At 61.3% G+C, this 87,437-nt stretch carries 79 protein-coding genes, 2 tRNA genes and 1 pseudogene; 39 read left to right on the plus strand and 43 right to left on the minus strand.

The genetic code is table 11. The annotated features are described in order from the left end of the window. Positions 1 to 102: 102 nt before the first annotated feature. From FEZ60_RS29810 to dnaA, 12 genes are all read right to left on the minus strand, one after another. Positions 103 to 175, minus strand: a tRNA-Ala gene (locus FEZ60_RS29810). A 175-nt stretch (positions 176 to 350) separates the two neighbouring features. Further along, positions 351 to 424: transfer RNA gene (locus tag FEZ60_RS29815), tRNA-Ile, on the minus strand. Positions 425 to 499: 75 nt separating this feature from the next. Continuing rightward, positions 500 to 1,774, minus strand: coding sequence for a DUF3566 domain-containing protein (locus FEZ60_RS29820; RefSeq protein ID WP_172937742.1), 1,275 nt, complete (start codon positions 1,772 to 1,774; stop codon positions 500 to 502). Continuing rightward, a complete protein-coding gene (gyrA, locus tag FEZ60_RS29825) occupies positions 1,774 to 4,305 on the minus strand; it encodes a DNA gyrase subunit A (RefSeq protein ID WP_033235313.1) in 2,532 nt (843 codons plus the stop codon). The genes FEZ60_RS29820 and gyrA overlap by 1 nt, the downstream gene beginning before the upstream one ends. A gap of 93 nt (positions 4,306 to 4,398) precedes the next feature. After that, positions 4,399 to 6,435, minus strand: coding sequence for a DNA topoisomerase (ATP-hydrolyzing) subunit B (gene gyrB, locus FEZ60_RS29830; RefSeq protein ID WP_033235312.1), 2,037 nt, complete (start codon positions 6,433 to 6,435; stop codon positions 4,399 to 4,401). A gap of 197 nt (positions 6,436 to 6,632) precedes the next feature. Next, a complete protein-coding gene (locus FEZ60_RS29835) occupies positions 6,633 to 7,556 on the minus strand; it encodes an alpha/beta fold hydrolase (RefSeq protein WP_172937743.1) in 924 nt (307 codons plus the stop codon). 27 nt (positions 7,557 to 7,583) lie between these two features. Then, entirely contained in the window at positions 7,584 to 8,708 is a 1,125-nt protein-coding gene (locus FEZ60_RS29840) for a 2Fe-2S iron-sulfur cluster-binding protein (RefSeq protein WP_172937766.1), read from the minus strand. Then, on the minus strand, positions 8,708 to 9,601 hold the full coding sequence (locus FEZ60_RS29845) for a metal-dependent hydrolase (RefSeq protein ID WP_033235310.1): 894 nt from the start codon (positions 9,599 to 9,601) through the stop codon (positions 8,708 to 8,710). Before FEZ60_RS29845 ends, FEZ60_RS29840 begins: the two co-directional genes overlap by 1 nt. 86 nt (positions 9,602 to 9,687) lie before the next feature. Further along, entirely contained in the window at positions 9,688 to 10,221 is a 534-nt protein-coding gene (locus FEZ60_RS29850; protein ID WP_033235309.1) for a DUF721 family protein, read from the minus strand. Beyond that, a complete protein-coding gene (gene recF / locus FEZ60_RS29855; protein WP_095887548.1) occupies positions 10,214 to 11,452 on the minus strand; it encodes a DNA replication/repair protein RecF in 1,239 nt (412 codons plus the stop codon). Before recF ends, FEZ60_RS29850 begins: the two co-directional genes overlap by 8 nt. Before the next feature lie 22 nt (positions 11,453 to 11,474). Then, positions 11,475 to 12,659, minus strand: coding sequence for a DNA polymerase III subunit beta (gene dnaN, locus FEZ60_RS29860; protein WP_033235307.1), 1,185 nt, complete (start codon positions 12,657 to 12,659; stop codon positions 11,475 to 11,477). Positions 12,660 to 13,239: 580 nt separating this feature from the next. Beyond that, entirely contained in the window at positions 13,240 to 14,793 is a 1,554-nt protein-coding gene (gene dnaA / locus FEZ60_RS29865) for a chromosomal replication initiator protein DnaA (protein WP_033235306.1), read from the minus strand. An 816-nt stretch (positions 14,794 to 15,609) separates the two neighbouring features. Between dnaA and rpmH the strand changes: the two genes are divergently transcribed. The 9 genes from rpmH to FEZ60_RS29910 all read left to right on the plus strand — a co-directional run bounded on the left by rpmH (position 15,610) and on the right by FEZ60_RS29910 (position 23,163). Beyond that, complete coding sequence (gene rpmH / locus FEZ60_RS29870; RefSeq protein WP_003942540.1) at positions 15,610 to 15,753, plus strand: 50S ribosomal protein L34; 144 nt, start codon at positions 15,610 to 15,612, stop codon at positions 15,751 to 15,753. A gap of 26 nt (positions 15,754 to 15,779) precedes the next feature. Next, positions 15,780 to 16,160, plus strand: a complete 381-nt coding sequence (rnpA, locus tag FEZ60_RS29875; RefSeq protein ID WP_045066064.1) for a ribonuclease P protein component — start codon at positions 15,780 to 15,782, stop codon at positions 16,158 to 16,160. After that, positions 16,157 to 16,510, plus strand: coding sequence for a membrane protein insertion efficiency factor YidD (gene yidD, locus FEZ60_RS29880; protein WP_045066062.1), 354 nt, complete (start codon positions 16,157 to 16,159; stop codon positions 16,508 to 16,510). The genes rnpA and yidD overlap by 4 nt, the downstream gene beginning before the upstream one ends. A 4-nt stretch (positions 16,511 to 16,514) precedes the next feature. Next, the gene (gene yidC / locus FEZ60_RS29885; protein ID WP_033235304.1) at positions 16,515 to 17,630 is read left to right on the plus strand and encodes a membrane protein insertase YidC; all 1,116 of its coding nucleotides are present in this window, start codon (positions 16,515 to 16,517) and stop codon (positions 17,628 to 17,630) included. Between the two features lie 20 nt (positions 17,631 to 17,650). Then, on the plus strand, positions 17,651 to 18,223 hold the full coding sequence (locus tag FEZ60_RS29890; RefSeq protein WP_033235303.1) for a protein jag: 573 nt from the start codon (positions 17,651 to 17,653) through the stop codon (positions 18,221 to 18,223). Positions 18,224 to 19,336: 1,113 nt separating this feature from the next. Further along, positions 19,337 to 20,017 carry a 16S rRNA (guanine(527)-N(7))-methyltransferase RsmG gene (gene rsmG, locus FEZ60_RS29895; protein ID WP_033235301.1) on the plus strand — a complete coding sequence of 227 codons (681 nt, stop codon included), beginning with the start codon at positions 19,337 to 19,339 and terminating at the stop codon, positions 20,015 to 20,017. 60 nt (positions 20,018 to 20,077) lie between these two features. Next, the gene (locus FEZ60_RS29900) at positions 20,078 to 21,133 is read left to right on the plus strand and encodes a ParA family protein (RefSeq protein WP_233363932.1); all 1,056 of its coding nucleotides are present in this window, start codon (positions 20,078 to 20,080) and stop codon (positions 21,131 to 21,133) included. Position 21,134: 1 nt separating this feature from the next. Beyond that, positions 21,135 to 22,223: a ParB/RepB/Spo0J family partition protein gene (locus tag FEZ60_RS29905; protein WP_172937744.1), complete on the plus strand. Its 1,089-nt coding sequence runs from the start codon at positions 21,135 to 21,137 to the stop codon at positions 22,221 to 22,223. Between the two features lie 256 nt (positions 22,224 to 22,479). Beyond that, on the plus strand, positions 22,480 to 23,163 hold the full coding sequence (locus FEZ60_RS29910; protein ID WP_033235299.1) for a hypothetical protein: 684 nt from the start codon (positions 22,480 to 22,482) through the stop codon (positions 23,161 to 23,163). A 12-nt stretch (positions 23,164 to 23,175) separates the two neighbouring features. Here FEZ60_RS29910 and FEZ60_RS29915 read toward each other — a convergent pair whose 3' ends face one another. From FEZ60_RS29915 to nox, 5 genes are all read right to left on the minus strand, one after another. Further along, on the minus strand, positions 23,176 to 24,363 hold the full coding sequence (locus tag FEZ60_RS29915) for an N-acetylmuramoyl-L-alanine amidase (RefSeq protein WP_033235298.1): 1,188 nt from the start codon (positions 24,361 to 24,363) through the stop codon (positions 23,176 to 23,178). Positions 24,364 to 24,491: 128 nt separating this feature from the next. Further along, positions 24,492 to 24,815 (minus strand): thioredoxin, encoded by a 324-nt coding sequence (gene trxA, locus FEZ60_RS29920; RefSeq protein WP_033235297.1) that lies wholly within the window; start codon positions 24,813 to 24,815, stop codon positions 24,492 to 24,494. A gap of 38 nt (positions 24,816 to 24,853) precedes the next feature. After that, positions 24,854 to 25,861, minus strand: coding sequence for a thioredoxin-disulfide reductase (gene trxB, locus FEZ60_RS29925; protein WP_033235296.1), 1,008 nt, complete (start codon positions 25,859 to 25,861; stop codon positions 24,854 to 24,856). A 110-nt stretch (positions 25,862 to 25,971) separates the two neighbouring features. Beyond that, positions 25,972 to 26,553 carry a TetR/AcrR family transcriptional regulator gene (locus FEZ60_RS29930; RefSeq protein ID WP_172937745.1) on the minus strand — a complete coding sequence of 194 codons (582 nt, stop codon included), beginning with the start codon at positions 26,551 to 26,553 and terminating at the stop codon, positions 25,972 to 25,974. A gap of 56 nt (positions 26,554 to 26,609) precedes the next feature. Beyond that, on the minus strand, positions 26,610 to 27,794 hold the full coding sequence (nox, locus tag FEZ60_RS29935) for a 4,4'-dithiodibutanoate disulfide reductase (protein ID WP_172937746.1): 1,185 nt from the start codon (positions 27,792 to 27,794) through the stop codon (positions 26,610 to 26,612). A gap of 98 nt (positions 27,795 to 27,892) precedes the next feature. On the opposite strand from nox, the gene FEZ60_RS29940 reads away from it, so the two are divergent. Continuing rightward, positions 27,893 to 28,456 carry a TetR/AcrR family transcriptional regulator gene (locus FEZ60_RS29940; RefSeq protein WP_033235293.1) on the plus strand — a complete coding sequence of 188 codons (564 nt, stop codon included), beginning with the start codon at positions 27,893 to 27,895 and terminating at the stop codon, positions 28,454 to 28,456. Position 28,457: 1 nt separating this feature from the next. Here FEZ60_RS29940 and FEZ60_RS29945 read toward each other — a convergent pair whose 3' ends face one another. The 5 genes from FEZ60_RS29945 to FEZ60_RS29965 form a co-directional block, all read right to left on the minus strand. Then, the gene (locus tag FEZ60_RS29945; RefSeq protein ID WP_172937747.1) at positions 28,458 to 29,168 is read right to left on the minus strand and encodes a hypothetical protein; all 711 of its coding nucleotides are present in this window, start codon (positions 29,166 to 29,168) and stop codon (positions 28,458 to 28,460) included. A gap of 63 nt (positions 29,169 to 29,231) precedes the next feature. Then, the gene (sigM, locus tag FEZ60_RS29950; protein WP_095887541.1) at positions 29,232 to 29,813 is read right to left on the minus strand and encodes an RNA polymerase sigma factor SigM; all 582 of its coding nucleotides are present in this window, start codon (positions 29,811 to 29,813) and stop codon (positions 29,232 to 29,234) included. 49 nt (positions 29,814 to 29,862) lie between these two features. Continuing rightward, complete coding sequence (locus FEZ60_RS29955; protein WP_033235290.1) at positions 29,863 to 33,771, minus strand: murein biosynthesis integral membrane protein MurJ; 3,909 nt, start codon at positions 33,769 to 33,771, stop codon at positions 29,863 to 29,865. Beyond that, on the minus strand, positions 33,768 to 36,113 hold the full coding sequence (locus FEZ60_RS29960; RefSeq protein WP_172937748.1) for a DUF6049 family protein: 2,346 nt from the start codon (positions 36,111 to 36,113) through the stop codon (positions 33,768 to 33,770). Before FEZ60_RS29960 ends, FEZ60_RS29955 begins: the two co-directional genes overlap by 4 nt. Further along, the gene (locus FEZ60_RS29965; protein ID WP_080711774.1) at positions 36,110 to 36,589 is read right to left on the minus strand and encodes an NUDIX hydrolase; all 480 of its coding nucleotides are present in this window, start codon (positions 36,587 to 36,589) and stop codon (positions 36,110 to 36,112) included. Before FEZ60_RS29965 ends, FEZ60_RS29960 begins: the two co-directional genes overlap by 4 nt. A gap of 192 nt (positions 36,590 to 36,781) precedes the next feature. On the opposite strand from FEZ60_RS29965, the gene FEZ60_RS29970 reads away from it, so the two are divergent. After that, entirely contained in the window at positions 36,782 to 38,233 is a 1,452-nt protein-coding gene (locus FEZ60_RS29970) for a CCA tRNA nucleotidyltransferase (RefSeq protein WP_138871170.1), read from the plus strand. On the opposite strand, the gene FEZ60_RS29975 is transcribed toward FEZ60_RS29970, so the two are convergent. The 3 genes from FEZ60_RS29975 to FEZ60_RS29985 all read right to left on the minus strand — a co-directional run bounded on the left by FEZ60_RS29975 (position 38,230) and on the right by FEZ60_RS29985 (position 41,028). After that, positions 38,230 to 39,525: an MFS transporter gene (locus FEZ60_RS29975; protein ID WP_172937749.1), complete on the minus strand. Its 1,296-nt coding sequence runs from the start codon at positions 39,523 to 39,525 to the stop codon at positions 38,230 to 38,232. The two genes, FEZ60_RS29970 and FEZ60_RS29975, sit on opposite strands and share 4 nt — an antisense overlap. Before the next feature lie 26 nt (positions 39,526 to 39,551). After that, positions 39,552 to 39,986, minus strand: coding sequence for an SRPBCC family protein (locus FEZ60_RS29980; RefSeq protein ID WP_033235285.1), 435 nt, complete (start codon positions 39,984 to 39,986; stop codon positions 39,552 to 39,554). A 100-nt stretch (positions 39,987 to 40,086) separates the two neighbouring features. After that, a complete protein-coding gene (locus FEZ60_RS29985) occupies positions 40,087 to 41,028 on the minus strand; it encodes an NAD-dependent epimerase/dehydratase family protein (protein ID WP_172937750.1) in 942 nt (313 codons plus the stop codon). A gap of 153 nt (positions 41,029 to 41,181) precedes the next feature. Here FEZ60_RS29985 and FEZ60_RS29990 point away from each other — a divergent pair, with 153 nt between their 5' ends. Together FEZ60_RS29990 and FEZ60_RS29995 are read left to right on the plus strand one after the other, a co-directional pair. Then, positions 41,182 to 41,877 carry a TetR/AcrR family transcriptional regulator gene (locus FEZ60_RS29990; protein ID WP_045066036.1) on the plus strand — a complete coding sequence of 232 codons (696 nt, stop codon included), beginning with the start codon at positions 41,182 to 41,184 and terminating at the stop codon, positions 41,875 to 41,877. A gap of 12 nt (positions 41,878 to 41,889) precedes the next feature. Then, entirely contained in the window at positions 41,890 to 42,495 is a 606-nt protein-coding gene (locus FEZ60_RS29995) for a YqgE/AlgH family protein (protein WP_172937751.1), read from the plus strand. Position 42,496: 1 nt separating this feature from the next. Here FEZ60_RS29995 and FEZ60_RS30000 read toward each other — a convergent pair whose 3' ends face one another. Then, entirely contained in the window at positions 42,497 to 43,477 is a 981-nt protein-coding gene (locus tag FEZ60_RS30000; RefSeq protein ID WP_141485301.1) for a bile acid:sodium symporter family protein, read from the minus strand. A gap of 4 nt (positions 43,478 to 43,481) precedes the next feature. Next, positions 43,482 to 44,615: an MFS transporter gene (locus FEZ60_RS30005; protein ID WP_308811199.1), complete on the minus strand. Its 1,134-nt coding sequence runs from the start codon at positions 44,613 to 44,615 to the stop codon at positions 43,482 to 43,484. A 175-nt stretch (positions 44,616 to 44,790) separates the two neighbouring features. On the opposite strand from FEZ60_RS30005, the gene FEZ60_RS30010 reads away from it, so the two are divergent. After that, a complete protein-coding gene (locus FEZ60_RS30010) occupies positions 44,791 to 45,459 on the plus strand; it encodes a FadR/GntR family transcriptional regulator (RefSeq protein ID WP_172937752.1) in 669 nt (222 codons plus the stop codon). Here the strand turns inward: FEZ60_RS30010 and FEZ60_RS30015 are convergent. Both FEZ60_RS30015 and FEZ60_RS30020 read right to left on the minus strand, forming a co-directional pair. Next, positions 45,456 to 46,412: a DUF1648 domain-containing protein gene (locus FEZ60_RS30015; RefSeq protein ID WP_172937753.1), complete on the minus strand. Its 957-nt coding sequence runs from the start codon at positions 46,410 to 46,412 to the stop codon at positions 45,456 to 45,458. The two genes, FEZ60_RS30010 and FEZ60_RS30015, sit on opposite strands and share 4 nt — an antisense overlap. A 5-nt stretch (positions 46,413 to 46,417) precedes the next feature. Further along, positions 46,418 to 46,897, minus strand: coding sequence for an SdpI family protein (locus tag FEZ60_RS30020; protein WP_045066030.1), 480 nt, complete (start codon positions 46,895 to 46,897; stop codon positions 46,418 to 46,420). Between the two features lie 102 nt (positions 46,898 to 46,999). Between FEZ60_RS30020 and leuS the strand changes: the two genes are divergently transcribed. The 9 genes from leuS (at position 47,000) to FEZ60_RS30065 (ending at position 56,824) form a co-directional block, all read left to right on the plus strand. Beyond that, entirely contained in the window at positions 47,000 to 49,846 is a 2,847-nt protein-coding gene (leuS, locus tag FEZ60_RS30025; RefSeq protein WP_172937754.1) for a leucine--tRNA ligase, read from the plus strand. Between the two features lie 62 nt (positions 49,847 to 49,908). Then, positions 49,909 to 50,094 (plus strand): hypothetical protein, encoded by a 186-nt coding sequence (locus tag FEZ60_RS30030; protein WP_033235276.1) that lies wholly within the window; start codon positions 49,909 to 49,911, stop codon positions 50,092 to 50,094. Positions 50,095 to 50,271: 177 nt separating this feature from the next. Beyond that, a complete protein-coding gene (locus tag FEZ60_RS30035) occupies positions 50,272 to 51,777 on the plus strand; it encodes an MFS transporter (RefSeq protein WP_242484910.1) in 1,506 nt (501 codons plus the stop codon). A 63-nt stretch (positions 51,778 to 51,840) separates the two neighbouring features. Continuing rightward, a complete protein-coding gene (locus tag FEZ60_RS30040) occupies positions 51,841 to 52,521 on the plus strand; it encodes a hypothetical protein (protein ID WP_172937755.1) in 681 nt (226 codons plus the stop codon). A 65-nt stretch (positions 52,522 to 52,586) separates the two neighbouring features. Further along, positions 52,587 to 52,961: a nuclear transport factor 2 family protein gene (locus tag FEZ60_RS30045; protein ID WP_033235274.1), complete on the plus strand. Its 375-nt coding sequence runs from the start codon at positions 52,587 to 52,589 to the stop codon at positions 52,959 to 52,961. A 1-nt stretch (position 52,962) separates the two neighbouring features. Further along, positions 52,963 to 53,919: an alpha/beta hydrolase gene (locus FEZ60_RS30050; RefSeq protein ID WP_141485294.1), complete on the plus strand. Its 957-nt coding sequence runs from the start codon at positions 52,963 to 52,965 to the stop codon at positions 53,917 to 53,919. A 33-nt stretch (positions 53,920 to 53,952) separates the two neighbouring features. After that, a complete protein-coding gene (locus FEZ60_RS30055; protein ID WP_172937756.1) occupies positions 53,953 to 54,909 on the plus strand; it encodes an SMP-30/gluconolactonase/LRE family protein in 957 nt (318 codons plus the stop codon). A 56-nt stretch (positions 54,910 to 54,965) separates the two neighbouring features. Next, positions 54,966 to 56,033, plus strand: a complete 1,068-nt coding sequence (locus tag FEZ60_RS30060) for a Dyp-type peroxidase (protein WP_095888072.1) — start codon at positions 54,966 to 54,968, stop codon at positions 56,031 to 56,033. Next, entirely contained in the window at positions 56,030 to 56,824 is a 795-nt protein-coding gene (locus tag FEZ60_RS30065) for a family 1 encapsulin nanocompartment shell protein (protein WP_033235271.1), read from the plus strand. The genes FEZ60_RS30060 and FEZ60_RS30065 overlap by 4 nt, the downstream gene beginning before the upstream one ends. Here FEZ60_RS30065 and FEZ60_RS30070 read toward each other — a convergent pair. The 6 genes from FEZ60_RS30070 to FEZ60_RS30095 form a co-directional block, all read right to left on the minus strand. Further along, positions 56,813 to 57,148: a hypothetical protein gene (locus tag FEZ60_RS30070; RefSeq protein ID WP_095887527.1), complete on the minus strand. Its 336-nt coding sequence runs from the start codon at positions 57,146 to 57,148 to the stop codon at positions 56,813 to 56,815. The two genes, FEZ60_RS30065 and FEZ60_RS30070, sit on opposite strands and share 12 nt — an antisense overlap. Beyond that, entirely contained in the window at positions 57,145 to 57,969 is an 825-nt protein-coding gene (locus tag FEZ60_RS30075) for a DUF692 domain-containing protein (RefSeq protein ID WP_172937757.1), read from the minus strand. The genes FEZ60_RS30070 and FEZ60_RS30075 overlap by 4 nt, the downstream gene beginning before the upstream one ends. After that, complete coding sequence (locus tag FEZ60_RS30080) at positions 57,966 to 58,844, minus strand: TIGR04222 domain-containing membrane protein (RefSeq protein WP_172937758.1); 879 nt, start codon at positions 58,842 to 58,844, stop codon at positions 57,966 to 57,968. The genes FEZ60_RS30075 and FEZ60_RS30080 overlap by 4 nt, the downstream gene beginning before the upstream one ends. After that, the gene (locus FEZ60_RS30085; RefSeq protein ID WP_033235268.1) at positions 58,841 to 59,740 is read right to left on the minus strand and encodes a TIGR04222 domain-containing membrane protein; all 900 of its coding nucleotides are present in this window, start codon (positions 59,738 to 59,740) and stop codon (positions 58,841 to 58,843) included. Before FEZ60_RS30085 ends, FEZ60_RS30080 begins: the two co-directional genes overlap by 4 nt. After that, positions 59,737 to 59,886, minus strand: coding sequence for a hypothetical protein (locus FEZ60_RS30090; RefSeq protein ID WP_155276689.1), 150 nt, complete (start codon positions 59,884 to 59,886; stop codon positions 59,737 to 59,739). The genes FEZ60_RS30085 and FEZ60_RS30090 overlap by 4 nt, the downstream gene beginning before the upstream one ends. Positions 59,887 to 60,002: 116 nt before the next feature. After that, positions 60,003 to 60,677, minus strand: a complete 675-nt coding sequence (locus FEZ60_RS30095; protein WP_045066016.1) for an SDR family oxidoreductase — start codon at positions 60,675 to 60,677, stop codon at positions 60,003 to 60,005. 77 nt (positions 60,678 to 60,754) lie between these two features. Here FEZ60_RS30095 and FEZ60_RS30100 point away from each other — a divergent pair, with 77 nt between their 5' ends. The 3 genes from FEZ60_RS30100 to FEZ60_RS30110 are packed head-to-tail and all read left to right on the plus strand — an operon-like array spanning position 60,755 to position 63,342. Then, positions 60,755 to 61,678 carry a metal ABC transporter substrate-binding protein gene (locus FEZ60_RS30100; RefSeq protein WP_092805261.1) on the plus strand — a complete coding sequence of 308 codons (924 nt, stop codon included), beginning with the start codon at positions 60,755 to 60,757 and terminating at the stop codon, positions 61,676 to 61,678. Next, a complete protein-coding gene (locus tag FEZ60_RS30105) occupies positions 61,675 to 62,406 on the plus strand; it encodes a metal ABC transporter ATP-binding protein (protein WP_172937759.1) in 732 nt (243 codons plus the stop codon). Before FEZ60_RS30100 ends, FEZ60_RS30105 begins: the two co-directional genes overlap by 4 nt. A gap of 3 nt (positions 62,407 to 62,409) precedes the next feature. Beyond that, a complete protein-coding gene (locus FEZ60_RS30110) occupies positions 62,410 to 63,342 on the plus strand; it encodes a metal ABC transporter permease (protein ID WP_202026668.1) in 933 nt (310 codons plus the stop codon). On the opposite strand, the gene FEZ60_RS30115 is transcribed toward FEZ60_RS30110, so the two are convergent. The 4 genes and pseudogenes from FEZ60_RS30115 to FEZ60_RS30130 form a co-directional block, all read right to left on the minus strand. Continuing rightward, positions 63,266 to 63,949, minus strand: a complete 684-nt coding sequence (locus FEZ60_RS30115) for an ABC transporter ATP-binding protein (protein ID WP_033235264.1) — start codon at positions 63,947 to 63,949, stop codon at positions 63,266 to 63,268. The two genes, FEZ60_RS30110 and FEZ60_RS30115, sit on opposite strands and share 77 nt — an antisense overlap. Beyond that, on the minus strand, positions 63,946 to 65,076 hold the full coding sequence (locus FEZ60_RS30120; RefSeq protein ID WP_172937760.1) for an ABC transporter permease: 1,131 nt from the start codon (positions 65,074 to 65,076) through the stop codon (positions 63,946 to 63,948). Before FEZ60_RS30120 ends, FEZ60_RS30115 begins: the two co-directional genes overlap by 4 nt. A 143-nt stretch (positions 65,077 to 65,219) precedes the next feature. After that, on the minus strand, positions 65,220 to 65,936 hold the full coding sequence (locus FEZ60_RS30125; RefSeq protein WP_202026692.1) for a cyclase family protein: 717 nt from the start codon (positions 65,934 to 65,936) through the stop codon (positions 65,220 to 65,222). A gap of 6 nt (positions 65,937 to 65,942) precedes the next feature. After that, positions 65,943 to 66,338: pseudogene (locus FEZ60_RS30130) on the minus strand (TIGR03668 family PPOX class F420-dependent oxidoreductase); the annotation flags it as partial. Between the two features lie 60 nt (positions 66,339 to 66,398). On the opposite strand from FEZ60_RS30130, the gene FEZ60_RS30135 reads away from it, so the two are divergent. Continuing rightward, positions 66,399 to 67,400 (plus strand): PHP domain-containing protein, encoded by a 1,002-nt coding sequence (locus tag FEZ60_RS30135; RefSeq protein ID WP_172937761.1) that lies wholly within the window; start codon positions 66,399 to 66,401, stop codon positions 67,398 to 67,400. A gap of 88 nt (positions 67,401 to 67,488) precedes the next feature. Here FEZ60_RS30135 and FEZ60_RS30140 read toward each other — a convergent pair whose 3' ends face one another. Continuing rightward, complete coding sequence (locus FEZ60_RS30140; RefSeq protein ID WP_080711773.1) at positions 67,489 to 68,202, minus strand: YoaK family protein; 714 nt, start codon at positions 68,200 to 68,202, stop codon at positions 67,489 to 67,491. 63 nt (positions 68,203 to 68,265) lie between these two features. Continuing rightward, the gene (locus FEZ60_RS30145; RefSeq protein WP_033235261.1) at positions 68,266 to 69,861 is read right to left on the minus strand and encodes a hypothetical protein; all 1,596 of its coding nucleotides are present in this window, start codon (positions 69,859 to 69,861) and stop codon (positions 68,266 to 68,268) included. Between the two features lie 290 nt (positions 69,862 to 70,151). Here FEZ60_RS30145 and FEZ60_RS30150 point away from each other — a divergent pair, with 290 nt between their 5' ends. After that, positions 70,152 to 71,531: an MFS transporter gene (locus FEZ60_RS30150; RefSeq protein ID WP_080711781.1), complete on the plus strand. Its 1,380-nt coding sequence runs from the start codon at positions 70,152 to 70,154 to the stop codon at positions 71,529 to 71,531. A 2-nt stretch (positions 71,532 to 71,533) separates the two neighbouring features. Here FEZ60_RS30150 and FEZ60_RS30155 read toward each other — a convergent pair whose 3' ends face one another. Further along, positions 71,534 to 73,231, minus strand: coding sequence for a helix-turn-helix domain-containing protein (locus tag FEZ60_RS30155; protein ID WP_242484911.1), 1,698 nt, complete (start codon positions 73,229 to 73,231; stop codon positions 71,534 to 71,536). Positions 73,232 to 73,404: 173 nt separating this feature from the next. Here FEZ60_RS30155 and FEZ60_RS30160 point away from each other — a divergent pair, with 173 nt between their 5' ends. The 8 genes from FEZ60_RS30160 (at position 73,405) to FEZ60_RS30195 (ending at position 80,278) form a co-directional block, all read left to right on the plus strand. Beyond that, positions 73,405 to 73,851 carry a heme-binding protein gene (locus FEZ60_RS30160; RefSeq protein WP_033235260.1) on the plus strand — a complete coding sequence of 149 codons (447 nt, stop codon included), beginning with the start codon at positions 73,405 to 73,407 and terminating at the stop codon, positions 73,849 to 73,851. 136 nt (positions 73,852 to 73,987) lie between these two features. Then, positions 73,988 to 74,707: an iron-containing redox enzyme family protein gene (locus FEZ60_RS30165; RefSeq protein ID WP_045066006.1), complete on the plus strand. Its 720-nt coding sequence runs from the start codon at positions 73,988 to 73,990 to the stop codon at positions 74,705 to 74,707. An 87-nt stretch (positions 74,708 to 74,794) separates the two neighbouring features. Continuing rightward, on the plus strand, positions 74,795 to 75,145 hold the full coding sequence (locus FEZ60_RS30170; RefSeq protein ID WP_033235258.1) for a Rieske 2Fe-2S domain-containing protein: 351 nt from the start codon (positions 74,795 to 74,797) through the stop codon (positions 75,143 to 75,145). Beyond that, complete coding sequence (locus FEZ60_RS30175; RefSeq protein ID WP_172937762.1) at positions 75,142 to 76,383, plus strand: FAD-dependent oxidoreductase; 1,242 nt, start codon at positions 75,142 to 75,144, stop codon at positions 76,381 to 76,383. Before FEZ60_RS30170 ends, FEZ60_RS30175 begins: the two co-directional genes overlap by 4 nt. After that, positions 76,383 to 77,822, plus strand: a complete 1,440-nt coding sequence (locus tag FEZ60_RS30180; RefSeq protein WP_172937763.1) for an aldehyde dehydrogenase family protein — start codon at positions 76,383 to 76,385, stop codon at positions 77,820 to 77,822. The genes FEZ60_RS30175 and FEZ60_RS30180 overlap by 1 nt, the downstream gene beginning before the upstream one ends. Before the next feature lie 38 nt (positions 77,823 to 77,860). After that, positions 77,861 to 78,250 (plus strand): Rieske 2Fe-2S domain-containing protein, encoded by a 390-nt coding sequence (locus FEZ60_RS30185; protein ID WP_033235411.1) that lies wholly within the window; start codon positions 77,861 to 77,863, stop codon positions 78,248 to 78,250. Further along, entirely contained in the window at positions 78,247 to 79,836 is a 1,590-nt protein-coding gene (locus FEZ60_RS30190; protein WP_045066002.1) for a gamma-glutamyltransferase, read from the plus strand. The genes FEZ60_RS30185 and FEZ60_RS30190 overlap by 4 nt, the downstream gene beginning before the upstream one ends. Continuing rightward, positions 79,829 to 80,278 (plus strand): RidA family protein, encoded by a 450-nt coding sequence (locus FEZ60_RS30195; protein WP_258190609.1) that lies wholly within the window; start codon positions 79,829 to 79,831, stop codon positions 80,276 to 80,278. Before FEZ60_RS30190 ends, FEZ60_RS30195 begins: the two co-directional genes overlap by 8 nt. A gap of 46 nt (positions 80,279 to 80,324) precedes the next feature. Here FEZ60_RS30195 and FEZ60_RS30200 read toward each other — a convergent pair whose 3' ends face one another. Then, complete coding sequence (locus tag FEZ60_RS30200; RefSeq protein ID WP_033235253.1) at positions 80,325 to 81,236, minus strand: cation transporter; 912 nt, start codon at positions 81,234 to 81,236, stop codon at positions 80,325 to 80,327. Positions 81,237 to 81,363: 127 nt separating this feature from the next. Here FEZ60_RS30200 and FEZ60_RS30205 point away from each other — a divergent pair, with 127 nt between their 5' ends. The 3 genes from FEZ60_RS30205 to FEZ60_RS30215 form a co-directional block, all read left to right on the plus strand. Next, positions 81,364 to 82,701 (plus strand): glycogen debranching protein, encoded by a 1,338-nt coding sequence (locus FEZ60_RS30205; protein ID WP_045065999.1) that lies wholly within the window; start codon positions 81,364 to 81,366, stop codon positions 82,699 to 82,701. 62 nt (positions 82,702 to 82,763) lie between these two features. Then, the gene (locus FEZ60_RS30210; protein ID WP_033235251.1) at positions 82,764 to 83,510 is read left to right on the plus strand and encodes a glycoside hydrolase family 25 protein; all 747 of its coding nucleotides are present in this window, start codon (positions 82,764 to 82,766) and stop codon (positions 83,508 to 83,510) included. Between the two features lie 965 nt (positions 83,511 to 84,475). After that, positions 84,476 to 87,437 (plus strand): isopeptide-forming domain-containing fimbrial protein (locus FEZ60_RS30215; RefSeq protein WP_242484912.1); only part of this gene is annotated, 2,962 nt, incomplete at its 3' end.

Here is an 87,437-nt window from a genome sequence, read left to right on the forward strand (position 1 = left end):
TTTCAGGCACCGTACCGCCCAGTCGGCATGCTAATTCTCACGATCTGGGTGCGCACATACAAAAACACCCTCCCAGTTTCCCGGGAGGGTGTTTTCTTACTGTGGAGCCTAGGAGATTCGAACTCCTGACATCTGCCTTGCAAAGGCAGCGCTCTACCAACTGAGCTAAGGCCCCGTTCGGTTTTCCGACCGGAGTCAGAGTACCTATGTTCTAGCTTGTTTCCAAATCGTGCCAAACCTTGTCTCCGCGCTGACTTTTGATCAACTTGGTGACTACGAGAGACACCAGAATGCTAGCCCCGACAAGCAGGAAAACCTTCATTCCAGCAACCCTTCTTCGGCACAAGGAGTGGGCCTAGGAGGACTTGAACCTCCGACCTCTTCATTATCAGTAAAGCGCTCTAACCACCTGAGCTATAGGCCCCTGAACCGGTTTCAAAGATTACCCCACCGGCCCGCTAACACCAAAACGGGTCCGGTGGGGCAACGTTTATGCAGGTCAGTCGCGGTCTGCGAGAGTTACCTCGACGCCGCCAACCAAGTCACTGCAGAGGTTGTAGATGAACGATCCGATCGTGACGAGCGCGGTGAACAACACCATGTTCGCCAAACCGATCACTGCGGAATAGCCGAAGACTTGCCCCGCTGTCACCAGTCCGTCGGATCCGCCATCGGACACGATGTCCGTAAAAGCGTTGTTCAGGCGGTCCCAGACGCCCATACCGTCCAAAACGACGTACAGAAGACCGACAGCCACCATCCACACGAAGAAAAGTGAAACCGAGATCACAGAAGTGATCTTGAGCGTGGACCACGGATCGATACGACGGATCTGCACCGTCGCCCGTAAAGGCCCCCCGCTGGACGCAGCCGCAACGGCAGCGACGTGATTTTTGTCACCGACGGCCGCCTGCGGCAGGGGATGCTTCGCCTCGGAGAGGTCCGGCATGTCCTTCGGCAGATCCTTACGGCTGATATGCCGAGTCGGACCGTCGATCGCCGCAGCCTTGGCCCGGGGACCGGCCGGAGCATTTCCGGCCGGTGCGTTGGGCCCCTTCGGCGGGGCAACCGTCTTATTCGCAACCGTCTTATTTGCCACAGTCTTGTCGGCGACGGTCTTGTTCGCGACGGTCTTGTTGTCGACCGCGTTGTTCATTGCCGCGTTGTTCGTGACCTTCGGAGCAGCCGTTCCCGTGACCACCGGCCGAGCCGGCGGCTGCGACGGAGATCCAGGACCTGTTGGCCGCTGGTTCGGCGGACCGACCGGCGGTTTCCCGGCAGCAGGTGCAGGCCCCTTCCGAACCTCGGGTCGCGGCGCAGCCGGACGGGTGATGTTGGTCTGGGGTTCGCGCTGCTGCACCCCAGGCTGCTGCGTAACAGGCTGCTGTGCCCCTGCGTGCTGCGTAACAGGCTGCTGTGCCCCTGCCTGCTGCGTAACAGGCTGCGGACCTGACTGCTGCTGACCACGCTGCCACGGCGGCGCCTGATTACCCCGTGCCTGATTAGCCGGTGCAGGCGCGTCAGGTGCCTTCGGGGCAGCGGAAGCAGCAGGTGAACTCTTCCCAGCCGCAGGCTGTGCCGACTTGTCGGCCACAGCCTTGGAATCGGCGGCAGAGCCGCTTGGCTTACCAGCGGCTGGAGGTTTCGAAGCCTCAACGGGAGACTGCGAGCCCCCTGCACCCGCCGGAGCAGCTGGCTGCTCCGGCTTTGGGGGCGTCGAACCGGAAGTGCTCGTGCTCTTCTGGTCACTGCCCGGCTGGTTGGGAGTGCTCACTAGGACTCCTTAGCTCCATCGGCATTGTCTGCACTGTCGGTGTTTGCGGCAGCGATCTCTTCGGGTTCGTCGGCGTTGCGCGCAATTGCGAGCAAGGTGTCGCCTTCGCCGAGGTTCATCAGACGCACGCCCTTGGTCTGGCGTCCGGCCTTACGAACCTGCTTGGCAGCTGTCCTGATGACGCCGCCGCCCGAGGTGATCGCGTACAGCTCGTCGTCGTCGTCGACGATGAGCGCTCCGACCAGAGTGCCACGTTTCTTGTCGTACTGAATGGTGAGTACGCCCTTGCCGCCGCGACCCTGGACCGGGTAGTCCTCCATGCCGGTTCGCTTGGAGTAACCACCGGAAGTGGCGACCAGCAGGAACTTGCCTTCACGGACGACGTTGAGCGAGAGCAGCTCGTCCTCGCCGTTGAAGCGCATGCCCTGGACACCGGACGTTGCGCGACCCATGGGCCGTAGTGCTTCGTCGGTGGCCGAGAAACGGATCGACTGGCCCTGTGCCGAGACGAGAAGCAGATCGTCGTCGGCGGAGCACAGAACAGCTCCGACCAATTCGTCGTCGCCGCGCAGGTTGATGGCAACGATGCCGCCGCTGCGGTTGGAGTCGAAGTCCGTGAGCTTGGACTTCTTGACCAGACCGTTGCGGGTGGCAAGTACCAGGTAAGGCGCGTCGTCGTACGTCTTGATCTGGATGACGGACTGGATGCGCTCGTCCGGCTGGAAGGCCAGCAGGTTGGCGACATGCTGACCTCGAGCGGTGCGGCTGGCCTCGGGCAGTTCGTATGCCTTGGCGCGGTAGACGCGGCCCTTCGTGGTGAAGAACAGCAGCCAGTCGTGCGTCGAGCTGACGAAGAAGTGCGAGACGATGTCGTCCTGCTTGAGGCCGGCACCCTGAACGCCCTTGCCGCCGCGCTTCTGCGAGCGGTACAGGTCGGTCTTGGTGCGCTTGGCGTAGCCGGTCTCGGTGATCGTGACAACAACGTCCTCACGGGCGATGAGGTCTTCGTCGTTGACGTCGCCGTCGGCGGCGATGATGCGAGTACGACGGTCGTCGCCGTACTTGTCGACAATTTCCTTGAGCTCGTCACGAACGATCGCGCGCTGACGCTCAGGCTTGGCCAGAATGTCCTTGTAATCGGCGATTTCGATTTCGATTTCGGCCAATTCGTCGACGATCTTCTGACGCTCGAGGGCGGCCAGACGTCGCAACTGCATCGCGAGGATCGCGTCGGCCTGAATCTCGTCGACGTCGAGGAGGTTCATCAATCCGGCCCGGGCGACGTCGACGGTCTGCGACGCACGGATCAAGGCGATGACCTCGTCCAAAGCGTCGAGAGCCTTGACCAGACCACGCAAGATGTGAGCGCGCTCTTCGGCCTTGCGGAGCAGGTACTGGGTGCGACGGACGATGACCTCGAGCTGATGCGTCGTGTACAGACGAATCATCTGGTCGAGGCGCAGTGTGCGCGGCACACCGTCGACGATGGAGAGCATGTTGCAGCCGAAGCTGGTCTGCAGCTGCGTGTGCTTGTACAGGTTGTTCAACACAACCTTGGCAACCGCGTCACGTTTGACGGTGACAACGATGCGCATGCCGACGCGGTCGGAGGACTCGTCGTGAATGTCGGAGATGCCGGCGATCTTGGCGTCACGAACCTGATCCGCGATGGAGGTGATCAGGTTGTCAGGGTTGACCTGGTAGGGCAGCTCGGTGATGACAATTGTGGTGCGGCCCTTGGCATCTTCTTCGACCTCGACCACACCGCGCATACGGACGGAGCCGCGACCGGTGGTGTAGGCGTCCTGAATACCCTGGCCGCCTACGATGAGGCCGTGCGTCGGGAAGTCCGGTCCCTTGACCCGCTCCATGACGGCAGCGAGAGTGGATTCCTCGTCGGCTTCGTAGTTCTCGAGTGCCCAGTAGATGGCTTCGGCAACTTCACGCAGGTTGTGCGGCGGAATGTTGGTGGCCATACCGACGGCAATACCGTTGGAGCCGTTGATCAGCAGGTTCGGAACGCGGCTGGGGAGAACCGTCGGTTCCTGCGTCTTACCGTCGTAGTTCGGTGTGAAATCGACTGTGTCGTGGTCGATTTCACGCAGCATCTCCATGGCGAGCGGCGTGAGACGGCACTCCGTGTAACGCATGGCGGCGGCGCCGTCGTTGCCACGGGAACCGAAGTTGCCCTGACCGTCGACGAGGGGGTACCGCAGCGACCACGGCTGGGCCATACGGACCAGGGTGTCGTAGATCGAGGAGTCGCCGTGGGGGTGGTAGTTACCCATGGTCTCGGCGACCGGACGGGCAGACTTCACATATCCGCGATCGGGGCGATTGCCGGTGTCGTACATCGCGTACAGCACGCGGCGGTGCACGGGCTTGAGGCCGTCGCGCACATCCGGCAGAGCGCGACCGACGATGACGCTCATGGCGTAGTCGATGTAGCTGCTCTGCATTTCCTGCTGGATGTCGACCGGTTCGATGCGGTCGTGCTGCGGTCCGTCCGGTGGCAACGTGGTGTCGGTCATGAGTTCACTTTCTTAAGAAGAAGATGGGGGCGAGCCCCTTGTGCGCCTTTGTGGTTGTCGGAGCTACCGGAAAGGCGCACAGGGCCGTAGGCCCTACACGTCGAGGAAACGGACATCCCTGGCATTGCGGATGATGAAGCTGCGCCGGGCCTCGACGTCCTCACCCATCAACACGCTGAACAGTTCGTCGGCGGCAGCGGCATCGTCCAACGTCACCAAGCGCAGAACGCGCACCGTCGGGTCCATCGTGGTTTCCCACAGTTCCTTGGCGTTCATCTCGCCAAGGCCTTTGTAACGCTGGATGCCGTCGTCCTTGTTGATCTTCTTGCCGGATTCGAGACCAGCCTTCACCAAGACGTCGCGCTCACGATCGGAGTACGCGAATTCCGGCTCGCTGCGCTGCCACTTCAGCTTGTACAGCGGCGGCTGGGCCAGGTAGACGTGACCGTGCTCGACCAGCGGGCGCATGAAGCGGAACAGCAGCGTGAGCAGCAGCGTCGCGATGTGCTGACCGTCGACGTCGGCGTCGGCCATAAGCACGATCTTGTGATAACGCAGCTTCGCGATATCGAACTCGTCGTGGATGCCGGTGCCGAAGGCGGTGATCATCGACTGGATTTCGGTGTTCTTCAACGCGCGGTCAAGACGGGCCTTCTCGACGTTGAGGATCTTGCCGCGCAGCGGCAGAATTGCCTGGTACATCGAGTCGCGGCCGGACTTGGCCGAGCCACCTGCCGAGTCACCCTCCACGATGTAGATCTCGGACTTTTCCGGATCGTTGGAGCGGCAGTCCGCAAGCTTGCCCGGCAGGCCACCGAGATCGGTCGCGCTCTTACGACGAACCAATTCGCGGGCCTTACGGGCAGCGATACGGGCCTGCGCCGACGAGACCGCCTTGTTCACGATGGTCTTGGCATCAGCGGGGTTGGCCTCTAGCCAGTGCTGAAGATGCTCGTTGCACGCCTTCTGCACAAAGGACTTGACCTCGGTGTTGCCGAGCTTGGTCTTGGTCTGGCCCTCGAACTGCGGCTCACCGACCTTGACCGACACGATGGCCGCGAGACCCTCACGGATGTCGTCACCGTTGAGGTTCTGCTCTTTTTCCTTGAGCAGCTTCTTGTCACGGGCGTACTTGTTGACGACCGTGGTGAGCGCCGCACGGAAGCCCTCTTCGTGCGTTCCACCCTCATGCGTGTTGATGGTGTTGGCGAAGGTGTGCACGGACTCCGAGTAACCGGAGTTCCACTGCATTGCTACCTCGAGCTCGTGGCCCGTGCCCTTGGCCGTGAATCCGACCACCGAGTTGTGGATGGGGCTCTTGGACTTGTTGATGTGACGGACGTAGTCCTCGAGTCCACCCGGGTAGTGGTAGACGCGGGTCTTGGCCTTGCGCGGAGCGGCAGCAGCCGCTTCCTGCGTCTCGGCTGCCGACTTGGGTGCCTCCGCAACGTCGATCGATTCCTCGTCGACATCGATGACCTCGGCGCGCTCGTCGGTGAGCGTGATCGTCAGACCCTTGTTGAGGAAAGCCATTTCCTGCAGGCGACGCGCAACGGTCTCGAAGTTGTAGCGCGTGGTCTCGAAGATCTCGGGATCCGCCCAGAAGCTGACCGTGGTACCGGTCTCCTTGGTGGCGGGACCTTGAATCAGCTCGCCGGGCTTGGAGTCCGTGTACGTCTGATGCCACTCGTAGCCGTCGACCTTGATGTCGACGTCGAGCCTGGTGGAGAGCGCGTTGACCACCGAGATGCCCACACCGTGCAGACCACCGGAGACGGCATAGGAATCGGAGTCGAACTTGCCACCGGCGTGCAGCTGAGTCAGCACGACCTCGACGGTGGGAACTCCGGACGCGTGCATTCCGACCGGGATGCCACGACCGTCGTCGACGACGCGAATTCCGCCGTCTTCGAGGAGGGTGACCTCGACCTTGGTGGCGTGTCCGGCCATCGCCTCGTCGACAGAGTTGTCGACGACCTCCCAAATCAGGTGGTGCAGGCCGCGCTCACCGGTGGAACCGATGTACATGCCTGGGCGCTTACGTACCGCTTCCAGTCCTTCGAGGACTGTGATGGACGACGCGTTGTAGTCCTTGCTGGAAGTGCTTGTATCTGACTTCTGGGCAGCCACGGGTTGGTAGCTCTCCTTCTCCGTCAATACTCGAGCGCAGCCGTCAGCAAGCCCTTGCGGGTGTCGTCGGAGCGGGTTCGAGAATGTTGCCGCTAGTTACCGGAGACCATCTTACTGGTAAGCACCGACAGGAACCGCCCAATGACACCCCTGGCTGCGCCACAGGCGAATTATTTTGGTCCTGGGAGGGTGAATCGCTAGGACGTTTGCTTCTCCCGGCGACGCTCTCTCAGGCTCGCAATAAAGGCCTGCGCATGTTCGGCAACCTCGCCGGCGTGTGAAATCGGCGACCAGTGACCGGCCGCAATTTCGGTTCGCCGCAGGTCGGAGACCCATTTTTCCGTATCTTCGAAGCCCACCGGGCGAACTGCCTTGTCGTACTTGTTCAGGATCAACTGAACGGGAACGTCCGTGTACCGTTCACGCGGTTTGCCCAGAGCAGGCCGAATATTGGCTCGGTACAACTTGAGACCGTTAACCATGTCGTCGGCAATTGTCGGCGCGGTCACCACCGATTTCGGGTCGAGACCGTCGAAAAATCCCAGAAACGCCGGCCAGTGCTTGGAAAACCACAGCCGCAACGGCACCGTGCACAGACCTGGAATCTGAAACAGCACCGTGTACGCCGACGCCACAGCTTGCGCGGCCGGCCCGCGGAACCGCCGCTTGAACGCACTGGAACGGATCCATTTACCGAGATGGTCGAGATTCGGTCCCGATATGGAACTGAAGGATGCGATCTTTTCCTCGGCGCCCGGCTCGCAGACGGCCTCCCAGGTTTCGACGGATCCCCAGTCATGAGCAACGACGTGAACCGGCTCGTTCGGACTGACGGCGTCGATCACGGCAAACAGATCACCGGCCATCGCACTGAGTTGGTAGTCCTGCACTCGCGACGGGATCGTGCTCTCGCCGGCCCCACGGCTGTCGTAGGTGACAACACGGAAATTGTCGGCCAGCAGCGCCGCGACGCGGTTCCACAGTTCGTGAGTGTCCGGCCACCCGTGAACGAGGACGATCGTCTCACCGTCCACCGGGCCCTGCTCGAATACGGCAAGGCTGACGGCACCGTTGGTGACGCTGCGTGCAGTTACGGCATGGAGAGGCGCGTGCTTGGTCATCTGCAGACCCTTCGTAGGTGAGTAGAACTAGAGATCGAGTACCAGTCGTCCGCCGTCGGAACGCGACACACAAATCAGCATCTCGTTTTCGCGTTCGGCATCGGTCAGTCGGTTTTCGCGGTGATCCGGAGTGCCGGCGAGAACCTTCACCCGGCAGGTCCCGCAGAAGCCTTGCTGGCACGAGTAGCCGACACCGGGCAGGGTTTTCCGAACAACGTCGAGTGCCGACTGGTCGGCATTCACGGTCAACACTTCACCGGAGCTGACCAATTGAACTTCGAACGGGACCCCGCCAATTACCGGCGGAGCTCCAAATCTTTCGAAATGCAAAGCCGTGGAGTAGGTTTCACGAAAACTCGTGCGCACTGCGTCGAGCATGGGCGTCGGGCCACAGCAATATACGGCTCCACCTTCCGGAGCCTTTTCCAGAAGATCTGTGGCAGTGGGTAATCCGAATTCATCGTCAGGCCGCACGAATACTCGTTCCGATTCCCAGGTAGCGATCTCCTCGAGGAACGGCATGGACTCGCGGGAGCGGCCCGAGTACACGAAGTGCCAGTCCATTCCCAATTCCTTTGCGGCCCGCACCATTGCAATGATCGGAGTAATTCCGATACCACCGGCAATGAAGAGTGCACCACCCTCGCCGACAAAGGGAAACCCGTTGCGCGGACCACGAACTGTCACGTGCTCGCCTGGTTGCAGTGCATGCATTTCGACGGAACCACCACCACCGTCGGGAATTCGGCGCACGGCGACGGTATATCCCCTGCGATCAGCGGGGTCACCGCAGAGCGAATACTGTCGACGCAGACCGGAAGGCAAATGGAAATCCAGATGAGAGCCGGGCTGCCACGGGGGAACCGGTGAGCCGTCTGCAGACTCGAAGCGCAGGCGGACAACATTCTCGTCTGTCGCCACGACCTCGCGGGCACTGACCATCATGTTCAGCGCGGTATCCGGGTTGTGACCGGCGATCTTCGGGTTGTAGTCATAGGCCGTCAGAACGCGAAGGTACTTGTCCGCCAACAACTCTGTGATCCGCATAGCCCGATCGGGGCGAGCGCGACCTGCGAGATCTGGCGGAGCCTGATGCCGCGGAAGACCGTCGTGCCCGATCAGGACGTCCTTGATCCTGGCAATCGACGGAATCACCGTGCCGCCGCCTGCGCAGCCGGCGAGGACGCCAGGTACTTCACGGCCTGAGCCGTCGAACCTTCTTTTCCGGGGTGATACGACTTCGAGAAGTACGTCGACATCCGCTTGACCAGTTCGAAACTGGTGGGGACGGTGCCGCGCTTGCCTGCTGCCACAAAATCCGACAAGTGCGGGCGACGCCGACTCGGCGCCTGGTTGGCAAGTTCGGGATCGTTGCGCATCAGGAATCGGGTACCGCGGATCCACAACCACACGATGACGGGCGTGACCAGGATCTGAGTGCGGATACGGCGGGTTTCACGCTTGTCGAAGTAGCGCATCACGTCGTACGCGACGGAGCGGTGTTCGACTTCCTCGGCTCCGTGCCAACGAAGCAGGTCGAGCATCGTCGGGTGCATACCGGCCCGATCCAGACCGTCGGCGTTGAGAACCCAGTCACCGAGAAACGCTGTGATGTGTTCGATGGCCGCGATGATCGCCAGACGCTCGACCAGGTGATTTTCGGCTCGCAAGCCTGTCAGGGGACGGGGTCCGAGCAGCTTCGAGAAGGCCCATTCCATCTGCTGCGTGTACGCCGTCGGATCAAGTCCATTTTCTTTCAGATGGACCAGCACACCGGTGTGAGCACCGGCGTGCATGGCTTCCTGGCCGATGAAGCCGACAACGTCGTCACGAAGTTTCTCGTCCTCGATGAGAGGGAGTGCTTCCTTGAACGTTTCGACAAACCACTCTTCACCGGCCGGGAGCAGCAGATGCAGCACGTTGAGTACGTGAGTACTGAACGGGTCACCCGGAATCCAGTGCATTGGCAGGTCGGACCAGTCGAATTCGACATTGCGTGCCTGCAACAAGATGTGATCAGGCTCGGCGTGTACCTTGCTCGGCATCTGACTACCCCTTCATGCTCTGTGACACAGTTCACCCAGAACTAGGGTAACTGTAACATGAAGTAATAGGTACAACCAGGCCTTGCTCAGCCGTACGTATCGCGAGGTCCGCGGCCTTTGACGTGCCTTTCGCCCTTACGCCAACTGGGCGCGCTCGGCCCGGTAATCCGTAGTGTCTTCACGACGCCGTCACCCACAGCCACTGCGATTTTCGCGAGAATCTGGGACTGCATCATCCGCAACTGAGTCGCCCAGGCCGTCGACTCCGCCGAGATGCTCAGAACCCCTTCACGAAGGGAAATGGGCTCGGCGTGCGCCGAGATGTCTTCACCGACAACCTGCGGCCACCGGCCGAGAACCGTCCCTTCGGACACTCTCGGGGACCAGCCGCGTGATTTGGATACCGCGCTGGTCAGTGCACCGAACGGTTGTGGGTCGCGGGCATCGGGGCCGGGGCCGGACCACCCTCCGCGTCGACGCGGCCTACCGCTACCGAACTTGGGCGACGACCGGCCCTGGCCGACAGCTTTGCCGTTGGCCTTAGCCGCAGCACGGGCCTCCTCGAGGGCTCGGCGAGCCAAATCGATACCCCGAAGTTCGGGCTCTTTTTCGTCAGTCACGATTCTCGACCCCCTCGGACAAGTCCGTCGTCGCAGACCAGTCTTTCGAGACTATCCGTGAAATACGACCTTCGGGTGTTTCCGATGCTTCGACGCCGAACTTGGCTGCCTCGAGTTCGTCCGGAACGTCCTCCGGAACTGCGGCGGTGACAATGACCTGTTCAGCGGTGGCGGCGACCGCAGCCAACGCACGGCGACGGCGCCGATCCAATTCCGCAAAAACGTCGTCGAGCAGCAATACGGGGTCACTGCCTTCTGTTCGCAGCAACGCAAACCCCGCTAGCCGCAGCGACAACGCAAACGACCACGATTCCCCATGACTGGCAAAACCCTTTGCGGGGCTGTCCCCGAGAATCAACTCGAGGTCGTCACGGTGCGGACCGACCAGACATACACCCCGATCAATTTCCTTGGTTCGCATCACCGACAGTTCGTGATGGAAACGCTCCTCGAGGTACGCGACGTCGTCGATTCCGGGAATCCTTGTGGGATCGGTGAATTCAGGATCCAAGGACATTCCGAGGCTGCTGCGGTATCGCATCGACGCTGGCCTCGATTCCGGCGCTATCGAGCGATACGATTCGGCAAGGTGCGGAGCGAGATCGTGAACCAACTCGAGGCGTCCGGCCAACAATTGTGCGCCGTGCGCCGCCAAATGCCCGTCCCACACCTCGAGGGTGGAGAGAACATTCTCGCCGCTACCGGAACCGCGTCGTAGTGCCCCGCCCGCCGTTTTCAGCAGCGCTGAGCGTTGACGTAACACCTTGTCGTAATCCGCACGTACAGCGGCCATTCGAGGGATGCGGAACGTCAACAATTCGTCGAGATATCGCCGGCGGTCACCAGGATCACCGCGAACCAACGACAGATCCTCCGGCGCAAACATCACGGACTGAAGGATGCCGAGTACTTCGCGGGGACGCCGCGCCGGCGACTGATTTATCCTGGCGCGGTTGGACTTTCCCTCGATCAGCTCGACGTCGATGGTGAGTTCACGACCGGAATTGACCACCGTTGCACCGGCAAAAGCGCTAGCGGAACCGTTGCGAATCATCGGGGCATCAGAAGAAACCCGATGAGAAGACAGCGTCGACAAGTAGCCGAGCGACTCGAGGATGTTGGTTTTACCGTGCCCGTTGGAACCGAGGAACACAGTGGTTCCCGGTACCAGATCGAGTGTCAGGGAATCCCACGAACGGAAGTCCCGCAACGAGAATCTACGAACGAACACTCATGCCGCCCAACAGCAATTATCAGCCTGGAAGTCGAACCGGCATCAGCAGGTAGGTGTATTCGCTCGAGGGCGCAGCGAAGTTACCCGACTCGTCCGGTGTCGGATCTTCGTCGGTAGCCGGACGCAGAACTGCGGGACGGCTGGGCGTCGTGAAGCCGAACAGGACGTTCTCGCTGTGCAGCGAGTTCAGTCCATCCGTGAGGTATCCGGGGTTGAACGCAATGGTCAACGGCTCACCCTGGAACGTTGCGTTGAGAGTTTCCTCAGCGCGGCCGGCGTCGTCGCCACCAGCGGAGAGCAGCAGTCCCTCGGAAGAGAACTGCAAACGCACCTGAGCGCCACGCTCTGCCACGAGAGCTACACGCTTGATGGCTTCGATCAGTGGAACAACCTCGACGGTTGCCATAGCCGTGTGCTGCGCCGGCAGAAGCTGGCGGAACTTCGGGAACTCGGCATCGAGGAGGCGAGTCGTTGTGCGACGGCCGTCGTTGACGATACCGAGGAGGCCGTCGTTGCCGATGCTCGAGCCGGAACCGAGAGCCAGCTCGACCGGTGAACTTGCGTTTCCGGCAAGCGTTTTCGCGGATTCGGACAGGGTCTTTGCCGGGATGAGAACCGCAGCCTCGACATCGGGGTTTGCCGGCATCCATTCGAGCTCACGGACAGCAAGACGGAAACGGTCGGTCGCAGCCAGAACAATGGAATTCTGGGCGATCTCGACGCGAATACCGGTCAACATCGGCAGGGTGTCATCTTTACCGGCTGCGATGGCAACCTGACTGATCGCTTCGGAGAACAGATCTACCGGGATGGAACCCGACTGCTGCGGAAGCGTCGGAAGCTGCGGGTAGTCCTCGACCGGCATCGTCGGCAGGGAGAACTTTGCGCTTCCGCACGAGATCAGAACGCGAGTGCCCTCGAGGGTGACATCGACAGGCTTGTTGGGCAAGGACTTGGTGATGTCGGCAAGGAGGCGACCGGAAACCAGGACCTGACCGACAGTGGTGACATCTGCGGAAACGCGAACCTGAGCGGATACCTCGTAGTCGAAGCCGGAGACCGTGAGTCCCTGTTCGGTTGCATCGAGAAGAACGCCACCGAGAACGGGAACCGGCGGCCTCGAGGGGAGGCTACGGGCAACCCATGCAACTGAATCTGCGAACTCTTCCCGGGATACGCGAAACTTCAGGCTTCCAAGCTCCATCGCCGGGTAATTCCTCTCGGTAGGCATGTTCTGGTGACAGCAAGTCTGGCACAGACGTCAGATGACAAGTTTGGCACAACGGGGTGCGACGCCAACCGTATGCCCTCGAGGGGCGATCAGGAAAGCCGAGACGGGGACGAGCGAGGCCCGTTCCGAGGTTCCTCACAGGAGTTGTCCACAAATCTACTTTTAAAGAGCTTTTCCTAGAAATTTCTCAGTAGTAGTAATAAGTCCTGTGCAATCTGTGGAGTAACGGTTGTCGATGCAGGTCTGCCCCCTCGAGGGCTTGTGGACTTCTCGAGGACAGACTCGAGGAGCGATCAGGCCCCTCTGTGCACAGACAAGAAGTTTTCGGATTACTCCTCGAGATCTCCACAGACTTTCGAAGTTATCCACACAGTTATCCCCAGATGTGAATACTTTCCAGAAGAAACGAAAGGTTTAACTAAATCGGCGTGTCGAACCCTGGCGTGTCGTGGGTTTGGAGGAATGACACGCCCTCGAGGGACGCAGTCGACACAGCGGTGCCCCCTCGAGGGAAGGACTTTCCCCCTCGAGGGGGCACCGGTAAAAATGCAGGTCAGCGCTTGGAACGCTGCTTGATCCGAGCCGTCAGCTCTTGTACCTGGTCGTACACCTTGCGACGTTCGGTCATTTCCTTACGGATCTTCTTGTCCGCGTACATGACCGTGGTGTGGTCACGCCCGAACGTCTGACCGATCTTCGGCAATGACAAATCCGTCAGCTCACGGCACAGATACATAGAGATCTGGCGTGCCTGAGCGAGCGGACGGGCCTTACCCGGCCCGCAGAGGTCGTCGATCGACATATTGAAGTATTCGGCCGTCACTGCCATGATCGTCGCCGCATTGATCTCGAGGCTCGACGAATCAGGCATCAGGTCCCGAAGGACAACTTCCGCCAACGTGAGATCCAACGGCTGCCGGTTGAGCGAGGCAAACGCGGTGACACGAATCAACGCGCCCTCGAGCTCGCGGATGTTGCGCTCGATCCGGCTGGCGATCAGCTCGAGGACGTCGTGCGGCACCTCGAGGCGATCCATCCGCGCCTTCTTGCTCAAGATCGCGATACGCGTCTCGAGTTCCGGCGGCTGAACGTCGGTGATCAGGCCCCATTCGAATCGCGTTCGCAGACGCTCCTCGAGGGTTGCCAACTGCTTGGGCGGCCGGTCGGAGGAGACGACGATCTGTTTGTTCGCGTTGTGCAAGGTGTTGAAGGTGTGGAAGAACTCTTCCTGGATACCTTCCTTGCCTTCGATGAACTGGATGTCGTCGACGAGGAGGACGTCCGTCTCGCGGTAGCGGCGCTTGAATGCCACCTTGCGGTCGTCGCGAAGACTGTTGATGAAGTCGTTCGTGAATTCTTCCGTGGAGACGTACTTCACGCGCATACCGGGAAAGAGCCGTTGCGCATAGTGGCCGGCCGCGTGCAGCAGATGCGTCTTGCCGAGCCCGGACGCGCCCCAGATGAAGAGAGGGTTGTAGGCCCGGGCGGGCGCCTCCGCGATCGCGACCGCGGCGGCGTGAGCAAATCGGTTGGACGAACCGATGACAAACGTGTCGAACGTGTACTTCGCGTTGAGGCTGTTTGCACCGGAATTCGACGAGGATGGCGTCGACGGCGGTTTCGTGAAGTACGACGGCCACGATTCGTGAACGCTCGCCAATGCTTCCCGGTCGTCGTCGACCTCTTCGCTCTCGGCGGTCTCGGAGTCGGATGGTTCTCCGTCGCCTTCGGTGAATCGGCGTCGACGGTAGGCGCCGGAACTGCTGACCGATTCGAACTGCCGGCTTCCTGTGCGCTCTTCCGGTTCTGCCGAATCTTCGTCGGGAGGAGCGATACGGACGCCGAGGCCCTCGACCTGTCCACCGAGATGTCGTCCGAGTGCTTGCAGAATCGGTTCGCGCAGATCGCGCTCGATGGTCTCCTGAGCGAAGGACGACGGAACCGAGAGGAGTGCAAATCCTTGCGCGAGTGTGAGTGGTCTCACCAGGCGGACGAATGCCTTCTGCTTACTACTCAGTATCGGAAGATCGTTCCCGGGGTCATCACTCGTGAGTTCTGCAACCACGTCGACCCAGGCACGTTCGAGCGCGTTGGGATCGTCGTTCACGTGGTTCCTTCCGTGTTTCACCGACAGCGAGTTCGCTGGCGCTACCGAGCACGTTGCTGCGGCATGGATGTTCGGTGGTGGGGATGTGCGCTGGTGTGACACTTTTGTTATGTCTGTTGGTGTGTCTGCCACCTGAGGTGAGAAACCTCGTAACAGCCTACGAATATGCCACCTGAACTGTGTTTCCACACAATTATCCACAGATGTGGACAAACGTGCACCGAGTCGGTTTATTTGTGGGATTTTTCCTGAGAATCCGACCCGAAGTCGATCTACCTGGCCTTTTGATGTAACTCGAGGCGTTGGACACTCGGCGGTAGCGGTGCGTTGATACTCACAGCCCTGTGGATGAATGCCAAAACTTGGGTTTCCGCGTCGCAACCTGACCCCCGGACCGAACGTGCAGATGAGGCCTTGTCGAGTGCTTCTCTGCCGGAATTGCGTACACCGGGTTTTGTATGCTCTGAGCACCGTTGCGAAAATGTTGCCAAGGTCACACTCGGTGCCTCGCTCGAGGTCAACGACCTATGCACATCTGGGTTCGAAAATCGGGGATTCGAGGACATTCGGCGTGTCGCTTCTGCTTCGAAGGAGTGTCCGCCGAATGCGCTGGTTTGACCTTGGCAACGGTGGTAAGTAACCTCGAACAGTCACCCGCTGGTGGTGATCGTTTCGTGCTGACTACATATGTCGGGTCGGAAGGATTATCCAAGCCGCTTGCCGGGTGGAGAAGACCGTTAGATCCAAGGCGCTCAGGTGGCGCCGATCAATTAGAGGGCGCCGGGAGGCGCCAATGAACTTCGAGGAGTGTTGACCGTGGCCAAGGGCAAGCGGACGTTCCAGCCGAATAATCGCCGCCGCGCGCGTGTTCACGGCTTCCGTCTTCGTATGCGTACCCGTGCGGGTCGTGCAATCGTTTCGGCGCGTCGCCGTAAGGGCCGCGATTCCCTGACAGCCTGATCTGATTCTGAGATCAGGAGCTCGGGGTGTTGCCTGAGCCGTACCGGTTGCGCCGCCACTCGGATTTTTCCGTGGCGGTGCGACGTGGTCGTCGTATGGGAAGACGCGACCTTGTCGTGCACGCGTTTGATCGCGAGCAGGTAGAGGCGTTGGTAGTAACAAATCACGGTCCCCGATTCGGGCTGATCGTGAGCAAGGCTGTCGGGCCGGCGGTGATTCGACATCGAGTCGCGCGCCGGCTTCGTCATATATGTGCAGACCTCGCACAACAGGTTTCACCGGAAACAGACGTGGTTATTCGTGCACTTCCGGGTAGCGCGAGCGCCAGTTCCGATGAGTTGGCCAAGCAGTTGCGCGCAGGTCTGGGCAAAATGAATCTATTGGTGTCGGTAAGTGAAGAGCCATGAGTACTCCGCTCGATGAGCAGATCGAAACTCCCCAAGCCTCCCGTTTTCTGACGGTTTTGAAGGCTGTGCGTCGCGCTCCCGCCACTGTTCTCATCTTCTGTATCGAGTTGTACCGGACGTATGTGTCGCCCCTGCGGATGCCGACCTGCCGGTTCACCCCCACGTGTAGCGAGTATGCGGTGGATGCCCTCCGTACACACGGGGCGATCAAAGGCCTTTTCTTGACTGTGGTGCGGTTGGCGAAGTGTGCCCCCTGGCATTCTGGAGGGTGGGACCCCGTTCCGCCCCGTCGTGGCCGTGATGCGGGTTGCCGCCACCGCGGTCCTATGGACGAACAGAGGAGTACTTAGAGCCGTGCTCAATTTCATTTACTATCCGGTCTCCGCGATTCTGTGGGTCTGGCACAAGGTCTTCGGCTTTGTGTTCGGCGCAGACAGCGGTTTCGCCTGGGCACTCGCAGTGGTGTTCCTGGTGTTTACGCTGCGTGCGGTTCTGTACAAGCCGTTCGTGAAGCAGGTCCGCACCACCAGACAGATGCAGGAACTGCAGCCGCAGATCAAGGCTCTGCAGAAGAAGTACTCAGGTGACCGTCAGCGTCAAGCTGTCGAGATGCAGAAGCTCCAGAAAGAGCACGGATTCAACCCGATCATGGGTTGCCTCCCGGTCTTGGCTCAGGCACCCGTCTTCATCGGTCTGTTCCACGTTCTACGTTCGTTCAACCGAACCGGAACCGGTATGGGTCAGCTGGGTATGGATCCCGCTACGAACGCCAGCACGCCTAACTACGTGTTCAGCGCTGCGGATGTGCAATCCTTCCTGGACGCACGTCTGTTCGGTGCACCGATCTCGGCTGCGATCACAACCCCAGTCGCACAGCTTCAGGCTTACGTCACCGAGAACGTTCCCGAGTTGCCGTCACGACTGAACATCATCCTGGTTGCAGCTCCGCTGATGATCATCGCGAGCATTGCTACGCACTTCAACTCCCGCGCATCCGTCGCCCGCCAGTCCGAAGCTGCCGCAGCGAATCCACAGTCCGCGATCATGAACAAGCTCGCGCTCTACGTTTTCCCGCTCGGTGTTCTGGTCGGTGGACCGTTCCTGCCTATCGCGATTCTTCTGTACTGGGTTGCCAACAACATCTGGACCTACGGTCAGCAGCACCTCGTCTTCCGCAAGATCGACGCCGAAGAAGAAGAGAAGAAGCAGGAAGCGATCTCACGTCGAAACGACAATGCTCCCAAGCCCGGTGCTCGCCCGAATCCCGCCAAGAAAAAGGGATCTCCGGCCGCACTGAGTGCGACGGAATCATCAGACGAATCCGAGTTGCCCGAGGTATCTCTCAACAAGGCCGACAAGCCAGCGACCAAGCCCACCGGCTCGGGGGGTGGCGGCGCTTCGTCGAAACCGAAACAGAACCGGCCACAGAGCAACCGCGGTAACTCCCCCAAGCGCAATAAGCGGCGCTGATCGAGGAAAGAGAACGACCAATGTCCAGTGATGCTGACACCGCTTTGGATGGAGAAAACGCAGACGTGAGCACTGAAATCGCTGCGCCCGTTACCGACGTCGACGTCGAAGATTCAGACATCGACGATTCTGACGACGACCTGATCGAAGAAGGCGAAATCGCCGGCGATTACCTCGAGCAGTTGCTCGATGTACTCGACTTCGACGGTGATATCGACCTGGACGTCGAGGGCGATCGTGCGATCGTCAGCATCGACGGCGGGGACGATCTGACCAAGCTGGTTGGCCGTAAGGGCGAGGTTCTCGACGCTCTCCAGGAATTGACCCGCCTTGCCGTCCAGCAGTCCACAGGCGAACGTAGCCGCTTGATGCTCGATATCGCCGGGTGGCGCGCAGGCCGTCGTGAAGCACTCAGTGCCCTCGGTGCCGAGGCTGCTGCACGTGTTCTCGAAACCGGTGAGCGTGAAGAACTGGCGCCGATGACGCCGTTCGAACGCAAGATCGTGCACGACGCCGTCGCCAAGGTGAAGGGCGTATCGAGCGAAAGTGAAGGCGCTGAGCCGTCACGTCGAGTGGTTGTCCTGAAGGACTGACACTCCCCCAGCAGTACGAGAATGCGAGCCCCGGATTCGATCCGGGGCTCGCATTCTTTTTGCATTTTCCGGCAATCGGTTTCACGTGAAACGGTCGCGGAAACGGCACCCTCTTCTGGTATCTCATGAACGATCACCTCGTTGCCGATATCCGTCACCACGGCAACGAATGTGACAGTCCGTGTGTCGAGCCCGAGGAGCCAACTGACCGAGACACCTCGTTGGCGGGGGCACTTGGGGCGGTAGATCGCGTACAACCGTCGATGATTGCTTGCCTGACGAAGTCGAGATCGATCAGGTCATCTTCGGGACCGATCTGTGACGGCAGAAAGCTCGTTAGGGCGAACGGTATTCGAATCACAGTTGGTTTCGGCGGAGGTACCGGCGGAGGGCTGTCGCTGTAGTCGACGTCCCATATGAGCGCGCCTTCCTCGAAGGTCGGAAGCAGGCCGGAATGTTCGGTGCCCGATTCGATACTGATCCGAACCGAATCGACATAGTCCGTCAACGACGCCGATACAGGATTGCAGTCATCAGCGACCTCCCAGCCGAACTCGCGAACGAAACCTTGTTGCTGCCGAGCGACCTGAATCCAGTCGTCGCCGAGTCCTTCAGTGTCATGGAGTGTTTCCGGATCTCGGCAGTATCTATGGTTGGCGACTAATTCGTCGAGACCGAGCAATCCGAAGTTCGGGAACAGGCTACCGATTAAGTCCCCTCCCCCAGTCGGCTGTTCCTTGCTGTCATGAAGTGAGTAAAACCCGCACCCATGTACGTGAGCCACGAGTTGGTAAGTGTCATTTTCAGAATGTCTGGGGCGGGATGAATGCGCCGGATGGTTTCACGTGAAACGCCTCACCTCAAGTTCAATGAATTAGACAGTTTTCGGGATGAAATTTCCCCATATAGGAACCCTGCTTAGTTTCGTCACTGTGATGATACTGCTCGAGGGGTATCTCTCTTTGAATGGGCATGTTTCACGTGAAACCTGGCGCGACCGCGAATGAGTTGGCAGACTCACAGCGAGTCGACGCGTAGAAGTGAACACTTGTCGGCGATAACACGGATAATAACTTTGGTCTTGATTGTTGATTTCGCGGTATACGCGGGAGGATGTTTCACGTGGAACAAAATGGTGCGGCGTCGGTTGACTGGGATGAACAAGCGACTGCGCGCGCTGTGTTCGGCGATCGATACGACATTGCAGAACGCTACTACCAATCTCTGGCGACGGACGGTGTTGAGCGCGGGCTCATCGGACCTCGTGAAGTGCCGCGACTCTGGGAACGTCACTTGCTCAACTGCGCTGTCATTGGTGAGTTGATCGCCGAAGGTGAGTCTGTTGTCGACGTAGGAAGTGGAGCCGGGTTGCCGGGTATCCCTCTCGCAATCGCGCGGCCGGACCTCAAAGTCACTCTGGTCGAACCGCTTCTGCGGCGGTCTGTGTACCTCGCCGAGTTCATCGAATCCAACGGATTGGATGTTCTGGTGGTCCGGGGGCGCGCCGAAGAATCTGGCGTAGTGAAGGAAGCCGGCGGTGCCGACGTAGTGACGTCGCGTGCTGTTGCGCCGCTGGAAAAGCTGGCCCGTTGGTCACTCCCCCTCATTCACGAGCACGGTCGGATGCTTGCGCTGAAGGGTTCGAGCGCTGCGGAAGAGATCGAGCGCGACCGAACCGCGTTGACCAAACTCGGCGCGGGCAAGTTCGAAATACTCGAGTGTGGATCCAAATTTCTCCGGACGCCCACTGTCGTGGTCAAGGCCGAGCGTCTCCCCAAACGGCGTCAGCGATGACGAAGGAAGTACACATGATGAGAGCACGCAGTGGTCGATTCGCAATCGAAGGAGCAGTCAATGTCGGGTCGATCTGAAGCCGTGGTTTCACCGGAAATTGTTACTACGTCCGAAACCGCTCCGTCGCCGGAGACCGCTGTTTCACGTGAAACAGCAACACCGCAGCCGAGCGTGAACGCGGACCCGGTGATCAATGACGACGAGAATTTCACGGCTCCCTATTCCGAGATCTCCTCGGAAGAGACTCCGATCGGCGCTGCCGCGCATCGCGCAAGCCAGGTGCTGCACCCGCACTCGGTGACCCTGCCCAAGCCCGCTTTCCGTCGGGTCATCACGATTGCCAACCAGAAGGGTGGCGTCGGCAAGACAACAACAACCGTCAACCTCGCTTCTGCGCTCGCCCTTCAAGGGCTTACCGTCCTCGTGGTCGATTTGGACCCTCAGGGCAACGCCAGCACCGCTCTGGGCGTCGTTCACACCTCGGGTACCCCTTCGAGCTATGAGCTCCTCATCGGCGAAGTGAAGGCCGTTGACGCGGTTCAGACAAGCCCGCACAGTGAACGGCTTCTCTGCATCCCCGCGACAATCGACTTGGCCGGCGCCGAGATCGAACTGGTGTCGATGGTGGCTCGCGAGAATCGTCTCAAGGGCGCGCTCAACGACAAGGTGCTCGCGGAGCTGGACGTGGACTTCGTCCTCATCGACTGCCCGCCGTCTCTCGGCCTTCTGACCGTCAACGCGATGGTCGCGGCCAAGGAAGTTCTGATCCCGATTCAGTGCGAGTACTACGCCCTCGAGGGTGTCGGCCAGTTGCTGCGAAACATCGAATTGGTGCAGGCACACCTGAATCCCGATCTGCATGTCTCGACCGTTCTCCTGACGATGTACGACGGCCGCACCAAGCTCGCCGACCAGGTGGCAGAAGAGGTGCGTAAGCACTTCGGCGACACCGTTCTCCGGGCTGTGATTCCCCGAAGCGTCAAGGTTTCCGAAGCTCCGGGCTACGGCATGACCGTTCTCGATTACGACCCGGGTTCACGCGGGGCGATGAGTTACCTCGATGCCGGCCGCGAATTGGCCGGACGCTCTGTCACCACTACGACGCAGGAGCAGTGAGATGAGCCAGGCACGTAAAGGCGGATTGGGCCGCGGCCTTGCCGCACTGATTCCTACCGGTCCGGCCACTGCACCCGGACTGGGGGCGGCAGCAGCGGATCTCATCATCGGCGGTGAGGTGGGAAGCGGTGACATCGGAAGCCGTGAAAACGGCGGCGAGACGGCCAACCCCTCCCCTCCCCCACCGAAGACAGCGGCCACCAAAACGGCAAAATCCAAAGCTGGCGCCGCAAAGACTGCAGTGCCGACCGCGGATGAACTCGAGTCTGAACTGACATCCGCTGGCGCTGTCTACCTCGAGATCGAACCGAGTCTGATCGAGACCAACCCGAAGCAGCCGCGTCACGTTTTCGACGAGGAAGCACTTGCGGAGTTGGTGCATTCCATCCGTGAGTTCGGTTTGATGCAGCCGATCGTGGTTCGCCGCAACGGCGACAAGTACCAACTTGTCATGGGTGAGCGCCGCTGGCGGGCGAGCCAGGAAGCCGGCCTCGAGAAGATTCCGGCGATCATTCGTGAGACCGACGACAACTCGATGTTGCGTGATGCGCTCCTCGAGAACATTCACCGTGTTCAGTTGAATCCCCTCGAGGAGGCTGCCGCGTATCAGCAGTTGCTCGAAGAATTCGAAGTGACGCACGAGGAATTGGCGAACCGTATCGGTCGCTCGCGCCCCGTCGTGACCAACATGATCCGTCTGCTGAAGCTGCCGGTGGCTGTCCAACGACGCGTCGCTGCCGGCGTCCTGTCGGCCGGGCATGCTCGTGCATTGCTCTCCCTCGAGGCGGGTGCCGACGCTCAGGAAGTGATGGCGGCGCGCATCGTGGCGGAAGGAATGTCGGTCCGAGCGACAGAAGAAGCTGTCACTTTGGCCAACCGCGCTGACAGTGAGATCGCTCCCCCACAGAAGCGGAAGCCGATCGTGATGCCGGGTCTGCAGGATGTGGCGGAGCGGTTGTCCGACTCGTTCGACACCCGCGTGACGGTGAGTTTGGGTAAGCGGAAGGGCAAAATTGTGGTCGAGTTCGGCTCGGTGGATGACCTTCAGCGCATCGTGGGCATGATGGAAGCGCAGAAATCGAACAAGTGACGAAACATCGATATCCATCCATACCAGCTAGTTTCGTCACTGTGACAAAATGTTGATGCTGAGCGGTTCCTGGAAGTGAAATACTTTGAACCGCAACAGTTTTGATGTGGCGGGTGCAGCGGCAGCGCAGACGGAGTTGTGGTGGCTTATTCTGGAGAAGGAAAACGCGTCGGGTAGGGCAAAAATGTGCGGCGGAGACCTAAATGTTCGGCAGATACCAAAATTGAGATCGCGACCTACGGAAGTGAGTTAGCCAGTGTCGACTCACGTCATCACATCGCTGCGGCTTGACGGTCTCGATCAACTTTCGGCACACGCTCGCCGCTGTGTGTTCTGGGAGATGGATCCGGCGGCCCTTCACGATGCGCGGGGATTCTGCGATCAGGAATTCGAAAAAGAAGCGTGGCTGTCGATGGTTATGCTCGAGTGGGGATCCTGCGGCCAGGTCGCGGTCAAGGACGGCAAACCACTCGGCAGCGCTCTCTACGCCCCTCCCCGCACCATTCCGCGCGCCCAGATGTTCCCCACCAGTCCCGTCAGCTCTGACGCCGTTCTGCTGACCAGTCTTCGGCTGGAGCCGTCGGGCGTCGAGGAAAGCCTCGGGCCGGCCCTCATTTCCGCTGTGGTGACCGATCTCGTTCGACGCGGTGTCCGAGCCCTCGAAGCTTTTGGTATCCGCGCACATGAGCAGGAGTCGGCGTCGGATATCGCGTCGGCAACTGCAGCATTGGAATGTTCACCGGAGGAATGCATGATCAGCGCAGATTTCCTCGAGGATTACGGCTTCGAGGTTGTTGCGCCCCATCATCGGTACCCACGCTTGCGGCTCGAACTCGATCGGGACCACGAGTGGAAAGTCGACGTCGAGGAAGCCCTCGATCGACTCCTGCAGGCCGCGGCCCTCGAGATGATTCAGGTCGGTGAACTGACACGCGTGTGAGTAACGCGCGTGTCAGTTGCGGTCGGATACCGAAAGTTCTTCTGCGAGAAGCTCGGCAAACGTGAACGTGCCGGTGGGCTGATCGTCCTGCCCAAGCAGGTACAGGCGTTTGACCGAAATCAGGATGGCCTCGGCGATGGTGTCACGCATGCGCGGATTGGTAAGCACCGCAGCATCATTCGCGTTCGAGAGGTATCCGAGGTCGATCTGTACCGTCGGCATGTTGGTCAGTCGCAGCAATTCCCACGTGCGACCATGAGTCCTGTTGTCCTGCAACGGGGTTCGGGCAACGATCTCGCGCTGGACGAACCCGGTGAGAATCTGACCGATCTTCGAGACCGAACCGTGTGAATTTCCGAAATGGAAACTCGCCACACCGTTTGCGGACGGGCTGGGATTGCTGTCGCACCGCAGCGAGATCATCAGGTCTGCGTCGAACGCGTTGGAAGTTGATGCCCGATCAGCCTCTGACGGATCGACATTGTGCGGCCGCGAGAGGAACGTCTCCATTCCGGTTGCAGCCATACGCCCCTCGAGGCGCATCGCAAGATCCCACAGCACATCGGACTCGGAGATACCGTTCACAATCGCTCCGGTGGACGGGCCGCCCAGACCGGGATCGATGACGATCCGCTTTCCGCCCAGCTGCGGGCCCTTGCGCCGCACCAGTTCTTCCTCGCTGATCGCGTGGGGTGAACCGCCAGTGACACGAGTTCCGAGAAGGTCGAGCGAGCGCAGAGTCTGGGGGCCGCAGATGCCGTCGGCGGCGATGCCGATCTCACGCTGGAAGGACGACAACGACTCGTGCGTCATCGGCCCGAAGAAGCCGTCGACGCGCCCCGAGTAGAAGCCGAGATCCTGGAGTTTGGTCTGTAGTGCTGCCACGTCGTCGCCGTACAGCGGAGCGGACAGCTGGTAGATCAGAGTGCGGGCGCCTAGGCGGTACGACGCCTCACGAATGGACCGATACGTTGCCGGGCCCACAATGCCGTCGACAAGTAGCCCACGTTGCTGCTGGAAGGCACGAACGGCGCTGTCGAGGTGATGATCGAAGATGACGTCCGGCGCAACCCAATGGGCACCGTCGCCGCTTTCACGTCGAATGCTGGACGGGATGTGGTGCAGATATCCCAGCTTCGTCAATGTGCCCCGAATCTCGGCGACGGCCGGGCCGTGATCACCGTGTCGGAGTCGATGCATGCGTGAAAACCTCTCGGATCGGCAAAAGAATTCGATCGATGTGCCTGGAAGTGGATCTGATCAGGCACATCGATCGATTATCTCAGAAAACCTGGGGATTGCGAGAATCCCCTACGTTCACAGGGTACTCAGAGTACGTCCGAGAGTTCCTTGAGCAGCGCGGCCTTGCCCTTTGCGCCGACGATGGTCTTGATGGGCTGTCCGTCCTTGAACAGGATCAGCGTCGGGATCGACATGACCTGGAAGTCGCGGGCTGCGGCCGGGTTGGCGTCGATGTCGAGCTTGGCGATGGTCAGCTTGTCGCTGTTCTCACCGGCGATTTCCTCGAGAACCGGGGCGACCATCTTGCACGGGCCGCACCAGGTTGCCCAGAAGTCGACGAGAACGGGCTTGTCGCTGCCCAGGACGTCCTGCTTGAAGGAATCGTCGGTGATGGTGACGGTATTCGACACTGTTACTCCTCGAGGGTTGGGTACGACAGCTGGGTGAATCAGGGGGCGCCGACGACGTCGACGGCGTGACCGGCGGCATCGAGGGTGTTTGCGGTGATGTCGCCGCGGTCGGCGAGCCAGCGTTCGGCGTCGATCGCAGCGGAGCATCCGGTGCCGGCAGCGGTGATGGCCTGACGGTACGTGTGGTCGACCAGGTCGCCGGCCGCGAAGACGCCGTCGACCGAGGTTGCGGTGGAGCCGGGTGCAACGCGGACGTAGCCGGCGTCGTCGAGGTCTACCTGGCCCTTGACGAGTTCACTGCGGGGGTCGTGGCCGATGGCGACGAACATGCCGGTGATCTCGAGGGTGGAGGTCTCGCCGGTGACGGTGTCGCGGACCACGAGGCCGGTGACACTGTTCTCGCCAAGGACCTCGAGGGGTTCGGCGTTGGTGAGGAAGCGGATCTTCTCGTTGGCCTTGGCGCGCTCGAGCATGATGCGTGAGGCGCGGAACTCCTCGCGGCGGTGCACCAGGGTGACCGAGCGGGCGAAACGGGTCAGGAAGGTTGCTTCTTCCATGGCGGAGTCGCCGCCGCCGACCACGACGATGTCCTGGTCACGGAAGAAGAAGCCGTCGCAGGTGGCGCAGGCGCTGACGCCGCGGCCGAGGAGACGCTCTTCACCGGGAATCCCCAGGTAACGCGCTGCGGCGCCCATCGCGAGGATGATCGCGTGTGCGGCGTAGGTTTCGCCGTTCGCGACGACGGTTTTGATCGGGCCGCTCAGGTCGATCTCGTCGACGTCCTCGGTGCGGATGTCGGTGTCGAAGCGCAGAGCCTGCTCACGCATCTGTTCCATCAGGTCCGGTCCCATGATTCCCTCGCGGAATCCGGGGAAGTTCTCGACCTCGGTGGTGGTCATGAGGGCGCCACCGAACTGCGTTCCCTCGAACAGCAGGGGCTGGAGCTCAGCGCGCGCGGTGTAGACACCAGCGGTGTAGCCGGCCGGTCCGGAACCGACAATGATGACGTCATGGACCGCGGGCGTGGTTTCCAGCTGGGTGGTCATGCGAGCCTTCCAATAGTGAGTGCAGACCCTCCGCTTCTTGGAGAGCCGTACCGATCAACACCAGGATAAGGGGTGTTGTTCCCGGGCCCGGCGCAAAAGTGGTCGGGCGCTCAGCTGGGGTCGTGTGCATACGGTGCGACCAGGGCGCCAGCACTGCGGCGCACCTGATCCGGATCGGTGCCGCGTTCGATTTGTCGGACCCCGGTGTGAACTATCGCGTTGATCAGTTCGGCAGTGACGGCGGGGTCGCGTGCGCCGAGTTCTTGCAGCGTGTGCAGCAGCGGAGTGACAAGATCGCCGTGCAGTGCCCGGCTCTTCTCATCGAACTTCGGGCCGGGTGCGATTTGGCTCAGTGACGCCGCGATCGCGTGTTCTCCGTCTGCGGCCAGGATCAGATTGGCGTCGACGTACGCGAGGATGCGACCGGCGGGGCCGTCGGCCTCCGCCATGGCCTCAGCCAACTTCTGCGACCACCGCGGGAATGAATCCTCGACCAGTGCGTCGAGTAGGTCCTGCCGGGAGTTGAAGTACTGATAGACGCTCGATCGGGCCAGTCCGGCGCGCCTGGCTATCTCACCGAACGACGGGATGTCCGCGGTTCCTTCGGCAAGAACCGCGCGGGCAGCGTTCAGGAGCGCACGACGCTGCGCTGCGCGATGCTCGCCGACGGTAGCGGCGTTGATGCGTGGCACGTGAACTCCTTTCGTACGCTGCTCGGTCGTCGAACAGCCTAGTGGGGAGTTGCGCGCTATGTGGTCGCTGGGCGCAGAGCCTCTCGGACGACGCAGCGCGTGCCGGTGTAGATGGTGGGCATGCACTTGTTGCAGTGGACGCACAGCCCTTCGGAAACCGATTCGGACTGAAACTTGTTGACCAACTGCGGATCTCGAAGCAGTGCCCGAGCCATGGCTACAAACTCGAAACCTTCACCGAGTGCGCCCTTGACGGTGTCGACGCGATTGATGCCGCCGAGCAGGATCAGCGGCAGACTCAGCGCCTCGCGGAACTGGCGGGCGAATGGAAGGAAGAACCCTTCCTCGAAGGGGTACTTGGGAAAGAGCGTCGGGCCGTACAACTTGAGACCGTAACCCACGAGTTTGGGCTGGGACGCAACAAATTCCGCCATCGGAACGTCGCCGCGGAAGAAGTACATTCCGTTGAGAAGTGAACTGCCGCCGGTCAATTGCATGGCGTCGAGATGGCCGTCGGCCTCGAGGATCTTGGCGATTGGCAGGCTCTGATCGAGCCACAGTCCTTTGGGGACGCCGTCGGACATGTTGAACTTCGCCGTGACGGCAACCGACGGTCCGGCTGCCCTGCGGACTGCTTCGATCACCCGACGCGGATATTCAGCGCGCCTGGCGACGGTTCCACCGTATCGATCGTGGCGTTTGTTCAGATTGGGGCTCATGAACGAACTGAGCAGATAGTTGTGGCCGAGGTGCACCTCGATGGCGTCGAATCCGGCGTCGACGGCAATGCGCGCGGTGCGCTCGTAGTCGGCGACAACGCCGTCGAGTTCCGCGAGTGTCGCTCCCTTGACGAGACCCATCGCGGGCGGACTCAATCGCGTCGACGGGGCCAGGGTTTTCGTTTTGTTGGAGAGGGTGTTGGCCACTAGTCCGGCGTGGCCGATCTGTGCTGCGGCGAGCGCTCCTTCGGCGTGGACCGTCTCGGTCAGGCGGCGCAGTCCGGGCAGCGCCTGTTCGTTCATGACGAGGGTGTCGCGGTGGACGCGGCCACCGGGTGAGACTGCGCAGTACGCGACGGTGGTCATGGCGGCCCCACCGCGAGCGACCTCGGCGTGGAAGTTGATCAGGTCGTCGGAGATCGCTCCCCGCGGCATCACGCCTTCGAAGGTGGCAGCTTTGATGATGCGGTTCTTCAAGGTCAGCGGCCCGAGACGGGCCGGTTCGAAGATCGTGGGGGTCATGTTCTTCTTCCTGCTTCGGCAGATCCATTACGATGCCAGTGGACTCGTATCTACGACGATATAGCGCCGACGCCAAATCTGTTCGACAATTCGAGACGATGAACACCACAGGATCTGGTCGCCCCCGAGACCCACGCATCGACGACGCAGTCCTCGAAGTCACCCGCACCATGCTGCTCGAGGTCGGCTGGGAGCAATTGAGCGTGCGCGCCATCGCCGCCCGAGCCGGAGTCAGTAGGGCGTCGATGGCGCGTCGATGGTCGTCCAAAGCGCACTTGGTTCTCGGATCGATCCTCGGCGCCACCCCGGATCTGACGCCCTTCGAGGGAACGGATCGCGACGGGTGGATCCGCTGGGTGGTGGCCGGTAGCGCGCAGTTGTTCGCCCGGCCCGAGGTTCGTGCCGCGGCGCCCGGACTATTGGCGGCATTGCGCGATCACGACGATCTACGTAACGAGCTGTGGCGCGGGTTCAGTGGGCCGAGTACCCAGTTGTTCCTGGAAGATTCGGAAGACCGCGACGCCGCACTGTTGGACGCAAAAGCTGTGCTCGTGATGGCGGCCGGCGCTGCGATGTTCTCGAGTCTTATTGCGGTGGAAGATGATACGGAGGAACTCCGCGAGCGCATCCTGGCACTGCTGTTGCCGGTCGCAGAAAAGTGAACTAGCCGATAGTGTTGACGGACAGCGTGTTCGGTTTGTCAGCGCTACATTCCGGGCCGACGGCAAGGATGGTGATCTGACGTGGCTGCGTGCCGCGCAGTAGGAGCACCACGGCTGGGTTGCCGTCGACGGTGACCTCGCCCGATCCGAGAAGTGGCTCATCTTGCGAGAATCCGTTTGCCTGCAGGCAACCTGCCAGTTTGAGTGAATCCTCTAGTGGGCCAAGATCTTTGGATCCGATCAAGGTGAGGAATCTTTCGGGAGTCCGGTTTTCGCTTACGGTAGGAGTGGGTTGCGCAGTGATGACGGCGTTCGGTTCGGTGGGGCGTACCGCAATCAACACAGCCACAACCGCTACGGCTGCTGCAGCAGCGGCACCACCCATCAGTAGCCGGCGTCGCGAGCGGGCGATGGAGATTACATTCGAATCGGAATCATGTTGCGTCTGTTGCTGTTTCCACTCGCTGTCCAATGCGCTGTGGATGCGCGCTGCCAACTCGGGCGGCATGGGCTCGTGCGGGGCGATGCGCTCGTCCCACGTCCGCAGTGAATGACTGACGTTGTCGAGTTTGCTGACGAACGCCAGCGCGTCAGGATCGTCGTCGACGAGGACCCACAAGGCAGCACTGGTTTCGGGGTCGAGAACACCGCCGTGAAGATCGGCCAGCAAGTCTTCGGAGAAAGGTGGGGCAGGAACGTACGAATCGTTCACGAGCCTCCCCTTTCTGCGCGCGGCTACCTGTTCTGGTGCTCACAAAGATTAGACGCGTCGACATCACGATCGGTTCCCTCGGCCACCCAACTCGGCCAATTCGGCGGCTAGACGCTTGCGCGCGCGAGCGCAGCGACTCTTCACCGTTCCCACAGGGATGCCGAGCCGAATTGCGGCCTCGGCTACGGGATAACCCTCCATGTCCACCGCAACGACGGCAGCGCGCTGCTCAGGCGGCAGCAGGGCCAAGGCTTGATCGACGGTCATCCTCATGTCCACGGCTTCGACATGATCGTGAGAATCGCGAGGTTCCTCCACATTGTCGGCGGAGAGCGAAAAGGCTTGGCGTGACTTGTTTCGCCGAATTCGATCCAGGCACGCGTTGACAACTATCGCGTGGAGCCAACTTCGCACAGCGGCATCGCGACGGAACTTGGACGCGTTGCGGTGCGCAGACAGCAAGCCTTCCTGCAAGGCGTCACTGGCGTCCTCGTCCGAATAGCTGGTACGCCGGGCGACGTGCCATAGATGATCCTGATGCCGGGTCAGCAATTCACGGAAAGCATGTGGATCGCCCGCCACATGTGCTGTCAGTAATTCGACATCCGTTACCTCGCCCCCGGTGCCCCCCCGATAAGTGTGCACCGGCGGATGTTAACCCAGGAGCGGGCCATCGGGAGGGGTCAGGGACGGGCTATCGAGCGGCGTTGAACGTTATGTCCGAGATGGCTGTTTGGTTTTGTCCGGATTGCGTGCTGAGTTCGGTAATCCAGATGAGAACGTACTGACTCGGGCTGTCGGTGGTGACCGGAATATCCGTGACACCGTTCTTCAATGTTCCGGTCCCGATTTGCTTCGTCTGATCGAGAGTTGTTCCGGCAGAAGGGGCAGAACGGATTTCAACGACGCTACCCGGCGAATCGGACGTGATGGCAACGTTCTTCAGAGTCGCGGCGTCGTCCAGCGTGACCATCAGGCCGACGCCGTTCTTCAGCGCCGGGAACGGCTGGAAGTACGAGTCCGTCGACCACTCCGTTGTGGGGTTTCCGTCGATGGCGTTCTTGGCCGTAGCCGGCTGATCCGGGGTGCCCTGCGGCGAGAACACCGCGACCGTCGACGCACCGACAGGGGCCGTGGCAACCGGCGGGGCAGCGGGAGCCGAACTTTCCTCGGGTGCAGCAGCTTCCGAGGTCAAGCCGAAGCTCTGTTCACTCAAGGGAGTGTTGGAACTGCTCCCGGAGAGGAAGCTGGCAACCCACACGCCGAGCAGGATCAGCACGATGACGGTGAATACGCCCAGCGCGGTCAACGCGGCGAGCATGCGCGTCGACTTCTTCTTCTCGGCTTCGATGGCCTCGGGATCCGTCAGAGCGTGTCCGGAGTTGCCGGGGTCGCGATGTCCGAGGCGCAGGGCGGGAATCAGTTCCGTCTTGTCGTTGACGACGGACGCTTGATCGAGAATGTGTTGCACCGTTGCGGCAGTGCGGATTCCGCTCTCTGCTTGCAGTGCGCGCGTGGCAACGGCCGAGATGTCGAACGGCACCTCGGGACGAATTCCTCGCACCTCGACGGGATTCCCGGAAGCGTCGCGGCCGGCCGGGAGCAACCCGCCGACGGGTCCGGCTGACGGCTTTGCCAGCGGCCACCGAGCCGTGATGAGGGCGTAGAGCATGGCGCCAAGACCACGAACGTCGCTGGTGGAATCGGCGTCGGCAAGCGTTGCGGGGAACGCGAGTACGGCGTCGCCGTTGATGCTGATGCGCACCCGATCCGGGTGATCGATGGACAGCGCGCCACCCGAGCGGTGAGCTGCCTCGGCAGCGGCAGCGAGGCTGCGGATCGCGCGCGCGGCACCGATGGGCGACGGCGTCGTCTCGGCCATTTCACGCAGTGATCGGCCAGGCGTCCACTCGGCGACGACGATGCCGCCCGAGCTGCCGCGGACGACGTCGAGGACCCGGGCCAGGCCCGGCGAGTTGATCCGGCCAAGGCGCAAGGTGCGGGAGAGCACGGCCTGTGGACCGGACTGGGCGTTGTCGTCGCCGCGCTGTTCCGCGTCGACAAACGTCAGGGCTACTTCGCGATCGAGTTTGACGTCGAGTGCTTCCCAGAACTGCAGTCCACGAGTGCCACCGTGCGGGGCGAGCAGACGGTAGCGGCCGCCGGCGACGGAGGCACCCGGAATGAGCTTCGGTCCGCGGGGAGAGGGCCGGGAAGTAGAGGTGGGTGCAGCGGGCGGCGTCTTGGCAGATCCGGCGGGCGGCACAGGGTTGGGGGGCACAGCCTTGTTCGGCACAGCCTTTTGCGGCACCGCCTTGTTCGGCACAGCCTTGGGCGGCTCGGACTTGATTGCCTGTGTCTGCGGCGCCTGTTGCTGTGGTGTTTGCTGCTGTGGTGTTTGCTTCCGGGGAGCCTCTGCTCGCGGCGCACCCGTAGGCGCTGCCCCAGCCGACGTGGACTCTTTCACGGCAGAAGTTCCGGCATTCTTGTCGTCGGAGACCTTGTCGTCGCTCACCCTCGCTCCTTCACTTTCGGTTGCCCATCCCCGTGTCTGTGCGGGTTGCGACCTTGTGGTTCCAGGACCAGGGTACGGCAGCGCACCTGGTCGTTCGTGCTGGTTCGATTCCGTTCGCACGGCGGGGATCAGCTCGGTTACAGCATCGTCGTCGCGCTGCGCCGAATTACCGGTGGCGGACTTCGAGGCTGGTTCGGGGCGACCCAACACAGAACGAATCTTGCGGGAGACCGCAACCGTTACCGAGCGCACTTCGGGGATCTTCTTGAAGTACAGGATCGTGAAGGTGATGGCGAGCATAAGAATGCCGCCGACGGCTACGCGAATGAAGGATCCGGGACCGCCCAGGTTCTCGGTGAGTTTGTGGAATCCGAGTACCCGGTCGACGGCAATCATTGTCAGTGAACCGGCCAGGGAGGCGACGACGACGGACCATACGGTCTTACCGACATTGGCCATCTGGAGGTTTCCGAGGCTGCGGTGCAGAAGGTATCCGCCGATGACCGCACCGGTGATGTAGCCGAGTCCGTTGGCTGCACCGAGCAAAATCACGACCTGATCGGTATCGGATGCAACCAGTGGGACGAGAGCGGAGAAGGCGATCTTCACTGCGGTGATTCCGAGAACGATCCACGTCGGCGTCCAGGCTTGTTCGCGGGCGTAGAACACTCGGAGTTGGATCAGCACCAGCGCGTACGGAATCAACGTGAATGCCGACCAGCTCACGGCAGTGCCGAGACGTTCGGCCTGTTCAGGTCCGAAGCGGCCGTAACCGTAGAGCGCTTCACCGACCTGGGGGCCCATGAAGGTGAGGAACATGATGATCGGAACGAGCGTGATCATGGTCAGACGCGTGGCGACCGACAGATCGTCGACGACGGCCGGGGTGTCGTCGGCTGCGGCGTTGCGGCTCAGGCGCGGCATGATCGCGGTCAGAACCGTCACACCGAGGACGCCGTACGGCAACTGCAGCAGCAGCCAGGCCTGGCTGTAGATCGCGGGGCCGGCTTCGTCCGCGTGTGAGGAGATGCGCGTCGCGAAGATCATGCCGATCTGACTGATCAGGACGTACAACACGATGGCGACGGCCATGCCGCCGAACTGACGTAGGCGGTCGTCGAGACCCCACAGCGGCTTGAGGGAGATGTTCTCGCGTCGTAGCGCGGGAATGAGGCTGGCAGCCTGCACGATGACGCCGACGGTGATGCCAATGCCGAGGGTGAGCAGTTTTGCGTCACCCATCGAGACCGGATTCAGCGAGATCTCACCTGGTGTCAGGCGGTAGATCACGAGCACCACGAGGACGACCATGTTGTTGAGCACCGGCGCCCAGGCTCCGGGTTTGAAGACCTGACGGGTATTGAGGAACGCCGTGAACAGCGCAGACAGTCCGTAGAACAGGATCGCCGGCAGCAGCAGATATGAAAGAGCTGTCGTCAGGTCGGTGCTGACCTTGCCGTCTTCGGACAGGAAGACGTATTTGGTGAGCACAGGTGCGGCCAGGGTCGCGAGTAGCGCGGCCATGCCGAGAAGGACAAGGGACGCCGTGAAGAGGCGTCGGATGAAGGCTTCGCCTTTGTCTTTGTCTTCGCGTTCGGCGCGGACAAGGACCGGCACGACGATCGCGGTCAGAACTGCGCCGAGAACCAGCTCCGCGATCATGTTCGGGATCTGGCTGGCGACTGTGAACGAACTGGCGATGGCCGGACCGAGAACCATCAGGATCATCAGCTGCTTGGCGAATCCCGTGATGCGGCTCGTCAGTGTCGCGATGGCGATGGAACCCGTCGCCGCGAGAAGTCGTGAGTTGGATTCCTTGCGGTCTCCTGGCAGAACATGAGAGTCGGGGTCGACGTCACCGGACTCGGAGACGGGACGGTTCGCCAACTCCATTTCCGCTTCCCGGTACCGCGGGTAGTCGCGGATGACCGGAATGGTCATGGTGGGTGAGTCGTCGAAACGTGCGTCCGGGTTGACCGGCTGGATCGGGTACCCGCGTTCCCACGGTGGCATGCGCGGATGTGACGCGGTTGCGGTGCTCCGGCGCGTGATCGCGGACCGTTTGCCCTCAGGCGGATTCCCGGTCATGAACGTTTGTACCCTTCATCAGCTGGGTCGGGCTGACCCCGATATCGATGCCACAGCCGTCGTCCGGCCAAGAACAACAACAATCCTCCTGCTGTGGCTGTCACAGCGGCCAACGGACGACCGTATGCATTCGACCGTACGGTCACGCTGGTCGGGCTGCCCAATTGGAACCCGTCGGTGGTGGTGAGCGAGAAGCTCACGACCACCTTGCGGGAATCGTTCATTTCCGCTGGCACAGTCAATTGTCGGCTACCGCGCGGCGGCAATTGTTTGGGACCGATGTCACTGATCTTCATCTCCGGCGGAGCGTCCACCCGCAGGTTGACGTTGACGGCGATCGGCAGTTCGTTGCGGGCCACGAGGAGCAGCGGGCTTTGCCCGGACGCCAGTGTGTACACGCCGCCCGGCGATACGACGCTGACGGCTTGATAGAGACCGTTGACGCTGGTGGTCACGTTGCCTGCGCGGATGCTTGCAGCACGTTCGGCATTCCGGACGGACAAGATACTGGTATCGCGCCGGTTGGCCGAACTCATCGCGCGCAGCAGATCCTCACGCAGCGGGGCGGTGAAGGAGCGCGGAGTGAGCAGAACCTGCGGGTCGTCGACGAGTGAGAGTTCGAGCGCATCGATTCGGGGCAGTTGAGCTTGTGCCGTGTCGATGACCGCTGTTTGCGGACCGTCCTGAGTTGCCCGCTCCGGATATTCGAGAGTTGCCGTGCCCGTAGCGCCGGGTTGTGTGCCGAGCAGCGCCGGAAGGGACTGTGGTGTCGCCAGGCCGGAGCGGATGAGCGTGGCGAGCATCGACAGCATCGCGCCGGCGTCCTCCGCGTCGGCGCTCCACAGTTGCGGCGGCGCCAGAATCTGATTGCGCGGCACGGCGGTGGGAGTCAACGCGGACCACGCCATCGCGCCGAGTGCGTCCTGGCGCCGGGCAACCCGCGATTCCGTCTCGAGTTGCGGCGCGGTGTCCTCGTCGATGTACGACGGCGTCGACGGGTTGGATCCGGTCGCGGCAAAAGCTGCGGCCGCCGCTGTGTCGAAGGCAAGTGCGTCGACGGTGTCGGTGATGCGCGAGGACAGTTGTGCCTCGCTCGAATCCACGGACGAGGCCGCTACGAGGGTGGTTGTCGGCCTGGTGCTCAGAGTGTCAACGGTGACGGAATCGAGGACTCCGGAATCCGGCCACACGAAATTGCGGAGCGAAGTCACGCCGAGAATGGTGTCGACGATGTCGGCCGGCCGGTCGATGGCCGTCGCCGTCAGTTCGGGATGGGCGACGGTACCGACTGCCGCGAGATCTGCCTGCGCAAACGGAACCGACGTCGTACACATCGATGCTGCCAGCGTCTTGATTCGCGACAACCAATTGGACGCCGCATCCTGTCCGCGACCGTCGTGGGCTGCGCCGGTGGGGTCTGCCGCGTTGTCGACGACCAGATAACCGCGGGTCATGTTGTCGACCGTGATCACGAGGTCGGGGTCGATGGCGAGGCACAGCGAATCGCGCACCTTGTTGTCGGCGTCGATCTCGGGTTTCGTGGCATTTTCGACGGCGTCGACAAGCGCGTCGAGGCGTCCGCCGTCCGAGAGTTCGGTGGCGAGGTCGTCGTTGATCAGTCGAACGGGGTCATTGACGGATCCGGGGATTCCGCCGACCAGGCTGGGAGCGGTAGCGAGCGGCCACATCATCGTCACGCCGACGGGATTGGACGTGTCGGGTGCGACGACGGCTGAAGCCGAGGTGCTTGACGTTCTTGTGTTGGTCGCGCTGGGAACGCCGAGAACCGGGAGGAGGAAACGCGCGTCGTCGAGCCGGGCTGCGCCGCCGTATTCGGGGGTGCCGTTGACATTGACAAGCATCGGATAGACGCCGGGCTCGGAGATCTCCAGTGAGGTTCCGGTAGTGCTGCGCAGTGGCAGCGAGAGGGTGAACGGTCTGGATTCGCCCCGCTCGAGGCTGGTGGCGACGGTGTCGAACTCGCCGACTGTGTCGAAGATGGCTTGGTCGAATTCGAGGGCATCGCGTACGTCGGCTGCATTGTCGATGGCCGGCGCTCGTTGCAACCGCACTCCGACGTCTTCGACTGGGCGGTCGCCGACGTTCTTGACCGTGCCCTTCACCACGACGGTGGGCGTGCTGGTTGTCGTGACGGTGGTCGGTGTCGTGGATTCGATGGACAGCTCGAGGAACTTGCCGTCGGTGCTGGTGCGTGGTGCCTGAACGTGTTTGTCGTGCGAGGCGGGGAGCGCGTGTGCCGGGCCCGCCCCGAGCGATCCCGTCACACCGACAGCGGCCATCACCAGAGCGGCGATGCCCGCTCGCCGTAGAGCCATTTTCATCCTGCGTCCGGTTCCTTCGGAAGCATGGGGGCGTGGGGCATCTCGGCGATCATCTGTGCGGCAAGTTCGGCTAGTTTTCGTTCGTCCGCGTACGCCAGGCGTGAGTGCAGTTCCGCGAGCGGTACCCAGGCCACTTCGGTGACCTCGACGTCTTCGTCGGACAGTTCGCCACCGAGGAACCTCAAGAGATAGTGGTGCACCGTTTTATGGACGCGTCGGCCCTCGGTGACAAACCAGTAGTCGATGCTGCCGAGTGGCGCGAGGACGGTTCCCTGAATGCCCGTTTCTTCCTCGACCTCACGCATCGCCGTCTGCTCGGCGGTCTCGCCCTGCTCGATGTGTCCCTTGGGCAGTGACCACAACAGACGACCACGGCGGTCGGTTCGTCCGATCAGTGCAGCACACAGGCGTTCGGGCGGGCCGCCCCAGCCGTCGACGACCAATCCGCCCGCCGAAGTTTCGCGGACTGTACGCATCGGGGATCGTTCAGGATTGCCGACGGCAGGACGACGCCGCGAGTTGCGGCGGCTCCTGTTCGTTCGTTCGGCACCTGACACCCCATCGATACTAGTTGGCATCGTCTGGTTGGCCGGTAACCCGCGCAAACCGGGTGCTCGCGTTGATATGCGCGTTCTGCTATTTGCGCACCTTAAGTAAGCTCAATCGACGTGACTGCCCCTACCTCCGATGCCGATCGCCGTGCACGGCTCCTTGCCGACGCTTCCGACACATTGCGCACGCTCTCCGATGTGTTGACCCCGCTGGGTGAGCGCTTCGCAGCGGCCGGCCACGAGCTGTACCTGGTAGGTGGCAGCGTGCGCGACACAATCCTTGGCCGGTTCAGCGGTGATCTGGATTTCACGACGGACGCGCGCCCCGAGAAGGTGCAGGCTCTCCTCAAGGGCTGGGTCGACAAGCAGTGGGATACCGGGATCGACTTCGGCACGATCAGCGCCATCAAGGACGGCCAGGAGATCGAGATCACGACGTTCCGGGCCGATGCCTACGATCGTGTGTCGCGTAATCCGGTAGTCCGGTACGGCGAGAATCTTGCCGACGATCTGGTGCGTCGTGATTTCACGGTCAACGCGATGGCCATGGCGATAGGCGCCGACGGTTCGTTCACGTTTGTCGATCCGCTGAACGGCATGGACGCTCTGCTCGCCGGGGAACTCGATACGCCGTCGGCTCCCGAGAACTCGTTCAACGACGATCCGCTGCGGATGCTGCGTGCGGCGCGGTTTGTATCTCAGCTTGGTTTCACGTTGAACAATCGCGTTTTCGACGCCATCAAGGACATGGCTTCGCAGATCGAGCGGATCACGGCCGAACGTGTGCAGACCGAGCTCAACAAGCTCATGCTCGGCATGTACCCGTTGGACGGCATCAACGTCATGGTCGATTCCGGTTTGGCTGATTACGTGCTGCCCGAGATCCCGCAGATGAAGCTCGAGATCGACGAGCATCACCAGCACAAGGACGTCTACCAGCACTCTCTGACGGTGCTGCAGCAGGCCATCGACCTCGAGGACGGCGACCCGGATCTCGTATTGCGTTGGGCCGCACTGCTTCACGACATCGGCAAGCCGGACACCAAGCGTAACGAGCCCGGCGGCGGCGTCAGCTTCCATCACCACGAGGTTGTCGGTGCCAAGCTCGTGCGCAAGCGTTTGCGTGCCCTCAAGTTCTCCAAGCAGATGGTGGACGACATCTCGCAGCTCGTGTTCCTCCACTTGCGTTTTCACGGTTACGGCAAGGGGCAGTGGACGGACTCTGCCGTGCGGCGGTACGTCACAGATGCCGGTGAACTACTCCCCCGCTTGCACAAGTTGGTGCGCGCCGACTGCACCACCCGCAACAAGCGGCGAGCCGCGCAGTTACAGGCCACCTACGACGACATCGAAGAGCGGATCGCCCGTATCGCCGAGCAGGAAGACCTCGCTCGGGTGCGTCCGGACCTCGACGGCAACGCCATCATGGAACTGTTGAACATTCCTGCCGGTCCCCAGGTGGGTAAGGCGTGGACCTTCCTCAAGGAATTGCGCCTCGATCGTGGTCCCCTCGACCGGGACGAGGCCGAGGCCGAACTGTTGAAGTGGTGGGCTGCCCAGCAGTCCTAGCCTTCTCGCTTCTTGCGGTTGATCAACACCGCCGACAATCCGGCGGCGTAGACGCCCGCACCGGCAAGGGATAATCCGACACTCTTGCCGTCGGGTGCGATCACCGTCGACGCGGCGGCGATCGCACCGATGAACGCGACGTTGAACACGGTGTCCTGCAAGGAGAAAACCTGGCCACGACGGTTGTCGTCGATGTCGATCTGCATCGCCGCGTCGCCGGCCAGTTTCACGGTTTGGCCGGCAATGCCGAGAAGGAATGCGGCGATCAGGAGTGATCCCTGCGTCAGTGTGGTGACAAAAACGAGTTGGATGATCACGGCGGCCGTCAGTGCGTAGGTGACGGTTCGCGAGCGACCGAGCCGCGGAATCACAAACGGTGTGATCAGTGCGGCGATCAGCATGCCGATGGCCGTAGCGCCAACGGCAACACCGAATCCCGCCATCCCACCAGGGAGCGCCGAGCCGTTGGACGTGTCCCGAAGCACCAACACCATGATCAGTGTGTTGATGCCGAAACAGATTCTGTGCGCGCCGATTCCGATCATCGTGGTAGTGACACCGGGAGCCTCCCAGACGGCAGTGGCTCCGGTTTTCAGGCCCGTCAGAACGGAATGAAGAGCGCCCGTGTTGGTTCTTTCCGAGGTGGTGGGGCCAAGGGATCTGGCGGTGAACCGTGCTGCCGCCACAGCCGCGACGGCCGATCCGACAGCAGCGCACGCCACGGCGATTGCGGACGCCCGATCACCGGCACCCACAATCCCGATAATGCTCACCGCCGCGGTTGCGCCCAGGGCCGACACCACTGAACCTGCGGTTGTGAGAACGGAATTGGTGGCCACCAACCAGGATTGCCGAACCACTTTCGGGAGTGCAGCCGAGACTCCGGCGCCAACAAATCGGCTGACCCCGATAGCCGCCAATGCGCACAACAGCAGCGGCGTGTCCCCTCCCCCGCTGGCGAGCAGAACAGCGGTCGTGAGGATCAGCAGACCGCGCAGAACACTTGCCCACAGCAGGACGAGGCGCCGGTCGAGGCGATCGAGGAGCGCACCCGCAAAGGGTCCGATGATCGAATAGGGCAGCAGCAGTACGGCAAACCCCGCCGCAATCGCCACAGGATCCGTCTCGCGTTCCGGGTTGAACAGGATCGCGCCGCCCAGCGCGGCCTGAAACAACCCGTCGCCGAACTGGCTCGAGAAGCGGACAAGCGCCAACCGTCCGAGGCCCGGGGATTCCCGCACGGTGTGGAGCGTCCGGGACCAAGCCTCGCGGCGGTTCGAGGCTGGGGTCATGTAGTGAAACTCTAGCGGGAACCGAACTATCGACCGTCGAACCGGTCCCGCAGGGCATCGAGGCCAACCAGGTACACGTTGTCGCCGAAGGCGTTCTCCACGACGGGGATGATCTCGTCGCCTCCGTCGTAAGTGGCGGTCCACCTGACTTCACAGCCGTCAGGCGTCGGAACTACTTCGATGCGCGCAATGTAGTTCTTGACCGGAAGCGGTTGGTCGAGTACCTCGTAGCTGTAGGTTCGGCCGCTGTTGTCATGCTCGATCAACTCTTCACGTGCTACGACATTGCCGTCGACGATGAATCGGCGTACGGCACCTGGCGTGGTCGGGTCTGCGCTTTCTTCCATTTCGGAAGGGGGGACGCGCGGGTGCCATGAGGCGAGTTCGTCGAATCCTTTGATCACAGACCAGATCTGGTCCGGCTCGACGGGCAGAGTGGTTGTTCGTAGAAGCGTGGGCATAAGTACCTCTCTAGTGCTTCGCTCGGTGTGACGTGGACACTAGGGAGCTCGTGGGCCGGGTGGGAACGCAAATCCCATTCATTGGAAAGGTGCGTGCTCTTCAGGCTGCCGCGGTGCGGGCCTGTTCTGCTCGCCACCAGCCGACAGTTTCGCGCGCTGCCTGATCGAGTGGCGTCGGCGACAGCCCGAGGAGGGCTTCGCTGGCAGTCGAATCCATCACGAAAGGCTTGGTGAACTGGTAGTTCATCTCTGCCAGTTCGCGGGTATCGGTGTGTACCTTGCCGACGGTATCGAGAACCCAGGCCGGGAGTACGCCCACCTTGGCGGCGGGGGCTCCTGCGGCGTCGGCAAACGCCTCGGCAATGGTGCGTTGGGTGAGCGCGGGTCCGGTGGGTGCGTGCAGGACGGAGTTCCACAGTTCCGGGTTGTGTGCCGCGGCGATCATCGCTGCCGCAAGATCGGGTACGTACGTGAAGGAGTGTGGCTGATCTGCGGATCCGATTACCCGAATCTTCTTTCCTGCCATCACTTTCGGAGCCATGCGTTCGCCGGCGTGAGCTGTGCGCACGTAGGGGCCGAAGAAGTCCGACGCCACCACGCTGACGGTGGGTGTGGCAGAGGCTTCGCGGGTGCGCAGTAGCATCGCGCGCACTCCGCGCTTACCGCCGCTGACGTTGCGGGGGTCGGATTCCGTCATCACGGTGTCGGAGTTGTACGCGTAGAGGCTTTCGGGGAACACCACAACGGCATTCAACGAGGCTGCGACGTCGAGGATGACTTTTTCTGCCGCGGGGAGTTCGCGTTCCCAGTCCGCGGCGTTGTAGGCGGCATGAATGCAGTGGTAGATCGCGGTGGCGCCGTCGGCGGCGGCGCGCAGTGCGTCTCGATCCGACACATCGACGCGTCGACGCTCGATCCGTGGGTGCTGCGGTCCGCTTCCGGATCTGGTCAGGAGACGGACGTTGATCCCCTGCTCGGCGAGTTGTAGCGCCACGGTGGATCCGACTGGTCCTGCGCCGGTGACGATTTCGAGGTTCGACATGATGTCTCCTACCTGAGGTTCGTGGGTTGGAGAGCACTGCTCTCGATTTCTAGGATGCGCCTCATGATGTGCAATGTCAAGAGCACTGCTCTCTTTTATCGGCACTGCTCTCGTTTGTTGGCTCTGCTCTCGGAATTGAGGCAAGCTGTGTCCATGGCCGGCACCCCCCGCGAACGCGCGCGTGAACAGACCTTGCAGGACATCACCCGGATCGGACGCGAACACTTGGCGGCGGTCGGGGCTGCTGCTCTGTCGCTACGCGCGGTGGCGCGAGATCTGGGCGTCGTATCCTCGGCGGTCTACCGGTATGTGGCCAGCCGCGACGAACTGCTCACCCTTCTTGTCGTGGATGCTTACACCGAGCTGGGCGCCGAAGTGGATGCTGCAGTGGATGCTGTTGCGGCAGAAGATTATCGGGGGCAGTTTTTGGCGTTGGGCCGAGCCGTGCGGGCCTGGGCGATACGCGAACCCGCTAGATACGGACTGCTGTTCGGCAGTCCGGTGCCCGGCTACAACGCACCGGGTGAGCAAACCACCGGGCCGGGCACGCGGGTGGTCACCAGGCTGATCGCAATAGTCGACAGCGCGCATCGGGCGGGTGCTCTCACATCGTTCCCCGACGCAGCAGTCGGTGAACCCTTGAAGGCGGATCTGGAACGTGTGCGCGCGGAGATGGGCGTCGAATTGCGGCCCGAGGCAATCACCCGCGGAACCTTGGTGTGGGTGTCGCTGTTCGGTTCTGTGAACTTCGAGGTGTTCGGGCAGTATGGATCGGACACCTTCACCGAACCGGCCGAGCTTTTCGAGCGGCACCTCGCCTTGCTCGCGGGAATGGCGGGCTTGGAGTGAGATGATGTAGGTGTGTCGCACGCAGAAGAACCCGAAGACCGTATGGCCTGGATCGAACCCGAGGTTGGGCCAGGCAGCTTGTTGGTGTCGTCCACCGACCTCGTTGAACCTGCGTTCCGCCGCACCGTCATCTACATGATCGAACACAACGACGCGGGAAGTCTTGGCGTCGTGATCAATCGGCCGAGCGAGACGACCGTGCAGAAGGTCCTTCCGCAGTGGGCGCCGCTGGCCGCCAATCCGTCGGCCCTGTACGTCGGCGGGCCGGTGAAACGCGATTCCGCACTGTGTCTCGGCACCGCGCGCAACGGGGCAATCATCGACGGTGTCGCGGGTTTGCGGCGCGTCGACGGCAAGGTGGTGATGGTGGATCTGGATTCCGATCCCAACGTGATTGCTCCGCTGGTCGAGGGAATTCGTATCTTCGCCGGGTATTCGGGTTGGACTGTTGGGCAGCTTGATTCGGAACTCGAGCGTGACGACTGGATGGTGACCGCTTCCTTGCCGTCGGACGTTGTGACGCCGTCGCGGATCGATGTGTGGGCCCGGGTGCTACGACGCCAGCCCTTGCCGCTGGCCATGCTGGCCACTCATCCCATCGAGGTTGAGCGGAACTGATCTAACCAACTCTGATGGGATCCCGGTTCGCGAAGCGTTGCGCCAGCGCGGCACACACGATCAGCTGGATTTGATGGAAGATCATCAGCGGCAACACGATCAGGCCGACAGGCTGACCCGCGAACAGGACAGCCGCCATCGGCAGGCCCGTCGCCAAGGATTTCTTCGATCCGCAGAAGATGATGACGATCTGATCGGCTAGATCGAAGCCGAGCCTGCGCCCCGCGAAGGTTGTCACCGCAAGCACCACCGCGAGGATCACGCAGCACACCGCCACCAGGATCAGGATCTGCCAGATCGTGATGGTGCTCCAGATGCCTTCCTTCATGCTCTCGCTGAAGGCGGCAAAGACAACCAGAAGGATGGACCCGCGGTCGACGAACTTTGTTGGCTCTGCGTACTTTTGAAGCCAGCCGATTACCAGTGGCCGGATCAGCTGGCCAATGATGAACGGGATCAGCAACTGCACGACGATGTCGAGGATCGACGAGAAATCGACGGTTGCCTCGCCTGTGGTGTTCATCAGGAGAACCACCAGCAGCGGGGTGATGAAGACGCCGATCAGGTTGGAGAACGACGCACTGACGATCGCGCCCGCAACGTTTCCCTTGGCAATTGACGTGAAGGCGATCGACGACTGAACCGTCGACGGGACCAGGCACATGTAGAGGATGCCGGTGTACAGCTCGTCGCTGATCAGCGTCGGCGACAGGAATCGCAGTGCCAGGCCGATCAAGGGGAACAGGATAAACGTCGACGCCAACACGACGCTGTGCAGCCGCCAGTGTTTGACGCCCTTCCAGGCTTCCTGCGGCGAGAGGCGGGCGCCGTAGAGCAGGAACAGGAAGCCGATGGCGATCTTGGTGGCCCAGTCGAGCACTGTCTCAGCGGTGCCCGATACCGGGAACACACTTCCGAGCACTGCGGCGATGATGATGCCGAGGATGAACCCGTCGATGTAGAACCTGCTGAGAAACTTCACCTGGCTAAGGATAACGACGTGCTGCGCGGGCGTTGAAGGTCATCATGACCAGGCACAAGAGTGCTCCGATGATCGACAGTTCGATTATCGCGGTCTGCATCCCTTGGACGGTGATGGCGATGCCCGCGAGAATGGACGGTATCGCCAACCCCGCGTAACTGACGGTAAAGAACGCCGCGAGGATCGCGCCGTGGCTTTCGCGGGCGTGTGCTCGCGCCGCGGCGTTGACTCGTTTCATGCCGCCGGCAAACACCAATCCGTGCCCGGCGCCGACCACAATGGTGACAACGCTCAGCAGTGCGAGGCTCGGAACGATATCGACGACAAGCAACCCGATCATCCCGAGAGCCAGAATTCCGAGACCGACGATCGTGGACGCGCGGGGGTCCATCCGGCTGCCACCGAGTTGAGCGATCACGGAGCAGATCATGACCAGTGCGGCAGCGCCGCCGGCAAGTAGAAGATTGTTGATCCCGAGCAAGCTGGTCATCCAGGACGGGACTACGGATTGGAACAGGCCGACCGCTCCCCAGGAGAGCGCCACAGCAAGTGAACTGAGCCAGAACGTTTGCTGGATTACCGCGGGAACTCGGGGAATCTGGAACAGGCTCTTCGGGCGAGCGGTCCTTGTGCCGCGCGGCAGCAGCAACAGAACGATCAGGGCGGGAACAAACGCGACAAGGAAAATCAGGTACGGCAGGCGCAGCGGTTGGGGCAGGTATTGCGCAATTGCGCCCGAGACGAGCGGTCCCAGCGCGCCCCCGAGCGCACCCGTCACAGTGGAGACGAGAGCTGCGCGACGGTGATCGAACGTCGGCTCCTGTTCAACGAGCGCCGCGCTACCGGCGGCGCTGACTGCGCCCACTGCAATTCCTTGTGCGATCCGACCGAGAAACAGCCAGACGGTGGCGTCGGCAAAAGCGAGGACAAGCGTTCCGGCGACGCTCAAAGCCAGTGACATCAGGAGCACGGCGCGTCGGCCGAGAAAGTCGGAGAGTGGGCCGAAGAACAGCAGTGCCGGCACCAACCCAGCGACGTAGACGCCGTAGATGAGCGTCTGGATTGTGGGCGTGAATCCGAACTCGCTGCGGTAGAGCCCGTAGACGGAGGTGGGCATGTTCGCGCCGAGCAGGATCACGGTGAGGACGTAGCCGACACCGTAGAAGTGTCGATTGGTCCGGCGGGTTGCGGTTTGCGCGGTGAGTGCTGTCGTGGACGTGGGAAGCCCCTCCTCAAATACATGGGTCGTCCTACGTATCGTAAGGGAGTGGAACGAATGGCGCGAATGGCGCAAAAGCTGTGAGGATGGGCAGATGACAGTGGTTCGCAAGGAATCGGCGTACGAACAATCCCTCGAGTGGATGCGTGCGCAGATCGCGGATGGTTCGTGGACCGTCGGCAATCGCATCCCGACGGAGCCGGAGCTGATGAGCGTCCTGGGCGTCGGGCGGAACACTGTCCGAGAGGCAATCAAGACCCTGACATCTACGGGTGTGCTCGAGATCCGGCGGGGATCGGGCACCTTCGTCCGCGCGCGGACGGACATCGGCGGTCTGCTGGGCCGCCACGCCGCGGTCGAAGAGATGACGTACGTCTTCGAGGTGCGTCGGGCGCTCGAGGTCGAGGCGGTCCGATTGGCGTGCGAGCGGCGCACGGACGAGGACGTCCGGATTCTGCATGAGCTGGCGGAGAAGCGAGACCACGCCGGGGACGATTTTGTCGAGGTCGATCTCGGCTTCCACATCGCGGTTGTCGAGGCCGCACACAATCCGGTTCTGAAGGAATTGTTTGCCGGCATCCTCGAAACCGTCCGAGCCACCTACAACGTGACGGAAGGCGTGCACCCGCCGTCATTGACGTCGCTGCATCACCGAGGTGTCGCGGCAGCCATCGAGGACCGAGATGTCAACAGAGCCCGCAGTGCCGCGTGTGGCTATCTCGAGAAGACGAAGGAAGCGATCGGGACGAGCGCGATCGATTAACTGCTCCGGGCGTCGGCGAGGCTGTTCAATGCGCCGGCGATGTCGTCGGCTTTCGGGGTGGTGACGGTGAGCTTGTCGCCGCCCGCAAAAGTAATGACGACTGCGGGGCCGGTGCGCGTGACGATGCCGTAGTTGCGACGCCCCTTGCTCTTGAGTCCCCAGCCGCCGAAATCCGCAAATGGTTTGATCTCCGCGACCTTGGCACCGACAACCTCGTCGACGCCGTAGGTCATGGCAGGCATGCCCATGTTGAACACCTTGATCTCGGTGGTGTCGACAACAACGCGGAAGCGAACGAGGGTCACGCAGAACACGGCAAGCACGAGGAACAGTGCCAAGAACCAGACGGAGCTGACCAAGCCGAGGATGATTCCGGGCGCCGCCATGATCAGTCCGAAGATCACGGAACCCTTGGTGGAGAACCCGACGTCGTCGGTGATGGGCAGTGCAGCGTCGCTTCGGGGCAGAGCGCGGTTCGGAGCTTCTGTCGCCGCGGTGCGCTGGCGATAGTCGCGTAGCAACGACGCTCCGAGCAGGCCGACGACGCATCCTCCGAGCGCTCCAGCCGCGAGGGCTCCGATGGGCGCGGGAACGGACGACGGGTCGACCACGTCGAGTTGAGCGTGGAGCGATGCGACCTGGCCACCGGTGATGATGCCCACCACGATCAGGCCGAGGACGATCATGAATCGACGCATCATCAGCATCGCGGGTGCGAGAGCTGCGATTGCCGAGAGTCCGGCGCCGAACAGAATGGTCAGCAGAGCAAACGTCCACGCGCTGGTCGTGGGTGTCGCAAAGCCGTCGGCCGACGTCATGGACCAGTGCGTGGCGATCTTGTCGGGGAGCCGGGTGTCCCACAGTGTTGTGAGTACAACGCCACCGAGCGCGCACAGCACGGGGATAAGGAGACCGAAGAATGCCCCGGCGGGATCGATTACACGATGTTTCACGTGAATCAATGAGTCGGCTGGCAAGCATCCTTGAGCGAGCAGGCACCGCAGGAGCCGGTGCCGCAGTCGGCGGCATTTGCCTTGGCTTCGGGGGTTTCGGCCGCGGGTTCTTCGGTGTGTCCGCAGTTGCAGTCGTTGCCGCAACCGCTCTGCTCGGGCAGGGCTGCGGCCGCTCGGGCGCCGATGCTGCCGCCGAAACCAGCGGTGAACACTGCGCCCACCACGGCGACAAGAGCGATGCCGAGGCCCATGGCGGTGCTCATCGTCAACGCGCCGATGCCACCGAGAACGAGGAGGCCTGCCGCAGCGGCCATCGTCGGGCCTGCCACCTTGTTGGCGAGCGCAAACGATTCTTCGCTTCGCAACGTATCCGGGGTCCGGATGCCCGCCCAGCGGTTACGCGGAAGCTTGCCGATCAGTCCGGCAACAGCGACTCCACCAACGGCAAGAGCGAGCACGAACAGCACTACAGCAACAACGATCACCCATACAGGATAGGCGCGAGTGGAGTTGATGGTATGCCCGGGTGGCGCAGGCTCTACCCTGGTTAACGGTATTCAACGGCAGCCAAGTAGATAGCGACCACAGTGACCGAGTCTCCGCAGTCCCCCGATTCACCAGTCGACGCCACCCCGCAGCACCGCTACACCGCGGAGCTTGCCGGCCAGATCGAGCAGCGCTGGCAGGACCGCTGGAGCGAGGAGGGCACGTTCAACGCGCCCAATCCAGTCGGTCCGCTGTCCTCCCCCGACGGCGTGCCCGCCGACAAGCTGTTCGTTCAGGACATGTTCCCGTACCCCTCGGGTTCGGGTCTGCACGTCGGCCACCCGCTCGGCTACATCGCCACCGACGTCTTTGCGCGCTTCCATCGCATGCACGGCCGCAACGTCCTGCACACCCTCGGCTACGACGCCTTCGGTCTGCCGGCCGAGCAGTACGCCGTGCAGACGGGTACCCACCCGCGCACGACCACCGAGGCGAATATCGCCAACATGAAGCGTCAGCTCCGACGCCTGGGCCTGGGCCATGACGAGCGTCGTAGCCTGGCGACGACGGATGTCGACTTCTATCACTGGACGCAGTGGATCTTCCTGCAGATCCACGGCGCGTGGTACGACAAGGCGGCCGGCAAGGCCCGTCGTATCTCGGAGCTGGAAGCCGAGTTCGAGTCCGGTGAGCGCGCTGTCGACGACGGCCGCGACTGGGCTTCTCTGACCGTGGCCGAGAAGGCCAAGGTTGTGGACTCGTACCGCCTTGTCTACCAGTCCGATTCGATGGTGAACTGGTGCCCCGGTCTGGGTACCGTTCTGGCCAACGAAGAGGTCACTGCCGACGGTCGTAGCGACCGCGGCAACTTCCCCGTCTTCCGCAAGCACCTCCAGCAGTGGATGATGCGCATCACCGCGTACTCCGACCGCCTGGTCGACGATCTCGAATACCTGGATTGGCCGGACAAGGTCAAGGCCATGCAGCGCAACTGGATCGGCCGCTCGTACGGCGCCGAAGTTACCTTTGCGGCAGGTGAATACGGCATCGACGTGTTCACGACGCGTCCCGACACGTTGTTCGGTGCCACGTACGTGACGCTGGCTCCCGAGCACGATCTGGTCGACAAGCTTGTTGCCGAAGAATGGCCGGAAGGCGTCGACGCACGCTGGACCGGTGGCGCCACCACTCCTGCGGAAGCTGTTGCGGCATACCGTAAGTCGATCGCTGCCAAGACGGACCTGGAGCGTCAGGAAAACAAGGAGAAGACCGGCGTCTTCCTCGGTTCCTACGCGATCAACCCCGTCAACGGCCACAAGGTTCCGGTCTTCATCGCCGATTACGTTCTGACCGCCTACGGTACCGGCGCGATCATGGCTGTTCCGGGACACGATCACCGTGACTGGGAGTTCGCCAACGCTTTCGGTCTCGATATTCTCGAAGTTATTGCCGGCGGCGATGTTTCGGAGGCCGCGTACTCCGGTGACGGCGCTCTGGTGAATTCCGACTACCTCGACGGTCTGGACGTGGCTGAGGCCAAGGCCACCGTCATCAGCAAGCTCGAGGAGTCCGGTCACGGCAAGGGCACCATCCAGTACAAGCTGCGCGACTGGCTCTTCGCGCGTCAGCGTTACTGGGGCGAGCCTTTCCCGATCGTGTACGACGCTGCCGGAAACGCGCATGCTCTACCGGATTCGGCTCTGCCGGTGGTTCTTCCGGAGGTCGAGGACTACGCACCCGTGTCCTTCGATCCGGACGACGCCAACTCAGAGCCCTCTCCCCCGCTGAACAAGGCAACCGACTGGGTCAACGTCGAACTCGACCTCGGCGACGGCCTGCAGACCTACCACCGCGACACCAACGTCATGCCGCAGTGGGCCGGTAGCTCGTGGTACCAGCTGCGCTACATCGACCCCACCAACCAGGACACGTTCTGCGATCCGCAGAACGAGGCCTACTGGACGGGCCCGCGTCCGGAGCTGCACGGCCCCAACGATCCCGGTGGAGTCGACCTCTACGTCGGCGGCGTCGAGCACGCGGTGCTGCACCTGCTGTACTCGCGGTTCTGGCACAAGGTGCTCTTCGACCTGGGCTATGTGTCCTCGAGCGAGCCGTACCGTCGCCTGTACAACCAGGGCTACATCCAGGCCTTCGCGTACACCGATGCCCGTGGCGTCTACGTGCCCGCCGAAGAGGTCGTCGAGAAGGACGGCAAGTACTTCTACGACGGCGCCGAGGTCAACCGTGAGTACGGCAAGATGGGCAAGAGCCTGAAGAATGCCGTTGCGCCGGACGAGATCTGCGCCGAATTCGGTGCGGACACTCTCCGTGTGTACGAGATGTCGATGGGTCCGCTGGACACCTCGCGTCCCTGGGCGACCAAGGACGTCGTCGGTGCTTCGCGCTTCCTGCAGCGCGTGTGGCGTGTTGTCATCGACGAGGAGACCGGCAAGCCCCGCGTCACCGACGACGCCCCGGGCGAAGAGACGCTTCGTGCACTCAACAAGGCAATCGCCGGTGTCAGCGAGGATTACACCGCACTGCGCGACAACACTGCGGCCGCCAAGCTGATCGAGTACAACAACCACCTCACCAAGGCCTTCCCCGGCGGCGCTCCGCGCTCCGCCGTCGAACCGCTGGTGCTGATGCTCGCTCCCTTGGCACCGCACCTCGCAGAAGAGCTGTGGTCACGCCTCGGTCACACGGAATCCCTTGCACACGGGCCCTTCCCGGCTGTCGAGGAGAAGTGGCTCGTCGAGGACACCGTCGAGTACCCGATCCAGGTCAACGGCAAGGTGCGTAGCCGCATCAGCGTCCCGGCGGATGCCGATCGCAAGGCTGTCGAGGAGATCGCCCTGGCCGACGAGAAGATCGTTGCCCTGCTCGAGGGCAATGCGCCCCGCAAGGTGATCGTCGTGCCCGGCAAGATGGTGAACATCGTCCTCTAGGGCCTTCGGCCCCGTGCGCCCTTTTGGTAGTTCCGGCTACCAGAAGGGCGCACTTTTTTGTCTTGAATCCGACGACACGATCGGGATGGCCGCTGAGCGTCATCGTCAAGTACTGGGTGGTCGGTATTCCATTAGCCAAGACCGCCGAATACTTCGGCATCCAGTTCGACCTGGAAATCGTTGCCTTGGCTCACAATTCAGTCACTGCCAGGCTCGCGATTGAGGCTGCCGTTCAGTCGTTGTCCTGATTGTCCCGCTCCGCGGAACACGACGTAGCGCGCGTTCGACGCGAGGGCTGTGATGCAGGTAACACGTTACCGAGATCGGTAGCTGTCGTTCACCGCACTTCCCAGCAAGGCCCCCGGTTGGCTGTATTCGACAGGGGGTCAATCGAATTCGCAGATTTCCCGAAAGGATCTCCAGCCATGGCGTCTGATATCCACAGCTCCGGTTCGTCTCCCAGTCTGTCCGAACCGACATCGATACCGGAGCGGTGGACTCCGCGACTGGTGTTCTCGCTGGCGTCAATCGTTCTACTCCTGGAAATGCTCGCAGTGAGCTACATGATGATTTCCACGGCGTTGCCCGCAATTTCGGTGCACTATCAAACGACGCAGGGAGCCTGGCTGCTGACGTCGTTCCTGCTGCTGGGTGCGGTTGCGTCGCCACTGCTCGGCAAGCTGGCAGATATGTACGGCAAGCGAAAAATCCTGCTTCTGGCGGTTGCGGGTGCAGCAGTCGGATCCTTCATCTCGGCGATCGCGCCGAGCTATGCCGTCCTGATTCTGGGCCGGGCGCTGACGGGTCTGCTCGTTCCATGCTTGTTCTTGAGCTACTCCCTCATTCGAGATGTGTTTCCGCCGAAAACTGTTGCGCTGGCTGTCAGTATCGCAACTTCCGGTATGGGTCTGATCGCTATTCCGGCGCCGTTCCTCACGGGTTGGTTGATCGACAACCACGGTTTCCGGAGCATCTTCTGGTTCTTCTTCGTCGGGTTGATAATCCTTGGCGGCATGATCTTCGCTTCGACGGCGGAATCTGCTGTGCGACTACGCTCGTCGGTCGATCTGATCGGTGCGGCGCTCCTCGGATCGGGTATCGCAGGAATTCTGATCGGCGTCAGCTTCGGTCCGACCTGGGGCTGGACGAGTGGTTCGACGCTGGCTTATCTGATCGGCGGCGTCGCGCTACTGATCGCGTGGGTGGCCTCTGCTCGCGCCATCCGTGAGCCGCTGATCGACCTGCGCTACTTCGGTAAGCGTTCGGTGATGCTCACTGCCGTCGGCGCAGGGTTCTGCTACGGCGCTTCGGGCGTATTCACGATTCTGCTACCGATGATGGTGATGACCCCAGCAGTCCTCGGGTTGGGATACGGATTCGGCGTCACGGCAGAAGGATTCGCGATCTTCCAGGCACCTCTGGGCGGCATGGTAGTGGTCGGTGGCTTGATCGTCGGCTTCCTCGTTGGCCGCAACATCCGACCTCGTCTGCTGATGATCATCGGCATGACCCTCATGGCGGTCGGGTTCACCTTGACAGCGACCATCCACGACAACAGGCCGCTGCTCATCATCTTTGCCGGAATCTTCGGCGTCGGTATGGGTATGGGCTACGCGTCGATTCCGAACCTGCTCATCGAAGCAGTGCCGCCGCAGTTGCAGGCGACCACGGCGAGCATGGTCGCGGTCTTCCAGAGCATCTTCCCCGCAGTGCTTCCCGTCATCGCCTTCACGGTCTTGAACTCGCACATCGCGATGGCGATGGAGGGCGCTGTGTTCTACACCGACGAGGGCATGCGTATCGCGTTCCTGATCGGCGCTGCTGCAGCAGTTCTCGGCGCGATCGCAGCTGTGTTCCTGCCGCGAAACATCGTCCAGATCGGCGCAGAAGACGGCGCGGCGCAGGAGACGTCCCTCCTACCTGCTCACTGAGCGGACACGCTGCGCGTGTAGATCCGGGCTGACAGGATTGGGTGTACCGACGAAAGGACTCCCATGACGTTCGCGGATCTGGACGGCGATGAACTGTGGAGTTATCTGCAGGAGCGTTCAGGATTGCCCGGCCCGCGCGCGAACCTCGCGCTCATGCTCGAGTTCGCGCGCGGCGCCGACAGCGACGACATCCTGCAGGCGGTGGAGTCCGAAGACGAATACATCCGCTGCTGTGGGATCGTCGGGTTCGGATTCATCCTTGTTCGTTCGCGCGACGAGGCTGTCCTGGACAGTCTGACGGAGGCAACCACCAGTGCTTCGTGGCGTGCACGTGAAGCTGCCGCGATGGCCGTTCAGGCGATAGGCGACACGGATCCGGAATTGTTCCGGGCGATCATCGAGCAGTGGGCACGCTCCACCCATCCATTGACGCTGCGCGCAGCGGCTGCCGGGATCTGCGAGCCGCGGCTGCTGAAGGACAAGACCAACGCTGTGCTGGCCGTCCGGGTGTGCCGAGACGCTACCGAGTGGATCGTCTCGCAACCAGCTGATTCCCGTCGTGACGCCGACACACGTGCTCTCCGGCAGGCGCTCGGATACTGCTGGAGCGTCGCGGTCGCGGCGGATCCGGAGAACGCCCTGCCGGCATTCGTCTCCCTGGAGGCGTCGGACGACACCGATGTCGTCTGGATCGTGCGGGAGAACCGGAAGAAGGCTCGCCTGCGCAAGGTGCTCGAAACCTGACCCGTGGATCAGAGACGTAGGTTATCCTCAGAATTAGAACCTGTTCTAACTACGAGGGGTAGACCATGGCACCGTCCGCAGAGGTAATCCGCAAGACCGTCGACGCCTACATCGAGACAGTCGCCACGGGCACTGCCGCCCAGGTTGTGGCCCTGTATGCCGAGGGTGCAACGGTCGAAGACCCGGTTGGTTCCGACGTGCGCACCACCCGCGAGTCCATTCTCGAGTTCTACTCCGTGATCGAGAACTTCGACCAGGAAGCTCACCTGCACACCCTCCGCATTGCCGGAAACGAAGCGGCCTTCCACTTCTCGCTGATCACCAAGCTCGGTGAGCAGACGCTGACCATCGCGCCCATCGACGTCATGACCTTCGACGACGACGGAAAGATCCTGTCGATGCGCGCATTCTGGAACCAGGAAGACATGATCAGCGCCTGACATGACGGTGAAGACGATTGATGTCGACGGATTCCGTTGGCAGATGGACGATTCCGGTTCAGGGACAGCTGTGGTTCTGTGTCACGGCTTCCCTGGCCTCGGCTACAGCTATCGACATCAGTCGACGGCCTTGGCAGACGCGGGTTTTCGGGCGATCGCGCTCGACATGCCCGGTTACGGCGGCACTACACGCCCCGATGCGATCGACGAATACACCAACGACGCGGTCGCCGCCCGGATGATCGCGCTTCTCGACGCTCTCGGAATCGACAAAGCCGTCTTTGTCGGTCACGATTTTGGCGCACCGGCTGCGTGGACCACCGCTCTGCGCTACCCGGATCGTGTTGCGGGGCTGGTCTCCTTGGCGGTTCCCTATGCGCCGGACCGCTTTCCGGCCAGGCCGTCCACAATCTACGCCGCCATGGCGCGCAAGCACTTTCTGCACATCCACTACTTCCAAGAACCAGGTGTGGCGGAGCGGGAACTCGACGCCCAGCCGCGTGAATTCCTGCAGCGACTCTTCCACGCTTTGTCCGGTGCCTATCGATACCTCGATGTGTGGGATCACCCCTCCGAGGGAAACGGCTATCTGGACGTACTCCCCGAGGCGCCCGCGTTGCCGTGGTCGTGGCTCACGGAAGAGGACTTCGATGTCTACGTAAAGACTTTTACTGCAACAGGATTCACTGGAGGATTGAGCTGGTACCGAGCCTACGACGCCAATTGGGAACGCAGTGCGGATTTGGACGGCGCTCACATCAACGTCCCGACGCTCTTCGTCGCGGGCGCCGAGGATCCGGTCATCGCGATGAGCGGCCCCAAGGCATTGGACCGCATGAAGGACACCGTCCCCGACTTGCGAGGTGTGCACCTTCTCGGCGGCGCGGGGCACTTCGTACAACAAGAACGTGCTGCCGAGGTCAATGAACTTTTGATCTCTTTCCTTCGGTCTCTCTAGGCGAAATCGGGCCGAAGGTCTAGCGTTGCGCAGATGCGCACCAGGATCTTCGATCGCGGTATTCGAGTGGGTATCACCGGTGCTCTTGTTGCCGGTTCGCTTCTGGCTCTGGGTGTGTCCGGTGCCGCCGCCGCTCCGCCCTGCCCTGGATCGTCCCCCGCAATCCTCAGCGCCCAGATTCCGGGCGCGGCCCTCGAGGGTGTCACCGTGGACGGGCATGGTCGCCTGTACGCGACAGACCTGGTGAGTGGGCGAATCTTCCGAGTCGACGCGCCGGGTGCGGCAGCAGTCCCGATCGCGACGGTTCCCGGCGGTGCGGGCGCACTCGCGTGGAGCCCGGACGGTTCACTGCTGGTGGGCACAGGAGCGAACGCGAGCGTGTTGATCGGTGATCTGACGCGGGGCGCTTCGGTTGCGCGCGTTGATGTGAACTCAGGCGCGGTGACCCCCGTTGCCGGTGGTCTGAGTGCTGCAAACGGCCTTGCCGTGGCACATGACGGAACGATCTATGCCACCAACGATTTTGGTTCGCTGATCGGAAAGGTCAGCCCCAACGGCGCCGTAGACCCGGCGTGGGCGAGCCTCCCGAGTGCTAACGGGGCCGCATTGAGTGCCGACAATCGCTGGCTTTACGTATCGCGCACGTTTGCCAATCCGGGGGTCAGCCGCATCTCCGTCGACAATCCGGGCTATTCGGAGTCGCTGGTTGATCTCGGTGGTCTCGAAATATTCTCAGCCCCAGATGGTTTGACGTTGGATTCGCATGACCGCGCGATCGTCCCCACGGACATCAGCGGTGAGGTGTGGCGTATCGACGGCCCCGGTCAGTACTGCGCGCTCACCAGTGGACTTCAGGCATCGAGCGTGTTGACCTACGGGCGCGGCAATTCCGGATTTGCGGCCGGACACCTCTACCGGGCCGGGTTCGACGGAAAGATCTTCGAGATTCCGGCGGGATTCGACGCGGGTGCTCAGGCGGCGACACCGTAAGTCGGACTTCTCGACTACTGCTGCCGGGAGTGTCCAAATCGGCCATACTGGTCTGCATGGCGGAAACGAGTGCGATCGACGAGGCCGAGAGAGCTGGGACAAGCCTGCCCGCGGTACCCCAGCCACTGCTGACGCCGCTCACGGAGGCTGCGATCTTCCTGGTTTTCACCATCGACGAGGGTGGTGAGCAGGCAGTTCACGACGTTCTGGCTGATATCTCGGGGCTGCAGCGATCCATCGGATTCCGGGTTCCCGCAGGTGGCTTGGCCACCGTGGTCGGCATCGGTTCGGATGCTTGGGACCGATTGTTCGAGGGCCCGCGACCTGCGGAACTGCATCCGTTTGTCGAGCTGACGGGTGACAAACACCACGCTCCCCGCACGCCGGGTGACCTGCTGTTCCACATCCGGGCCCGTCAGATGGATCTGTGCTTCGAGTTCGCTTCGGTTGTGACGACGAGGTTGGCCGGGGCGGCTTCCGTGGTCGACGAGGTGCACGGATTCAAGTATTTCGAGCAGCGCGATCTGATGGGGTTCGTGGACGGCACCGAGAACCCGTCCGGACAAGCGGCATATGTCGCGGTCACAGTCGGCGACGAGGATCCGGAGTTCGCGGGCAGCAGCTACGTCATCGTCCAGAAGTATCTCCACGACATGTCGGAGTGGAACGCTCTGCCCGTTGAGGAGCAGGAGAACGTCATCGGACGCTCCAAGCTCGAAGACCTCGAGATGGACGACGACACCAAGCCTTCCAACGCTCACACCGCACTTACCGTCATCGAGGACGAATCTGGCGAGCAGATCCAGATTCTGCGTGACAACATGCCGTTCGGCCATGTCGGCTCGGCGGAGATGGGCACCTACTTCATCGGTTACTCGGCATCGCCGACGGTCACCGAGCAGATGCTCCGCAATATGTTCATCGGGAATCCCGTCGGCAACTACGACCGCATTCTCGATTTCTCGACCGCCGTCACCGGTATCAATTTCTTCGTTCCGACGGCGGATTTTCTCGACGATCCACCGGACGTGCCGGCCAGGCTCGTCCCCGAAGCAACGTTCACAAAGCCCATCTCTGACGGTTCTCTCGGAATCGGCAGTCTCAAAAGGAGTGCCCAGCAATGACAAACCTGCACCGCGACCTAGCACCCATTTCGGCAGCAGCGTGGGCCGAGATCGAAGAAGAAGCCAGCCGCACCTTCAAGCGTCACGTTGCCGGCCGCCGGGTTGTCGACGTCGAGGGTCCGTCGGGCGACGATCTTGCCTGTGTTGCGTTGGGGCATCAGGTTCCGATCAGTTCACTCGCGGACGGGGTGATCGCACACGCTCGTCAGTCGCAGCCGATCATCGAACTGAGGGTGCCGTTCACCGTCAGCCGCCAGGCAATCGACGACGTCGAGCGCGGCGCAAAGGATTCCGATTGGCAGCCGGTCAAGGACGCGGCTCAGAAGATCGCCTTTGCCGAGGATCGTGCCGTGTTCGAGGGATACCCGGCGGCAAATATCACGGGTGTGCGCGCGAGTGGTTCCAACCCTGAACTGAAGCTGCCCGCCGACGCCAAGGATTACCCCGAGGCCATCAGCCAGGCTCTCACGGCGTTGCGTCTGGCCGGGGTCAACGGCCCGTATTCGTTGCTGCTCAACGCAGATGCGTTCACTCAGATCAATGAAACCTCCGACCACGGCTACCCGATTCGCGAGCACATCAGGCGGGTGCTCGACGGCGACATCATCTGGGCTCCGGCTATCGACGGTGCGTTCCTGATGTCCACGCGCGGTGGCGATTACGAGTTGCACATCGGGCAGGATCTGTCGATCGGATATCTGTCGCATGATGCCGAATCGGTGGAACTGTACTTCCAGGAGTCGATGACATTCCTCATGTACACCAGTGAAGCCGTTGTCTCACTGACGTAACCGTCGATACTGAACTGGTAACCGTCGATACCAGGGCCGGCGCGGCAGTTCGCCGCTGTCCTGCAGGTGGGCGACAAACGCTTGGGCGTCGGCATGTGACGACGTCTTCGGTCGCCCGACGGCCCAGGCCGTGAACAACTCGAGATATCGATCGCCAAGGGTGTGGCGCACCATCGGAAGGTGGTGCGCCACTTCTCCGGCGCGCTTGCGAATCAGGGCCACCGACGCGACAGTGGTGTCCGCTGCATTGAATCCCGGCGGTAATTCACCGCCCGCGACCAACGCCCGTATCAGGGCCTCTTGACGTGCTCCGAGGCTGCTCATGTGCGTGACCACTCGGTATTCGCGGTGATACGACGCAGTCCTGCAGCATCGGCTATGGCATCGAGTTCGCCCAGAAGTTCGTGCGCTGGTGGGTAATTACCGTCCCGCTCGAGCATGATCGCGGGATGGTGCCCTGCCGCGGTGAATTGCTCGAGCAGTTCCACGACCTGCCGGGGAACGGGATCGGTGTGGGTGTCGTGGTACTTGCCGTCGTGCACGCTGCCACCGGCGATATGGCAATACGCAATGTGTTCCAGGGGTAGTCGGCACAATTCGGTCCATGCATCCAGGCCACGGTTGAGCGAATTCGCGTAGACATTCGCGATGTCGAGTACCAACCGAACCTCGGTGCGTTCGATCAGTTCCGACAGAAACTCGGCCTCGGTGAGTTCGTCGTCCGGCCAGTCGAAGAGAGCCGCGATGTTCTCCACCGCGAGTGGTACGGGGAGATTCTCCTGGGCGTGGGTGATGTTGCGCGTCAGGACATCCAGAGCCTCGTACGTCCGGGGAACCGGCAACAGGTGCCCCGCTTCGATGCCGCCGGCGCGGACAAACGCGATGTGCTCACTGACCATCGGCACGCCGCGCAGCCCGGCTACCTGGGCCAGGTGCTCGACGCGCCGAGGATCGAGCGGGTCCGCGCCACCCAGCGACAGGGAAATGCCGTGTGGGATAACCGGAACGGCTAGCCGTTCCAGTTCGGGCGGCAGTGAACTGCCGAGGGATTCCGCAATCACCTCACAGAACGCGAGGCCGTCCAGCTGAGCGATGATCCCCGAGATCTCGGGGCGCCATCCGATTCCCAGGCCGTGGAGAGTCATCCCCCGCACCCTCCGCCGCCGCCACCACATCCGCCACCGCCACCGCCACAACTACTTCCGCTGCCGTCGCCGCCTCCACTGCTTCCTCCGTCGGCGCCGATTCCCGCTGCGGACGCCAGCGCCGGATTGATCATCAGGAATGCCGATCCCGCGAAGAGCGCCGCGGACATGCCGGCCAATCGTGGTCCGTAGGCGGAGAACGCGGGTTTGTTGCGTGGAGCGAGGTAGTCGTGAGACTTCGTCAACGCAGACCGCGCCGCGTTGCCTGATGCTGTGCGATCGAACGTCAATCCGAGGACGGGGATCATGAAGCCGGTGGCGATCACAGCGAGAAGCAGGAACTCGAAGGGCTTGTCGCCCACTACCCCGAACACGATTCTCGCAACTCCGACTGCCACCAGGATTTTCAGGGGAAGAGTGGCGAGCCAGATCGACCGCCGCGTACTAGGTGCCGTCAGATATCCCTTGTCCACCAGTGAGTTCCGCAGCTGAGCCGATTCCACGGTCATTCGTTCGGCGAGTTGGCGTCGACGGTGGGGTGAGGCGTGCTCAGCCAACTTGTCGTAGACCGTGCGGGTGTACCAATCGAGTGTCGCGTCACCTGGTCCCAGCCGCCGTAGAATCGCGCCGTCGATCGTGATCAGATCGGCGCCGCGCAGGATTGCCAACGATGCTGCGATAGCGCGGGCCTCACCCGTGAGCATGCCGACTTCGGGTGGGGTGAGCTGATCGATGAAGTCGACGGGGACCTGGCGTGCTCGAAGCGTCAAGCGCCACAAGACGGTCAGAATCACCAGCGTGATCGCGACAATGATGTAGCCGTACAGGAATTCTCGGCTGGGGATTCCCCAGGTGTCGGCGGCGTAGGCGTTCATCCTCCGCACCCCCCGCCTCCACAACTGCTGCTGCTACCGCCACCATCCGAACCCGAGAACGAGCCGCAACTGTGGGAACTCGAGCCTCCACCGCCGGGGCTGTACGCCGCGCCGGCAGCCACAGCTCCTGCCAAAGCGGGATCAACCAGAACCAGTGCGCCGGAACCGAACAGGGCTGCCGACAACCCGGCGAGAGATGGCCCGTAGCTCGTGAACGACGGCCGCAGTTTGGGCGAGAGGTACGAGTTCTCATGCTTGAGTCGACGCAGTTCGCTTTCACCTAACGCAGTGCGTCGACGATTGATGCGTAGCAACGGAATCAACGCTGCCAACACGATGATCGTCAGAAGCAGGAATCCGACGGGCTTGCCGCCGGCCACGCCGAAGATCAACCGAACCACACCGAGGCCGATGACTGCGACCAGAGGGGTGGTCCGCAAGAGTGCGTCGACGCCCTGCTGCGGGCGCTGAAGGTAGCCCCCGTCGATCAGTCCAGTACGGAGTTGGGCGAGCGCGACATTCATCCGCCCGAGCAGGCGCACTTGACGTAGCGGTACTGTGCCGCTGCCGAGCCGCTTGTGGAGAGTGCGGGTGAACCAGTCCAGGCGGCCCTTGTCCTCCTTGGTCAGGACTCGTGCGGCTTTCCCGGCGGTGGTGATGAGATCGGCGCTGCGCAGTATTGCCATCGAGGCAAGGATAGCCTGGTAGTCGCTCGTCAGAGCACCGACTTCGGGGGGCGTCAGTGGCCGTCGAACCGCGTCGACAACTGTTGGTGACCGGCGTGCTGCCATTCGGCTGTAGAGAGACAGTCCAACAGCGACTGCAGCGGCTACGAGGTACCACTGCAGGAAGGTCTGGCTGGGAATTCCCCAGGTGTCGGCTGCGTAGGTGCTCATCCTCCCCACCCCCCGCTGTCGGTCAGGATGCCCATTTCAGCAGGCGTCAGGGGGCGGGCGATCGCCAACGCGCCGTGGGTGGCGGCGACGTATCGCGCGCGGCAAGGTTCAGTCGAAAATTCCCACTTGTCCGTATGATTATTCATTGCGCTCCACCTTTCAACGTCCTTGTCCTACAACTGATGTCAGTATCGGGGCGCGTTGCGAGAAAGCGATATCCAGGGGTCGATCGTCACCATTCTGTTACCGTCGAACAGGAGTTTTACCGGCCGGTAGGTCGGAGAACTACCTCCGTCGGATGAGCGTCGGCGGGAGTTTCGACGGCAGTGCGCACCGCACGTGCCACAGTGGAGGCCTTCAGGAAGCTGCTCGGTTCGTAGTTTCCGCCCTCCCCGGCAACAATCTCGCGCTGCATATCGGTGTCGATTCTGCCCGGGTGGATGGACGTCACGCGCAACGACGGTTCCTCGAGCCGCAATGCGTCGCCGAACGCCCGGAGTGCAAACTTGCTGGCTGCGTACGATCCCCAGCCGGCATTGGCGCGCAGTCCGGCGCCGGAGTTGATCAGCACGACGTGACCGCCGCCGGCACGGAGAGCGGGAAGGAGTACGCGAGTCAGTTCGGCTACGGCGATGACATTGGCCTCGAATGTGCGCCGCCACTGATCGACCGAGGATTCCTCGATGGTCCCGAGATCCGCGATACCGGCATTGTGGACCAGGACATTCAGCTTGTTGACGGGAACGGATGCGGCGACGGCGTCGTAATCGGTGAGGTCGACGGGCCACGATGTGGAACCGGGCAGTTCGGCGGTGATCGCCTCGAGGGAAGCCGCAGAACGGGCGCCGAGCACCAGGTCGTGGGTCGGTGCGAGTTCGCGCGCTATCGCAGCTCCGAGGCCGCGGCTGGAACCGGTGATCAAGGCAGTAGGACGCATGGGATGAGCTTAACGACCCATGATTGTTCGGCTACCCGAACTTGTGTATTTGATAGCCCTGACATTAGAGTTTTACTATGACGACTCGCGACGCGAAAAACTACCGCCGCCTGGGGATTGTTGCTCTGGCGGCAGTGTTCCTCGCTGGATGCTCTGCGGTGAACTCCGCCGACGATGACCGCCCGGTAGTACTGACGACGTTCACCGTCCTCTCGGACATCGCGCAGAACGTCGCGGGCGACAATCTTCGCGTCGAGTCGATCACCAAGGCCGGAGCCGAGATCCACGGATACGAACCGACTCCCGGTGACATTCGTCGTGCCAACGAGGCCGATTTGATCCTCGACAACGGCATGAATCTCGAAGCGTGGTTCGCCAAGTTCGTCGACGGCCTCGACGTGCCGCACGTCGTGGTGAGTGAGGGCGTCGAGGGCATTCCCATCGCTGGTGACGCCTATGCGGGCAAGCCCAATCCGCATGCGTGGATGTCGCCGTTGAACACACAGATCTACGTCGACAACATGGTGGCCGCATTCAGCGATCTTGATCCGGATAATGCAGCAGCATTTGCCGAGAACGGGGCGAAGTACAAGGCGGAACTCCAATCGGTGCAGGATCGGCTGGTCAGCGGACTGGCAACGCTGCCTGCCGGTCAACGCGCGCTGGTGAGCTGTGAGGGCGCGTTCTCCTACCTCACCCGAGATGCCGGGCTCAGTGAGGCGTACATCTGGCCCGTCAACGCCGAGCAGCAAGCCACCCCGCAACAGATCATTGCGGCCATCGACTTCGTCCGGGCCAACGCCGTTCCCGCGGTGTTCTGCGAGTCGACGGTCTCGGATGCCCCGATGCAGCAGGTCGTCGGCGCAACGGGAGCGAAATTCGGCGGCACTCTGTACGTCGACTCGTTGTCCGAAGCAGACGGCCCCGTGCCCACGTACCTGGACATGATTCGTCACGACACCGACGTCATCCTCGGCGGACTCACCGGAGGCACGTCATGAGCGAAGCGATCCGCGTCGAGAACGTCAGCGTCCACTACGGCGACGTGCATGCGCTCGAGCATGTCGACCTGATGCTGAACTCGGGCAGCGTGTGTGGCCTGATCGGGATGAACGGCTCGGGAAAGTCGACGTTGTTCAAGGTGATCATGGGAATGATCAAGCCGGACAGCGGGTCTGTGCGTATCGCCGGCATCGAGGCGGTGGTGGCCCGAAAGAAGGGGTATGTCGGATACGTTCCGCAGAGCGAGGACGTCGACTGGAGTTTTCCGATCAGTGTTCGCGACGTGGTGATGATGGGCCGGTACGGTCACATGGGGTTTACCCGGCGTCCACGACGCGCTGATCGAGATGCTGTTGCCCACGCTCTGGAGCGAGTGCAACTGACAGAATTCGCGGACCGCCAGATCGGGCAGTTGTCCGGTGGTCAGAAGAAGCGCGCGTTTGTTGCGCGCGGCATTGCGCAGGACGCGTCGATCCTGTTGCTCGACGAGCCTTTTGCGGGCGTCGACAAGCGTTCCGAGGCAACTATTTCCACACTTCTTCGGGAACTGGCGGCCGACGGACGGTCGATTCTGGTCTCGACGCATGACCTCCACGCGGTTCCGAAACTGTGTGACGAAGCGGTACTTCTCATGCGGAAGGTACTGGTCCATTCCGACCCCGATACCGTGCTTCGGCCGGAGAACCTTGCCCTCGCCTTCGGCCTCGACGTGATGGACAGGACCTGATCGATGAACATCGTGGAACTACTTCTCGATCCGCTCGAATACGGATTCATGGTGCGCGCCTTGGCTGTTGCCGTAGTCGCCGCGGTGGTGTGCGGCGTGCTCAGCTGCTGGCTGGTGCTCATCGGGTGGTCGCTCATGGGTGATGCCGTGTCCCACGCCGTCCTGCCGGGAGTGGTGCTGGCTTACGTCGTCGGAGCACCGTTTGCCATCGGCGCTCTGATCTTCGGGCTGATCGCCGTCGCGTTGATCGGATTGATACGCAACACGAGTCGCGTCAAGGAGGACGCCGCGATCGGGATCGTCTTCACCACACTCTTTGCCTTCGGGTTGGTGTTGATCTCGGTCACGCCGAGCCAGACCGACCTCAATCACATCATCTTCGGTAACTTGCTCGGCGTGAGTTCGTCGGATCTTCTGCAGGTGGCGGTGCTCGGTGCTTTGGCCCTTGGCGTACTACTGGTCAAGCGCCGCGATCTCACGCTGTTTGCCTTCGATCCCGTCCACGCCAACGCAATCGGGCTCTCCCCCAAGCGGCTCAGTGCGTTGCTGTTGGGAGTTCTCGCGCTCACCGCCGTGGTCGCGCTGCAAGCCGTCGGGGTCGTGCTGGTGGTTGCCATGCTGATCATTCCCGGTGCGACGGCTTACCTTCTGACCGACAGGTTTTCGCGGATGTTGATGATCGCGCCCGCCATATCGGCAGCATGCGCGATCACCGGCATCTACATCAGTTACTACCTCGACACCGCGTCCGGCGGCATGGTGGTGATGACGCAAGGGATCGTCTTCACTCTGGTCTATCTGTTCAGCCCCAGCCACGGGGTTCTGGCCAAGTGGATTGTGCAGCGGCGCAGACGATCGCTCAGTGTGCCTGCAGGCGCCCGTCAATCATCTCCAGAACTCGATCGCAGTGACGAAGCACTTCGTGATCGTGGGTGACCATGACGGTGGCGACGCCGCTCGAGTGAGTTTCGCGGGCCAGTAGTTCGACGATGTCGTGGCTGCGTTGCCGGTCGAGCGCTGCGGTGGGCTCGTCCACCAGCAGTACGGAAGGATCGCTGATCAGAGCGCGCGCAATACCCACTCGTTGACGCTCACCACCGGACAGTTGACCCGGTCGTCTGCTGGCGCGGTGGGTCATCCCGACGGCCTCGAGCAATTCTGCCGGCGTTTTCGATCCCTTTCGGCCGGTGATCTTCTCGACCAGACGCAACTGATCGGTCGCGCTCAACGCCGGAATGAGATTGCCGGACTGGAACACGAATCCGATGTTGTCGCGGCGAAACTCGGCCAGTTTCTTCTTGGACAGGCCCGTAATGGTGGTGCCGTTCACGGTCACGGTGCCGCCCGTCGGGGTTGTCAGTCCACCGGCAACGGCAAGCAGACTGGATTTTCCGGCACCGGACGGGCCGACGACGGCTACGATCTCGCCGGGCAACACACTCAGGTCGACATTGTCGAGTGCGGTGACGTTGTTGTCGCCGTCGCCGAAACAGAGCTGCGCCGCAGCAAGATTCAATCCGAGCGTGGTAGTTGTAACGGTCATCGGTTTTCTCCTAGCGCGGCAAGGGGGTCCACAGACGAGATGCGGGCGATGGCAACAACGGCTCCGGCAAGACCGAGGACGGTGAGCAGTGCTGCACCGCTGACGACGGGGCCCGCCTCGAGAGCAAACGGCATCCCGGATCCGGTGAGCAGGCTACCGAGACCCAAACCTACGGCCACACCGGTCAATACGGATGCAACGAGGACGATCACCGCCTGCATCAGACCGTCGCGCAGCAGAAATCCGGTGGACGCTCCCATGGCGCGCATGACTGCGATTTCGCGGCTGCGCTGCACCGTCCAGATGGTGAAGAACGCACCGACCACCAAGGCTGATATTGCGTACAGGAAGGCCTTGATCATCGTCATCGTCATCATCTCGGCGCTGTAACCCGGTGAGGATTCGAAAGATTCAGTCAACGTCTTCGATGCGGTTCCGGCAGCAGCGTCGCCGGCACTCAGATCGGGAAGTGCACCGTCGACGCCTTGGATGGCGATAACACTGCCCTCGTTGTAGGCGTCGGCGCGCGGTGCCTCACCGGACTTGGTGCCGGCATGGATCTGTTGCCAGGTGCTCAGCGGAACATACGCAACGTCGACGTGGCCGAAAGTTCTTTGGTCACTGGTGAATCCGACAACTGTTAGATCCGTTCCGAGGCGGTCGACGGTGACTGTATCGCCGAGATTCACACCCTCGTCGCGGGCGGTGTTGCTGACGATGACGGTGTTCTCGCCGCTCAGCGCGGTACCTTCTGCGGCCGCAGGTTCGAGGAACGAGCCAGGCTCGATCCCGAAAAGTGTGAGGTCGACAGGGGTGCCGTTCTGGGTTTTTGCATTCACGATCATGTTTCCGAACAGGGCTGCATTGGCTACGTCGGGACGCTCACGCCAGGCTTGGGCCTGCTCTTCGGTGACCACCGAACGGCTGAATGCGGAATCGGATTTGGTGCCTTCGGCAAATGCAAAGGCTTGTGCCGGTGTGCGTTGCAGGCCCGATACGCCGTCGTTGACGAGGCCGGAAGACAGTCCGGCCATGATCACCATCAGGATCGAGATGAGGGCGATCACGGCGCCCATCAGCAAAAATCGAGTTCGCGCGAACACGAGTTCGCGCACGGCCAGAAACATGATGCCTCCGAAGTGTGTCGGCGACCTGGCCGACGGTTGTACGACAATTACGACGCTGTAGCTATTACGACACTGTGTCGTAATCATACCGACACCCTGTCGGGAACATGTCGACAGGGTGTCGGTAAATGTCGTTATCTCCGTCAGATCAGCGCATACACCGTCGCCGGCGACCCGGAACCGCCACGATTGACAGTGCCTCCCACAAGCACATGCGCACCCGTGGTGGGGAGGGCACTCAGGTTGGCAAGATTCTCCAGACTGATGCGATGGGCGCCGTACAGCAGGGTGGAGACGGCGTAGCTGTCGTCACTCCCGGCGTCGGGTCCGAAGGTGTCGGTACCCAGGGCGCCTCGTCGGCCAAACCGTCCGGAATCGAGGAGCCACCGAACTGCGTCGACGCCGAAGCCTGGCTGATGAATACCGGAGGCGTCGATGTTCGCGTACAGATCTGTGCCCCAACGGGATTCCCAGCCGGTCCACAAGATCACGGCAGCGCCGTCCGGTATCCGCCCGTGCCTCGATTCCCAGTCGACCAGATCGTCGACCCTGAGAATGTAGTCGGAATTCCGGGCAGACTTCTCCCGGATGTCGATTTTCACTGCGGGTAAGTACAGGTCGGCAGGATCCAGTTGATCCGCGGTCAGGCCGCCGAGTTCAAAATGTGCCGGTGCGCCCCAATGTGTTCCGGTGTGTTCACCCTGCTTGACGTACTGCAGGTAATAGCCGTCAGCTTCGACGGTGGTGGCCGTCTCGAGGGCGAACTCCGGGTCGCCGGGAAAGATCGGCGTGGATGCGGGGTCGTTGACATGTGAGAGCGAGACGATGCGATGCGGTGTGCCAAAGCTGTTGCTTTGCAGCGATTCCCACGAAGACCAGCGAACATTGCGTACTGCGATCACCTGGCCGTTCGGGCGGGTGTCAACGTATTGAGGGTATTTCGAAGCCAGGGCGTCGATCGCGCTCTCCGCCTCGTCGGTTCCCGGCTCCAGAATTTCGGCATCACCGTCCGCCCGTACCCACCACAGCTGCGACCAGTCGTCGTCGTAGCGATCGACCAGCAGGCTGACATGGCCCGTCGCGGCTATGTTCTTCAGCCGGCGAAGTGCGGTTGTGGTTTTCGGTTTGTGGTCGACACACGAGTAGACGGTGTTGCCGACAACAACAAACACGAGCGGCACGATGTGGGGAACACTGTTGGTATCGGCGGTCGCCAGTCGTGCTACTCGTGCTGTGGAGAATCGTGCTTTCGGATCGTCCATATCCACAGCGTAAGTGGATCAGGGGTTGCCGCGAGCGGCTGCTGACGGAACAGTGGACCCATGGAACCGGATGAAGCGCTTCGGGAGATCGCCTACTGGCTCGAACGATCGCGGGCCGAGACGCACCGAGTGAAGGCCTACCGGCGTGCCGCTGAGGTCTTCGCAGGGCTGTCGGACGACGAGAAGGAATCGCGTCGCAAAGCCGACAGTTGGAAAGCCCTCACCGGCATCGGACCCAAAACAGCGACGATCATTGCCCAGTCGTACGACGGTGTTCCCGAGTACCTCGCCGAGTTGCGGGGACAGGCGCAACCTATCGGCGACGGTCCGCTGCGGCAGGCTTTGCGCGGCGATCTGCACACGCACTCCGATTGGTCGGACGGCGGCAGCCCCATCGAGGAAATGATGCGACGGGCTGCCGCGTTGGGCCATGACTATTGCGCGCTCACCGACCACTCACCGCGTCTGACCGTCGCCAACGGGCTGTCCGCGGATCGCCTGCGAGCTCAACTCGACGTCATTGCCGCATTGAATGCGGAACTGGCCCCGTTCCGGATCCTTACGGGTATCGAGGTCGACATCCTCGAAGACGGTTCCCTCGATCAGGACCCGGATCTGCTCGACGAACTCGATATCGTGGTGGCGAGTGTGCATTCCAAACTGCGATCCGAACGCGAGGCAATGACTCGCAGAATGCTTGCCGCGGTGCGTAATCCGCGGGTAGACATTCTCGGCCACTGCACCGGCCGGCTTGTCGAGGGTGGTCGCGGTACTCGTCTCGAATCGCAGTTCGATGCCGAGAGAGTATTCGAAGCCTGCCGCGAATCCGGTACTGCTGTGGAGATCAATTCCCGGCCCGAACGTCGTGATCCACCGTCGCGGTTGATCGAGTTGGCCCTCGATCTCGACTGCGTGTTCTCCATCGACACCGACGCTCATGCTCCCGGCCAATTGGCATGGCAGGGCTACGGGTGCGAGCGCGCCGAAAAGTGCGGCGTCGACGCCGATCGGGTGATCAACACGTGGACGGCCGACGCGCTCCTCGAATGGGCTGGCAACTGAGAGGGCTGGAAGGCAGCGGTGGTCCGCTGCGACCGCGCCGAAGACCGAGGGCTCTTACTGCTTTCCATGTTGATTACGACGGCTGATCTCAATCAACTCGGGTCAGGTAGCGGTGGCCGATAAATGAAACGGCGATAGTGATGCACGCAGCGATCAACAACGCGAGCGCAACGTGCAGCAACAGAAGTAGTGCTCCGACAATTGCGCCGACGAAAATGGTGACGATCGCGCCGACGCGCCGATTCCACAACGCGGATCCCGTTCCGAAGAACGTCTCACTTGCAAGCGAGGTCAGGGTCGAAGTGACCACGACCGTGGTCATATCCTTGACCGCGAGAGCCCTTGCTACCGCTGCCTGCTCGCCCATGACCAGTGCAATAACCGCTGCGAAGACGATCTGTTGGACTGCCGACATGGTGTCGCCGACCACGAACATCGATACGGCTAAGCCGAGGAGAACTATTCCACCTGTCGCGAATAGTGCTGTGGTCCGTGTGTGCCATCCTGCAGGCGACCCGCGAAGCAGCAGCCCGCACGTACACGCCCCAAAGGTAAAGGCAATCAGTGCGATTGCTGGCCCCAGTACGGGAAGCTCGTCGGCGCCGGCAACGGCCATACCCAGTATGACGATGTTGCCGGTCATGTTGCCGGTGAACACCCGGTCGAGGCCGAGGTATCCGACCGCGTCGACTAGTCCGGTCACGAAGGTCAGGGCCATCATCGTTGCAACGCCGATGCTTTCGTGGTTGAAACTTGCGCTTGCGGTGGTGCCATCGGTGTTTTGCTTGTACGAGATTGTCATGAAGTTTCCTGAGAATACAGCTGAGACCGGGGAGTGTTGTCTCCCCGGCAACAGGAGACGGGTTCAGAATATGAGAACCGAAACAATGGTCATCAGCACGAGTCCTGAACAGACGGGGATGAAGCATTTACGGGCGAGATCGAGGACTGACACTCTGGCGAAACCTGCAACCGCGATAAGTGATGACCAGGCAACGAGAGTTCCCCCGCCAGACCAGATATTGCCCATCTGGCCAATTGCTGCGAGGGTTGCCGGATCCATTCCTACTGCCGGGCCGAGGGCTCCGGCCAATGACCCGGTAAGTGGCAGGCCGCTGAAGCCTGATCCTTCGAGTCCGGCGATCATTCCGATGATCAGGATCGCGAACGATGTGACAAACGGATTCTGCGGTAGATGGGACTGGCCTGCATTCACGAGATCGAAGAGTAGCGTCGGGCCTGCTGTATCGGCTGGTAGAGCAAGTATCTGGGCAGAGAAGTCGCCGTTCCCGATGAAAAAGAATCCTGCGATGGGAAGCACTATCCCCATCGCCTTGAAGGCGAAAACGAGACCGTCGATCAGATGCTCGGAGGTCGTCTCGAAGAATCCTTGCTTGTCATTAGTGGCCGCGGCCGCGAACAGAATGAGCGCGGCGATACCACCGACCATGGCCGCGGCGTCGCCACCCTTGAGGTCCGGGACGATGTCAGTGAATTTGCCGATGAGTAGGTACACAATGAATGCAAGGTAGGCGAGCGGCACCAGAACTGCGAATGTACGTGCGGCCCTGATGCTTTTGAATACGTGGTCGACGGTTGCCTTCATCGACGAGTCATCGGTGTCGACGCGTTCGGCCACCGACACACCGACATTCGCTCCGGCCGTCACCAGAACTTTCGACCCGCCCGCCGCTCCGGTACCAGGCAGGGTTCCGCTCGGTACCGGAGTGCCGCCGGCGGAGTCGCCGTCAGCCTGGGTCGAGCGGCCGTTCTCGTGCTCGGCTCGCGATTCCCATTCCGTGAGAAGTTCGGGCGATGGTGCTCGCATATTGCGGCGCTGCGTCAGCCACGTGATGATCAATGCGGTGAGTCCCACGATCAGTGACATGACAAGAGCGCGGTCGGCAACTACATCTGGATCGACACCGGCGGCAGTTGCGGACAGGCCAGGCGCAACCTTGATGATGTAATCGGCCGAGAGCGCCATTCCCTGCCCACAGATGGCGATCGACATACCGACTGCCATAGGCGAGAGACCCGCGCGGATCGCGACCGGAATCAAGACCGCCCCGATGAGCGGAACCGCCGGTGTGGGCCAGAAGAACAGCGAGATCATGTACGTCACGGCGGCAAGAACGAGAAAACTACTTGTGCCACCGCGCATAACTTTCCGGAACGGCGCAACCATGAGTCGATCGGCGCCCATCTGACGCAACGCTCCGAGCATCGCAGTTACCAGAGCGATGATCAGGAAGATGTTGAACAGTTCTTTGGCGGCGACGAGACTTGCGTTGAAGATTGATGCGAGTCCAGTGACAAGGCTGTCGGAAAAGACGAATGCAGTCAGAAATGTACCCAGTACCGCCGGCACGACTATGTTCTTTCTGAGCATCATTGTGGCCAGGATGACGAGTATGCCCGCGAGGTACACCCAGTGTGCGGCAGTTAGATTTACTTCCACGTTGCGCCCCTTATGAGTTCGTGCCAAAGTCGCGATAACTGATTGAGTGATAGTGCGCGGGGCGGTTTCCAGGGTCAACGGCTAGTCTGCACACTCGAGTCCGATCCTAGATGTGCAGGATGTCCCATATTGCGCAAAACTGCGCGGCGATATGACCGTTGAGTTAAGAATTGTTGCGCGACTGCGCTTTTCGATGACATTCTGGCCATAAAATGTGGGTACCCTAACCTTAGCTGGGCACGTGGTTCCTCTGTGCCTTGCCTTCAAACCGCAATGGAACGGATAGCATGATGAGTGCAACTACGGGCGTGACCGCATCGAGGATGAATGCGGGAGTTGACGGGGGCACATCACCCGCACTTGCCGCACTGCTGGTGGGAACTTTCGTCGGGACGGTCAGCAACAACATCGTCAACGTCCCACTCACGGCCATACTCGACGATTTCGAAGCTCCATTGAGTAGTGGAATTTTTGTTGTCGTCGCATTCTTGTTGACCTTCGCAGCGGCGATGCCCCTGGCAGGCTGGATTGGTGATCGGTTCGGGCGCAGGCGGGTTTACTGCGCAGCGTTGATCGGCACTGCGATTTGCTCGCTGGGCGCGGCATTGGCACCGTCACTCCCGGTGCTGGTGATGTGGCGCTCGTTCGGAGGTGTTGCGGCGGCCGCGTTCGCGCCCGCCGTCATGGGTCTCATTGCCTGGCTGTTCGGCCCGGCGCGGCGGGCCAGAGCAGTCGGGGCTTGGGCTGCAGTCAACGGAATCGGGCAGGCCATGGGACCTTCACTGGGCGGTGTGGTGAGCGACTTGATGGGCTGGCGGTGGGTATTCGTTCCACTCATCCCAGCGGCGCTCATCGGCTACTTCGCCACCATGAAGTTCATTCCGCGTTACCCCGCGAAGAAGATGCAGCTGGACTGGGTGGGTGCGATCACGCTGACCAGTGGCGCCGGTTCCATCGTCCTCGGGATCAGTCTCGCTTCGCAAGGGAGCCGAAGTGCTTGGCTGAGTGGAATTCTCGTTGTTGCCGGAATCGCGCTGGTTTCTGTGTTCGTTGCCTGGTGCCTACGGGCGAAGGACCCGTTCGTTCCGATAGATCTGGTCCTCGAATCACGTTTCCTGCGAAGCGCACTCGCGGCTTTTGCTCAGATGTTCGCGCTGGGAGCCACGTTGCTTGCGTTACCGCTCTACCTGACTTCAGGCGGCAGCTCCACGACCTCGGCTGGACTTGTTCTCTTTGTACTGCCGCTATCGATGACCGTTTCAGCGCCGGTAGTCGGACGCTACGTGGACAGGCTCGGCGGCCGAATGACGATGCGCTGCGGTTTGTCGATCTTAATCGTCGGATTATGCGTTCTTGCAACGATTCTTCAGCTCGACGTCCGGAACATGTGGTCCTTGAGCGCGGTGCTGATTGTTGTCGGAGTCGGAGTCGCGATGGTGCAAACGCCTGCTGCAGCAGGCTCGACCCGTTCACCTGCCGGCGCAGTAGGTACGGGGCTCGGTCTGTTCAATCTGATCCGTTTCGGCGGGTCTGCAGTGGGCGCCGCGTGGGTCGGAATCGCCGTTAACGTGGCAGACAGTCCGTTTGCCCTCCTATTCGGGATCACCTCGGCTGTTGTTGCCGTCGGGTTCGCGGCAACCTTTGTCGGCGAGGATCCAATCGCGGCGTGATTTCAGGTGTTCCGCGTCTCTCGGTCAACCCCCGCCCGCACCGTGGCCAAAAGATCCAACCTCAATGCCAACCAGATCGTGAATTGATTTTCGGCTTGCTTGATATCGAGACCCATCGACCGAGAGATCCGATCAAGCTTGGAGATCATCGTATTTCGATGCAAGCCAAGTTTGCGGGCCGCAGCATTGATGTTTCCGGCTTCGGCGAGATAAGCAAACAGGATTTTCTCGAAGTCCGGTGGTCCGCCGGGGCCTCGTAGTGGCCCAAGTATGTCGTCGATCAACCGACGGCTCTCGTCTGACTCGGCCGCAACCGCAAGCACCCCGAATCCGCGGAGATCTCGGTACGAGACCGAACCCGACAGTTCGAGTCGCGCTGCGATACCGAGTGCAATTCGAGCGTCACGGTAGCTTGCGGCGATATTCTTCGCTCCGTGCGATCGTCGGCCATGAGTCACCGGAATGCGCTGTCCCAGACGCTTTTCCAGATCAAAGGACATGGCATTGGCATAGTCGTCGATCTCGTCCTGACTCTCGCTTCGCAGTGACCTGACGACAATGAGAAAATCGCCGATCACGGTTACGTGGGAGGCGACATCCACCTGGGGCAGTACGCCTGCCGCGTACCGGGCGAGACGCACCATACTTGCACCCGGATGCGGGCCCGTCCGGTCGACCAATCCAGGTGCGACGAAGACGATGTAGTCGAGGTCGAGATCAATTTCGTGGAGTTCGGCGCGAGTTTTCAGGTCGAGGTCACTGGCGAAGTTTCCGTGGACAAGGGCTTGAACGAAGTCGCCCTTGGCGCGCTCTTCAGCTTCGTCGACGCTTCGCTGCCGTAGCATCTCGGCACCGATAATCGAGCCGGCTTGCTCCACGACTACCTTGTACTGAGCGATGTCGTGCCGCCGTGGTTTGCCGGCGAGCGTAAGGACGACAACCCATCCCTCATGCCGACCGGCGAGATGCATGGCAGAGGCAACTGCTGTCACGGAAACTGAATTCGAATGCGCCGGAGGAAGCTCGAGAACATGCACTTCATGTGCGTGGAGAACTTCTTCTTCCGTCCTGCTCGGAAGGGCTGCCGTCAGGGACTGCACCAGCGCCGCAGTCGCTTCGCTGTCTTCGGCGGGTAGTCCGGACTGGACGATCAACCTTCCCCGGACGTCGAGGGCGAGGGCGGGGCGAGAGGTGAGAGAGCTTACTTCGCGAACGAGCATCGGTACGCCGGCGCCACGGTGAAGTAGGGCAGCAAGAGACTGATGAACCATCACCCCGTACCGCATCACATGAGCTTCCTGAGTGAGTGCGCGCTCGGCGAGGAGTTTGTTCAGCACGGTAAATCCAACGGGGAAAGCCAATTCCACCGCCGGTAGTGCCTTCGGCCAGACTGTGCTGGAAGGAGCCGTCCCGTCGACGATCACAGCACTGGCACCACGCGCGAGTAGCGATTTCAATGCCAGGGCGGCGCCCGAAAGAGTATCCGGACGGGTGTAGACAACGACGCCTACCAGCGAATCCGGCCTGCTCAACACCTCGTCCCACGGTAGGCACCACGTAACCTGGGAGTCCATCTGGTCGTAACCTGACAGCACGTGCGCCTTGTCGAAGATCGGTTCCTCGAGGAGACCCCGTAGCGATAATCGTTCGGCTTCGAATTGCTCCGAGTCCGTCATGTTCTCGGTCTGTCGATGGTTCATGACTGCGCTCCTCGCGGTGGATCAAGTGTGCAGTATGACCTACGGAACCAGCCCATGTCATGTGCAGTATGACTATCACAGTGCTGCTCGTCCGGGTTCTTTTGACCATCGTGCGGAGGGATCAGGGCTGGTAGAAATCCATCTATCAGCCCAACCAACACGACGGAGACGATATGCACCAAGTTCACCGGATCACACTCGACGATGCTCTACCGCTGCTTGCCGCCGGACGTGCGAAGGCAGAAGAGATCGGCGTCAAGCAGACACTGTGTGTTGTCGACGACGGGGGCAATGTGCTTGCGCTGCACAGGTTGCCAGGTGCACGTTTGACCGGAGTCGACATCTCGATCGCCAAAGCCTTCACCGCCGCAGGACATGAGCGCGCAACGCACTTGTTCAACGAGGCCCCGGATGGTCCAGCCCTTCCCGGCAACGAAGCATTCGGCATCAGCCACATGCTCCCCGGTAAGTTCGCCGTATTCGTCGGCGGATTCCCCTTGCTGTACAACGGTCAGATTGTCGGGGGAGTGGGTATCAGCGGCGGAAATGGCAAGCAGGACAAAGCAGTAGGTGCCGCCATGCTTGCGGAGTTCGAGGCGCTCACGTCTGCCAACGTCTGACAAACTCGTTCGAAAAGTGCACAGTGCACTCGAAAGACGTTGATATTCGGATCTTTTGACCATAGTGAACCGCCGCAACGCCTATTACCGTCGGCAACGAATCATCTTCTAACATCAAGAAAGAACGAGGCAGATCATGACCGAACTCTTGAACCGCGAAGATTTCCGCGCAGCTCTCGAAGGAGCGCTGGTTGGCCGCGAGGCCGCAAACGCTTCCTTCAGCAAGGCGTGGGCAGATGGAAAGCTCGAGAAGCGCCACTTCGCGCGCTGGGCCGAAAACCACTACCACTACGTCGGACCGTTCGCCGACTACCTCGCGAACATCTACTCGAATACTCCCGACACGTTCACCAATGCCAAGGACTTCACTCTCCAGAACATGTACGAGGAGGAACTGGCAGATATTCGCCATACCGATCTGTTGATCAAGTTCGGTGAGGCATGCGGCACCACTCGTGAGCAGATCGAGAATCCGTCCAATATGAGTGCCATAACTCGCGGACTACAGTCCTGGTGCTACGCCGTTTCCCAGCGTGAACACTTTGTTGTCGCGACGGCAGCGCTGGTTGTCGGGCTGGAATCACAGGTCCCGAGTATCTACAAGAAGCAGATAATTCCGCTTCGAGAAGTATACGGATTCACCGAGGACGAGATCGAATTCTTCGAACTGCACATCACATCCGATGTCGTGCACGGTGAGCGCGGCTACCAGATCGTGCTCGACCACGCAGACACCCCGGAGTTGCAGGCCCGCTGCTTGCAGCTGGTCAAGTGGGGTGCGGAAATGCGCTTCAGCTACACCAAGGGACTCTACGACACCTATGTGGCGTCTGACCTCGAACTCATCACTGCCTGAAGCTGATTGATTGTCCCGGCGGGTGGCGGAACGGTGACTCCGCCATCTGCCGAGTCGATCGAATTCTCGAGTTGTCGAAGGGAAGACATGGATACGAACTGGACCGCCGTCGCGGCCCTGCGCGACCTCGGAAGGCGCACCAAGTTGCGCGTCGAGGTGGGCGCGACCGCGATCGCACTCTTTCAAGCCAACGGGCGTATCTATGCGTTCCGTGACCTGTGCATACACGCCGATCGCTCCCTCACAAAGGGCACGATTCTGCATGGGCGGGTGATCTGCCCAGGACACCAATGGGCTTTCGACCTCGAGTCCGGCTACGAAGAAGACCAAGACCTCTGCCAACCGACCTATCCCGTAACCGTCGCAGACGACGTCATCTACGTGGATTTGACACCGCGCACCGTTGTGGCGTCCGAACGAGAACAGGCCTTGTCATGACCGCAACCCTCGACACCATCGTCTCCATCGGTGCGGGACAGACTGCCGCAGTTGCAGCACGTACGCTGCGCCGCAGGGGATTTGACGGCCGTATCGTGTTGATCGGCGACGAGAACCATGCGCCGTATCAACGGCCACCTCTGTCAAAGGAATTTCTTGCCGGTACGGAGTCGCTCGACTCCCTCATGCTGCTGCCGCCGTCCTGGCGTGAAAAGAACCACGTGGAATTGTTGACCGGCACTGCGGCGAGTCGCATCGACACAGGCGCGGGCGTCGTCGAGTTGGCTGACGGCCGTACGATCGCGGCGGACGCGGTGCTCATCGCAACCGGTGGTCGGCCACGTACGATGGCCGTCACCGGACCTGCCCCGGAACGTACGCACTATCTCCGCACTATCGACGATGCACAGCGCTTGTCGACCCACCTTCGTCCGGGAACGCACGTAGCGCTCATCGGCGGCGGATTCGTGGGTCTCGAAATTGCCTCGACAGCAAGAAGTCTGGGGTGCGAGGTTACGGTCATCGAACGAGCGCCGATCCCGCTCGCTCATATCGTCGGCGCAGAAATGGGCGCCGTCTGCACCCGATTGCAGCGCGACAATGGAGTGCACGTCGTTACCGGCGTCGACGTCACGGCGGTCCACACCGAACAGTCGGAGGTTCGCATCTCGCTGAGTTCGGGTGAGATCGTGAGCGCCGATGTTGTTGTCATCGGAATCGGAATCGAACCGAATGTGGAGATCGCACGTGCATCGGGACTGGCCGTCGACAATGGAATAGTTGTTGACGTGCAAGGACGTACAGCAACGCCCAACGTTTTCGCAGCCGGGGATGTCGCTTCACGCTATTCCGACAGGGCGGGACGCCATATGCGGGTCGAGCACTTCGACAACGCCAGCAGGCAGGGCGCAGCGACGGCAAACCTGATGCTGGGTCGCGAAGGCGTCAACGATGCACCGCACTGGTTCTGGTCCGACCAGTTCGGCGTCAATCTTCAATTCACCGGCCGCGCCGAACATACCGAGATCGTCACGAGAGGCAACGTGCACGACGGAGAGTTCACAGCATTCTATCTCGATGACGGAATTGTGCGTGGGGCATTCGCGCTCGACCGCGGCGACGACATCGGGGCAGCGCGTGAGCTGATCGGCAAACAGTGTAGCGCAGACCGGTTGCGAGACATCGACATTGACCTTTTTGATCTGCTGGATGACGAAGAATTGGCGGCGAGCAACTGATGGGCCTGAACTATATCGACGGTAGATGGGTCGCTGCACAGTCCGGCGCGACGTTCGAGCGTCGTAATCCGGCTGATCGATCCGACGTAATTGGCACATTCCCGGACTCCGGACACGATGACGTCGAAATTGCCGTCTCCGCATTGATCAAAGCAGCCCCGGCGTGGGCTGCGACCGCACCCGAACGTCGTGCAGAAATTCTGGAAGCTGCTGCGGCGAACCTTGAATCGAATGCGGCGGCTCTCGTCGACGAACTCGTTCGAGAAGAAGGCAAGACTCGCGCAGAAGCGACCATGGAAGTCGGGCGTACCCCGATGAACTTGCGCTTCTATGCGGCCGAGGCTGTTCGCACTACCGGAACCACTTACCCGTCGCCGGGAGAAGGTCTCGTGTTCACCGTCCGTGAACCGGTCGGCGTTGTCGGGGCGATCACGCCGTGGAACTTCCCGCTGAACATACCGTCACGAAAGATCGGACCGGCACTTGCCGCCGGAAACGTGCTGCTACTCAAGCCATCCGAGTTGACTCCCTTGATGGGGCAGCGTCTTGTCGAGGCACTACTTGCCGGTGGATTGCCTCCCGGGGTTATCGCGTTGGTACAAGGATCAGGAAAGGCAGGCGCAGCCGTGGTTGCAGACAGCCGCGTCGATGCCATCACCTTCACGGGGTCCACCCAGACCGGACGGGCGATCCACGCCGCCGTCGGTCCGGAACGCCGCAGTCAGCTCGAGATGGGCGGTAAGAATCCGGTTGTAGTGCTGGAAGGTGCCGATCTCGACAAGGCAGCCTCATTGATTGTGAAGGGCGCCTTCGGGTTATCTGGCCAAGCCTGCACCGGAACAAGCCGCGTTGTTGCGGTTGATGCCATCCATGATGACCTACTCAGCAGAGTTGTTGTACTGGCACAGAAGTTGGTCGTCGGGGCCGGCGGCGACGAGGGCGTCACGATGGGTGCGTTGGCAAGCGCAGGACAATACCGAAAGTTCTTGGACTATGTTCAGGTAGGTCTGGACGATGGAGCTGAATTGATCTGCGGTGGAACGCCGCACGATGACAATGCTGATGGTTTCTTTGTTACCCCAACGGTTTTTTCTGGCGGAACACCCGAAATGCGCATCGTAACCGAAGAAGTATTCGGTCCACTATTGGTCTTCTTGCGCACCGAAAACTTCGATAGTGCAGTCGACCTCGCAAACAATACCGAGTACGGCTTGAGCTCTTCGGTCGTAACCAACGACATTGCAACAGCGTTGGCTTTTGCCGCTCGGACGAAGACGGGACTGGTGAAGATCAATCAACCCACGACGGGCATGAGCATGAACGCGCCGTTCGGTGGATTCAAGGCGTCGAGCACGCAGACCAACAAAGAGCAGGCCGGCGAATCGATGATGGGTTTCTACCAGCGCGAGAAGACGATTTACCTGAGCGGGCTTGCATGAGCGCCGCCGACCACAGCACAATCGGAGAGGGGACCGTCATGGAACCAGAGAAGACCGCAGCAGATAATGTCGAGTTCGTCCGCGTAGCTCGGTCGGGTCAGGTGACGGAAGGACTTGTCCGTCGATTCTTTTCGGGCGAGCACGAATTCGCCGTCGCCCGACTCGACGGTAAGGCGTACGCGACGTCCAACTACTGCACACATCTTGACTGTCTCCTGTCTTCCGGCAAACTCGTGGAGGACGGCATAGGTTGTTCATGTCACGGCAGTGTCTTCGATCTCGAGACGGGTGAGCCGGTATATCCGCCGGCCACGGTGGCTATCAAGACATACGCCGTCGAAGAACGAGAGGGAGAGATTTTCGTCGGGTTCGACCCATCGGACACGACATCAGCTCCCCGCCGACGTGCAACCCGCGGCCTGACATGACCACAAGGCCACCAACCCTCTCGACCAGGGGCATGGTCTCTTCCAGTCATCCGGCAGCCAGCACGATCGGTGTGCAGGTTCTCGCCGACGGCGGCAATGCGATCGACGCGACACTCGCCATGGCGGCGATGACATGGCTGGCACTGCCAGGACAATGCGGAATCGGTGGAGACGCCTTCGCTGTAGTGCGTGAGCCCGACGGACGAGTCTGGACGGTCGGAGGAAGTGGATTCGGGCCAGACGGTGGAGAGACGGATTTCTACACAGATCAAGGTTTGACCTCGATTCCCTTGGACGGACCCCTTGGTGTTGCCGTACCGGGCGCCCCTGCGGCCCTGGCAGCACTTCATGCCAATGGGGCGACACGTTCTCTGTCTGACTTGTGGGAACCGGCGGCAGGTAGCGCCGAACGAGGTTTACCGTGTTCAGCCAAGACCCTCCAAGACATCCGGGAAGCCCATCTGGCGATTGCGCTGGATCCCGGCCTCGCCGCTGTCTATCTTCCCGGCGGCGGGTTACCTCATGTGGGGCAACAACTCCCCCAAATTGATCTAGCTCGAACGATTCGCTCACTTGCGTCCGATCCCGCGGACTTCTATCTCGGATCCTTCGCTCAGAAAGCTGTGTCGACACTGCGTGAACGTGGGGCGCCTTTCAGCGGTAACGAGTGGGCGGATGGATTCAAGGTCGACCCGGAACCCGCCATAGCCGGCACGTACGCGGGTGCGGTGGTATATCAGACGGCGATGCCGACGCCAGGCTGGATGGTTCTTCAGCAAGCCGCTCTGTGCGACCGTGTAGTCGGGTACTCGCCATGGATGGCGGCACCCGCGATCGACCGATTGGCATCGGCGGCCCGCCTCGCCTTCGAGGATCGCTTTGCACTGTGCGGTAGTGACAATGACGAATGGAGAACACTGCTGCTACCCGACACAGTGGCCCGATCGAGAGCATCATTGGATGCGAAGTCGAGGCGACGGGAGTTCAGTGTGGCCGGCGGGGACACCACGTCGATCGTCGCCGTCGACTCCGACGGAAGAGCGGTCAGCTTCATTCATTCCCTTGCCTTCACTTTCGGTTCCAAGATCACGGTCCCGGGTACGGGGGTAGTACTCAACAACAGGTTCGGTCGTGGTGCGTATCTGATTCCAGGGCATCCAAATTCGGCTTCGCCGCGACGTAAACCGGTGCATACTCTCAATGCTTGGATAGCAGCAGACACCGCGGGGGCACTGCTTCACGTGGGTAACACCCCGGGTGGAGACGGGCAGGTCCAGTGGAACATGCAATTGCTGTCCCATTTGCTCGACCACGGACTCGACCCGGCAGAGGCTGTGGCGGCACCGCGATTCACGGTTTACCCGGGCAGTGATTCAGACGTGATCGGTCGGCCCGCTGAGCTTCGGTGCGAATCAAGGATAGGAAAGTCCACGTTGTCCGAATTACGTAGTCGAGGACACGATGTGACGCTTCAGGGAGCATGGGATGGTGGTGGCAGCGCTCAGGTGATTTCACTCGATCGTGAGCGTGGGCTACTCAGCGGCGCAGCCGATCCTCGACAGGAAGGGATAGCTCTCGGTGTCTGATATTTCGTTTGTGCGAGGGCCCGTGCCGCAGGGACAGTACATGGCGGCAACAGTTCACGACTCGATTGCTTACAGCGCGGGGATGACACCGCGGATCGACGGAGTCCTCCAAGTGTCCGGAGTTGTCGGCGAGGCGGTAGACATTGCGGATGCGGCTACCGCTGCGGGGATGTGCGCTCGGAATGCGCTCACCGCAATTGCTTCGGTCGCAGGAGGGATGGATCGAGTCGAGCGCTGTCTGCGCATGACGGTGTATGTGGCTTGCGCAGACAACTTCTTCGATCTGTCGGCAGTAGCCGACGGTGCGTCGGCGGTGATCGCTGAAATACTCGGTGGGGAAGCACTTCCCGTTCGTGCCGCGATTGGCGTCAAGAACCTTCCGTCAGGTGCTCCGGTGGAAGTCGACATCACGGCCGTGGTCGATATGAAGCCTCACGCATAGTCGGTTTGGCTCCGTGAGACCTCGCATCGAGCGAAATATGATAGGTCTACAGCATCAAGGCAGGATCTGTGGTCAGTTCGATGTTGAGCCATGGTTCGTACGGCAGATCGGCGAGGTGTTTGGCGAATGTGCGTCGTACCGCATCTTCGTCGTCGATCTCCCACGTATGGGGAGGGACCATGAACATGGCTTCGATGTACAGCTTGCGGCCGACCTTGCTCATCGTCAGGGCTGGTTCATCCAAATCGAATTCATCGCGAACAGCTGCGATCGCGTCGTGGACATGCGCCTGAACCTGTTGACTGGGAGCGCCTTCGAGCAGTTCCACCAGAGCAGTTCGCAACAGAGCCAAGGGTTGTGGGACCAGCATCGCACAGCCGATCAGGACGAGCACGGAGTCGACGTATCGATCGGCATCGGAGAAATCGGTGCGCCCCAGGATCATTGCGACAACGGCGCCTACGGCAACCAGCGCGCTGAAGGCGGCCGAGGCTCCCCACTGCCTGGCCTCGGCCACCAGGAGATCGGATGTGCGGTCGACCTTTCCGACGTAGCGCCAGATCAGTACGGACACTGCTGCACTGATCGCGCCGTAAGCTGCGAGCGACCCGGCCGTCACATCGGCTCCGCCGGCCAGGATGACCCGTACGGCCTCTACGGCGGCGTACGCGAGAGTCGCCAACAATGCCATGCCCTGAATGGCGATCACCACCGGAATCAGAGCTTCCTTGCCGAACGGGAAGCGCGCCGTCGGGCCTGAATCTGCGATCCGGGAGACGCGCAGCGACATCCAGGTCAGAACCATGCCAATCAGTGCGTACACACCGTCAAGCAGGATTACCTGAGACTGCGAGATCCACCCCCACACCGCGGCCAGGACTGCCAAGGCTGTCGCAACCATCAGCGAGTACCGCAGGGTCTTGCGCTCGCGCTCCGCTGACTCTTCTTTGATGCCCATGACCCGCAACCGCCTTGTCGGTTTAGTAACTTCTTCCCGTAGGAATACCAGCAAAGTGGTTCCGAGAAAGACTCACCGCGCCACTCCGATGAGCGCAGAAGCCGTACTCGACGCAAAATAGACTTCTATGGCCGACCGTGGATTCACCCCGACACAGCTCGCTGCCCGAGCCGCCTATCTGCTGCGCGGTAATGATCTGGGCACGATGACTAGCGCTGCTCCCAAGCTTTATCCACATATGTGGAGTTGGGACGCGGCGTTTGTTGCTGTCGGATTGGCTCCGTTGAGTGTGGAACGAGCCGTTGTAGAACTCGATACCTTGCTCGACGCGCAGTGGAAGAACGGAATGATCCCGCACATCGTTTTTGCAAACGGCGTCGACGGCTATTTTCCCGGTCCGACGCGGTGGGACGTCAATGCGTTGGCTGCGCATGCGCCGATAGGCACGGCGACATCCGGGATTACCCAACCGCCGGTACATGCGATTGCCGTGCAACGAATCCTCGATCATTCACGTCGTCACGGCCGTACGACGCGAGCGGTTGCCGAGGAGTTCTTGGATCGGCGGTGGAATGATCTGGTTCGGTGGCATCGTTGGCTTGCCGAGGCACGAGATCTCGACGGTAATGGTCGGATAGCGCTCTATCACGGCTGGGAATCGGGGATGGACAACTCTCCACGTTGGGATGCGGCGTACGGGAATGTTGTTGCGGGACAGGTTCCTGCGTACCAGCGAGCCGACCTTGCTGTTGTAACGGACCTGACGCAACGTCCCAAGGATCACGAATACGATCGCTATCTGTGGCTGCTCGAAGAAATGAAATCGGTGCGCTACGACGACCAACAGCTTTCTACCGCAATGAGTTTTGCAGTCGAGGACGTATTTGTCTCAGCCGTCTTCTCCATGGCCTGCGATGTCCTGGCGACCATTGGCGAGGAACATTCGCGGCCGAACTCCGATGTGCGAGATCTGCGCGGTTGGGCAGACCGATTCCGTCGAGGTGTCATAGCCACGACGGACGAAAGAAGCGGCGCGGCAAAGGATTTTGATCTCCGTACGGGACGCTGGGTGAATACCGAGACCATCGCGATGTTTGCGCCATTGTTGTGTGGTGGACTTAGTCGCGATGCTGAACGTTCGCTGTTACGAACGTTCGAGGGGCCGAAGTTCTGCGGGCATCCGGACATGAGATTTGCCGTCCCGCCGTCCACTTCCCCGGTGTCCGGCGATTTCCGTCCGCGTGAGTATTGGCGTGGACCTGTCTGGCCGGTGATCACCTGGCTGTTCTCATGGGCGTTTGCGCGTCGTGGATGGGCTGAACGATCGTATGTTCTCCGGGCGGAGGGACTCAGGCAGGCCAGTGACGGCAGTTTTGCCGAGTATTACGAACCCTTTACGGGTGAGCCGTTGGGCAGCATGCAGCAATCCTGGACGGCGGCAGCGGTTCTCGATTGGTTGGGATGACCAGCGTCTGAATAGTTCGTGAAACAACAGACAAATCCGGCAGCAGTCCCTACGCTCGGGGAATGGCCGAGCGACGCACCGTCAGGACCTTAGGCAGACTAACCCCGATCGCGATGGCTGCGGCCGTTGCATTGACGGCCCCGGGTCTCGCTGCGGCTGATGCTCCCCGCGGGCCGGACGTTTCGTCTTGGCAGCATGTGGATGGAACCGGTATCGACTGGTTCCAGGTGCGGGCGTCGGGGCATGAGTTCGCGATGGTCAAAGCGACAGAGTCGCTGAACTACGTGAATCCGTATTTCGTCCAGGATTGCCTTCGCATGCGCGTTGCGGGCGTTGCGCGCGGCGCCTATCACTACGCAGACGTGCGAGCGTCGCCGGAAGCGCAAGCTGCGTTCTACGCGGCGATGGTCCTCGGTATCAACGGTCCTGGAGATTTGCCTCCCGTCCTCGATCTCGAAGACGCAAAAGGCCTGCCGGCATCACAGGTGATCGACTGGACTCACCGGTACCTGAACACCGTCCAGGCGTTGACGGGACGGCAGCCGATCATCTACACGTATCCCAACTTCTGGTACACGCAGATGGCGAACACAACCGAGTTCAACCACTACCCGCTCTGGATTGCTGACTACAACGGTCAGAGCGCTCCGGGACCCTTGCCTGGTGGGTGGTCGAATTGGACCTTCTGGCAGTACACGAGCACAGGACGCATACCGGGGATTGTCGGTAACACCGATATCAATGTCTACAGCGGAGCCCAGGGTGACTTCGGCCGTTACTCCAACAGCGTGGGGCTCGGCAGCAGCTAGGCGTGTGCGACTGCTTGCGCTCTTGCAGTGTCCTTTTCGGGCCCTCTGGCCCTATTCAGGACCTGGAAATTTGTTTGCTGTGTCCCGTGATGCGTGACCGATTGGTCCGCATGTAGCTCAGTGGTTACGAGAAATTCAGCGGAACGGTAGCCAAAATCGGGGAACATTTGCTAGCTACGTGGGCTCAGATGATAGCTATGGTGGGAAATTGGCTGAAATCCCCCGTGGAAATTTTCACAAAACGGACTTGAAGTTTGGTCTTACCGGGTGGTTACAGCACGTACCAGTGGCGTTTTGAGCCCCCTGCCATCCGTCTATCGGGGCTTCCCCTCACTTCGTTACCTACGGCCCTGAATGAATTGATCGCGATCGTTCATTCGATTTCGGCGCGTTCGGGCTGCCGACGGAACCATCGTCGGTTGTAAGTGTTCCGGGTCGAAGTTCATACGCTGTGGTGCATCCAACAGCGGTTATGCGCACTGGTCATTTGTCTAGATCTGCCAGGACGCCCCATTATTCCAGCGACCCGGCGTATCCAGCCAAAACGCCGTTTCGAGACGTGCGTGACCCAGCGACGGCCAATTTTGTCAGATTGTCCGGTTGACCAAAGCTGCCCAGCGGACCTTGTTCGATCAACGAAGGAAAGCGACTATCAGTCTGCTTTGTCCATCTTTCGGTGGGCAAGCTCCCGGTTATCTGTTATCTTGATCGAGATAACTGGAAGATTGCTCTTGATTTGCATGGATTTCGAGGGCCAAAGTCCTGCACAGGACGGCTCTTCCAACACGCAGGTGTTACCCGAAGAGGAGCTCGAATGGCAGGACCGGCAGCAGCGTCCGGTGCGAGGTCGATCAGCCGAAAACCGGCGCACCGACCCGAACCAACCGATCAAACGGGAGTTCGCGCCATCGCTCTCGCATCTCCGTCCACCGAATATCGATCAGGCACATCCTGGGGAGCTAGAAATGCCTAACGACTTACCGCCGACAAGGTCGGCAATGTTCACCGCAGGGCTACCGCCCTGGGTGCGAGCGTGGACGGTGGTGTGGACCACCATCGCGTTGATTCTCGGTATCTCCGGCGCGACGGCAGTAGTTGCATCAGCGCAGCCGGCCGCGACGCTCGGCGGTCCCGTTCAGGCTCAGACGCCGGCTCGCGCCGCTGTGCTGCCGGATGAACAGCCCGCAAAGGGCTGTGCCTTCAGCGCCCCTAACACTGGCCCTTTCTCGCAGAACATCTGTTGGATCGACATGTCGGCGCTCAACGAAGCCGCGGCTACATCCGCGGCCGGGCAGTCGATGGAAATCCAGCTCACCGAGGGCTACAAGATCAACTTCAAGGCTTTCCTCACCGACTCGGTAGCAGGAAAGACGCATCAGGGGGTCGAAGCGAAGGCACTCCCCACGTTGAGTTACTCAGCGCTGGGAACGTCCGCCTACACGGGTGTGCCGTCGACGATCAAGCCCGCGATCTACCAGAAGTCCTCCGTGAATGGACAATCCGGCGGGACGGTGTCGCTCAAGAACATCGTGATGACCGGGCCCAATGGCACGGTGTACAACTACGGTCTCGTAGCAGCCGATGCGGAGTCGACTGACGCAAACACGTCAACCGACAAAGAGTTCCTCGCCTTCAATTCGGACAAGCCGCTGCGACAAATCGCGCGCACAGTCGGTGTTGACGAACCTGGCTACCCTGGAATTCGCGCTTGTGACGGTGGGCTGACGGCTATGCCCGCCACCACCGTCCGATGTGATTCTTGGAACCTGGTCAACAACCAGGAGTATTCGCCGGGCACTTTGGTTGTTGCATCGACCGCTCCGACCAACTTCGCGGCGACGTTCGGTAATACCGTTCTGGCCACCTCTCGTCAGGGTCTGGCTTTCGGTGTCCTGCTCTCGAAGGTCAAGATCGACAAGGACCTCACGCGCGTCACCCCCGGTGACGATTTCACTATCGGCATGAGCACCGGGCACCACGCAAACGCGGGTGCTGCTGCAGCGACCGAGATCAAGAGCACCACGACCGGCGCTACAGATACGACGGCATCGACTGGCTGGCGTACGCTCCTCGCAGATACGACGCCTACTCCTGTTACGTTCTGGGAGAAGCCCACTACCTCGGCGACCAAGACCGCGAACTACGCGACATCATGGGATTGCCAGGTAAATGGTGTGACCCAGACACTCAGGGTCGGTGACGTTGCGCAGGCAGCACTCACACCGGGTGACAATGTTTACTGCAAGGTCAAGAACACGCCGGTTCTCGTGAAGAAGTCGTCGTCACCACCTACCGGTGAGACGGTTAATATCGGCCAAACAATCACCTACACACTCAATTTCGAGAACCCGGGTACTGCCCCGGCGACGATTGACTACACCGACTACCTCGCTGACGTCATCGATGACGGAACGGTTGCGGTCGGTGCTGCTACAGGCGGACTCACCGCTGCATTGGATGGCACCGACAAAATCAAAGTCGGCGGCACGTTGCCAGCCGGCGGCAAAGGGACAGTCACCTACACCGTCACGGTCAAAGACGGTGGTAACAAAGTCCTGAACAACTACCTCGTTCCGGGGACAACAACTCCTCCCACAACATGTGATCCTGCAACCAATCTCTGCACGACGCATCCCATGCCCGGGTTCACAGTCGCGAAGACCGCTGTGCCCGCGACAGGTTCGACGGTTCAGGCCGGCGATACAATTACGTACACCGTCACCGGTGCTAACACCGGCAAGACGGCCCTAACTCCCGCGACGATCAAAGACGATCTGAGTGCGGTTCTCAACAATGCTGCTATCGTTCCGGGCTCGCTGAAGGCGACCGTCGACGGTGCTGCTGTCGCTGCTCCGACCCTGTCGGGCAGCATTTTGTCGTGGTCCGCCAATCTCCAGGCTGGTAAGTCTGTTGTTCTGAGCTACCAGGTGAAGGTCAATGCCGGCGTTGCCGCGGGCACGGTTCTGAACAACAAGGTCACGGGTACTGCGAAGCCGCCGACCGGTCCGGACATCACTCCTCCTACGGTGGAGACGAATCACTCGGTTCCCGGCTTCAAACTGGAGAAGACTGCTGATCCGATTTCCGGTTCGACGGTTCAGGCCGGCGAGTCGATCAAGTACACCGTCACCGGAACCAACACCGGCAAGACGAACCTTGATCCGGTAAAGATCAACGATGATCTGGGTGCGGTTCTCAACAATGCTGCTGTCGTTCCCGGTTCGCTGAAGGCGACCGTCGACGGTGCTCCTGTCGCCGCCCCGACGCTGTCGGGCACCACGCTTTCCTGGACCGGACTTCTCGAAGCCGGTAAGTCCGTTGTTCTGACCTATGAGGTGAAGGTCAACGACGGCGTTGCCGCGGGCACAGTCTTGAACAACAAGGTCACGGGCACTGCGAAGCCGCCGACCGGTCCGGAGATCACTCCTCCTTCGGTGGAGACGAATCACTCGGTTCCGGGATTCACGGTCGCGAAGACAGCGGATCCGGCGCCGGGTACCGGCGTCAATGCTGGTCAGACGATCACGTACACGGTGACGGGTGCGAACACCGGTAAGACGACGCTCAATCCGGTGGTGTTGACCGATGATCTGTCGAAGGTTCTCGACAACGCGACGCTCGTGGCCGGTTCGCTGAAGGCGACGGTCGATGGTGCTCCTGCCGCTGTTCCGACTCTGTCGGGGACCATGCTCTCGTGGACCGGTGCACTCGAAGCGGGTAAGTCGGTTGTTCTGACCTACCAGGTGAAGATCAACGACGGTGTTGCCGGCGGCGTTCTGATCAACAACAAGGTCACGGGTACTGCGAAGCCGCCGACCGGTCCGGAGATCACTCCTCCGCCGGTGACGACCGAGCATCCGGTGGTGTCTCCGAAGATCGCTGTGGTGAAGTCCTCTGATCCGGTGTCGGGTTCGAATGTTGTTGCCG

It is taken from the genome of Rhodococcus sp. MS16, assembly GCF_013277795.1.
Taxonomy (GTDB): Bacteria; Actinomycetota; Actinomycetes; order Mycobacteriales; family Mycobacteriaceae; genus Rhodococcus_F; species Rhodococcus_F globerula.

Excerpts from the sequence above, each read along its gene's own strand:
- gyrA (WP_033235313.1), bottom strand. The coding sequence starts at position 4,305 with ATGACCGACACCACGTTGCCACCGGACGGACCGCAGCACGACCGCATC.
- FEZ60_RS29835 (WP_172937743.1), bottom strand. The coding sequence starts at position 7,556 with ATGACCAAGCACGCGCCTCTCCATGCCGTAACTGCACGCAGCGTCACC.
- FEZ60_RS29845 (WP_033235310.1), bottom strand. The coding sequence starts at position 9,601 with ATGCCGAGCAAGGTACACGCCGAGCCTGATCACATCTTGTTGCAGGCA.
- dnaN (WP_033235307.1), bottom strand. The coding sequence starts at position 12,659 with ATGGAGCTTGGAAGCCTGAAGTTTCGCGTATCCCGGGAAGAGTTCGCA.
- yidD (WP_045066062.1), top strand. The coding sequence starts at position 16,157 with ATGAGTACTCCGCTCGATGAGCAGATCGAAACTCCCCAAGCCTCCCGT.
- FEZ60_RS29890 (WP_033235303.1), top strand. The coding sequence starts at position 17,651 with ATGTCCAGTGATGCTGACACCGCTTTGGATGGAGAAAACGCAGACGTG.
- rsmG (WP_033235301.1), top strand. The coding sequence starts at position 19,337 with ATGTTTCACGTGGAACAAAATGGTGCGGCGTCGGTTGACTGGGATGAA.
- FEZ60_RS29900 (WP_233363932.1), top strand. The coding sequence starts at position 20,078 with ATGTCGGGTCGATCTGAAGCCGTGGTTTCACCGGAAATTGTTACTACG.
- FEZ60_RS29905 (WP_172937744.1), top strand. The coding sequence starts at position 21,135 with ATGAGCCAGGCACGTAAAGGCGGATTGGGCCGCGGCCTTGCCGCACTG.
- FEZ60_RS29915 (WP_033235298.1), bottom strand. The coding sequence starts at position 24,363 with ATGCATCGACTCCGACACGGTGATCACGGCCCGGCCGTCGCCGAGATT.
- trxB (WP_033235296.1), bottom strand. The coding sequence starts at position 25,861 with ATGACCACCCAGCTGGAAACCACGCCCGCGGTCCATGACGTCATCATT.
- nox (WP_172937746.1), bottom strand. The coding sequence starts at position 27,794 with ATGACCCCCACGATCTTCGAACCGGCCCGTCTCGGGCCGCTGACCTTG.
- FEZ60_RS29940 (WP_033235293.1), top strand. The coding sequence starts at position 27,893 with ATGAACACCACAGGATCTGGTCGCCCCCGAGACCCACGCATCGACGAC.
- FEZ60_RS29955 (WP_033235290.1), bottom strand. The coding sequence starts at position 33,771 with ATGACCGGGAATCCGCCTGAGGGCAAACGGTCCGCGATCACGCGCCGG.
- FEZ60_RS29960 (WP_172937748.1), bottom strand. The coding sequence starts at position 36,113 with ATGAAAATGGCTCTACGGCGAGCGGGCATCGCCGCTCTGGTGATGGCC.
- FEZ60_RS29965 (WP_080711774.1), bottom strand. The coding sequence starts at position 36,589 with ATGCGTACAGTCCGCGAAACTTCGGCGGGCGGATTGGTCGTCGACGGC.
- FEZ60_RS29975 (WP_172937749.1), bottom strand. The coding sequence starts at position 39,525 with ATGACCCCAGCCTCGAACCGCCGCGAGGCTTGGTCCCGGACGCTCCAC.
- FEZ60_RS29980 (WP_033235285.1), bottom strand. The coding sequence starts at position 39,986 with ATGCCCACGCTTCTACGAACAACCACTCTGCCCGTCGAGCCGGACCAG.
- FEZ60_RS29985 (WP_172937750.1), bottom strand. The coding sequence starts at position 41,028 with ATGTCGAACCTCGAAATCGTCACCGGCGCAGGACCAGTCGGATCCACC.
- FEZ60_RS29990 (WP_045066036.1), top strand. The coding sequence starts at position 41,182 with ATGGCCGGCACCCCCCGCGAACGCGCGCGTGAACAGACCTTGCAGGAC.
- FEZ60_RS30010 (WP_172937752.1), top strand. The coding sequence starts at position 44,791 with ATGACAGTGGTTCGCAAGGAATCGGCGTACGAACAATCCCTCGAGTGG.
- FEZ60_RS30035 (WP_242484910.1), top strand. The coding sequence starts at position 50,272 with ATGGCGTCTGATATCCACAGCTCCGGTTCGTCTCCCAGTCTGTCCGAA.
- FEZ60_RS30040 (WP_172937755.1), top strand. The coding sequence starts at position 51,841 with ATGACGTTCGCGGATCTGGACGGCGATGAACTGTGGAGTTATCTGCAG.
- FEZ60_RS30045 (WP_033235274.1), top strand. The coding sequence starts at position 52,587 with ATGGCACCGTCCGCAGAGGTAATCCGCAAGACCGTCGACGCCTACATC.
- FEZ60_RS30050 (WP_141485294.1), top strand. The coding sequence starts at position 52,963 with ATGACGGTGAAGACGATTGATGTCGACGGATTCCGTTGGCAGATGGAC.
- FEZ60_RS30055 (WP_172937756.1), top strand. The coding sequence starts at position 53,953 with ATGCGCACCAGGATCTTCGATCGCGGTATTCGAGTGGGTATCACCGGT.
- FEZ60_RS30060 (WP_095888072.1), top strand. The coding sequence starts at position 54,966 with ATGGCGGAAACGAGTGCGATCGACGAGGCCGAGAGAGCTGGGACAAGC.
- FEZ60_RS30065 (WP_033235271.1), top strand. The coding sequence starts at position 56,030 with ATGACAAACCTGCACCGCGACCTAGCACCCATTTCGGCAGCAGCGTGG.
- FEZ60_RS30070 (WP_095887527.1), bottom strand. The coding sequence starts at position 57,148 with ATGAGCAGCCTCGGAGCACGTCAAGAGGCCCTGATACGGGCGTTGGTC.
- FEZ60_RS30075 (WP_172937757.1), bottom strand. The coding sequence starts at position 57,969 with ATGACTCTCCACGGCCTGGGAATCGGATGGCGCCCCGAGATCTCGGGG.
- FEZ60_RS30080 (WP_172937758.1), bottom strand. The coding sequence starts at position 58,844 with ATGAACGCCTACGCCGCCGACACCTGGGGAATCCCCAGCCGAGAATTC.
- FEZ60_RS30085 (WP_033235268.1), bottom strand. The coding sequence starts at position 59,740 with ATGAGCACCTACGCAGCCGACACCTGGGGAATTCCCAGCCAGACCTTC.
- FEZ60_RS30090 (WP_155276689.1), bottom strand. The coding sequence starts at position 59,886 with ATGAATAATCATACGGACAAGTGGGAATTTTCGACTGAACCTTGCCGC.
- FEZ60_RS30095 (WP_045066016.1), bottom strand. The coding sequence starts at position 60,677 with ATGCGTCCTACTGCCTTGATCACCGGTTCCAGCCGCGGCCTCGGAGCT.
- FEZ60_RS30100 (WP_092805261.1), top strand. The coding sequence starts at position 60,755 with ATGACGACTCGCGACGCGAAAAACTACCGCCGCCTGGGGATTGTTGCT.
- FEZ60_RS30105 (WP_172937759.1), top strand. The coding sequence starts at position 61,675 with ATGAGCGAAGCGATCCGCGTCGAGAACGTCAGCGTCCACTACGGCGAC.
- FEZ60_RS30110 (WP_202026668.1), top strand. The coding sequence starts at position 62,410 with ATGAACATCGTGGAACTACTTCTCGATCCGCTCGAATACGGATTCATG.
- FEZ60_RS30115 (WP_033235264.1), bottom strand. The coding sequence starts at position 63,949 with ATGACCGTTACAACTACCACGCTCGGATTGAATCTTGCTGCGGCGCAG.
- FEZ60_RS30120 (WP_172937760.1), bottom strand. The coding sequence starts at position 65,076 with ATGTTTCTGGCCGTGCGCGAACTCGTGTTCGCGCGAACTCGATTTTTG.
- FEZ60_RS30135 (WP_172937761.1), top strand. The coding sequence starts at position 66,399 with ATGGAACCGGATGAAGCGCTTCGGGAGATCGCCTACTGGCTCGAACGA.
- FEZ60_RS30140 (WP_080711773.1), bottom strand. The coding sequence starts at position 68,202 with ATGACAATCTCGTACAAGCAAAACACCGATGGCACCACCGCAAGCGCA.
- FEZ60_RS30150 (WP_080711781.1), top strand. The coding sequence starts at position 70,152 with ATGAGTGCAACTACGGGCGTGACCGCATCGAGGATGAATGCGGGAGTT.
- FEZ60_RS30155 (WP_242484911.1), bottom strand. The coding sequence starts at position 73,231 with ATGAACCATCGACAGACCGAGAACATGACGGACTCGGAGCAATTCGAA.
- FEZ60_RS30160 (WP_033235260.1), top strand. The coding sequence starts at position 73,405 with ATGCACCAAGTTCACCGGATCACACTCGACGATGCTCTACCGCTGCTT.
- FEZ60_RS30165 (WP_045066006.1), top strand. The coding sequence starts at position 73,988 with ATGACCGAACTCTTGAACCGCGAAGATTTCCGCGCAGCTCTCGAAGGA.
- FEZ60_RS30170 (WP_033235258.1), top strand. The coding sequence starts at position 74,795 with ATGGATACGAACTGGACCGCCGTCGCGGCCCTGCGCGACCTCGGAAGG.
- FEZ60_RS30175 (WP_172937762.1), top strand. The coding sequence starts at position 75,142 with ATGACCGCAACCCTCGACACCATCGTCTCCATCGGTGCGGGACAGACT.
- FEZ60_RS30180 (WP_172937763.1), top strand. The coding sequence starts at position 76,383 with ATGGGCCTGAACTATATCGACGGTAGATGGGTCGCTGCACAGTCCGGC.
- FEZ60_RS30185 (WP_033235411.1), top strand. The coding sequence starts at position 77,861 with ATGGAACCAGAGAAGACCGCAGCAGATAATGTCGAGTTCGTCCGCGTA.
- FEZ60_RS30190 (WP_045066002.1), top strand. The coding sequence starts at position 78,247 with ATGACCACAAGGCCACCAACCCTCTCGACCAGGGGCATGGTCTCTTCC.
- FEZ60_RS30200 (WP_033235253.1), bottom strand. The coding sequence starts at position 81,236 with ATGGGCATCAAAGAAGAGTCAGCGGAGCGCGAGCGCAAGACCCTGCGG.
- FEZ60_RS30205 (WP_045065999.1), top strand. The coding sequence starts at position 81,364 with ATGGCCGACCGTGGATTCACCCCGACACAGCTCGCTGCCCGAGCCGCC.
- FEZ60_RS30210 (WP_033235251.1), top strand. The coding sequence starts at position 82,764 with ATGGCCGAGCGACGCACCGTCAGGACCTTAGGCAGACTAACCCCGATC.